Source organism: Pseudomonas sp. 32A (assembly GCF_052682255.1).
The window spans coordinates 6,908,297-7,023,167 of record NZ_JBQYLY010000001.1 but is presented as its reverse complement, the minus strand read 5'-3'; the positions used below and the strand labels follow the sequence as shown (position 1 = coordinate 7,023,167).

Sequence of the window (114,871 nt, the reverse complement as noted above, 5' to 3'; positions counted from 1 at the left end):
GTCGAACCGGCCATTGTGGCAAGGGAGCCTGCTCCCGCTGGGCTGCGCAGCAGCCCCCAAGGCTTTCAACGCTCCGCCCGCTCCCGAGCCTTCTTCGCCAATCCCACACACTGCTTGTAATCCCCGTTCTCCTTGGCATCCTTCGCCCGTCGATACCCATGATGATTCTGCGTGGTGTAGTTCGTACTGAACGCCGCCTTGAGCTTGGCCAACTCGGCCTTGCATTCACGGCGGTCATCCTTGGCTAACGCAGTGCTGGCAAACACCACCGACAACAACATAAGGACAAGGCTGATCTTCATCTGAGCGTATTCCTTGGGGAGGGCCGATCATTTGCCAAGCCTAGCCCAGCCGCAGGATTCTTCCATCCAGCACCGCACCGCCTTCGTGCCCGGTAACGAACCGCACCCGCACCCAAATGTGGCCTGTCACCCCGCTGTGTAGCCAACGGTAGCAACCTGATTTCAACCGATGGCCCAACGCCTCATCGCCGATGTAAATCCATCCCTTTGATTTAAAAAGAAATTAATCCCGCAATATTTTTCTGTTACCGCGTATGGCACACTTTCTGCTGTCTATTCCGTTGTTACATACTAAGTTCCGGTATAGCGGAATACACAACCCCTGGAGTGCTTGTCATGCATCACCGACCTTCCGTGTTCAAAGCGTGTGTTTTTCTCTTCGCCGCATCGGCTTCCCTCGCAAGCGCAGTGCAAGCGGCGGACAGCAAGCTCGATACAGTGCTCAAGCGTGGGCACCTGATCGTGGGTACAGGCAATACCAATGCGCCGTGGCACTTCCAGGGAGCGGATGGCAAGTTGCAAGGTTTTGATATCGACATCGGCCACATCGTGGCCAAGGGGTTGTTCAACGACCCGAGCAAAGTCGAATACGTGGTGCAGTCCTCCGACGCCCGGATTCCCAACCTGCTGACCGACAAGGTCGACATGAGCTGCCAGTTCATCACTGTCACCGCCAGCCGCGCGCAGCAAGTGGCCTTCACCCTGCCGTACTACCGCGAAGGCGTGGGCCTGCTGCTGCCGGCCAACAGCAAATACAAAGAGATCGAAGACCTGCAAGCCGCTGGCGACAGCGTCACCGTGGCCGTGCTGCAAAACGTCTACGCCGAAGAATTGGTGCACCAGGCCTTGCCTAAAGCCAAGGTCGACCAGTACGACAGCGTCGACCTGATGTACCAGGCCGTGAATTCCGGGCGTGCCGACACCGCCGCCACCGACCAGTCCTCGGTCAAGTACCTGATGGTGCAAAACCCGGGCCGCTACCGCAGCCCGAGCTACGCCTGGAGCCCGCAGACCTACGCGTGTGCCGTCAAGCGTGGCGACCAGGACTGGCTGAACTTCGTCAACACCGCGCTGCACGAAGCCATGACCGGCGTGGAGTTCCCGATGTACAAGGCCTCGTTCAAGCAATGGTTCGGTGTGGATCTGCCAGAGCCTGCGATCGGTTTCCCGGTTGAGTTCAAGTAATCCGTAAACACTGGGGCGTCGCTGACGGCGCCCCAATCAGGTACTGCTGACCATGAACTATCAGTTGAACTTTGCCGCTGTGTGGCGCGACTTCCCCAGCTTGCTGGCGGGGCTCGGCCTCGGCCTTGAACTGGCACTGCTGTCCATCGCCATCGGTTGCGTGATCGGCCTGTTGATGGCGTTTGCCATGCTGTCCAAACACCGTGCGCTGCGCATCGTGGCCTCGGTGTATGTGACGGTGATCCGCAACACCCCGATCCTGGTGCTGATCCTGTTGATCTACTTCGCCTTGCCCAGCCTGGGGATCCGGCTGGACAAGATCCCCTCGTTCATCATCACCTTGTCGCTGTACGCCGGTGCCTACCTGACCGAAGTGTTCCGCGCAGGCTTGCTGAACATTCCCAAGGGGTTGCGTGAAGCGGGCCTGGCCATCGGCCTGGGCGAATGGCGTATCCGCGCGTACATCACCGTGCCGGTGATGCTGCGCAACGTGCTGCCGGCGCTGTCGAACAACTTTATCTCGCTGTTCAAGGACACCTCCCTCGCGGCCGCCATCGCGGTGCCGGAGCTGACCTATTACGCCCGCAAGATCAACGTCGAAAGCTACCGGGTGATTGAAACCTGGATGGTCACGACCGCGCTCTACGTGGCTGCCTGTTACCTCATTGCCATGCTGCTCCGTTACCTGGAACAGCGTTTGGCGATTCGCCGCTAAGGAGCGCCCATGTACGAATCCCCCAGCTGGCTGCATGAGTTGTGGATCGCCCGGGAAACCCTCTGGGCGGGGTTCCAGACCAGCGTTTACTGCTCGGCCCTGGCCATTATCTTCGGTACCCTGATCGGCATCGTTGCCGGCTTGGTGCTGACCTACGGCAAATTCTGGATGCGTGCACCGTTTCGCCTGTACGTCGATCTGATCCGCGGTACGCCGGTGTTTGTGCTGGTGTTGGCATGCTTCTACATGCTGCCGGCGCTTGGCTGGCAGATCTCCGCGTTCCAGGCCGGTGCCGTGGGCTTGACGCTGTTCTGCGGCTCTCACGTGTCGGAAATCGTGCGCGGTGCATTGCAGGCCATTCCCAAAGGGCAACTGGAAGCGGGCAAGGCCATCGGCCTGACCTTCTACCAGTCTCTTGGCTACGTGCTGTTGCCCCAGGCGCTGCGGCAGATCCTGCCGACCTGGGTCAACTCGTCCACGGAAATCGTCAAGGCGTCCACCTTGCTGTCGGTGATCGGCGTGGCCGAATTGCTGCTCAGCACTCAACAGGTCATCGCCCGGACGTTCATGACCCTGGAGTTCTACCTGTTCGCAGGCTTTATGTTTTTTGTCATCAACTACGCCATCGAATTGTTGGGGCGTTACATTGAAAAGCGGGTGGCGTTGCCATGAACCAACTCTCAAAAGAAAGCCAGCCACTCCTGAACATTCGCGGCCTGCGTAAACAGTACGGCCCGGTGGAAGTGCTCAAGGGCGTCGACCTGAGCATGCAGCGCGGCAACGTCGTGACGTTGATCGGCTCCAGCGGCTCGGGCAAGACCACGCTGCTGCGCTGCGTCAACCTGCTGGAAGAATTCCAGGGCGGCCAGATCACCCTCGATGGTGAATCCATCGGCTACAGCGAGGTCGGCGGCAAGCGCGTGCGCCACCCGGAGCGGGTGATCTCCCAGCACCGCGCGATGACCGGCATGGCGTTCCAGCAGTTCAACCTGTTCCCGCACCTGACCGCCTTGCAGAACGTCACCCTGGGCCTGCTCAAGGTCAAGAAGATGGGCAAGGACGAGGCGGTTGCACTGGCGGAAAAATGGCTGGATCGTGTTGGCCTGCTGGAGCGCCGCAATCACTTCCCGGGCCAACTCTCGGGCGGCCAGCAACAGCGCGTGGCGATTGCCCGGGCGATTGCGATGAACCCGAGCCTGATGCTGTTCGACGAAGTCACCTCGGCCCTCGACCCGGAGCTGGTGGGCGAAGTGCTTAGCGTGATCAAAGGTTTGGCGGAAGAGGGCATGACCATGTTGCTGGTCACCCACGAAATGCGGTTTGCCTATGAAGTCTCGGACAAGATCGTCTTTATGAACCAGGGCCGCATTGAAGAACAAGGGCCGCCGAAAGACATTTTCGAACGCCCGCAATCGCCGCGACTCGCGGAATTTCTCAAGAACATTCGTTTTTAAATCATCACTTCAGGAGATCCATTATGAGCATTACTCGTTACGGCACCGGCGCCACTGCAGGCGGCGGCCAGCCTCGTCCTTTCGCCCGCGCGGTGGAAGCGGATGGCTGGTTGTACGTGTCGGGCCAGGTGCCGGCGGTGGACGGTGAAATCATCACCGGCGGCATCGTCGAGCAGACGCACCAGACCATGCGCAACGTGGTGGCGATTCTCGAAGAAGCCGGCTACGCCCTTGAAGACGTGGTGCGCGTGGGTGTATGGCTGGAAGACCCACGGGACTTCTGGAGCTTCAACAAAGTGTTCGGCGAATACTTCAACCCGGAACACGCCCCGGCACGGGCCTGTGTGCAGGCGAATATGATGGTCGATTGCAAGGTTGAGATTGATTGCGTGGCCTACAAGAAAAAAGGCTAAATGCCCGTCTCTTGAGACCACAGGAGACCAATGTGGGAGCGGGCTTGCTCGCGAAAGCGGTGGATCAGTTGTAGATGTATTCACTGACACACCGCTTTCGCGAGCAAGCCCGCTCCCACAGGGGATCTGTGTTGATAGCTACATCTTCAAACGGGACCGACGACTGCCATGACCGAAGACACCATCAAACGCCGCGCCAAAGGCCTCGACCGGGCGTTCGATATCCTCGATTTCCTCAAGGAAATCGGCCAGCCCCTGCGCCCGAATGATATCGCCAGCGGCATCGGCAGCCCCAAATCCACGGTCTACGAACTGGTGGCCTCGTTGCTGGAACGGCGCATCCTCGAAACCGTCGGCAAGGACGGTCACGTCTACCTCGGCCGTCAGCTGTACTTCCTCGGCCAGGCCCACCTGCGCCATTTTGACCTGACCCGCGAAGCCGACCACGCCCTGCAGGAAATCGTCAGCCAGACCCACGAAACGGCACAGATGTGCCTGCTCAATGGGCGCAAATACACCGTGGCCCTGATGCGCGAAGGCGAGCGGCATTTCCGCATTTCCTCAGACATCGGCGAAAACGCGCCCATCCCCTGGACCGCCTCCGGCCGCCTGCTGCTGGGCCACCTGAGCGACCAGCAAATCATCGACCTGATCGACTACGACGACTTCATCCTCCCGGACGGTCAGCGCCTGCCTCTGGAAACCTTCCTCGGACAAATCCGCCAGGCCACCCTCGACGGATTCTTCTCCTTCGACAGTGTCGCCGACACCTTTACCCACTGCTTTGCCGCCCCGGTTCGGGACGCCCAAGGCATCAGCATTGCGACCCTGTGCATCGTCGCCCCACGGGCCGATGCCCTCAAAAACTACAACGACTATCGCCGGGTACTGATCGAAAGCGCGAACAACCTGGCCCGTCGTATCAACGAATAGGAAATTGCTATGTCTGCCTTCAATGCCGTTGAAAAAGGCGCCGCCCCGGTCGGTGCGCATCTGGTGCGTGACGTCAGCCTGCCAGCCCTGGTGCTGCACCGCGATGCCCTGGAACACAACATCCGCTGGATGCAGGATTTCGTCAGCAACAGCGGCGCGCAGTTGGCGCCCCACGGCAAGACCAGCATGATGCCGGCGCTGTTCCAGCGGCAGATCGAGCAGGGCGCCTGGGGCATCACCCTGGCCAATGCCGTGCAGACCCGCGCCGCGTATGCCGGTGGGGTTCGCCGGGTATTGATGGCCAACCAACTGGTGGGCGCGCCGAACATGGCGTTGATTGCCGACCTGCTGGCCGACCCCGAATTCGACTTCCATTGCATGGTCGACCACCCGGACAACGTCGCCGACCTGGGCTTGTTCTTCGCCGCCCGTGGCCTGCGCTTGAACGTGATGATCGAATACGGCGTGGTCGGCGGCCGCTGCGGTTGCCGCACTGAACAGCAGGTACTCGACCTGGCCAAGGCGATCAAGGCCCAGCCAGCGCTGGCCCTCACCGGCATCGAAGGCTACGAAGGGGTCATCCATGGCGAGCACGCCATCAGTGGCATCCGCGAATTCGCCGCCTCCCTGGTGCGCCTGGCCGTTGACCTGCAAAACAGCGGCGCCTTCGACCTGGCCAAGCCCATCATCACCGCCTCGGGTTCGGCCTGGTACGACCTGATCGCCGAATCCTTCGAAGCCCAGAACGCCGCCGGCCGCTTCCTCAGCGTATTGCGCCCGGGCAGCTACGTGGCCCACGACCATGGCATCTACAAAGACGCGCAGTGCTGCGTACTCGACCGTCGCAGCGACCTCAACGAAGGCCTGCGCCCGGCGCTGGAAGTCTGGGCCCATGTGCAGTCCTTGCCGGAGCCGGGCTTCGCGGTGATCGCCCTGGGCAAGCGCGACGTCGCCTACGACGCCGGCCTGCCCGTGCCGCTCAAACGCTACAAGGCGGGCGTGTTGCCGGCCGAGGGTGATGACGTGACCGCGTGCAAGGTCACTGCCGTGATGGACCAGCATGCGTTCATGGTGGTTGCGCCTGGGGTTGAGCTGCGCATTGGCGACATCATCTCCTTCGGCACATCCCACCCGTGCCTGACCTTCGACAAGTGGCAAGTGGGTAATTTGGTGGATGAGCAGTTGCAGGTGATCGAAAGCCTGCATACCTGCTTCTAACTGTAGGAGCGAGCTTGCTCGCGATGGTCGTGAACGATGACGCGGGGAACCTGATACCCAACTGCGCTTTCGGATTTTTCGCGAGCAAGCTCGCTCCTACAGGATGACGCCCTCCAGTACATCGAGAGCCCCCAGACATGAACACAAAACCCCGCATCGCCCTCATCGGCGAATGCATGATCGAACTGCAACACCGCGCCGAGGGCAGCCTGCAACAAAGCTTCGGCGGCGACACCCTGAACGCCGCCGTCTACCTGCGCCGCGAACTGGGTGAACCCAGCACCGTCGACTACGTCACCGCCCTGGGCGATGACAGCTTCAGCGATGCCATGTGCAAGCACTGGGCTGAAGAGGGGCTGGGCCTGGGCATGGTCCAGCGCTTGCCTGGTCGCCTGCCGGGGTTGTACTGCATCCAGACCGATGCCAACGGCGAGCGCAAATTCCTCTATTGGCGCAACGAAGCCGCCGTGCGCGACTGCTTCACCACACCGGCAGCCGAGCCGATTTTGGCGGCGCTGCCGGCATACGACGTGGTGTATTTCAGCGGCATCACCCTGGCAGTACTGGGCGAAATGGGCCGTGGGCGCTTGCTGGAAACCCTGATCGAAACCCGCCAGCGCGGCGGCAAGGTGGTGTTCGACAACAACTACCGGCCCCGCCTGTGGGCCAGTGTGGATGCGGCGCGTGCGGCGTATCACCGGGTATTGGCCGAGGTGGATATTGCCTTGCTGACCGAAGATGACGAGCGCGCGTTGTTTGGCTATGAGGACAGCGAGCAGGTGTTTGCGGCGTACCCGGCGATTGCCGAGGTGGTGCTCAAGCGGGGCGCGGATGCGTGTTTGATTCGCTGTGAGGGTGAGCGGTTCGAGGTGCCGGCGTTGGTGGTGGAGAAGGTGGTAGACACCACGGCGGCGGGGGATTCGTTCAGTGCGGCGTACCTGGCCAGTCGGCTCAAGGGCGGCTCGCCGCAGGAAGCAGCCTTGGCCGGGCATCGGCTGGCGAGCCGGGTGATTCAGGTGCCGGGTGCACTCATTCCCCGAGACTAACGCTGATCGTTCCCACGCTCCGCGTGGGAATGCAGCCAGGGACGCTCTGCGTCCCAAGAGCGGACGCAGAGCGTCCGGTGAGGCATTCCCACGCGGAGCGTGGGAACGATCAGCCATCAATCCCGGTAAAACACCTGCACCAGGTGATACCCAAACTTGCTCTTGATCGGCCCATGAACCACCTTCACCGGCTTCTTGAAGATCACCGCATCAATCACCCCCACCATCTGCCCCGGCCTTACTTCACCCAAATCACCGCCGCGCTTGGCAGACGGGCAGGTGGAGTACTTCTTGGCCAACACGTCAAACGCTTCGCCCTTGGCAATACGCTGCTTGAGCTGTTCGGCTTCTTCACTGGTTTTCACCAGAATGTGACGGGCTTGGGCTTTCATTGATCGGTCCTGATGTGAAACGGCGCGCGATTATGCCTGAAGTCAGGCCTCTGAGCTGATCATGCTGCGGATTTTGTTAGCCAGCAGGTCAATCGAAAACGGCTTGGCCACCATGTCCATGCCGGCCTCCAGGAACCCCTGGCGCTCGGCGGCTTTCTCGGCATAACCGGTCATGAACAGCACCTTGAGCGCCGGTCGATGTTGCCGGGCAATTTCTGCCAATTGCCTGCCGTTCATCCCCGGCAAGCCCACATCGGTCACCAGCAAATCCACGCGCAAGTCAGACTCCAGCAGCGGCAAGGCCGCCCGTGCATCCGCCGCCTGGTGTGCGGTATAGCCCAGTTCATCCAGCACATTCACCACCAGCATCCGCACCGCCGGGTCGTCCTCGACCACCACCACGGCTTCGCCTTCCAGTGCCACCGGGGCTTCGCCTTGACTGGCGGGCGTGCTGCGCTCCAGGGCCGTGCCATGCAGGCGCGGCAAATACAGGCGCACGCAAGTGCCCTGGCCCGGTTCGCTGTGAATGGTCACGTGGCCGCCGGATTGCTGGGCAAACCCATAGATCATCGACAAGCCCAGGCCGGTGCCCTGGCCGATGGGCTTGGTGGTGAAGAACGGGTCGAAGGCCTTGGCGAGGATCTTCGCGGTCATGCCGGCGCCGTTGTCGCTCACGCCAAGCATCACATAGTCGCCAGCCTTGACCGGCTCCAGGGTGGTGATGTCGGTGCCGTCGAGGTAGCTGTTGGCGGTCTCGATGCACAATTGCCCGCCGTCGGGCATCGCATCGCGGGCGTTGATCACCAGGTTGAGCAGGGCGTTTTCCAACTGGCTGGCGTCGGTGTTCACTGGCCACACGTCGGTGCCCAGTTGCACCTTGAGTTCGATGTGCGCGCCCTTGGTGCGGCGGAACAGGTCCTCCAGGGACGCCACCAACTGATTCGGGTCCACCGGCTTGGGGTCCAGGGATTGGCGGCGGGAGAACGCCAGCAGGCGGTGGGTCAGCGCAGCGGCACGATGGGCCGAGGACACGGCGGCGTCGGTGAAGCGGCCGATCTCGTCGCTGCGTCCGGCAGCGATGTAGCGTTGCATCAGGTCCAGGCTGCCGATGATCCCGGTAAGCATGTTGTTGAAGTCATGGGCGATGCCGCCGGTGAGCTGGCCGACCGCTTCCATCTTCTGGGCATGGCGCAGGGCGTCTTCGGCACGCTCGCGCTCGAACATCTCGTTTTGCAGGCGCTGGTTCGCTTCGGCCAGGGCCTGGGTGCGTTGATTGACGCGCTCTTCGAGGTTTTCGTTGAGGTGGCGCAGGGCTTCTTCGGTCAGTTTGCGCTCGGTCTCGTCGATCACAAAAATGTAGAAACCGTTGACTGAACCGTCAGCGCTGAAACGCGGCAGGTACTTCATCAGCGCGTGGCGGGGGCGGCCATCATGGTGCGGCGTGACGGTGACAAAACTGCAGGCCTTGCCCTTGAGCGCCGCCTCGATCTTGTCGACGCGCCCGGCATAGATTTCGTCGCCCACGACTTCGCGGATGGTCTTGCCGTACAGCTCCTGCGGGGTCATGCCGTACCAGTCCAGGTAGGCACTGTTGTTCAGGCGAAAACGCTGCTCGTGGTCGACATAGCCGATCAGCACCGGCATGGCGTTGATGATCAGTTGCAGCTCGGTCTGGCTTTGGCGCAGGGCCTGCTCAGTGTGCTTGCGTTCGGTCAGGTCGAGGGCGGCGCCGAGAAAACGTGCCGGTCGGCCATGGTGATCCTTGTAGCAACGGCCCCGGGCAAACACCCAGCGCACTTCGCCGTCGGCCTGCAGCAGGCGATATTCCTCGGCGTATTCGGTGCCGTGGGTGATGCAATGCTTGATGCTGCGGGCTACCATGCCACGGTCTTCGGGGTGCACACCTTGCAGGTAGTCGCTGATGGGCAGCAGGCCGGCATCGCAGGGGTCAACCCCATGCAGTTGGGCGAAATGTGCGTCGGCGATAAACCGGTCTTCGCCAATGTCCCAGTCCCAGGTGCCCACGGCGTCGGTGGCGGCCAGGGCCAGTTGCAGGCGCTGCTCGGTGTCGCGCTGGGCCCTGAGGCTGTTTTCGGTGCGCTGCTGGAGTTCCAGGGCGATGCGCCGGCGCTCGTTGGTTTCGATGGCGGTGATCAGGATACCGGCGACCTCACCATGCTCATCGCGAATCGGGCTGTAGGTCAGGTCGAGCCAGATTTCAGTGTCGCGGTGATTGCGTTGCAGCACGAAACGCTGCTCGGTGAACGTGCGCACCTGGCCCGCGAAGACGGCGCTGTAGATCGGATCGGTGAACGGCTTCAGCTCCGGCCAGATCAGGTCGGCAGGCTGGCCAAAGGCGCCAGGATGCTTGTTGCCGGCCAGCATCGCGAAGCCGTCATTGTAGATCTGGGTGAGTTCGGCGCCCCACAGCAACAGCATCGGCATGGGTGAATGGATCACGATGTCGACGGCTGTACGGAGGCTTTGCGGCCAATCAATGGCGTCACCGAGGGGGCTTCGTGCCCAGTCCAGCCGCGCAATCAGTGCTGCGGCCTCGCTGCCGGTGGGTGATACGTTCATGAAAATGCCCTGCGCGTAACGCTTGAAGAATGACAAAAGCCGATTATCCCGTGATGAGTGATCGGCTTTCCACCCTCGAAAAATAGCACGCTTGAGGGTTTTGTCTTCAAATGAGTGCTTGAGGGCTAAAACGTTTCATCTTTCTGCCAGCTCCGGGCGATCACGAAATTGCTCCAGTGCCTCGGGGTTGGCCAGGGCGTCGGTGTTCTTCACCGCCTCGCCATGCACCACGTTGCGCACCGCCAGTTCGACGATCTTGCCGCTGATGGTGCGCGGGATATCCGTCACCGCGAGGATCTTCGCCGGCACATGGCGCGGCGTGGTGTTGGCGCGGATCACCTGGCGGATCTGCTGCTCCAGGACGTCATCCAGTTCGACGCCGTCGCTGAGCCGTACAAACAGCACCACCCGCACGTCATCCTGCCAGCGTTGGCCGATGGCCAGGCTTTCCAGCACCTGCGGCACCTTTTCCACTTGGCGATAAATCTCTGCGGTGCCGATGCGCACGCCGCCGGGGTTGAGCACGGCGTCCGAGCGGCCATGGATCAGCAGGCTGCCATTGGGCCGTTGTTCGGCGTAGTCGCCCTGGGCCCACACGCCGGGAAACTGGCCGAAATACGAGGCCCGCAGTTTTTCCTGGTGCGGGTCATTCCACAAGCCGATAGGCATCGCCGGGAAGTGCCGGGTGCACACCAGTTCGCCTTTTTCGCCTATCAGCGGGCGACCCTGGTCGTCCCAGACTTCGATGGCCATTGCCAGGCTCTTGCACTGCATCTCGCCACGGCGCACCGGCAGCACCGGGTTGCCGATCACAAAGCAGGAGACGATGTCGGTGCCGCCGGACATCGACGACAGGCACAGCACCGGCTTGATCTCGCGGTACACGTAGTCGTAGCTCTGGGGCGACAGCGGCGAGCCGGTGGAGATCAAGCCCTTGAGGCTGCCCAGGTCGTGGCTCAGCCGCGGTTGCAGCCCGGCCTTTTCCAGGGTGGCGAGGAACTTCGGGCTGGTGCCGAACACACTGATTTTTTCCTGGTCGATCAAGTCCATCAAGCGTTCCGGCCCCGGGTGAAACGGTGAGCCGTCATACAGCACCGCCGTGGCGCCGATGGCCAGTACCGATACCAGCCAGTTCCACATCATCCAGCCGCAGGTGGTGTAGTAGAACAGGCAGTCATCCCGCGACAGGTCGGCGTGCAGGCCGTGTTCCTTGAGGTGCGTGAGCAATACGCCGCCGGTGCCGTGGATGATGCACTTGGGCACGCCGGTGGTGCCGCTGGAATAGAGGATGTACAGCGGATGATCGAAGGGCACGGCGACAAAATCGGGCTCACCGCCGGGGCTGTAGAAGTCGTTCCAGAGCGCGACGTTGGCCCGGGTCTGATACTCCTCGGGACGCGCCTGCGGGCGGGCATACGGCACGATGATCAGCTGTTGCAGGGACGGCAGCCGCTCGAGGATTTCATTGAGCTTGCTGCTTTGGTCGATGACCTTGCCGGCATACCGGTAACCGGCGCAGGTGATCAGCACCTTGGGTTCGATCTGGCCGAAGCGGTCGATCACGCCCTGGGTACCGAAGTCGGGCGAGGAGCACGACCAGATCGCGCCGAGGCTGGTGGTGGCGAGCATGCCCACCAGGGTTTGCCAGGTATTGGGCATGCACGCGGCGACCCGGTCCCCCACGCCCACACCGGCCGCCCGCAGGCTACGTTGCAGTCCAGCGACGTGGCGGGCCAGTTCGGTATAGGTCAGTTGTTCGCGCTGGCCGTCTTCGCTGATGGCGACCACCGCAGGATGATCGTCGCGGCGGCGCAGCAGGTGTTCGGCAAAGTTCAGGGTGGCTCCGGGAAACCACTGGGCGCTGGGCATCTCGGCGTCTTCGATCAGCACCGCGCTGGGTGGTGAGCGGAACTGCACCTCGAAGAACTCGACGATGGACTGCCAGAAATCCGGGCGCTGGTCGATGCTCCACTGGTGCAGGGCCGGGTAGTCGCTGATCTGCAAGGCATGGCGATCATTGATGAAGCGCCGGAACTGGTCCATGCGGGTGTTGTGGATGCGTTCGGGGGAGGGTTGCCAGAGTATTTCGGACATAGGTGAGTCTCTCTCGTTCCCACGCTCTGCGTGGGAATGCCTCATTGGACGCTCTGCGTCCGCTCTTGGGACGCGGAGCGTCCCGGGCTGCATTCCCACGCGGAGCGTGGGAACGATCATCTGATGAATACTTACTGGGCCAGCCAGCCGCCGTCGATATTCCACGCCGCGCCCCGCACCTGGCTGCCGGCTTCGCTGCACAGGAACAGCACCAGTTCCCCTAATTGCGGCGGCGTCACGAACTCCAGGGACGGCTGCTTCTCCGCCAGCAAATCCTGCTGCGCCTGCTGTGGGTCAACCCCGCTGGCGATGCGATCATCAATCTGTTTCTGCACCAGCGGCGTCAACACCCAGCCCGGGCAGATGGCGTTGCAGGTGACATTACTCTGGGCGGTTTCCAGCCCCACCACTTTGGTCAACCCGATCACGCCATGCTTGGCGGCGACGTAAGCCGCCTTGCCCACCGAACCCACCAGCCCATGCACCGAGGCGATATTGACGATCCGCCCCCAGCCCTTGGTCTTCATGCCCGGCAGGCTCAACCGCGTGCTGTGGAACACCGACGACAGGTTGATCGCAATGATCGAATCCCAGCGCTCCACCGGAAACTCGTCCACCGGCGCCACATGCTGAATCCCGGCGTTGTTCACCAGGATGTCGATGCCGCCAAACTCGCGCTCGGCGTAGGCAATCATCTCGGCGATCTGCGCCGGGTCGCTGACGTCCGCCGGGTGATGCCCGACCTTGCCGCCGAAGGCCTGCACCTGGGCGATCACCGCGCTGGCGTCGCCGAAACCGTTGAGGATCAGGTTGGCGCCGGCCTTGGCCAGGCTCAGGGCGATGCCCAGGCCGATGCCGCTGGTGGAGCCGGTGACCAGGGCGGTCTTGCCGTTCAATGTCGTCATATCAACCTCACACAATGCCGGTGGCGTAGAAAGTACCAATCACCACGAACACCGCGAGGGTCTTGATGATCGTGATGCCGAAAATATCTTTATAGGCTTCGCGGTGGGTCAGCCCGGTGACAGCCAGCAGCGTGATCACGGCGCCGTTGTGGGGCAGGGTGTCCATGCCGCCACTGGCCATGGCGGCCACCCGGTGCAGTACTTCAAGAGGGATATTGGCCGCATGGGCCGCTGAAATAAAGCTCTCCGACATGGCCGCCAGCGCAATGCTCATGCCGCCCGAGGCGGAACCGGTGATACCGGCCAGCAGGGTCACGGTAATCGCTTCGTTGACCAATGGGTTGGGAATGCCCTTGAGCCAGTCCGCCAGCACCAGAAAGCCCGGCAGCGAGGCGATCACCGCACCAAAACCGTATTCCGAAGCGGTGTTCATCGCCGCCAGCAATGCACCGCTGACCGCGCTCTTGCTGCCCTCGGCGAGCTTGCTGCGAATCGCCGAGAAGCCGAATACCAGCACCACGATAATCCCCACCAGCAACGCCGCCTGCACTGCCCAGATCGCCGTGAGCTTGGCGACTTCGGTCTGCACCGGCACGCTCATGCCCGGCAGGCTGAGGGTGTGAGTCTTGCCGTACCACAGCGGAATCCAGTGGGTGAACAGCAGGTTCATGATGCCCACCAGCAGCAGCGGCGATAGCGCGATCCACGGGTTGGGCAGCTTGATGTCTTCGGCGGTCTCCGGCTCGTTGCGCAGGTTGGTGCCATAGCCTTCACCGGCACGCTGAGCCTTGTTGCGCTGGCGGGCCAGGTACAGCATGCCGACGCAGAACACGAAGATCGTGCCGATCAGCCCCAGCCACGGCGCAGCCCAGGCGGTGGTGTTGAAGAAGGTGCTGGGGATGATGTTCTGGATCTGCGGCGTGCCGGGCAGGGCGTCCATGGTGAACGAGAACGCACCGAGGGCGATGGTCGCCGGCAGCAGGCGCTTGGGGATATTGCTCTGGCGGAACATCTCGGCGGCAAACGGGTACACCGCGAACACCACCACAAACAGCGACACTCCGCCGTAGGTCAGCAGGGCGCACACCAGCACGATCACCAGCATCGCCTGGCGGGTGCCGAGCAAGCGGATCGCGGCAGCGACGATGGAGCGCGAGAAGCCGGAGATTTCAATCAGCTTGCCGAACACCGCGCCGAGCAGGAACACCGGGAAATACAACTTGAGGAAGCCGACCATTTTCTCCATGAACACCCCGGTGAAGGCGGGAGCGACGGCGGAAGGGTCGGTGAGCAGCACAGCGCCGAGGGCGGCGATGGGGGCAAACAGGATGACGCTGTAGCCACGGTAGGCGGCCAGCATCAGCAGCGCCAGGGCTGCGAGGGCAATGATCACACTCATGGTGTGTCTCCATCTGATTGTTATTTTTGTGGGGTGAGGCGGTGGGGAAGGGCTATAGCGAGATGTGTGCCAAGTGGTTAACTTGTTGAAATATATGGAAAAGTTATCGATCCGTGAGTGCGCTCTCAAATTCTGTCCCGAATTTGAGACTGGTGGAGATCAACTGTGGGAGCGGGCTTGCTCGCGAATGCGGTATGTCAGTTCCGAATTTACTGGCTGGCACACCGCATTCGCGAGCAAGCCCGCTCCCACATTGGCTTTTCTCTGTATTTGGAATTGTGTCTCTGTTTTGAGATTATGCGATGCCCAGCGCAACCATCTTCTTGTACAAGGTCGACCGGCCAAGCCCCAGCCGCTTCGCCGCCTCCACCACATTCCCTTCACACGCCTTCAACGCCGCCCCAATCACCTGCCGATCAAAGCGCTCCCTGGCCGCACTGAAACTCTCGCCCTCAACGGTCTCTACCGAGCGGTGCTCCACCGGACTGAACGTACCAATTGCCGCGCGAATTTCACGGGCATCCAGCACCAGGTCATCACTCAACAGCGCCGCCCGCTCCAGCACATTGCGCAGCTCGCGGATATTCCCTGGCCACGCATGCTGCGCCAATAGCGCCAGCGCTTCCCGGTCCAGTTCATGCTGGCTGCGCAACTCCTCCAGAATCGCCTCACTCAACGCCGGCAAATCATCCAGCCTTGCGCGCAACGGCGGTACCTGGATCGGCAGCACATTCAGGCGGTAATACAGATCCGCGCGGAACTCCCCGCGCTTGATCGCCGCTTCCAGGTCCATCGACGTGGCGGCAATCACCCGCACATCACTGTGAATCATCTCGTTGGAGCCCACCGGCTCGAACTCTTTCTCCTGCAACACCCGCAGCAATTTGCTTTGCAGCGGCAGCGGCATGTCGCCGATCTCATCGAGAAACAGCGTGCCGCCCTGGGCAATCTGCAGCTTGCCGGGGCGGCCCTTGCGGTCTGCGCCGGTAAACGCGCCCGGTGCCGTGCCAAAGAATTCGGCTTCCAGCAAATCATGAGGAATCGCCGCGCTGTTGATGCTCACAAAGGCTTTGTGCGCCCTAGGCGATGCACCGTGAATCGCCTGGGCCAGCAGCTCCTTGCCGGTCCCGGTTTCCCCCAGCAACAACACCGGCGAGTCCGCGCTGGCACTGCGCCGCGCCCGGCGTTTGACTTCCAGGCTGGCCGCGCTGGTGCCGATAAAGTGCGCGAAGTTGTACTTGCTCTGCCGCGACCTCAGCAGCGACCGCGTGGAAGCCAGTTCCTGCTGCATGCTCAGGTAGCGCTCGATCAGCGGCGACAGGTTGCGCAGCTCATCAAACAACGCAAACCCGATGGCGCCGATCACCTTGCCCGCGTCGTCATGGATCGGCAGGCGCATCACCACCAGCGGGCCTTTGGGCGTGTCCTGGATATCCAGCAGTATCGGCTGGTCGTTGCGTACCACCTGGCGCAGCAGGCTGTTGGAAATCACCTGCTCGCACGGTTGGCCGATGGCTTCGTCGGCACTTTTCAGGCCGAAGCGCTTGGCGTAACGCTCGTTCATCCAGACGATGTTGGCGTCACCGTCGACAATCACCGTGCCTTCGCTGGACTGCTCGATGATCTCGAACAACGACTGGATCGCCAGGCCGCGAACGTATTGGTAATCCTTGAGGCTGCCGCTGGTGTTCATGGATGCGCCGCCGCGAGGAGTTCCTGGGTGTAGGGGTGTTGAGGCGCTGCAAACACTTCGTCGCTCGGCCCGCGCTCCACCACCTTGCCGTCCTTGATCACGATCATGTCGTGGGCCAGGGCCCGCACCACTGCCAGGTCGTGACTGATAAACAGGTAAGTCAGGCCGTACTTTTCCTGCAGCTCAAGCAGCAGGGCGACCACTTGTTTCTGCACGGTACGGTCCAGCGCCGAGGTGGGTTCGTCCAGCAGGATCAGCGCCGGCTTGAGCACCAGGGCACGGGCGATGGCGATGCGTTGGCGCTGGCCGCCGGAGAATTCATGGGGGTAGCGATGGCGGCTGGCCGGGTCCAGACCGACGTCTTCCAGCACGCGGATCACTTGGGCTTCGCGGTCCTTGAGGCTGCACGGGGCGTGTACTTCGAGGCCTTCGCTGATGATCTGCGCCACCGACATCCGCGGGCTGAGGCTGCCGAACGGATCCTGGAACACCACCTGCATCTGCTTGCGCCACGGCTGCATCTGCTTTTGCGTCAGGCCGTCGAGGGCCTCGCCCTGGAAGCGAATCGCGCCGCTGGAATCCAGCAGTCGCAGAATCGCCTGGCCCAGGGTGGATTTGCCCGAGCCGGACTCGCCGACAATCCCCAGTGTCTTGCCGCGCTGCACCGTCAGGCTGATGCCGTCCACCGCTTGCAGGTACTGCTTGCGCCGGAACAGTCCGCCGCCCAGCGGGAACTGTACGCTCAGGTTATCCACCTGCAACACCGTCTCCCGCGCCTCGTGATTCAAGACGATGCCTGCCGGTTCAGCATCCAGCAGCAGGCGGCTGTAAGGGTGCTTCGGCGCGCAGAACAGGGTTTCGCAATCCGCCTGCTCGACAATCTCGCCGGCCTTCATCACGCACACCCGCTGGGCAATGCTGCGCACCAGGTTGAGGTCGTGGCTGATCAGCAGCAGCGACATGCCCAGTCGTTGTTGCAGGGACTTGAGCAGCAGCAGGATCTTGCGCTGCACGGTCACATCCAGCGCGGTGGTGGGTTCGTCGGCGATCAACAGTTCCGGCTCGCAGGCCAGGGCCATGGCGATCATCACCCGCTGGCGCTGGCCGCCGGAGAGTTGATGGGGATAGGCCTTTAGGCGTTCCTGGGGTTTCTGGATGCCCACCAGTTCCAGCAATTCAAGGATCCGCGCCTGGGCTTGCTTGCCGCCCAGGCCCTTGTGCAACAGCAGGGTTTCGCCGATCTGTTTCTCGATGCTGTGCAGCGGATTCAGGGAAGTCATCGGCTCCTGGAAGATCATCGCAATCCGGTTGCCCCGCAGTTTTTGCAGGGTGGCGGGCGAGGCGCCGAGCAGTTCCTGGCCGCGGTAACGCACCGAACCGGTGGTTTCGGTGCCGGCTTCGGGCAGCAGTTGCAGGATCGAATGGGCGGTCACCGATTTGCCCGAACCGGACTCGCCCACCAGCGCCAGGCACTCGCCGGGGCGCACGTCCAGGCACAGCTTGCGCACCACGGTCTGGCCGTTGAAGGCGACGCTCAGATCGCGAATCTCGATCAGGTTTTCAGTCATCTCAGGGCCCTTCATGAGCGTGGGTCGAAGGCGTCACGCAACGCCTCGCCGATAAACACCAGCAACGACAGAATCAGCGCCAGGGTGAAAAATGCAGTCAGCCCCAGCCATGGCGCTTGCAGGTTCTGCTTGCCCTGGGCGATCAGTTCACCCAGGGAAGCGCTGCCGGCGGGCATGCCGAAGCCGAGGAAATCCAGGGCGCTCAAGGTAGAAATCGCCCCGGTCAAAATGAACGGCAAGTAACTCAGGGTGGCGGTCATTGCGTTCGGCAGGATATGCCGGCGGATGATCTTGCCGTCACCCAAACCCAGCGCCCGCGCGGCCTTGACGTACTCCAGGTTGCGCCCCCGCAGGAACTCGGCGCGCACCACGTCCACCAGGGCCAGCCACGAAAACAGCGCCATGATCCCCAGCAACCACCAGAAATTCGGCTCGACAAACCCCGACAGAATGATCAGCAAGTACAGCACCGGCAGGCCGGACCACACTTCCAATATTCGTTGCCCGAGCAAGTCCACCCAACCACCGTAGTAACCCTGCAAGGCACCGGCGGCGATGCCGATGGCAGCGCTGATTGCGGTGAGGGCCAGGGCAAACAGGATCGATACCCGTGCGCCGAAGATCACCCGCGCCAGTACGTCGCGGGATTGATCGTCGGTGCCCAGCCAGTTCACGCTCGATGGCGGGCTGGGGGCAGGGCGGGTCAGTTCGTAGTTGGGGGTGTCGTCGCTGAACGGGATCGGCGGGAACAGCATCCAGCCGCCGTCCTTCTTGATCAGGTTCTGTACGTATTCACTGCGGTAATCCGCCTGGAAGGGCAGTTGCCCGCCGAACTCCTGCTCGGTGTAGCGCTTGAACACCGGGAAATACAGTTCGTCCTGGTAGCTGAGCACCAAGGGTTTGTCATTGGCGATCAACTCGCCGCCGAGGGTCAGGATAAACAGGCCGATAAACAGCCACAGCGACCACCAGCCGCGACGGTTTTTCTTGAAGCGTTCAAAGCGCCGGCGGGCCACGGGAGAGAGCTTGAGCATCAGGCGTTCCTCGCGGCGAAGTCGATACGCGGGTCCACCAGGGTGTAGCAGAGGTCACCGATGAGTTTTATCAAAAGGCCAAACAGCGTGAAAATAAACAACGAACCGAACACCACCGGATAGTCCCGTGAAACCGCCGCTTCGTAGCTCATGCGGCCCAGGCCATCGAGGGAGAAAATCACCTCGATCAGCAGCGAACCGGCAAAGAACACCGCGATAAACGCCTGGGGAATCCCCGAAATCACCAACAGCATGGCATTGCGAAACACATGCCCGTACAGCACCCGGCGTTCACTCAAACCTTTGGCTCGGGCGGTGACCACGTACTGGCGGGTGATTTCATTGAGGAACGAGTTTTTGGTGAGGATGGTCAAGGTGGCGAAGCCGCCGATCACCAGGGCGCTGACCGGCAGTACCAGGTGCCAGAAGTAATCGGCGATCTTGCCGACGGTGCTCAACTGGTCGAAGTCTTCCGAGACCAGCCCGCGTACGGGGAACCAGTTCAACGAGGTGCCGCCGGCGAAGACCACGATCAGGAACATCGCAAACAGAAACGCCGGCATCGCATACCCAATCACGATCGCGGTGCTGCTCCACACATCAAAACTGCTGCCATGGCGCACCGCCTTGCGAATCCCCAGCGGGATCGACACCAGGTAGGTGATCAAGGTGGCCCACAGGCCGAGGGAAATGGTCACCGGCATCTTTTCCAGGATCAGGTCGGTCACGCTTTTGCCACGGAAGAAACTGTTGCCGAAATCCAGCTGGGCGTAGCTCTTGAGCATCAGCCACAGGCGTTCCGGCGCGGGCTTGTCGAAGCCGTATTGTTTTTCGATGTCCTTGATCAGTTTCGGGTCCAGGCCACGGCTGGCCCGTGAGTTGCTGCTGAGGCTTTCGGCAGACGAGCCGCCGACGCCACCGCCACCGATGCCTTGCAGGTGGGCGATGGCCTGTTCCACCGGCCCGCCGGGAGCGGCCTGCACGATAACGAAGTTCACCAGCAGGATAATCACCAGGGTCGGAATGATCAGCAGCAAGCGCCGCACGATATAGGCAAACATCAGCGGGCTCCCGGGCGTTTGGTCAGTTCGGCTTTCATCTGTTCATTGGTCAGCGGCGTGGGGCTGATTTCCCACCAGGTTTCCAGGGCCTCATCGGTCTTGGCTTCCACGGCCGGGCGGCCGAAGCGGTTCCACCACGCGGCGGAGGTGCCCGGCGGGTAGTAGTTGGGAATCCACAGGTAATTCCATTGCAGTACGCGGTCCAGGGCGTGGGCGTAACTCAGCATCTGCGACTGGGTATTGGCCTTGACCAGGCCATTGATCAGGCTGTCCACGGCGGGGTCTTTCAGGACCATGTAGTTGTTGGCGCCGGTATCAAACGCGGCGGCGGAACCGAAGTAGTTGTACAGCTCCATCCCCGGCGAGGTGGTGACCGGAAAGCCGGTGACGATCATGTCGTAGTCCCGGGCCATCAGGCGGTTGACGTATTGCGAGGAGTCGATACGGCGGATATTGAGGGTGATGCCGATCTGCGCGAGGTTGCGTTTGTACGGCAACAGCAAGCGCTCAAGGCCGTTCTGGGCATTGAGGAAGGTGAATTCCAGCGGCTCACCCTCGGCATTTACCAGCTTGTCGCCGTCGGGTTTCCAGCCGGCCTGTTCCAGCAGGGCCAGGGCTTGCAGTTGCTTGTCGCGGATCATCCCGCTGCCGTCGGTGGTCGGCGCCTTGAAGACTTGGGTGAAGACTTCGTCGGGAATCTGCCCGCGCAAAGGTTCCAGAATCGCCAGCTCCTGGGCGTCCGGCAGTTGGGTCGCCGCCAGCGGGCTGTTGGAGAAGAAGCTTTGTTGGCGGATGTACATGTTGCGCATCATCTGCCGGTTGGCCCATTCGAAGTCCCACAACATGGCCAGGGCCTGGCGCACGCGGCGGTCCTTGAACATCGGCTTTTGCACGTTGAACACGTAGCCCTGGGCCGGTTGCGGCGCTTCTTTGGCCAGGTGGGCGCGTTGCAGGCGACCATCGTCCAGGGCCGGGCCGTTGTAGCCGATGGAGTAGCCGGTGGCAGAGAATTCGCGGTTGAAGTCATAGGCGCCGCCCCGCAGGACCTGGCGCGCCACTTCGGTGTCGCCGAAATATTCCAGGCTCAGGTGATCGAAGTTGTACAGGCCGCGGCTGATGGGCAGGTCCTTGCCCCACCAGTTCGGGTCACGCTTGAAGGTGATGGTGTTGCCGGCATCCACCTTGCTGATGGTGTAGGGGCCGCTGCCGAGGGGAATCTCGTAGCCGCCGCCGTCGGCGAAGTTGCGGGTTTTCCACCAATGTTCGGGGAATACCGGCAGGGTGGCGACATCCAGGGGCAGGGTGCGGTTTTCGTTGCTGGAGAAATCGAAGCGCACCTGGCGCGGGCCTTCGACTTCGACGTGTTTGACGTCGGCGAACAGTGTGCGGTAGCGCAGGCTGCCCTGGGTCATCAGCAGGTCGAAGGTGTAGCGCACGTCTTCGGCGGTGATCGGCTGGCCATCGGCGAAACGCGCCTTGGGGTTCAGGTAAAAACGCAGGGACAGACCGTCGTCTGACCGCTCCATCTTTTCCGCCACCAGGCCGTAGACCGTGTAGGGCTCATCCAGGGAGCGCTGGGCCAGCGGCGAATACAGCCAACCGTCGACCTGGCTGACGCCGATGCCTTTGTCGCCATAAGGCAGCACATGGTCGTAGCGCCCGATTTCGATCGCCGAACGCCGCAAGCTGCCGCCCTTGGGGGCATTGGGGTTGGCGTAATCGAAATGGGTGAACCCGGGCTGGTATTTGGCCGGTTCGCCGTACACGGTCAGTGCCGATTGCGGCGCGGCGATCACGGCGGTGCTGGCCAGCAATAGGGCCAGGGTGGAGCAAAACAGGGTAGAAAAAGCGACTCGCATTATCAGCCTTGGGCGCCGGGTGAAGAGGTAAATGGATTTGTACGCTATGCGCGTGCGCCTCGCCAGTCTTCACACTGTCACAGATGCACAACGGCCCACCAAAAGGCGGGCCGCTGTTTTAAACATAGGTGCGGACTGGATCAGTCCTGACGGCTGGTCACTTCCAGCAGGTGATAACCGAACTGGGTTTTCACTGGGCCTTGCACGGTGTTGACCGGGGCGCTGAAGACGACGGTGTCGAATTCTTTAACCATCTGGCCCGGGCCGAACGAACCCAGGTCGCCGCCTTGACGGCTGGACGGGCAGGACGAGTTGGCTTTGGCAACTTCGGCGAAATCAGCGCCGCCTTCGATCTGTGCTTTCAGTTCGTTGCACTTGTCTTCGGTGGCAACCAGGATGTGACGGGCGGTGGCTTTGGCCATGAGGGATAACTCCTTGGGTAAAAACGGTGAGCGTACCGGATTCAGGTGGTTATTTCCTGGCAAAGTTCCCCAAGAATGAACCGACGCCTCACGAGCGCCGCCCCCCGTAGCAGCTGTCGAGCGCCAGCGAGGCTGCGTCAGCCGCGCCACCGCTGTTGCGCCAGGCACGAGATCGGGTCGCTCCCGACGCAGCCTCGCTGGGGCTCGACAGCTGCTACGGGGGATGGTGGGTCAGGTGTGGCGGGCCATTACGCCGCTGTGGGTCAGCCAATCGATAAACAGTGCAAACAGCTCCGCCTGGGAGTTGATCTCAAGCTTGGTATATAAATGCTTACGGTGCATGCGCACGGTTTCCGGGGAAATGCCCAGCACCTGGGCGGTGGATTTTACCGAGTGCCCCCGCAGGATCAGGTGGGCGATCTCCCGCTCGCGCACGGTCAACACACCGCTGCCAAAATGCATGAACGCCGCTTCTATCTGCTGATGCACCTGAGTCTGGGTGAAGGCCTCATCACTGATCACCTTGCACAGCCCGCCGGTGGTGCCGAAGCGTCGCAGCAGTTCACGCACGATGGGTTGGGCGGTTCGTTGCAGTGCCAGTTGTTCGTCGCTGAACTGGCCGGCACTCAGCCCCTGGAACATGCACAGGGAAATCTTGCTGTTGGGGCACAGGTCGACGATGTAATAGCTCTCCTGGGCGCCGCCGCTGCGCAGGTAGTAGGTCTTGTAGTACTCGCTGTTGAAGAAATCGTCCGGGGCGATTTGCGCCAGGTGGTAGAAGCCTTCGGCCAGGCCCTTGTCTACCGCGAGGCAGAACGGGTCCAGCAGGTAGCCCCGGGAAAAGTAGCGGTTGATGATTTCTTCATAGTGCGGCCGGGGGATGCCTTGCTGGTAGAGCAAGTGCGGCGCCTGGCCCTGGCGCTCCAGGCTGATCATCATCGATTCGATAGGGGTCAGCGCACTGAGGGCACAGGCCAGGTGTTCAAGGAAGGTCGCTTCTTCGACGCTGGCGAAGGCGTGGGCCAGCGCGCTGTTCCAGGCTTCAAGCACCTGGAAGGACGGGGCAGGGCGGTGATCGGCATGCTGGTTCATGCCGGCCAGTCTACCCGCCGGCCAGGGCCCCGGCAAAAGCACCGAGGCGCCCAGGCTCATCGGCCCTGATACTCGCCGCTTTGGCGCAGCTCTTCGGCGGTGTCGAGGATGCACTGGCGCAGGATCTCCACCACTTGATCCACCTGGGCATGGGTGATGATCAGCGGCGGCGACATCACGTTCAGGTGGCCGATGGGCCGCACCAGCAAACCTTTGGCCTGGGCCCGCAGGTGGATCTTCTCGCCGATGTTCACCGCGTCCGGCAGCAGGGCCTTGGTGTGTTTGTCGGCGACAAATTCGATGCAGGCCATCAAGCGCTGGCAGCGTACGTCGCCCACCAGCGGCAGGCTGGCCAGGGTTTGCAGGCGCTGTTCGAGGTACACGCCGACGTCTTCGACATGGGCCAGCAGGTTTTCCCGCTCGATGATCTCGATGTTCTTCAGTGCCGCCACGCAACTCACCGGGTGGCCGCTGTAGGTGAAGCCATGGGTAAAGCAGCGGCCCTTGCCCGGCTCGCCGATCACTTGCCAGATGCGGTCCGAGAAAATACAGGCGCCCAACGGCAGGTAGCCGGACGTCAGGCCCTTGGCGGTGGTGATGATATCCGGTTGCATGTCGAACACTTCCTGGGAGGCGAAGAATTTTCCCAGCCGGCCGAAGGACGTCACCACTTCATCCGCCACGTACAGCAGGTCGTAGCGTTGGCAGATTTCCCACATGCGCCGGTGATAACCCTTCGGCGGAATGATCACGCCGCCCGAGCCCATGATCGGTTCGGCAAAGAACGCGGCCACCTTGTCGGCGCCGATGGTCAGGATCTTGTCTTCGAACTCATCCACCAGGAAATCGAGGAACTGCGCCTCGCTCATGCCTTCTGGCGCCCGGTAGTAGTTGGGGCAGGAGATGTGGTGGAACAGGTCGCTCATGAAGTCGAATTCCGGCGCCCGGTCGGCGGCCTTGTTGCCGATGGACATCGTCAGGAACGTCGAGCCGTGGTACGCACTGAAGCGCGAGATGATGTGTTTCTTCTCATGCTTGCCGCGGCTGTTCTGATAGAACTGCACCAGACGATAGGCGGTATCGACGGCCGTGGAACCGCCGGTGGTCAGGAACACATGGTCGAGGTCGCCGGGGGCCAGGCTGGCGAGCTTGGCGCACAGTTCGATGGCGGTGACGTTGGCCATGTCGCAGAACGGGTTGGAATAGGCCAACTGTCGCACCTGGTTGGCGATGGCGTCGGCCATTTCCTCGCGGCCCAGGCCGATATTCGTGCACCACATGCCGCCGACGGCATCCAGGTAACGGTTGCCGGCGGTGTCGTAGATGTAGGCGCCGTCACCGGCCGCGATATTCAGTGAGCCTTGTTCACGGTGCTCATCGAACATATGGAAGCCGTGCATGTAATGCGCCTTGTCGGCTGCGTCCAGTTGCTCGTGGTCGAACTGGGCGAAAAAAGCAGGATTTGGCAGGGTCATGGCATTTACCTTCAATGGCTGGGTTTCACTTGCCGGTCTTCACGGCGTTCCAGGTACGGGTGATCAGGCGCACGGCGGCTTGGGACTGGCTTTTCTGGGTGAACAAGCGCTGCATCGTCGCCGCGTCCGGGTAGATGGCCGGGTTGTCGCGTATGTCCGCATTTACAAAGGGCTTGGACGCCAGGTTGCTGTTGGCGTAGTGAATGGTGTTGCTGACGCCGGCGATAACCTCGGGTTGCAGGAGGAACTCGATGAACTTGTGGGCATTCGCCACGTGCGGGGCGTCGGCCGGGATATAGAAGTTATCGAACCAGATCAGCGAGCCTTCCTTGGGGATGAAGTAACCCAGGTTGACCTTGGCCCCGGCTTCCGCCGCCCGGGCCTGGGACGTGGCGTAGTCGCCGGACCAGGTCGTGGCCATGCACAGCTCGCCGTTGGCCAGGCCGTTGATAAAGCCGCTGGAGTCGAATTTGCGGATGTACGGCCGTACCGCCATCAGCACGTCCTGGGCGGCCTTGAGGTCTTTGGGCGCCACACTGTTGGGGTCCAGGCCGAGGTAGGTCAGGGCCAGCGGGATCATGTCGGTAGGGGAGTCCATGAAGGTGATGCCACAGTCGGCGAAGCGCGAAACGATCTTGGGATCGAAGATCATCGCCAGGGAGCCGATAGGCGCATCCGGCATGCGTTCCTTGATCTTGTCGATGTTGTAGGTCACGCCGTTGCTGCCCCAGGTGTAGGGCGCCGAATAGGTCACGCCCGGATCATGGGTTTCCAGGCTTTTCAGCACCTGAGGGTCAAGGTTGTTCCAGTCGGGCAACAGCGTTTTGTTGAGGGGCTGGAAGGCCCTGGCCTTGATCAGCAGCGGCACCAGGGACGCGTTGAGCACCACCAGGTCATAACCCGAGCGCCCGGAGAGCAGCTTGCCCTGCACGGTTTCGTAGGAGTCGTAGGTGTCGTAGATCACCTTGATGCCGGTGGCTTTCTCGAAGTCGGCGAGGGTGTGTTCCCCGATGTAATCGGCCCAGTTGTAGATGCGCAAGGTGTTGCCCGGGTCGTCAGCGGCCTGGCTGACGGGCGTTGATGCAAGCAAGACAGCGCTGAACAGGGCGATAACGGCTTTATGCATGGCGGACCCACCTTGAAATTGTGCGTGTTGTCAGGCCGAGGGGCTGATTGCACTGTCAGGCAGGTGGCGGGTGGGGCGCCATACCCCGTTCGGGTAGGAGGCGGTCAGGGCAGTACGATGTAGTCGTTTCGCGTGACGACCGGGCGGTGAACGCCCTGTTCCAGGTGGATATAGCGTCCGTCTACCAGGTCGATGGGCAGGCAGTCGTCGATATCCAGCACGCCGTCGGTATGGGGTTGGGTCCAGTGGGTGAGCATCTGCCGTTTGCCTTGGGCCGCGGCTTCCCTGGCCGTGCGCGCAACCACCAGCAGGTAGTGGTGGGCTTCGCCAAAGATGTTCGATTCATAACCGCCCAGGTTGATGAAGTACAGGCGCGGCGCACCGGCGTTAGGTGCCAGGTGGCTGAGGTGGACTTTCCAGCCGTCGACGCCGTCCACCGTCATCCAGGAATCGATATGCACACCTTTCTGGCTGCCAAACCAGCCCTCGCGCAGTTGCGGGTAGGCGGCTTCCAGGGTCTCGGCCACGACGAATACCACATCATGCACTTCGATTTTCGCCCGGGGGTGCTTGCCCCCAAGCATGACCACAAACAGCATTGCGCGCCCTTTCTATGGCTGGGATGGAAAGGGCCACCTTCCTTCGATTGAACCCTTTTGTCCAGTCGGTGCCACACTGTTAATTCGCGAATTCATCAGGAGGTTGTCATGCGCACCATTGATCTGGCCGGCGTTCCCGTCCCTGTCATCGGCCAGGGGACCTGGCGCATGGGCGAAAACCCCGGTCAACGCAGCGCCGAAGTGGCGGCGTTGCAACTGGGCATTGATGAGGGCATGACCCTGATCGATACCGCTGAAATGTATGGCGAAGGCGGCGCCGAAGAGGTCGTCGGCGAAGCGATTCGCGGCAAACGCGACCAGGTGTTCCTGGTCAGCAAGGTGTACCCGCACAATGCCAGCCGTAAAGGTGTTCCACAGGCATGTGAGGCCAGCCTCCAGCGCCTGGGCACCGACTACATCGACCTGTATCTGCTGCATTGGCGTGGGCAATACCCCCTCGAAGAAACGGTGGAAGCCTTCGAACGCTTGCGTGAGGCGGGCAAGATCGGTCGTTGGGGCGTGTCCAACTTTGATGTGGCCGACCTGCAGGAACTGGCGTCCCCGGTCTGTGCCACCAATCAGGTGCTCTACAACATTGAAGAGCGCGGTATCGAATTCGACCTGCTGCCGTGGTGGCAGCAACATAATTTGCCATTGATGGCCTACTGTCCCATCGCCCAGGGTGGCGAGCTGTTGGCCAGCCCGACCCTCAAGCAAATTGCCCGTCGACACGAGGTCACACCCGCCCAGGTTTCCCTGGCCTGGGTCTTGCGCCAGGACGGTGTGATCGCCATTCCCAAAGCTGTGACGCCCGAGCATGTGCGGCTCAATGCCGCGGCGGCAAAGCTGGTGCTGGATGAGCACGACCTGGACGCGATTGACCGGGTGTTTGGTGCGCCGAAGCGCAAGCATCCGTTGGCGATGGTCTAGCAGCCGGCAGAAACGGCGCCGTCCATGGCTTTGCCGTTTCTGTTTCGTTGGGTGCTTAGCCGGCTACCGGGCTGCGCCAGTCATCAGAGCCCGAGGTACCGCATACTTTATGGGTCCAGAGGATTTTCCGGTAAGCGAAATACACATCCTCCAGGTGTGTGAAGTGCGAATTGTTCGGGTCCTGGCAGTTGGGCATCCGTGACTGGATGTCCACCAGAATCGCGTCCTCCAGCTCGATGGTGAAGTAGTGCTCCTGGGTGCCGACTGAAGAGGTGCGGTACCACTCAAGGCGGCAATTGACCATTTCCCCGGAGGTCAATGCGTTGAACAGCAGTGGCGAAGACTTATCGAATACCTTGCTGATCATCAGGGGCTTGTGCACGCGCTGGCCGGTGGGCTGGCCGGATTGTGGATCACGGGGAATGATCACCTGATGCTGGAACCCCTGCACCAGAATCTGGTTTTCGTGGCCTTCCTGATAGATGTTGCCGACCGAGTCCTGGGTGAATGTGCCTGCCGTAATCAAGCCTTGCTTGGTGCCGGTGATGGAGAGATACGCGGGTGTTGGCATAACTGGTTTCCTTGCCTGATAAAAGAGGTCGCCCCAGTCGGCTGATTTGCCGGCTGGGTAATGCTCGATATCAAGAAGCGTGCCGGAAAGTTCAAGAGCTAATGAAATCGGGGGGTTAAGGTTTTATTGGTTTGTTTTTTAACAGGTGATGCCGGTGTGGAACTGAAGTTATTTGTATTTGTTTGCGCAGAGGTGTGCAGTTAGTTGCAGCGTGCTGATAGGTAGCTTATCCGCAGGGTCTACATTAAACATAAGCATGCGTGTTGTTCTGATTGCGCAAATTGTTGCGCATCGGCGAAATTTTTATTTTTGTAGGAAATTCCTTAACAGCCGTTTCGTGGCTTGAACAAAGCTTTTTGCATGGATAAGGTTCGTGCTCTTCCCGCCGGGAAGATGAACTTAAATCAGTGTTCTAACGTTTGCTTAAATTGCCGTTAGTTAGCTGAACATGTCCAGGAAGTTAAGTGCAGCCAATAATGGTTTATTCAGACAGGCTTTCCGATTATTACCTGAAACTTGCGCAGGCACCCAACTCGACAGTGAGTTATGCGGGCGCCGATATGCGTTTCTCCACTGAATATGAGGCACTTGAAACCGAACTGGGCAAGGCGCATTCCATACACGGTGACAGCCAGCCTGACTGGCAATGGGTAGTTGAAAAAGGCGAGGCTCTGTTACGCCACCAGTCCAAGGACTTGCGGGTTGCTGTCTGGCTGACCTGGGCATTGCATCAGCGTGAGTCCTTTCCCGGATTGCTCGCAGGCCTCGGATTGCTGCGCTACCTCTGTGAGCATCATTGGGCGGTCGTGTACCCGGGCAAACTGCGTACCCGCAGTGCCGCATTTGGCTGGCTGGCCCCGCGCCTCGAGCAGGCGCTTGGGCAACATCTTCCGTTCAAGGAGCAGCGCTCCCTGTTCCACTGCATGCTCGAACACCTGACCCGGCTGGATGAACTATTGACCCAGTATTTCGGCGACGAGGCGCCATCGTTACTGCCGATTCGCAGGCGGCTCTCGGACGGGTTGCAGCAGGCCACCGTGAGCGACTCCCCGCCAAGCGGTATCGCAGGGGTAAGCGACCAAGTCAGGCCGGTGGCGACTCAACAGCTGGCCCCCGAGCCTGTGGTGGATAACGAAAAGGACGCCCATAAGCTGCTGCGTGCGCTGCAGGAGAATGCCCGGCCTTTGTCTGCCTGGTGGCAGCGCCAGAATGCCACTGATCTGCGCGCGCTGCGTCTGAACCGAACGTTGACCTGGCTGACGATCACCAGCCTCCCGGACTGTGACAACGAACAGGTCACGCCTTTGCGGGGCCCGGCGCCGGACAAGCTCAAGCGCTACCAGGAGCGCTTTGCCCAAGGGCAACACGCCGACCTGTTGTTGGAACTTGAGGCCAGCCTGGCCTGCGCACCTTTCTGGTTTGACGGCTTGTACAGGGTATGGGAGTGCCTGCAGACACTTCAGGCCGATTTGGCCATGACCGAGCTGGAAGTGCATTTCGCCTTGTTGCTCCAGCGTTTGCCTGGGCTCGTGCAGTTGCGCTTTCACGATGGAACGCCATTCGCTGACTCCGTTACCCGGGGCTGGATCAACACTCAGGTTGTCCGCCATTTGCAAATTCCGGTGCCAGCCCGGTCGGCACTTGATGCCCAGGCTGCGCCTTGGGACAAAGCGTTGCACGACGTCGTGCCCGTGCTGCGCAAGGACGGATTCAAGGCGGCCGTTCAATCTCTCAAGCAAAGCATGCAGACCGCCACAGGTGAGCGTGCCCGATTTCATTGGCGGCTGGGCCTCGCCAGGTTGTCTGTGCTGGCGGGCAAGCATGACCTTGCCAAAGTCCAGCTTGACCACCTGGATCACGAACTGCAGCAGTCAGGCTTGCAGCGCTGGGAGCCTGAATTGGCGGTTGAGGTGCTGCAACTCCTGCATGGCTGTTGTGACGTGTTGCCGCAAAGCCATTCTGTGCGTGAGCGCAAGGAAGATGTCCATCGCAGGCTGTGCCACTTCGATCTTGAAGCGGTACTTGAATAGGCTTTCGAGCCACCCGAAAAAAGGAGAAATACCATGGCGAAAGAAGGTTCGGTAGCGCCCAAGGAACGCATCAATATCACGTTCAAACCCGCCGTCGGCACTGCGCAGGAAGAGCTGGAGCTGCCGTTGAAACTGCTGGTACTTGGCGACTTCACCCAGCGTGAAGACCCGCGCCAACTCGAAGACCGCAAGCCCGTCGGGGTCGACAAGAACACCTTTGACGAGGTGTTGGCCAAGCAAGCCTTGAGCCTGACCCTGAGCGTCCCCAATCGGCTCCAGGACTCTGCCGAGCTGGATGAGCTGGCGATCCAGGTCAGGATCAATTCGATGAAGGACTTCAATCCGGCACACCTGGTTGAGCAAATACCCGAGCTGAAAAAACTCATGGAGCTGCGTGATGCACTCGTGGCGCTCAAGGGCCCGCTGGGCAACACGCCAAGCTTTCGAAAGGCGATTGAAAATGCGCTGGCCGATGACGAGTCCCGCACCCGGGTATTGGCTGAATTGGGGCTGGGCAGCTCCGCCGCATGACTCCCTCAGTAAAAGGACACTGACACTATGACTACCAGCCAAAGCCCGTTGCATGCTCGCGCAATGGATGAATGCAGCATTCTCGACAACATCATTGCCCAGACCCGTCTCAGCGCCGACGACGAGGCCTATGGCATCGCAAAGCGCGGGGTCTCGGCATTTATCGAGGAGCTGATCAAACCGCAGAACAGGGGCGAGCCGGTCAAGAAGCGCCTGGTTGACCGGATGATTGCGCAGATTGACGCAAGACTCAGCCAGCAAATGGATGAAATCCTCCACCATCCCGATTTCCAGTCATTGGAGTCATCATGGCGCGGCCTGCAGTTGTTGGTTGATCGAACCGATTTTCGTGAAAACATCAAGATCGAACTGCTGAGCGTCTCTCGCCAGGACCTGCTGGATGACTTCGAGGATTCGCCGGAGGTTACCCAGTCCGGGCTCTACAAGCATATTTACAGTGCTGAATACGGTCAGTTCGGCGGTCAGCCCGTCGGCGCAGTCATCGCCAATTATTTCCTTTCCCCCAGTGCGCCCGACGTCAGGTTGATGCAGTACGTTTCCAATGTGGCCTGCATGGCCCATGCACCCTTTATCGCGGCGGCTGGCCCAGGTTTCTTTGGCCTTGAGAGCTTCACCGGCCTACCTGACCTCAAGGACCTGAAAGACCACTTCGAAGGGCCGCAGTTTGCCAAATGGCAGAGCTTTCGCCAGAGCGAAGATGCCCGATACATCGGTCTCACCGTGCCGCGTTTTCTGCTGCGTACGCCTTACGATCCCATTGATTGTCCGGTCAAGACCTTCGCCTACCTGGAAAATGTAGCCAACAGCCACGAGCACTATCTGTGGGGCAACACGGCGTATGCCTTTGCCACCCGCCTGACGGACAGCTTCGCCCGGTTTCGCTGGTGCCCGAACATTATCGGCCCGCAAAGCGGTGGCGCGGTGGAGGACTTGCCGCTGCATCACTTTCACAGCATGGGCGAGATCGAAACCAAGATTCCCACCGAGGTGCTGGTATCCGACCGGCGGGAATACGAGCTGGCGCAAGAGGGCTTCATCGCCTTGACCATGCGCAAGGGCAGCGACAATGCAGCGTTCTTTTCCGCCAGCTCGGTGCAGAAACCCAAGTCCTTTGGGATCAGCGCCGAGGGCAAGGTCGCGGAGCTGAACTACCGGCTCGGCACTCAGCTGCCCTACATGATGATCGTCAATCGTCTGGCTCACTACCTCAAGGTGCTGCAGCGCGAACAGCTGGGATCGTCGAAGGAGCGCACCGACCTCGAACTGGAACTCAACAAGTGGATTCGCCAATACATTGCCGATCAGGATAACCCCAGCGCCGAAGTGCGTGGACGACGCCCGCTCCGGGCAGCACGCATCGTGGTCAGCGACGTCGACGGGGAGCCCGGCTGGTATCGCGTCAACCTGAGCGTTCGCCCGCACTTCAAGTACATGGGAGCGGACTTCACACTGTCTCTCGTCGGCAAGCTCGATAAAGAATGAGTCGCAGCCACGTGATTACCCAAAACCGCAGCCTTTTCGAACGTCTGGATTCCGGCGTGGGACGCAGCCCGCAGGGCTGCATCGTGGAGTCCGTGGCGAACCATCTGGCGAAAATGCTCAGCACCCGTGTGGGCAGCGTACAGACGCTACCCGACTACGGGTTGCCTGATCTGAATGACATGCGGCTCAGTCTGCATGACGCGTTGAGCCAGGCCCGTTTCCTGATTGAGCGCTCCATCCAGGCCTATGAACCACGTCTGAAGGATGTATGTGTCAGGGCGATACCTCAGGACCGTGACCCGTTGGCCCTGGCGTTTTCCATCGAGGGTGCAATGGAGGTCGATGGCCAGACGCAAACGGTCGCCTTCTGCTCAAGCCTGGCTCCCGGCGTACAGGTTGAGGTCAAACCGGATGTCGTTTAACCGCTATTACCAGGGCGAGCTGAGTGCGTTGCGGCAGTTGGGACGGCGCTTCTGTGAGCGTAACCCGGCACTCGCACCGTTTCTTGGAGACGCCGGCAATGACCCGGATGTGGAACGGTTGCTGGAGGGTTTTGCGTTCCTCACCGGGCGCTTGCGTCAGAAGCTCGATGACCAACTGCCGGAATTGAGTCACTCGTTGATGCATTTGCTGTGGCCCAACTACATGCGACCGCTGCCGGCGTTCAGCATGCTGCAGTTTGACCCGCTCAAGCGATCCGGGCCTGCCATCAGGGTCGAGCGGGATACACCGGTGGAAAGCATTGCGATCAACGGTGAACGTTGCCGTTTTCGTACCTGTTACCCGACACAGGTTTTACCACTGCAACTGGTCGCCTTGGAGTACTCGGCACAGGGCGAGGATGCTTTGCTGTGCCTGCGTCTCGAAATGACCGCCGAGGGCAACTTCAGTGAGTTGGCGCTGGGCTGCCTGCGTCTGCATTTTGCGGGAGAGCAACCCGTCAGCCAGGCGCTCTACCTTGGCCTTTTGCGTCACTTGGACGGGTTCGAGTTACTGCCTTTGGGCGGGAATGGGCAGCCGGTTATCGGCGCTGACGGCTTGGCTGTCTCATTGCGTCTGTCCAGTAGCGAGATCAGTCCAGTGGGCTTTTCCGAGGAAGAGGCACTGATTCCTTATCCGTTGAATACCTTTCGCGGCTATCGCCATTTGCAGGAGTATTTCGCCTTTCCCGAAAAATACCTGTTTGTCGATGTGGGTGGTCTCGACGTGCTCAACGGGTTGCCCTTTGACCTGCTCAAGCAGGTACATGGCCTGGCGCTGCGCTTCAACATGCGTGGTCGCGGCCTTGAGCGACTGACCCCGACCCTGGACAACGTGAAGTTGTATTGCACGCCCATCGTCAATCTGTTCAAGCACGATAGCGTGCCAATACGCCTGGACGGCAGGCAGGACGAATACCTGCTGTTGCCGGGCGAATACACCCGGGGTAACTGCGGCATATTCTCCGTCGACAAAGTCACAGGATGGCGGCCGGGTGGCCTGGGTTACCAGGAATATGTCCCGTTCGAGTCGTTTGAACATGATCTTGGCAGCGGGTCGCCCAGTTATGGCGTTCGCCTGCGACCATCACTGCAACATACCGGAATGGACACCTGGCTGAGTTTCGATCAACGCCAGGGGCATGATCAGGAAACCCTGTCGGTCGAGCTGACCTGCACCAACCACAACCTGCCACGCCTGCTGCAGGTGGGAGATATCAACCAGGCCTGCGAACAGACGCCCGAGTTTCTTTCGTTTCGCAACCTCACAGCGGCAACACCCAGTTTTGCGCCCCCTCTGGACAGCGACTTCCTGTGGCGACTGATCAGCAATATGTCGCTCAACTATTTGTCATTGACCGATATCAACGCCTTGAGAGTGATCCTCGAAACCTACGACCTGCCGCGTTATCACGACCGCCAGGTGGAGAAGGTCAGCCGGAGAAGGCTGGGCGCACTCCAGTCGATCAGTCACCAGCCGGTGGACCGATTGCACCAAGGCCTGCCATTTCGCGGCTTGCGGGTTGATCTCACCATCAATCCAGAAGGCTACCTGGGGGAGGGCGACGTGTTTGTCTTTGCTTCGGTGCTCAATGAGTTTTTCGCGCTTTACGCCAGCCTCAACTCGTACCACGAACTGCGAGTCATCAGCACACAAGGAGACGTGTATCTATGGCCACCCCGGATGGGCCAGCAGCCCCTGCTTTAACCGCGCTGTCCCGCGTGATTCGCGAGTACTCGGTGTTTCAGGCGGTCGCGCAGATCATCGAGCGTTTGCGCGAAGCGCACCCCTCCCTTGACGAGGAGGCGCTGCACGACCAGTTGGAGTACCAGGCCAATCCAGGCTTTGGGTTTCCCGGCAACGACATTGACCGGGTGGAGTTTTTTATCGAGCACGGCCAGTTGCGGGCACGCCTTCGTCTCAATGTGCTGGGGCTGTTTGGTACAGGCTCACCGCTGCCGGCGTTCTATGGCGAGCAAGCTTTTGCCGAAGTGGCAGGCGGTAATTCAACGCGTGATTTCCTGGATCTTTTTCACCATCGCCTGCACCGGTTGCTGGTGCCGATCTGGCGAAAATACCGTTATCAGGCGAGCTTTCAAACGGGCGCCTGCGATCCATTTTCCGAGCAGATGTTCGCGTTGGTAGGCCTGGGTGGCAGCGCGATTCGCAGCAGCGCCCAACTGAACTGGAAGCGTCTGTTGCCCTACCTGGGACTGCTCAGTCTGCGTGCGCACTCCGCCGCACTGATCGAGACCGTGCTGCGTTATTACTTCAAGCACAGTCGGCTGGTCATCGAGCAATGGGTCAAGCGCACGGTGGTGATTGACCAGGAGCAGCGTAATGACCTGGGTCGCAGCTATAGCACGCTGGGTTCTGACCTGGTGCTGGGTGACCGAGTTCTCGACCGCAGCGGGATGTTCAGGGTCCATGTGCTGGCACTTGGCTGGGAGCGGTTTCATGATTTTTTGCCCACCGGAGCGGGTTATGAGCCGTTGTGCGCACTGGTGCGTTTCGCCGTCAGAGACCCCTTGGCATACGACGTGCGATTGGTGTTGGCAGAGGGAGAGGTTCGGCCGTTGCACATTGGTGAGTGCAATGTCTGCCGCTTGGGCTGGACCAGTTGGCTGGGGCATGAGCGAGCCGACGGCGTGGTCACCTTGGCCAGTAAAACTCATTAGGGATTGATGAATATGATGAATGTGGACCTGCAACAACTTATCCAGGCATTGACCGCGCCCACCCGGTGCGACTTGGAGCGCTGCGCCGAACGGTGTGTCACGCGCGGCGGCAGCGAGGTCTTGGTGGAGGACCTGCTGTTGACGTTCCTGGAGTATCCCGAGGGTGTGCTGATGCGTGCGCTGCAGGATGCGGGTGTGGATGTCGGCGAACTGCATGCGGTGCTGCAACCCCGGACCGACCGGAGCGCCTCGCGTAATCCGGTGTTTTCACCCGGTTTGGTGCAGTGGTTGCAACAAGCATTACTGGTCGCCCATCTGGAGCTGGGGCGAAGCGAAGTGGAACACGGTGCCTTGTTGCTCGCCTTGTTGCGCAACCCGTTGCAGCACGCGGGTAGCCGTTATCAGGCGGTGTTGAGCAAGCTTGATGCACAGCGCGTGCTCGGTTTTCTTTTGAGCGAAAACCCTCGGACGCTTCCACCTGAAGGGGGCAGTTCATTGCTGGAGCGCTTTACCCATGATCTGACGCGCCAGGCTCGTGATGGAAAACTCGACCCCGTACTCTGTCGCGATAACGAAATCCGGCAAATGATCGATACCCTTGCGCGGCGGCGCAAGAACAACCCGATTCTGGTGGGCGAGGCGGGAGTCGGAAAAACCGCGATCGTCGAGGGTCTGGCCCTGAAAATCGTGAGCGCGCAAGTGCCAGAGGTGCTCAGGGACGTACGCCTGCTGACCCTGGATATGGGCTTGCTGCAAGCCGGTGCCAGTATCAAGGGCGAGTTCGAGCGCCGCTTGAAAGGCTTGATCGACGAGGTCAACGCATCGCTTCAACCGATCATCCTGTTTATCGACGAGGCCCACACCCTGGTTGGCGCAGGCGGCCAGGCCGGCAGTTCCGATGCTGCGAACCTGCTCAAGCCGGCTCTTGCTCGCGGTGAATTGCGTACCATCGCCGCCACGACCTGGTCCGAGTACAAGCAATACTTCGAGAAAGACTCTGCGTTGGCGCGGCGTTTCCAGCCGGTGCTGGTGCGCGAGCCGACAGTAGAGGAGGCGGTGACGATTTTACGTGGGTTGGCCCCGGTGTATGAGGCCAGTCACGGCGTCTACGTGCGGGATGATGCGGTGGTCGCCGCCGCACACCTGAGTGCTCGCTATCTGGCGGGCCGCCAGTTGCCTGACAAGGCCGTGGACGTATTGGACACCGCGTGTGCCCGGGTGCGCGTCAGTCTGGTCGCGGCTCCGGATGAACTGCAACGGTTGCGCGCCGAGCTGGCCGAGGGAATGCGTCAGCAGCTCGCTGTGCGCCGGGACGCCGACGCGGGGTTGGTTACCGATGAACCGGCATTGCAGCAACTCACACAGAGACTGGAAGAAGTGGAGGTCGCACAGTCAGAGCTTGAGCAACGCTGGACCCACCAACGCGACCTGGCGGAGAAGGTGATCTCGCTACGTCAGCAACGGGTCGAAGCCCGTAACAGCGGCGAAAACATTGAAGCCCTTGAACGGCTGCTTGCCGAAAACCATCAAGCATTGCAGGCGATACAACACGAACAGCGCCTGGCCAGCTTTGAAGTGTGCCCACGGTTGGTGGCGCAGGTGGTCAGTGCCTGGACCGGTATTCCGCTGGAGCAACTGGCCCGTGAGCACAGCGCGAAGGTCTTGAACTTTGCCGAGGATTTGCGCCGCCGCATCCTCGGTCAGGAGTGCGCCGTGCAGGCTCTGGATCGCTGCCTGCGCGCCGTCGCGGCCGGCGTGAACCAGCCGAATGCTCCCGTAGGTGTATTCCTGTTGGTGGGCCCCAGCGGCGTTGGCAAGACAGAAACGGCCCACGCCCTGGCTGACTTGTTATACGGCGGTGCGCGGTTTGTTACCACGATCAATATGTCTGAGTACCAGGAGAAACATTCCCTGTCCCGATTGATCGGAGCACCGCCCGGCTACGTCGGCTATGGAGAGGGCGGCGTACTGACGGAGGCCGTGCGACAGAAGCCCTACTCGGTGGTGCTGCTCGACGAGGTCGAGAAGGCCGACCCGGATGTCTTGAACCTGTTTTACCAAGTGTTCGACAAAGGCGTAGCCAATGACGGCGAAGGGCGTGAAATCGATTTTCGCAACACCCTGATCCTGATGACTTCCAATCTGGGCGGCCAACGTATCACTGAGCTTTGCGCCGACGGACAGCGACCGGATGTCGAGGTGCTGCACGCCGCTATTCGGCCGGTGCTGACTGCTCATTTCAAACCGGCATTGCTGGCCCGTATGCGCGTGGTTCCGTACTACCCGATAGCGGGCGTGGTGCTGCACCAACTGATCGAGAACAAACTTCAGCGTCTGGGGACGCGCCTGCTTCAGCGCAAGCTGGCGTTCAGTCACGCAGAGGAACTGGTCGAACACATGGCCGAGCGCTGTAGCCACGGTGAGAGTGGTGCGCGGTTTATCGATCAATGGATCGAGGCAAATCTGCTGCCGCAGGTGGTGGATCAATTGCTGGATGCTATGGCCGTTGGCAAGTCTCTGCAGTGTGTCCATGTCAGCCTTGATTCCAACAGCACTCTCCTCTGCGAGTTCAGCTGATGGCGGACAATCTGTTTACTCGGTTGCCAAACCCGCTGGATTACGCCGATGCCTTGCTGGGATGGTTTACCCGATTAGGTATCGATAGCGACGAATCGACATTGGCCGAGGACTTTGCAGCAGGCGCCGCACAGTTGAGCGGGTGTGAACTGAGCCAGTTGTACCTGCTCGATCAAACCACCGGCCGCCTGGATCTGGTTGCCCAGTACCTGCCGGGTGTGTTGCCGCCCGGTGACGTCGCGAACCCGGGAGCGGACTTCAAGAACGAGCAACTGTTGCAATACGTTCTGGAACAGAGCCGTGTACTCAGCCTTACTGAGCTGCGTAGCAGCCTGTATGACACAGGGTTTCTGCCGGCAGTCGCATCACCCTGGCAATCACTGCTGTGCGTGCCACTGCTTGGGCAGCATCCGCAGGTATGCGCGATGTTGTTGTGTGCCAGCCAGTACAGGACAGAACTGGCGGGCTACGGCGCCTCACTGGGCCAATTGGGCCGTTTTGCCGTGAGTCAGTTGGCCATGTTGCGTCGAATGCGCCGGGCTCCAAGTGCGTTGAAAGTGGCTCGCAGCACCCCGGGTGCCAGCGCCTATGGCTTGATAGGAAACAGCACCGCGATGGACGAGACGTGCCGCCTGATCGGCAAGGTGGTGCATAGCCCCTACACCGTATTGCTCCGGGGCGAGACCGGCACGGGTAAAGAAGTGGTCGCACGGGCCATTCATGCTGCCGGGCCGCGCAGCAACAAGGCATTTGTGGTGCAAAACTGCGCTGCGTTTCCCGAAGGCTTGCTCGAAAGTGAACTGTTCGGTTACCGCAAAGGCGCGTTCACCGGGGCCGAAAGAGATTACGCCGGTCTGTTTGACACCGCCCATGGCGGCACGCTGCTGCTCGACGAAATCGGTGACATGCCGCTGTCACTGCAAGCCAAATTACTGCGGGTGCTACAGGAAGGCGAAATTCGCCCGCTGGGTGCCAATACGGCCCATAAGGTCGATGTACGGATCCTCGCGGCGACTCACCGGGACCTCACCGGCATGGTGGCCGAAGGCAGCTTCCGCGAAGATCTTTATTACCGGTTGGCGCAGTTTCCCATCGAGTTGCCGGCGCTACGCCAACGGGACGGTGATGTGTTGCAACTGGCACGGCATTTCGCCGACAAGGCCTGCGCAATGCTGGGGCGGGCGCCGGTGGGCTGGTCGAGTGCGGCGCTGGATCATCTGTCCAGCCATAGCTTCCCCGGCAATGTGCGCGAACTCAAATGCATGGTGGAGCGGGCGGTGCTGCTATGCGACGACGAAGTCATCCTGCCCCCGCACTTGTCGCTGTCGTCAAGCCTGACTGCACCGGCTGTTGACGCGACGCTACGCCAGCGCATGGAGCGGGTCGAACGGGTTGTGCTGATCGACTGCCTGCGCAAAAACCGTGGCAATCGAACACGCACGGCCCGTGAGCTGGGACTCGCGCGGCGAACGCTGCAGTACCGTCTTGCACGTCTGGACATTCCCTTTGGCGACGTCAAGGGGGAGTGCTGAATGGCGCGCCCCTCAAATTCCGGGAGATATCTGATGCCTGTTAGTCAGTGGCAAGCCCTGGTGCTTGTGTTGTTTGTGCTGAGTGGCTGTAACACCAACCATGTCTTTGACGACGGCGACTACCGCCCGCTGGGTGACCCGCGGTCCATCGGTCGTGGCCAGTGAGCGCGGGGGAGTTTCACATGCAACTCGTGTTTGAGGTATGCCCCGCAGGGCAAGGAGGGGCTGCGCCGGGCCTGTGCAAAACCTTTAAAGGTGTTGGCGGCGTCATAGGTCGTGGGGCCGGTTGTGACTGGACCCTCCCGGATGCCAGTCGCCAGGTTTCCAGTCGCCACGCCGTGGTCAGTTATCGCGACGGCCGGTATTTCCTGGCGGACATCAGCAGTAACGGAACCCGCCTGGCAGGCAGCGACGATCGTCTGCGGGAGGGGCAGGAGTATCCGATAGAGGACGGCACGGTATTTCAGCTAGGGCCGTTGAATATTCGTGCGCGACTGCTCAGCCCGTCGACGGTGCCGGGTCCGGACGGATTACACACGCTGATTCCCGATGATGCATTTCTGGAGCTGGATCCGGTGCGCACACTGGCCAGCGAACTGCAGCTTCAGGACGCGTCGCAAGAGTTGGCCGCCCTGACCTTGGCCAGCCGCGAGGCATTGCAGTGGACGGACCACGCAGCGGCGGACAGGAATCATCTGACGGTTCCCGAACTTGTGGAGCCTGCGCCGAGGGTTGACCCGAGTTCGCCACCGCCACTTCCAAGTCAAGGCTCAGCGCCATTTTGGTCAGCATTTGCGCAGGCCCTGGGTATCGACCTGGACACCCTTGATGAGCCGGGAAGAGAGGTCCTGGCGATCAAGGCGGCGGCGTTGCTCAGGCAAATGACGCAAGGGTTGCAACAGAGCCTGAGTACCCGCAACGAGCTCAAACACGAGTTGAAACTCCCACTGACCCAGATCTCGCTCCAGAGTCCCGATCCGCTTAAAGACAGCGCCGACGCCAGCACGGCCTTGGGGTTGCTATTGGGGGCTGGGCAGCTGGGGCAGGTGTCTGCCGAGATGTTTGTCACACGCGCCTACCGCGACATGCAGGCCCACCAGGTGGCTTTGCTGGTGGCCTGCCGCGCGGCGGTACGCGGAACGTTGGCAGCCTTTGCACCGGGCCAGTTGCTCCTGTGTTTCGAACGTCAGGCGAAGCCTCCGTTGATTCCCCGGTGTGGCGGGCGCTGGCGTGCGTATCAGCGCCACTACCAGGCGCTGATCAAGAACGAGCACTTGAGCGAGGGCCTGCTGGGCAGCGACTTCAGCAAGGCCTACGAGGAGCAGATTCGTCTGATTTCAACCCTTCACCGTTATCCAGGATGATCTTCATGTCCCGAGTCACCGTTGCATTGTTGTGCGCTGTAATGGCGTTGCTGGGTGGTTGCTCTCTGTCGCCCTTTTCGAAGCTGACCAAGCTGGACCTGACACTGGCCGCCAGCGAGCGGGTCAACCCCGATCTCCATGGTCGCCCATCGCCGATCGTGGTGCACCTGATGGAGCTGCGACACCCCGTGGCTTTCGAGAACGCGGACTTTTTCAGCCTTTACGGCCATGCAGAGCACACCTTGCCCAAAGACCTGGTGAACCTCGAAGAGCTGGAGTTGCGACCGGGCGATCACTCCACGCTCAAGCTCAGCCTCGAGCCAGGCAGTCGCTATGTCGGTGTGCTGGCGGCCTACCGTGATTTACCCCACTCGCAATGGCGTTATGTGTTGCCGGTGACTGCGCAGCGATTGACGCGCGCCGAACTGGTCCTGGATCAGGCAGGGATTCGGTTGGTGAACCCGCAACCCGCCAAGGCGGGCGACTGACATGCGCAGCCAAAAAGTCATCTGGCAGGAAGGCATGCTGCTGCGCCCACAGCATTTTCAGCAAAACGATCGTTACCACGACCAGCAACTCAAGCGCCGCACCCAGTTGTTATGCCCCCACGGCTGGGGCTTCCTGGCCCTGGAAATCGATGTGCAATACCTCAACATGGGCAAGGTGGTTGTCAGTCAGGCCAGCGGCATATTGCCGGATGGCAGCCTGTTCGAACTGGGCGGGGCCATGGAATCGCTGGTGCTGGAGGTTCCGGTGAATACCGGAAAGCAGGCGATTTACCTGGCCTTGCCGCTGGCCACAAGTCACTGCGTTGAGGCCCGTCGACCCGAGCAGGTCGATGTACTGGCGCGCTACAAGACCCTCTCGGTAGACGTCAGCGACTCCAACGCCGGGGAAGATTCCTGTCGTCAGATAAATTGCGGACAGCTGGATTTTCGCCTGCTGCTGGGAGAGCAAGTCAGCGACCAGCACTACGTGAAGCTCAAGGTTGCCCAAGTACTCAGTTGCACCGAGGAGGGTGTCAGCCTGGATGCCGATTTTAGCCCGACCTTCATTCACCTTCAGGGCTCCAGTTACCTGCTGTCATGCCTCAAGGAGGTGATCAGCCTGCTTGCTTGCCGGGGGGATGCCATTGCCGAGCGGATCCGCGCCAATGGCACCGCTGCCGGCGCGGAGGTCGGTGACTTCCTGATGCTGCAACTGATCAACCGCACCGAACTGGTCTTGCGTCACTACCTGGGCCTGAGTCAGGTCAGCCCTGAAGCGCTGTATCGAACATTGCTGTCGATCCTGGGTGAGCTCGCGACGTTTGCCAGCGACAGCAAGCGTGCGCACTTCGAGGGGCATTACCGGCACAGTGACCAGAGCGCCAGCTTTCGTGGGTTGATGGAGCCGATTCGCCGCCTGCTGTCGATGGTGCTTGAACAGCATGCCATTGAGCTGGCGCTGCAGCCTCGCCAGTACGGGGTATTGGTGTGCCCGATAAGCGATCTCAACCTGTTGGGTTCCGCGACCTTCATTCTGGCCGCCAGCGCCCATTGTGACGCCGAGGAGCTGCGCCATCGGCTTCCAGCGCACCTCAAGATTGGGCCTGTGGAGCGGATTCGCGAGTTGGTCAACCTGCATCTGGCAGGCATCAAGGTCAAGCCGCTGCCGGTGGCTCCCCGGCAGATACCGTTTCATGCCGCAAAAACCTATTTCATGCTCGAACTCGGTGCCCGGGACATCGAGCAGTTGAAACAGTCGGGAGGTTTTGCCTTCCACGTCAGCGGCGAATTTGCCGAGCTGGAACTGAAATTCTGGGCCATCAGGAACTGAGACCATGGACAGGGAATACCCGCAGGATGAAAAAACCGTCCTGCTCGATCGACAGGGGCGTGGGCCGGCGCAGGGGCCGATAACCGACTTCGCATCGCCGCCGCGTTTCGAACAATTGGAAGACCGGATGATTTACGCCGCCCGCTTGCAGGGCGCGGAGCACTTCAACGTTGGCTTGAATACCCTGGTAGCACCTGCGTGGGCGTTGTTGTCCGAGGTGGTCCGGCTTAAGGGCAGCACCGCTCAGGAAAGCCTGCGCGCGCTCAACGAGCGGCTGTCAGCCGCGGTCACGCTGTTCGAGACGCGGGCCAGGCACGACGGAGCGCAGAGCAGTGAGGTGATGGCGGCGCGCTATGTGCTGTGCAGTGTGATCGATGAAGCCGTGGTCACCACCTCATGGGGTAGCCAAAGCGATTGGTCGAAGATGAGCCTGCTGAGCAGCTTTCACAACGAAACCTTCGGCGGCGAGAAGTTTTTCCAGCTGCTTGAGCGCATGTCGAGGGATCCCATCAAGCACCTGGCGATGCTGGAACTGATGTACCTGTGCCTGTCACTCGGGTTCGAGGGCAAGTACCGGGTGATGGAACGTGGGTTGCTGCAGCTTGAGCAGGTTCGGGACGCGCTGTATCGGCAGATCCGGCATGTGCGGGGCGATTCCCCTGCGGCATGCACGCCGCCGCCCAGGCCGGAGCAACGGCGCCAGAAACGGCTGAGGGTCGTGCCGGTCACCTGGGTTGCGGTGTTTGTCGTCGCCAGCCTGTTGACCCTGTATGCGGGGTTTGCCTGGGTACTGGGCCAGCAGCGCGAGACCGTGCTGCAACCGTATCAATTCGTGGCGCCGGATATTACCCGGACGCCCCTCTAACGCAGGGAGCAACACATGAACGCATTCTTCAGGAGCGCGGGCACCGTGCTGGGCAGAATTTGGGTTTGGAGCCTGTTGCTGGTGCTCGCGGTCGCGATGGTCGTGTGGTTCTTCGGGCCATTATTGGCCGTCGATGACTATCGATTCTGGCAAGCGGCGGCGGCGCGCTTGCTGACGATCAGCGGCCTGTTTTTGTTGTGGGGGCTGGCGATGGTCTACGCCAATTGGCGCCGCATGGCCCGGCCAGTATCCGTCGACGGTGCTGAGCCGCACCCACGCAAAGGGCTGGTTGAAAACGAGCAGCGGCACCTGCGCGGTCGATTCAAGGACGCTCTGCACACCCTGAAAAACTCCAGGATTTATGGCGAACGCAGCCCGCGTTGGCGCAATGCATTGCCGTGGTATTTACTGATCGGCAAAGAGGGCAGTGGCAAGTCCCGGATGTTGGCGGCCAGTGGATTGCAGTTGCTCAAGGTTCAGGGCGAGCCGATGGCGAAGGCGAGTGGCGGCACACGCGACTGTGAATGGCATTTCGCCGAAGACGGGGTGTTACTCGACACGGCTGGTCGCTACGTCACCCAGCCAGACAGCCAGGTGGATGGCGCGGGCTGGTCAACACTGTTGGGCCTGCTCAAGGCACGGCGCCGAACCGGCCCACTCAATGGTGTGGTGGTGGCGCTGTCGATGGAGACGTTGCTCCATGGCAATGAGCGTGATCTGGAGAATGAGGCGCGGGCCGTCCAGAGTCGGCTGCTGGAGATCCGGCAGACGTTGCATGTGGAGGTGCCGATCTATCTGGTGGTGACCCAGGCCGACCGGCTGCAGGGGTTTGCGGAGTTCTTCGACCGCCCGCTGGGAGAGGGCAGCGATGCGGTGCTTGGTGAATATGTCGCGCCCGGAAAAGACGGTATTGATGCTGGTCAGGTACGTCAGGCGTTTGAAGCGCTGCTTCAGCGCTTGAGCGGTGAACTGGTGCAGCGCCTGCATCAGGAGCGCAACAGCGACCTGCGCGGCCGGATGCTCGACTTTCCCCATCAGGCGGCCCGGATTGGCGAGCGTCTGAGCCTCTACATCGACGTTGCTTTCTGCGGCCCGCGTTATCAGCACACCAACGGCTTTCGTGGTTTCTACTTGACCAGCGCAGAAGGTGGTTCGCAACCCCTTGAATCTCGCCCGCACTTTATCCAGGGCCTGTTCAGTCGGGTGATTCTGGCACAGGCCGATCTGGCGGGCCTCGATGGCGAGGAGCAGCGTCGAATCCGCTGGCGCCAGGGTGTGCTGGCCCTCAGCGCGTTAGTGGTCGTCGGGGCGGCGGGCCTGCTTTGGACCCATAGCTACTCGTTCAATCATCAACGCCTGGAGCAACTTCAGGACCTGGCGCGACGGCCCGCGCCCGTACAGCCCGGATCGGACGCTACCCTGGCCCTTCTGCCGCTGCTCGATAGCCGCCTGGCGGCCACACGGGTTTTCCCTGTGCAAGGCGAAGCCAGACTGGTTGAACGGGCTGGGTTGTATCAAGGCGCTATCAGCCGCCCTGTGCTGGAACAGGCCTATCAGCAAGCCTTGGGTCAACTGCTGCTGCCCCAGGTCGGCGAGATGTTGCAAGAACAGGTTCGCGGCAGCCTGGAGGATCGCGAGCGGCTGTTGGACAACCTCCGGGCGTACCTGATGCTCAACCTGCGGGAGCGTCGAGACGTCGGCTGGCTGCGCGAGCGGGTGGCGGGGCACTGGTCTGTGCGTTTTGCTGGCCAGCCCTCCGTGCAGCGTCGGTTGAATGAACACTTCGCGCGCTTGCTTGAACAGCCGTTCGTACACCCGCTTGACACCGAATTGGTGGCCCACGCGCGCCACGTGTTGCGGGGCGAATCACTGGTCGATGTGGTGCACCGCGTGCTGCGTGAACAGGCCCGCGGCCTTGAGCCGTTGCACCTTGCACACGGGCTGGTGTTTGACGGTGGCGACCAGCCCATTCCGGGTTTTTATACACGCAAGTACCTGCGGTATTTCGAGTCCCAGGGCGCGCGTCTGGTGAACACCATCGTCCAGGACAACTGGGTGCTGGGGGAGGGAGCCGACCTGAGTGCGATGGACTTGCGGCGATTGATGATGGAACTTGAGCAACGCTACTTCAGCGAGTATGCCGAGGCTTGGAGCGAGGCGATTGGACGGATTCGCCTGCGCGAGATTGACAATTCCAGGCAGGGCGCCGAGCAACTCGCCAGCCTCACGTCAGCCCAGTCTCCATTGGTGCAGCTGTTACAACAGGTTCGTGACAACACGCGCTTGCCATCGGTCAACGAGCGCCTGGATGAGTTGGCAGCCAAACTGCCAGTCCCTGGGACAGAGCTGTTGCAGGTTGCGCAGACTGCAGTCGTCGACGTCGGGGGCGGATTGGCCGACACATTGCCCGACATGGCACGGCGCGCCATGCAACGCCGCTTCGAGCCCTTGCACCAGTTGCTGGACAGCCACGAGAACCCAGGTACCGAGTTGACCCAGGTGCTGCAGGCACTCAATGACTTGCACCTGCAATTGGCGACCTTGAATCGCGAAGGTTCGCCCGAGCCGGTCGCCTTCGATATGGCAAAGCGTCGGACCCAGGGCCAGCAGGATGCGCTGAGTCACCTGCGTAACGTTGCCGCCCGTTTGCCGTTGCCGCTGGCGGGTTGGTTCGAAAGCCTGGCCGACGAGCACTGGCGCCGCCTGCTCGACCAAGCCTATCGCCATGTGAACCAGCGTTATCAGAGTGAGGTATATGGTGTTTACGCCAAGGCGATCAAGCAACGTTATCCGTTCAATGCCCACGCCAGCAGCGACGTCTCCCTCGATGATTTTCAGGAGTTCTTCAAACCGGGAGGGATAATGGCGCGATTTTTTGACAGCTATCTAAAGCCTTTTGTCAGCGCCGATGCCGGTCGCTACAGGCTGCGCAGCCTGGATGGGCGCAGCTTGCCGATGTCCCGGGCGTTCCTCGACCAGCAAGCGAAGGCACAGGTGATCAGGCGCGGTTTTTTTGCGGATGAACCGGGTGGCTTGCAGGTTCGCTTCACCGTCGCGCCCTACAGTTTGGACCCTTCGGTAAGTCGCGCGGTCTTGCGTCTGGGCGGCCAGCAGATGGAGTACCGGCATGGGCCGATTGTCCCGATGGCGATGCAGTGGCCAGCCGAGGCTGAAAATGGTCGCAGCAGCCTGGTGCTGGAACGGGGCAGCGAGCGGGCGTTGGGGCTCGAAAAAAATACCGGGGCCTGGTCCCTGTTCCGCTTGTTTGACCTGATGCAAAGCGAGCCCTCCAGCGGGCAGGATGTCCTGATCCTCAAGGCTGACCTGGCAGGCTTGCGCGCCAACTACCTGCTGACCAGCCGGCGCGCGCCCAATCCGTTTCAGATCGCGCAGTGGCGTACCTTTCGCCTTCCGGAGCAACTGTGAACCGAGGTCAGGATCGCTGGCGCAGCGCCGGCCGTACGGACCGTGGCAAGCTCAGGTCGCGCAACGAGGATGCCTTTCTCGATTGTCCCCGGCGGGGTTGCTGGGCCGTGGCAGACGGGATGGGCGGGCACCAGGCAGGGGATGTCGCCAGCCAACTGGTGGTTGATAGCCTGGCGTTATTGCCAGGCCGGGGGAGCCTCGACGAACGGGTCGAGGCGACCCGCCGTTGCCTGCAATGGCTCAATCGGCGGTTGGGTGAAGAGTTGACGGTCAGCGCCCAGGGTGGTGATTGCACCATGGGGAGCACGGTCGTGGCGTTGCTGCTTCAGGGCGATCGCGCTGCCTGTGTCTGGGCGGGTGACAGTCGTTGTTATCTGTGGCGAGCGCAGACGTTGTACCAGCTGTCGCGAGATCATTCGCTGTTCGAGCAGTTGATTGACCAGCGGGTGAGCCTGGAGCGGGCCAGGGCGCACCCCGATGCGCGGGCGCTGACCCGCGCCATCGGCTCGCGGGAACCATTGAGGCCGCAGGTATTGGAACTCGGGACGTTGTCAGGGGATGTCTTTCTGCTGTGCAGTGATGGCCTGTATCAGGCGCTCAGCCATGGCGAGTTGGGGCAGGCGCTGAGCCTGGGAAATCCTCAGCGGATTCTGGACCAACTGTTCGCAGGCGTATTGCGCGGTGCCGCCCGCGACAACCTGACCGCTGTGGTGGTGCAGTCATGAACGATAATCCTGGGCTTGAGGTTGCGCCCAGTCGCCCGTTGACCCACTTTGCTTTTGCCCGGGCGCAGGGCAATCCACAGCGCGACGGGATACCTGCGTTGCTGGCCGGGCGGTACCTGATCGAACGAGTGCTGGGCGCTGGCGGCATGGGGGTGGTCTACCGCGCCCGGGATCTGCTGCACGAACAGTTTGGTGAGTCGCGCTCCAGTGTGGCGATCAAGGTGCTGGGTGAAGCCATTCGTGAGTGTGCAGACGCCCACGTGCTGCTCTACAGCGAGTTTGCCCTGACGCGCAGCCTGCGACATGCGCAGGTGGTGCGGGTGTTTTCGTTTGAAGTGGACGCCCCCTGCCAGATTGCTTTCTTCACCATGGAACTGCTTCAGGGCATGACCCTGGATCGGCTGCTGCTGGAGCGCCCCGGCGGTTTGCCCTGGCGCGAGTGGCAAGGCATCGCCGTGCAATTGCTCGATGCGTTGCGCCATAGCCATCAGCGGGGCGTGCTGCACGGGGATGTGAAACCCGGCAATGTAATGGTAGGAGAGGGCGGGCTGCGTTTGTTTGATTTCGGTCTGGGTCAGGCTTGCGGACCGGACTCGGCGGGGCCGCCAGGCTTGAGTCGCAGTCGTTTCAACGCTTGGACGCCAGCATACGCCGCGCCGGAGTTGCTGGCCGGCGCAGCCCTGTCGGCCAGTGCCGACCTGTATGCAGTGGCCTGTGTCCTTTACGAATTGGCCCAAGGCCGGCGCCACTCCAGTGACAGACCGGTCCGCCCCAGGCAACTGCCTCGCCATTGCTGGCGAGCGTTACGCACGGCGTTGGCGGTCGACCCACAGTGCAGGGCGATCACCCCTGAAGAATTGCATGAAGCGCTCAGCGATCCCCGCCAGTGTGTTAGCCGCTGGTTCTATTGGGGCAAGTCATGCAACTGAGAATATTCCGCCCAGCTCAGGCCTGCCATCTGCGCCACTTCCTTGTGCACTTCAAGGCGCTGTGCCTCGAATTCCGCGGATGAATGCGCCGTCAGTTTCAGCGTCAGCTCCCACGCAAACAGGCCCTGTCGCTCGGCTTCTGCCTCGAAGGCTTCATGCAGGCGTTCGGCGCGGTACTGCTCCATGGTTTCCCCCTTGGCCTGGGCCGCCAGGGGGTTCAACGTATTCAGTTCTGCGGCCAGGGCCGGGTGTTCGTTCAGGAATCGGTCCAGGGCTAGCTGGTGGTTTTCGCCGGGTTGGGACAAAGGTTTACTCCACGGTAAGAGAGACGACTGGTCAGACCCGGCAGTGCGCAGGCCATGAGGGAACGTCGCTTTTTACGACAACAAGGGCGCCGAAGGATGGGCCAACCCGAGCCAATCGACAAGCATCAGGCCCCTACGCTGATTCTGAATAATTGCGCCAGTGGCAGCAAAAGTCTTTCGCTCCCGGTAGCAGGACGTGTAGCGTTAACCCGGCGATAAAGGCTACAGCCAGGTGTTATGTTGCGACCCTGGCATCAGGGACCGAGGGCGATGTACAGAGGGACAGGTGATGGCGCAAACGCTGTTCAAGCTTTTCTTCACCCAGCGGCTGGCGGCCTTGGCCAGCACCGAGTCGTTGCGGGCCATACGTGAGGGGTTGTTGTGGATCCTGCCATGCCTGCTGGTGTCGGCCGGGTTCCTGATCCTATCTGAATGCGCTCGTGTGCTGGGTTTCGACCCTCAGGTGGTGGCCTTGCTCGCGGGGCTGCACAACCAGATCAGCTCGGTGATCCCGCTGCTGGTGGCCGCCTCCATCGGTTACATGCTTGCGATCCAGCACCGCCTGCCGCAGCTGCCGGTGGCGTTCCTGTGCCTGGCCCATGTGGTGATCGCCACGTTTGTGCTGCGGGATTTTCCCCGCGCTTCGGCGACCTTCGTTTTATTCATCGCCATCGCCTCACCGTTGATCAATGTGCCCGCCATCGCCTGGCTGCATCGGCGGCGCTGGACCCGGTTGATCAACGAAGACCTGGTGGGGCACAACCTCAAGGGCACCCTCAATATGGTGGTGCCGGGTGCGATCACCGCGCTCGGGCTGGTGCTCCTGCTGTCGCTGCTGTTGCAGATTCCGCAGGTGGCGCAGCTTCAGGGGCCGCAGGTGCTCGATGCACTGGAAACGCCCTATGGCAGCGGCTTGTTTGTCACCCTGATGAATTCGCTGCTGTGGTTTTTCGGGATCCATGGTGTTTACGCCATGCAGCCGTTATTTGATGTGCTGGATCAGGCGGTCGCGCTCAATAACGCGGCGCTGGCGGCGGGCGAGCCGATTAAATATCTACTGAACGGCGGCTTGCTGGGCAGCTTCGCGTTTATCGGCGGTTCGGGTGGTGCATTGTGCCTGTTGCTGGCGATCCTGCTGTTTTCCAGGAGCCGGTCGATGCGATTGGTGGCGATGGCCAGCCTGCCGCTGTCGTTGTTCAATGTCAGTGAGGTTTTGTTGTTTGGCTTGCCGATCATCCTCAACCCGCGCCTGTTCATTCCCTTTCTGGTGGTGCCGGCATTCAACGCGATGCTGGCGCTGATGGTGGTGCAGATTGGCTGGGTGTCGCCTGCGGTGGTGAGCGTGCCGTTTACCGCGCCGGTATTGCTCAACGCCTATTTGAGCACCCACGGCGACCTCGCGGCGGTGGTGCTGCAGGCGGTGTTGCTGGGGGTTGGCATGCTGATTTATGCACCCTATGTACGGGCGATCAATCGCCAGGCCACGGAAGGCGGCACGGTGTATTTGAAGTCGCTGGACATGACCTTTCGCGGCCTGGAAGAAAAGGGCCGCTTGCTGGAGCTGGACCCGGTAATGGCTTCCCACAAGGCCCAGGCGCGCCAGGTCAGCGAGTTGAGCCATATCCAGCAGATCAGCGACTATGAGTTTTACCTTGAATTCCAACCGCAGATTTCTACCCTGACCGGGCTATGCACCGGTTGCGAAGCGTTGATGCGCGCACGGGATGCCGAGGGCACGGTGCATTCGCCCTGGGAGTTCCTGCAATGGCTGGCCAATGCCAGGTTGATGCCGGATGTGGATGTGTGGGTGGCGTCCCAGGCTGTGCGCCAATACCAGAAGTGGCTGAAGGTCGGTTTCAGGTTACCGATGACAATCAATATCTCCAGCGCCACACTGACCACCCCGGCCTTTGGTGACCGGCTGGTGGAGATCCTGGCCCAGGCCCATGGGCAGGTGTCGGTGGAGATCACCGAGGATGCGTTGGTGGGGGATATCAAGGGCACCCGGCAGATGATCGAGAAACTGCAGGCGATTGGCGCCAAGGTGTACATCGACGATTTCGGCACCGGGTTTTCGGCGCTGAGTTATCTGCATCAGTTTCCGGTGGATTTCATCAAGATCGATCGCAGTTTTGTGGTGGCCCAACATGATCCCAAAGGCGCCCAGGTGCTGACCGGGATGCTGAGGTTCTGTGAGGCCTTGAACCTCGGGGTGGTGGTCGAGGGCGTGGAGACCGCCGAGCAGCTGGCGTTTTTGCAGTCGGGCTCGGAGTTGATTATCCAGGGCTGGTATTTCAGCAAGGCGCTGCCGGGAGATGAACTGGAGCGGTTCGTGCGCGGGCGTTATGCCCAGATGCAACCTAACGCTCCAGAACCCCTCTGAAGGTTGCACTCAAGGCCCGTAATGTCTCACGGGAGCGGCCATCGCTGATCCGGCTATGCAGTACGATTTCACTGACAGGCAACGCCGGTAATCCGTACTGTTCACTTACGTCTACCGCGCCCGCCGGAGCAACCCGCCGAGCCAGCGCCGCTACGCCCAGGCCGGCGCTGACGGCCGCACCGACGGCCATCACGCCGCCGCCCACGAACACTTCGGTCCAGTCAATCCGCGCCTCATCCAGCGCCCGCACCGCCAGTTGTCGCACGCCGCAGGGCGAGGCCATGGTTGCCATGCGCAGCGGCGTGCCGGGCGTGTGTTGCCAGGTCGGCGCGGCGAACCATCCAAAGCGCTCCACCACCAATACCTCACCGTCCTGGCGGTCGCCTTCGTTGCGCACGATCACCGCGTCCAGTTCGTTGCGGTCGAACGCCGCCACCAAGTCCCGGGACGAGGCAATCCGCACCTCCAGAATCACCAGTGGGTCATACGCTGCCAGACGGCTGAGCCACAGTGGCAGGTCGGGCCCGGCCACATGGTCGCTGATGCCGATCACCAGCCTTCGTGGTGCGCCATTGCCCATGTCACCCAACGCCCGTTCGTGGGCATTGAGCAGCGCGCGGGCGGCGACAATGAACTGTTCACCCTGGGGCGACAGCCGCACATGCCGTGGCGTGCGCACCAGCAGGCGGTAGCCGAGGCGCTCTTCCAGGCGTTTGAGCTTGAGGCTGATGGCCGCTTGTGAGGTGTCCAGTGCCTGGGCTGCACGGGTGAAACTGGCGAAGTCGGCCACCAGTACAAAGGCGTGCACGGTGTCGATATCCAGCGGCTTGAGGGTGTCGGTCATTTCAGTTCCTTATCACACCTATATCGGGTGATATCTTGCTGAAATCATGGGCCCGACACAAGCTGGACACTCATCTGAACAGGAGCGCCATGATGTTTGCCAAACAGTATTCACACCGCTTGCCAGCTGATTACGACATGGGTGTCATCCGCGAGCGCGCCGCCCGGTTGGGGCCGCAGTGGGATCACACCGAGGGTTTGCTGTTCAAGGCGTTTATCGCTCAGGAACGGGGACAGGGGCCGGGCGTGGGCAACCTCTATTCGTCGGTTTATCTGTGGTCGGATCCTTTGCAGGCCGCGGATTTTTTACTCGGCGAGCGCTTTCAGAAGGTCCTCGACAGTTTTGGCCGGCCGCACATTGAGTCCTGGTTACCGCTGGATGTGCAGCGAGGTCCGGCGCAAAACGCCTTGAGCCTGTACCGGGAAGAGTGGGCGCTGGAGCCAAGTGCGGACCGTGGGCAAATCCTGGCAACCGAAAAAGCCCGCAATCAGCAGATTGCAGACAGCAGCGATAACTTTGCGGTGTTTCTGGCGCTGGATGTGCAGGCGTGGACGCTGGTGCGGATTACCTTGTCGGGCAAGGCGCTGGATGTGAACCATCCGGGCAACGGCTACGAGGTGTTCTACCTGGCGCGGCCCGGGGTGTGAATGCCGGTCGCCGCCGATCTGACGGCGGCGACCGGCTTCCTGTGTGCGGATCGTTGTAAGATATTGAACTATCTTCGCCAGAGCGATTTGTCATGCAGGCCACCCGGTTGACCCTGATTTCCCACGCCAGCACCCGCGCCCAGAAACGCGCACGCTTTGCGCTGGATGAGTCGGTGGAGATGGACTGGCAGCAAGCGGCGTTGTCCCAGGCGCAGCGTTTCAAACGTGCGCCCCTTGTGCTGTGCGGCCCGGAGGCGCGAACCCGGCAGACAGCGACCCTGTTTGCCGCCGATGCTTCAGTTGAAACAGCCCTGCGCGATTGTGATTTCGGCCGCTGGAATGGGCTGGCGATCGATGAGGTTCAACAGGCCGAACCCGAAGCGCTCCAGGCCTGGTTGACCGACAGCGCCTCGGCACCCCACGGCGGCGAATCGGTGGTGCAGTTGTGTGAGCGGGTCGGGCAGTGGTTGCAGTCCCTCGAGCAAACGCCGGGGCATGTGCTGGCGGTGACTCACCCGTTCGTTATCCGCGCGGCGCTGCTGCACGTCATGCAATCCGCGCCCTCGATGTTCAACCTGATCGACGTGGAGCCGCTGTCATCCACTGAGCTGCGGTTCAACGGCCATTGGCGCCTGCGCCTGGAAACTCACGCCTGACGCCCCGAACATGGCAAAATCCGCTCCCCGCACCGAGAACACCCATGAAGACTTTCCCATGAAACGCATCCTGATCATCGGCATTGGCGCCGGCAACCCCGACTACATCACGATGCAGGCGGTCAAGGCGCTCAACCGCACCGACGTGTTTTTCCTGATGGACAAGGGCCAGAGCAAGGACAAGCTGATCGACCTGCGCCGGGAAATCTGCGAGACCTACATCACCGATCACGCCTACCGCTTTGTCGAGGCCGATTGCCCCGAGCGGGTGCGTGGCGATATCGATTACACCACCGCCGTAAAAGATCTGAACCGCGACAAGCAGCAGACCTTCGAGCGGATGATCAATGAAGAAATGGCCGATGGCGAAGTCGGTGCATTCCTGGCCTGGGGCGACCCGGCGCTGTACGACAGCACCATCCGTATCCTGCAGGCGATTCTGGCCAGCGGCAGCTGTGAGTTCGAGTTTGAAGTGATCCCCGGGATCACCAGCGTCCAGGCCTTGGCGGCCCAGCATAAAGTGCCGTTGAACCGGATTGGCCGCTCCATTGAAATCACCACCGGGCGCCGGTTGGCGGCGGGGCAGGCGAGTGATGCCGACACCCTGGTTGTCATGCTCGACGCCGAAGATTCCTATCGCACCGTGGCCGACCAGGACCTGGATATCTACTGGGGCGCCTACCTGGGCACACCGGACGAAATCCTGATCAGCGGCAAGGTGGCCGAGGTGGCCGAAGAGATTGAACGTGTGCGCAAGGCGGCGCGCCAGGCCAATGGCTGGATCATGGATACCTATTTGTTGCGCAAACCCTGAAGGTTGATGCCCATGCTCAAACTGATCGCCCTGACAATGGCGCTGTTCGCCAGCGCTGCCCATGCCGAAGACGAATTGCACACGGACTTGCCCCTGCCTTACCTGGAACAGACCCAGAGCGATGCACGCAACGAGCCGCTGGTGATCTTCCTGCATGGTTATGGCAGTGACGAGGCCGACTTGTTCGGGCTCAAGGACCGCTTGCCGTCGACCTGGACCTACCTGTCTGCACGGGCACCGATGCCGGTGGAAGGCGGTGGTTATCGCTGGTTTCGCAAGAAGCCGGGCGATGGCGATTTTGATGGCGAGACCGCCGATTTGCAGAGCAGCGCCAAGCTGATCGAAGACTTCGTCGCAAAGGCCACCACCAAGTACCACACCCAAAGTGAGCGAGTGTTTCTGGTGGGGTTCAGCCAGGGCGCGATCATGTCGTACGAAGTCGGGTTAAGGCATCCCGAAACCTTGCGCGGGATCGCGGCGTTGAGCGGCAGCCTGCTGCCGGTACTCAAGGCTGAGCTCAAAACGGACGCGCAACTGGGCAAGCTGGCGATTTTCATCGGTCACGGGACGTTGGACCAGGCGCTGCCTTACTACTCGGCAACGCGGGCCAACGAGGTGTTGCAGGGGATTGGCCTCACGCCGGAATTCCACGGTTACCCGGGGATGATTCATACCGTGGGTGAGGCGGAGTTGCTGGACTTGAAGCAGTGGCTGGAGAAGAGCCTGCGCTGAGTCCGTCGATGTGGACGCGGTCAAAATGTGGGAGCGGGCTTGCTCGCGAAAGCGGTGGGTCAGTTAATACATGTGCTGACTGAAACACTGTTTTCGCGAGCAAGCTCGCTCCCACATTGGATTTTCATTGCCAGATTAAAACCGGTTATTTACCGCCAATAATCTGTTTCACCAACAGTGCATGGCCTTTCTCGTCATCCGCCCGGGAAATGGCCTGCACCACCAATTGGTGGCTGCCGGAGCCCGTCAGGAAGGTGGAGCTCAGCGTCTTGCCACCGCCCATGGTCGCGGTGCTGTCGACCTGGCGCAGGGCCAGGCCTTTGACGGTGAGTTTCTTCTCGGCGCCTTTCTTGAAGTCCGGCAGGGCCGCGCTTTGTTCCTTGACGAAATCCGCCACGGCGCCGTCGAGGAACTGCGGGTCGTTGTCCTTGATCAGGCCGGCGACGCTCGGTTTCTCGACCACAAAAATCACGCTTTTGGTGGCCTGGTCGCTGTACATCGTGCCGCTGGCGCCCGCCGTGCCATGTTCGGCATCACCGGCCGGCAACGGGTCGGCCAGGTAGGACTTGGGCAGGTTGAAGCTGAACTTGCCGTCCAGGGTGGAAATGGTCTGGGTGGCGGTTTTCTGCGCGGCAGGCTTGCTGGCGGCGAGGACTTGGCTGGCGCCGAAGCCGGCGGCCAGCGCGAGGGCCAAGAGGGCTGCGGTCTTGCTGAGGGTGGCCATGAAGCTCTCCAGGGATGAACGAAATTGCGCCGTATTCTGTCAGAATTTTCGCAAGATCGTTCATCTCCATCCTTACACCTTGTCGGACTCCTCCTCGAGCCGGTCCATCTCAAACAGCCGCGCCAATTCTGTCCGGGCTTCCTGGGCCGACTGCATCACCTTGGCCGCGTCGTCATACACCGCGTGCTGGGCGGCCAGCAGTTGCAGGTCGTGGTTTTTGAAACGGTTGATGCGCGCATCGGCCTGGGCTTGGGTCAAGCCAAGGCCCACCAGGGTGCGGCGGCTCATTTCCAGGCTGGAGTAAAACGTTTCGCGCACCGGTGATGCGTCGAGGTCCACCAGGCGATGCACGTGTTGGCGGTTACGGGCGCGGGCGATGATCTTCATGTGCGGGTAGAGGCTGCGCACCAGTTCGGCGGTCTTGATGTTGATTTCGGGGTCGTCCATGGCGATCACGAAGAATTCAGCCTGGTCGACTTTCGCCGCGTGGAGGATTTCCGGGCGCTGGGGGTCGCCGTAGAACACCGGCATGCCGCCGAAACTGCGGGTCAGCTCGATGGTTTCCACCGAGGTGTCGAGGGCGATAAACGAGATGTTTTGCGCCCGCAGGATCCGCGCCACGATCTGCCCCATACGGCCCATCCCGGCGATTACCACCCGGGGGGCATCGCTTTCGATGGCGCGGTATTCCTCGGGCACTTCCACCGGCTTGACCTTGGGCTTGAACAGTTTCGGGCAGAGCAACAGCAGCAACGGGGTCAAGGCCATCGACAGGGTGATGGTCAGCACGAGGATGTCGTAGAGGTGCGGTTCGAACAGGCCCTGGTCGCGGCCGATCTTGAACACCACGAAGGCAAATTCACCGCCGGCCGCCAGCACCACACCCAGGCGCAGCGCGCTTTCACGGTTCAGGTCACCGGCCAGTCGGCCCACGCAAAACAGCAGCGGCAATTTGATGGCGATCAGCAGCAGGGTCAGGCCCAGCACGATCACCGGCGCACTGAACAACAGGCTGATATTGGCGCCCATGCCCACACTGATAAAAAACAGGCCCAGCAGCAGGCCCTTGAACGGTTCGATCTGCGATTCCAGCTCATGCCGGTATTCGGAGTCTGCCAACAGCAACCCGGCGAGGAAGGCGCCGAGGGCCATGGACACACCCACCAGCTCCATCAGCCATGCCGTGCCGATCACTACCAGCAACGCGGTGGCCGTGGACACTTCCCGCAGCCCGGTCTTGGCGACGATGCGAAACACCGGCCGCAGCAGATAGCGCCCGCCGATGATCACCACGGCGATGCTGCCCAGTACTTCCAGGCCATGCTGCAGGCCTTGGGAGGTGGTGGCGGGGTGATCGCTGCCGGCGAGCAGCGGCACCATGGCGATCAGCGGGATGGCCGCGATGTCCTGGAACAACAGGATCGCAAAGGCCAGGCGCCCGTGGGGCTGGTTAAGCTCCTTGCGCTCGGCCAGGCTTTGCAGGCCGAACGCGGTGGAGGAGAGCGCCAGGCCAAGGCCCAGCACAATCGCACTGTTCCATGACTGGCCAAACGCAAACAGCGCTACCACGCCGATCACCGTACCCGTCAGCAACACCTGCGCCAGGCCGACGCCAAACACCGCCTTGCGCATCACCCACAGACGCTTCGGTGACAGCTCCAGGCCAATGATGAACAGCAGCAACACCACCCCCAGTTCGGAGAACTGGCTGACGCTTTGCGGGTTGCCCACCAGGCCCAGCACCGAGGGGCCGATGATCACGCCGGCCAGCAAATAACCCAACACGGCGCCCAGCTGCAGGCGCTTGGCCAAGGGCACGGTCAGTACGGCGGCAAACAGGAATACAACCGCCGCTTGTAACAGGTTGCCTTCATGGGGCATTGGGGACTCCAGGATCGTTTCGCTGAATCAACAGGTTTTACTGCAGGAGCGAGCTTGCTCGCGAAAATCGTTAACGATGACGCTGACTGGCTGAATACACGCGGAGCCTTAGCGCTTTTCGCGAGCAAGCTCGCTCCTACAGGGGTAACACCGCGCGTTATTAGAGCGCTTTTTTACATTGTGAAATCTGAATTTTTGCGCGGCTCGAAGGGTTCACCTCCGCGTTCATTGGATGTCGTCCAGGCCCTGCACGGCACTCGCTAAAGTATTAATACCATTTATTTCAATGAGTTTTACGCACGCGGCTAACGTTGTGAAAAACAGGATCAGTTGTCACCACGGTCAGGTATTTCGACGTCGATGCGTGTTTGGATCTGTATTTGGGGCTTCTACGCATTCATGGATGAAGGGCTTTGACCACAAGGAGTTTCACGTGGAAAGAAGACTTGCTGCTGCCGCTAAACCTCGTATTTCTCCTCTTAATCTTGCTATTCGCCTCGGTATTGCCGGCCTGGTTCTAGGCCTGGCGAGCCCGGAGGCGATGGCGGCTTGTACGCCGGCAAGCCCCACAGCGGGTGCCACGGTCACCTGCAGTGGCGTGCCTTCGCTGCCGTTGTTCTTGAACACGTTCTCCAGTGCAGTGAATGACCTGACCGTCAACGTGGGCTCCGCTGCCCAACTGAACGCGACGCTGGCTGGCCAGGTGCTGAACCTGACGGGCAATAACATCACGTTGAACAACGCGGGCCTTATCGACCCGGCATTGCTCGGGCTTGTCACTGCCTTGAGCGGCGGTGTGGTGCTGGGTAACGCGGGGGCGAGTGTGGTGAACGTCACTAACGCCGCTACCGGGATCATCCGAGGTACTGCGGACCTGCTGGGTGTCAATCTCGCCAGTCTCAATGGTATGGCGCTTAACCTGCAAAACGGCGCCGGCGGCAGCACCAATATTGTGAACAATGGCACCATCGGTTCCACCGCATTGCTCAACCTGACGCTGTTTGCCGCGGATGCGCCAGTGGTCGCGATTCGCGGGGGCTCGCAAGTCAACGTGATCAACGCAGGCACCATCAACGGACGGATGGCCTTTGAAAGTTCCTCCACGGGTAATACCTTCGTCAACTCCGGTACGATTTCCGGCGGCGTCTCCATGGGGGCGGCCAGCAGCAACACATTTACCGCCGTGACCGGTTCGACCATCACCAATGGTGGCGGGGTTGGGCTCAGTCTCGGTGGCCTGATTGGCGTAAACCTGACGTTTGCGCCCACCGGGCAAGTTGATGGCGGGGCCGGGGGCAACAACTCGTTGATCCTGCAAAACACCATTGGTGTGGGCGGTGGCCCGAGCGGAGCTGGCACGGCGTCCAGCGCCAACTACGTGAACTTCAACAACCTGACGGTCAACAGCGGTACCTGGACCCTGCAAGGGCCACTCGTCAGCGGCGGCACCACCCTCAATGGCGGCATCGCGTCGTTCAACAACGGCCAGTCGTTCGGCACGGGTGTGCTGACCTCCAACGGCGGGACGATTCAGGCCAGCAACGCCGGGTTGACCCTCAATAACCTGATTACCCTGGGCACCGGCGGCCTGGTCGTGCAGGGCGCCAACGGCACGACGCTGGGAGGGGTGCTCTCCGGTGCCGGCGGCTTGATCAAATCCGGCACCGGGCAGTTGAGCCTCAGTGGTGCCAATACCTTCACCGGCAATACCACGCTCAATGGCGGTTCGGTGCAGGTCCTCAATAACCAGGCTTTCGGCACCGGAGCCGTGACGTTCGCGGGTGCGACGACGTTAAGCGCGCCGGGCACCATCAGCCTGGACAACCTCATCACCGTCAACAGTGGAATGACGACTACCGGAGCCGGGTCTTTTACCCTCACGGGCGTGGTCAGCGGGGCAGGTGGTATCAACAAGAGCGGCAGCGGCACCCTGACCCTTAATGGCAACAACACCGCCTATACAGGCGCCACCAATCTGAACACCGGCACGCTGGTAGCCGGTAATAACAATGCGTTGGGTACCGGTGTACTGAACGTCAATGGCAGCGCCAATCTTGATACCAGTGCCAATGTGACCCTGAACAACGGCATGGTCCTCAACGCCAACTTGACCACGGTCGGCAGCAACGCGCTGACCCTTGGGGGCGTCATTTCGGGCGTGGGGGGCATTACCAAAAATGGCGCCTCGACCCTGACGGTGACCGGCAACAACGTTCAGAGCGGAAATACCGCGCTCAACGCCGGCACACTGCTGGTGGGCAACAATAATGCACTGGGCACCGGCATCCTGAGCACGGCGGCAGGCACCATCCTCGATGCGACCGGTGCGGTGACCCTGGCCAACGCAGTGAGCATGGCGGCTGATTTGACCATCGGCGGCACGCAGGCGCTGGGGCTGAGTGGTGTGGTCAGTGGCGCGGGCGGGCTGATCAAGAACGGTGTGGCAGCGTTGACCCTCGGTGGCGTCAATACCTACACCGGCAACACCACCCTTAACGCCGGTTCGCTGATCGTCGGCTCCAATACGGCACTGGGGGCTGGCGGCATTTTGAACACGGCGGACGGCACCACGCTGGACGCAAGCACCACCGTTGCCCTGACCAATGCCGCCAACATCACCGGTAACCTGAACATTGGCGGGACCGCTGGCCTGACCCTTGGTGGCGTCGTCGCCGGCAGCGGCGGGCTGACCAAAAATGGCGCGGCCAACCTGGTCCTCAACGGTGCCAACACCTTCCTCAACGGCGTAACGCTTAACGCGGGCACGCTCACCGCCGGTAATAACGCGGCCTTGGGGGCCGGTGACCTGACCGTCGCGGGCGCGGCTTCGCTGGACAGCAGCGCCAACGTGACGCTGGCCAACAACATCGCAGTGAACGCCGACCTCAGCGCGACGGGCAGCAACGCCCTGACCCTGGGTGGCGTGCTCAGCGGCAGCAACCAACTGATCAAAAACGGCGCAGCCAACCTGACCCTCAACGGCGCCAACACCTACCAGGGCGGCACGACGCTGAACACCGGCAGCCTGACCCTTGGCAATGCCGCAGCACTGGGCACCGGCGCGTTGACCGTGGGCGGTGCCAGCACCCTCAACAGCACCGGCGCGCTGACCTTGGGTAATGCGATCAACCTCAATGCCAACCTCAGCGCCGGCGGGGCCAACCCGCTGACCCTCGGAGGCGTTATCGCCGGCGCGGGCGGCCTGATCAAGACTGGCGCCTCAAACCTGACCCTCAACGGCAGCAACACCTACACCGGCACCACCGCGCTGAATGCCGGGACCTTGATTGTCGGCGCCAATACCGCGCTGGGCACGGGCTCGCTGAACGCGTCCAACGGCACCATCCTGGACGCCAGCACCGCCGCCTCTCTGGGCAATTCCGTCAACCTCGGTGGCAGTCTGACGCTCGGTGGCAGCAACGCGTTGACTCTCGGTGGCAACGTCAACGGCATCGGTGGCTTGATCAAGAACGGCGCGGCCGACCTGACCCTCAACGGCACCAATAACTACCTGGGCGGCACGACGCTCAACACCGGCAAGATTATCCTCGGTGCCAACAACGCCTTGGGCAGCGGCGCGTTGACTACCGCCGCCAACACCAGCCTGGACGCCAACACCGCCGTCAGCCTGAACAACCAGATCGGCATGACCGGCCCGCTGACGATTGGCGGTAACGCAGACCTGACCCTGGGTGGCGTGATCAGCGGCAACGGCAACCTGGTGAAAAACGGTGCGGCCAACCTGATTCTCAACGGCACCAACACGTTTATCGATGGCACTTCGCTGAATGCCGGTACCTTGACCGTCGGCAGTAATGCGGCCCTCGGCACCGGCAGCCTGGCGGTCAACGGCGCGGCGACGCTGGACAGCAATGCCCCGGTAGCACTGACCAACAGCATCGCCCTGAATGCCGACCTCACCGTCGGCGGCACTCAAGGCCTGACACTGGGGGGCCTTATCGGGGGCACCGGCCAGTTGATCAAGAACGGCGCGGCCAACCTGACCCTCAACGGCATCAACACCTACAGCGGTGGCAGCAGCCTCAACGCAGGCACTCTGACGCTGGGCAATGGCGCGGCGCTGGGCAGCGGTAACCTGACCGTGGGTGGCGCCTCGACGCTGGACAACAGCGCGGCGCTGACCCTGGGCAATGGGATCACCCTCAACGCTGATTTGAACGTGGCCGGCAATAACGACCTGGCGCTTAGTGGCGTGATCAGCGGCGCTGGCGCGTTGAACAAAAATGGCCTGGCAGACCTGACGCTCAGCGGCACCAACACCTTTACCGGCGCCTTGAACATCCTGTCCGGCAGTGTCACCACCGCCAGCGCAGGTGCGCTGGGCAGCACCTCCGGCGCGAACGTCAGTGCCGGTGCGTCGCTGAACATGGGCAGCGATGCCAGCCTGGCGACCCTCTCCGGCAGCGGTGACGTGCAAGTCAGCGGGAGCAACACCCTGTCAGTGGGCGGCCTCAACGCCAGCAGCACCTTCGACGGTGGCCTGAGCGGCACCGGCATCCTGGCCAAGGTCGGCACCGGCACCCTCAACCTCACCGGCATCAATGGCCTCACCGGCGACACCAACGTCAACGGCGGCACCCTGAACCTCAGCGGCTCGCTGGGCAGTGCCAATGTCAGCGTCAATACCGGCGCGACTTTCACCGGCACCGGCTCGGTACTGGGTGCGTTGAACGTCAACAACGGCGGCCACCTGGCCCTGAGCAGCGGCAATACGCTGTCGGCCGGTTCGCTGGTGATGGCCGGCAGCGGCAACCTGGACGTGGCGCTTGGCGCACCGTCTACCACCTCGTTGCTCAACGTCGGCGGCAACCTGACCCTCGATGGCAACCTGAACGTCACCGATGCCGGCGGGTTCGGCGTCGGGGTGTATCGCTTGATCAACTACACCGGCGCGCTGACCGACCTGGGCCTGAATGTCACCGGCGTGCCGGTGGGCTTCGGCCTCGGCGACTTGGTGGTGCAAACCTCGGTGGGCAATCAGGTGAACGTGCTGGTGGCGGCGCCGAATGCCAATATCCGCTTCTGGGACGGCAGCCAGACCATCGCCAACGGCGTGGTGGACGGCGGAACCGGCAACTGGACGGCTGGCGGCACCAACTGGACCTCGGTCAACGGCCTGGTCAACCAGCCATGGGCGGCTGACTTCGGCGTGTTCCAGGGTGCGGCGGGCACCGTGACGGTGGTAGGCGGGCAATCGTTCACCGGGCTGCAATTCGTCACCGATGGCTACAACCTGGTGAACGGCGCGGCGGGGCAATTGACGGCGGTGAACGGCACTGGCGGCAACACCGCGATCCGTGTCGATCCGGGGGCCACCGCGACCATCGGCGTGGGCATTGACGGCAGCGGCACCCTGGCCAAACTCGACAGCGGCACCCTCGTGCTCAATGGCGCCAACAGCTACACCGGTGGCACCGAGCTTCAGGGCGGGACATTGGTGGTGGGCAGCAACACCGCCCTTGGCAGCGGACAACTGAGCACGTCGTCCGGCACCACGCTGGACAGCAACACCGCCGTGACCCTGGGCAACGGGGTGAGCCTGCTCGGCAACCTGACGGTCGGCGGCAGCAATGCGTTGACCCTCAATGGCGTGATTGGCGGCGTCGGTGGCTTGATCAAAAACGGCGCGGCCAACCTGACCCTCGGCGGCAACAATGCCTTCCTCGGCCCGGTTGCCCTGAATGCCGGCGGGCTGATCCTGGCGTCGAATTCGGCACTGGGCAGCGCCACACTCAATGCCGCCAACGGCACCACGCTGGATGCGGCCACTGCAGTGAGCGTGAACAACGCGATCAACCTGGCCGGTAACCTCGGGATCGGCGGCACGGCCGACCTGACCCTCGGTGGCGCTCTCAACGGCGCCGGCAGCCTGACCAAAAACGGCGCGGCCAATCTGGTCCTGAATGGCGCCAATGGTTTCCTCGGTGGAGTCACCTTGAACGCCGGGACCCTGACGGCGGGGAACGCTTCGGCGTTGGGCCTGGGTAACCTGACGGTGGCAGGCGCTTCGAACCTGGACAGCAACACGGCGTTGAGCCTAACCAATAACATCGTTCTGAATGCCAACCTGAGCGTCACCGGCAGCAATGACCTGACCCTCGGCGGCGTGATCAACGGCGCAGGCGGCGTAAGTAAAAACGGCAGCGCCAACCTGACGCTCAATGGCACCAATACCTACACCGGCGGCACCACGCTGAACGCCGGCACCCTGACTCTCGGCGGTGCAGCGGCACTCGGCTCAGGCACCTTGACGGTGGCGGGGCCTTCAACACTGGACAACGGTTCGGCGCTGGTGCTGGCCAACAACGTCACGGTCAACGACAACCTGAGTGTTGCCGGCACCAACAACCTGACCCTGGGCGGTGTGCTGGATGGCGCCGGCACCCTGACCAAAAATGGCGCAGCCGACCTGACCCTCGGCGGCAACAACACCTTCAGCGGCAACTTCAACGTACTCGGCGGTAGCCTGACCACCACCAGTGCCACGGCGCTCGGCAACAACGCCGGCTTGACCCTCGGCGCCGGTACCCAGCTCAACCTCGGCGCTTCCGCCAGCCTTGGCAGCCTGACCGGCAACGGCACGGCACTGATCGCAGGTGGCAGCATTCTTGGCCTGGGCGGCGGCAACCAGAGCGGTACCTTTGACGGGGTACTCGACGGTGCCGGGCAGCTGAACAAACTTGGCACCGGCACCTTGACCCTCAGTGGCATCAACACCCTGGCCGGCGACACCAGCGTCAACGGTGGCACCCTGAACGTCAGCGGCTCCCTGGCCAGCGGCAATGTCGCGGTCAACAGCGGCGCGACGCTCACGGGCACTGGCAGCCTTGGCGGCGCCGTCACCGTGGCCGATGGCGGGCACCTGGCAGGCGCGACCGGCAGTACCTTGTCGGTGGGCTCGCTGGTGTTGTCGGGCAACTCCAACCTGGATGTCGGGTTGGGTACTCCCGTCGTCGGCGGCGGTAATGCGCTGATCAATGTCGGCGGTAACCTGACCCTCGACGGTAACCTCAACGTCAGCGACATCGGCGGCTTTGGCAGTGGTGTGTACCGCATCATCAACTACACCGGCGGCTTGACCGACAACGGTCTGGTGATCGGGGCAGTGCCCGGCAGCGTGACGCCGGGGGATCTGCAAGTGCAAACGGCAGTCGGCAATCAGGTCAACCTGCTGGTGACGGCACCCAACACCACGGTGCAGTTCTGGGATGGCGGCCAACTGGTGGGCGACGGCACTGTTCACGGTGGCAGCGGTACCTGGGGCACCGGTACCACCAACTGGACCAATGTTGACGGTACCTTCAATCAGGCCTGGGGCAATAGCTTCGCGGTGTTCCAGGGCACGGCGGGCACGGTCACGGTCAACGGCACGCAAAGCATCACCGGCCTGCAGTTCGCCAGCGACGGCTACAGCCTGGTGGACGGCACGGCGGGCGCGTTGAACCTGGTCAATGGCGGCACCGGGAATGCGGCGATTCGTGTCGACCCTGACAACACTGCCACCATCGGCGTGGCCATCAACGGCGCCGGCACGCTGGGCAAATACGACACCGGCACCCTGGTGCTCAACGGCACCAACGGCTATACCGGCGGCACTGCCCTCAATGGCGGCAAGCTGGTGGTGGGCAATGACAGCGCACTCGGCACCGGCGTATTGACGACGGCCAATGGCACCGCGCTGGACAGCAACACGGCGGTCAACCTGGCCAATGCGGTGGTTGTGAGCGGTGCCTTGAATGTCGCCGGGTCCAACGCCTTGACCTTAGGCGGCGTGGTCAGCGGCAGCGGCAGCCTGGTCAAGAACGGTGCGGCCAGCCTGACCCTCAACGGCAACAACACCTACAGCGGCGGGACGCAGTTGGCGGCAGGCACGCTGATCCTCGGCAACAACAATGCCCTCGGCAGTGGTGCCCTGGGTGTTACCGGCAATTCAGTGCTCGACAGCACGGCGGCGTTGCAACTCAACAATGGGATCAACCTCGGTGCGCAACTGGGCTTCGCGGGCACCCAAGACACCACCCTCGGTGGCGTCATCAGTGGCACTGGCAGCCTGGTGAAAAACGGCAATGGTTCACTGCTGCTCACCGGTGCCAACACCTACAGCGGCGGTACCACCTTGAACGGCGGCACCACCTCGGGTGACACCAGCAGCTTGCAGGGCGCGATTGCCAACAACGCAACCCTGACCTTCGAACAGGCAGCCGATGGCACCTACACCGGCAACCTCACCGGCGCCGGCGTGCTGAATAAAAACGGCACGGGTGACCTGCTGCTCACTGGCAACAACACTTTTACCGGCGATACCAACATCAACGCCGGCGGCCTGTTGGTCAATGGCACGTTGAACAGTGCCAATGTGCTGGTGGGCAGCGGCGCCTCCCTGGGCGGTTCTGGCCAGCTGGCGGGTACGGTCACCCTGGCGAACGGCTCGACCCTGGCCGCAGGCACCGGCGGCACCCCGTTGTCGGTAGGCGGCCTCAACCTGTCCTCGGGGACCAACCTGGACTTCAGCCTCGGCGCGCCGGGCGCTTCTACCTCGGTGGTGAATGTGGCCGGCAACCTGACCCTGGACGGCACGCTGAACGTCACCGACGCCGGCGGCTTCGGCACCGGGGTGTACCAGCTGTTCCGCTACGGCGGCAGCCTGACTGACAACGGCCTGGCTTACGGCACGTTGCCTTCGGGCATCCTGCCGGGCGCACTGACCTTGCAAACCGCGCTGGCCAATCAGGTCAACCTGCTGGTGCAAACCACGCCGGGGCAAGTCCAGTTCTGGAACGGCGGCACCACCAACCCTGACGGCACGATCACCGGCGGCAGCGGGACGTGGGGCCCGGGCACCAACTGGACCGATCCGAACGGCACCCAGGGCCAGGCTTCGACCAACCAGTTCGCAGTGTTTGGTGGGCAGGGCGGGACCGTGACGGTGCAGGGTAATCAAGGCTTCACCGGCCTGCAGTTCCTCGATCCGGGCTACTCGCTGGTGGCGGGTGCAGGCGGTAGCCTGAGCCCGACCAATGCGCCGGACGGCAGCTTGGCCGCGGCACGGGTCAACGCTGGCGTGACCACGCAGATCGATGCGCCGCTGGTGGGCGCGGGCGGTATCAACAAGCTGGATGCCGGCACCCTGGTGCTGACGGGCGCCAATACCTACACCGGCGGCACCACCGTCAGTGGCGGTACCTTGGCCGGTAACACCATCAGCCTGCGGGGCAATATCTTCAACAACGCACGGTTGCTGTTTACCCAACTGAACAGCGGGAAATTCAACGGAGTGCTGAGCGGTACCGGTGCGCTGGTCAAGCAGGGTGCTGGTACGCTGCTGCTGACCGGCAACCAGCCGTTCAGCGGCACCGTGGCGGTGGATCAGGGTGTGTTGCAAGTCGGCGACGCGGCCAATCCGAATGCAGTGTTCGGTGGGCAGGTCACCGTGGCCAACGGTGCCGGGCTGACGGGTAATGGCAGTGTTGGCTCACTGGTCAACCACGGTGCGGTGACGCCCGACAGTGGCAAGCTGAGCGTCGCCGGCAACTTCACCAACGCCGCCGATGGCGCGCTGAATCTGGTCATCACCCCATCGGCTGCCGGCGCCCTGGCGGTAGGCGGCACGGCGGACCTGGCGGGCACGCTGAATGTGGTCAATCTGGCGCCGTATGCCGGGCCGACTACCTACACCTTGTTGACCGCCGACGGCGGGGTCACGGGTACGTTCGCTACCACCAACCTTGAGAACCTGGCGTTCCTCAATACCGCGCTCGACTACAGCCCGAATCAGGTCGCCCTGGCGGTCAGCCGCAATAACGTCAGCTACGCCAGCGTGGCGGCCACCGGCAATCAGCGGGCGGTAGCCGCAGCGCTGGGCAGTGGCGCAGCAGTGGGCGGTACGGCGGTGCAAAACGCACTGCTCAACGGCAGCGTCGCCGGGGCTCGCGCCGCGTTCGACAACCTGTCGGGGGAAATCCACGCCAGTACCGCCAGCGCCTTGCTCGAAGACTCGCGTTACATCCGTGACGCAGTCAATGAGCGCCTGCGCCAACCCGGTTGCTACCGCCAGGACGATCCACGCAGTAGCCTGGCACCGAGCGAAAATCAGTTGAGCAGCGCCGGTTGCCATGGCGAAATGGTCGGCTGGGCACGTGTGCTGGGCACTTGGGGGCATGTGGGTGGCGACAGCAACACCGCCAGCCTGGACCGCAACCTCAGTGGCTTCCTGCTGGGTACCGACAAACAGCTGGATGACGCCTGGCGCGCCGGTATTGCCGCCGGTTACACCCGCAGCGATCTCGACGCCAAGCGCCGCAACTCCAGCGCCGACGTCGACAGCTATCACCTGATGGCCTACACCGCGTACCAGCAGGAAGCATTCGCCGCACGGATGGGCGTGGCCTACAGCTGGCACGACATCGAGAGCAAGCGTGATGTGGCGGTGGGGGGTGTGGGGCAACGCCTGAAGGCTGACTACAAAGCCCGCAGCGCGCAAGTGTTCGGTGAAGTCGGCTACACCATTCAAACCGGCAGCGTCGCACTGGAACCGTTCGCCGGCCTGGCCTACGTCAACTACGACAGCGACACCATCAAGGAGAAGGGCGGTTCAGCAGCCCTGCGCGGTGATGCCGATCAAGACGTCACCTTCTCCACCCTGGGCCTGCGTGCCGGCCAGACCATCACCCTGGGCAACGGCTCGAAGATCACCCCGCGGGGCAGCATCGGCTGGCGACATGCTTTTGGTGATACCAAGCCGGATGCCGACCTGAGCTTTATCAACGGCGGTGGAACTTCATTCAGCACCCAAGGTGTGCCGATTGCCAAGGACAGCGCCGTGCTGGAAGCCGGCATCGACTATCAGATCAGCCCCAACGGCAAGCTGGGCCTGGGTTACTCCGGCCAGGTCTCGCGCAACGACAAGGACCATGCGATGACCCTCAGTTTCTCCCTCGGTTTCTGATCAAGGCCGAGTCTCTTCAACCGCCCGTAAGGGCGGTTTTTTTATGGGCGGATAATCGTGCGGGAAAAACCTGCAAACATTTTTCCGGGGAAAACGGGAGGCTGTGCGCCCCTCAGGCTTCTACAGTTATGCACTTGAGTTTATATTCCATGGATGGAATATTTGCATGAGTTGGGACGTTGAATATACGGATGAGTTTGGCGGCTGATGGGGCGAATTGGATACGAAGGAGCAGTCCTCGGTATCGGCCAGCGTGGATTTGCTGGGCTTTTTGGGGCCAGGCCTGGGGTTTCCCCACAGCAGTGATATCAAGGGGTCGCGGCATGGCAACCTGCGAGAACTGCGGATACAGCACGCGGGGCGACCTTATCGGGTGCTGTACGCATTTGATCCGCGCCGGTGTGCCTTATTGCTGATAGGCGGGGACAAAACAGGGCGAGGCCGCTGGTATGACGAATACGTCCCGCTGGCTGAGACCTTGTATGACGAACATTTGGAAACACTGCGTAAAGAGGGCCGTCACCATGGCTAAAAAATTCAGTGAGCTTCAAGCTGGCATGACACCGCAAGCTCGGGCCGATGCAGAGCGCATCCTCCAGCAGCACCTGAAAGAAATGCCTCTGCATGAACTGCGCAAGGCGCAACAGATGAGCCAGGACACGTTGGCCAAGGCGCTGAATATCAACCAGGCGGCAGTGTCCAAAATGGAGCGTCGCACCGACATGTATATCAGCACGCTGCGTAACTACATTCGCGCCATGGGAGGGGAGCTGGAGATTGTCGCCACGTTTCCTGATGGCCAGGTAAAGATCGAAAACTTTGCCAACTGAGTCATTTTTTCCGTCAACGCCCGGCCATGTGCCGGGCTTTTTGTTATCTGGAATACCTGTCGCCATTGTGCAGATTTATAGACAATACTTGGCATTCTCGCCCTATCGGCCATCACCATGAACCAACTCCTCGCCATGCGTGCCTTCGTCCGCGTCGTCGAAACCGGCTCCTTCAGCCGCGCCTCCGACCAGTTGGCGCTGCCGCGCTCCACCGTCAGCAAACTCATCACCGACCTGGAGAAGCACCTTGGCGTCAAGCTGATGCACCGCACCACCCGTGCGTTGGCGGCGACGCCGGAAGGGTTGGAGTACTACAACCATGCGCTGTGCCTGGTGGCAGAACTGGATGAACTGGACAATGCCTTGCGCGGGCAGAAGCTCAAGCCCAGTGGCCACCTGAAGGTGGATGCGCCGGCGTCCTTTGCCAATTGCCTGTTGATTCCTGCGCTGGTGGATTTTCATCGCGAGTACCCCGACATCACCATCGCCCTGGGCATCAGCGACCGCGCCGTGAATATCGTGGGGGAGGGTGTGGATTGCGTGCTGCGGGTTGGCAAGCTGGATGATATGGCCATGATCGGCCGCAAGGTTGCGGACCTGGAGTACGTCACTTGCGCCGCGCCCGGCTACCTTGAACGCATGGGCACGCCCACATCTCCTGAAGATCTCGAAAAGAATCACCTCAAGGCCGGCTATTTTTTTGCCGGATCGGGCAAGCCGGAACCGTTGATTTTCGAGCAAGGCACAACTCGGTACGAGGTAGGCCAGTGCGCCTTTTCGACCAACGAAGGCAATGGCCTCAAGGAAATGCTGCTTGCTGGCCTGGGCGTCGGGCAGCATTTCAAGTCTATCGTTGACTACTACGTCGAGACTGGCCAACTCGTCCCGGTGCTGGCGGACTGGACTCGGCCCGCCACCCCGTTGCACATCATCTACCCACCCAATCGACATCAGAACGCCCGGCTGAAGGTGTTTATCGACTGGGTGATCGAGCGGTTCGGCGTCAGGCAATAATCGCCGTCACGCGGATTTCAATACGCATCGCTGGCAGTCCCAGGGCTTCCACCCCCAGTTCGGTCCAGATCGGCGCGTGATTGGGCATGTAATGGCGGTACCACTTGACCATCTGCTCGTTCACCTCGGGAGGAAAACCGCCCACGTGGTAGGAGTTGACGTGGATCACATGCTCCCAGCCGGCACCTGCTTCTGCCAGGGTGCGATCCAGGTTGTGAAAGGCCAGGGCGATCTCGTCAGTGAGGGATTCGGGAATCTGAAACTGGTCATCCCAGCCGCCCTGGCCCGAGGTTTCGACACGGTTTCCGATTTTTACGGCCTGGGCGTAATGCAGGGTTTCGCGTGCAATGTCGCCGTAACCGGGTGTGATGAAAAATTCGGGCTTGCTCATAGTGTTCCTCGGCTTCAATTGACTACCCGGTGAATGTAGTGGACTGAATCGGTGAACAAAATCCCTGGTTTATGTCATCACTGTCCATCGCTGTGCATAATCTGCACCTAGCAGTTAAAGACCGGTGCGTAGCGCTCTTCACGTTTTTTGAAGTGGATGGGTGCCATGGGGACTTTTTCACCGTTCACGAAGATATCGGGAAATGTCAGGGTGAAATCGTCCATATCGCCTTGGCCCAAAGCGGAACCCGGTTCCTCGCTGCTGTAACGCACCCGGGGATCAAAGCCGGTTTCAAGTGGTTTGATGCTGAGCTGATAGGTTTTGCCCGACGCCAGTTGCACGGTGACCAATGGCGACGCGGCGCTGACCCACAACGGCGTGTCAGCTTTCCTCGCCGAGGGATAAAGCCGGCCGAACAGGCGCAATTCGGTGCTGGTTGAGCCGTCCTTCGCGGTCGGCGAGGCGACATACACCAATACGTGCACACCATTGAGTTCGGCAGAGAGTGGAGCGAAGCTGATAGCCGCCTTTGGGCCCGGGCAGGTGCGATAGAGCACGGCGTTTTGACCAGCGCTGGATTCGGGGTGCAAATAGGGGCCGGTGCTGCATCCGGCCAGAAGGGCCAGCAGAGCATAGAAAACGTAGCGTTTCAAAGGAACCACTCCATGGTGGATTGAGGGCGCTTGCTGCCCGGGCGGGCAGTTTTTCACATTTACCCCGGCAGTGCTTTGATACTATCGCTCTCCGTCGTCACCAGGAGTCACCGCCACATGCAACACCAGTGGGATGAAATGCACCGTACCCGCAAGCCCACGTTTGTGTTGTGTGGCGAGCCCCAGGGGGATGTGCTCAATCTCTATGTCCATGGTTATTCGGCGTTCTTCAGCCAACAGCAACTGGGCAATTTCTCGCAGCAACTGGCAACCATCGAAGGCTCGACCAACCTGATGCTGTTCTGGCCGGCGGGGCACTTCCTGGAAAACCTGTTTGCACCGTTCAAGGATGTGATCGCTTCGATGCTCGGCGGTGGCGCCCTGGGTGCGGCGACCATCGGGGTGGGCAAGGCGATTGCCTATTTCCTCGACCACTACAAAAGCGTCGAGGCGCGAGTGGATGAGGTCGCTAAAAGTCTGCTGCCCGAGTTGGCCAAGTACCTGCACGGCGAGTCGATCAAGGTGCGGCAGATCAACTTGATCGGCCATTCCCTGGGCGCGCGGCTTCTGGTCAAGAGCCTGCTGGCCAGCCCCGAAGTGGCGCGAGAATTGCCGCTGAACAACCTGTTGCTGATGGGCGGCGCGATTTGTACGTCCAGCCCTTGGGACCTGGTGTCGGCGCCGCTCAAGGGACGGGTGATCAACTGCCATTCGAGCAAGGATTGGGCGCTGGCACTCAAGCCCGACACCGAGCGTTGCATCGGCCGTTATGCCATTCCGCTGACACCCGCGCTCAAGGCCAAGGTCGCGAATGTGCACCTGGCCACTTTCGACCATGCCGCTTACTGGCCTCAATTGAAAACGGTGGTGCAGTACACCGACCTGTTGCAGGAGCGCCGGGGCATGATCCGCGCCGATCAGCGTAGCCCTGAAGTGCGCTTTGCCGAAGAGGATGTCGACCTGTTCCCGCTGCTGGTGCAGGCGCGGCCGGAGGAGTTGAAGTTCTTCGCCGAGCTGATGGCGCAAAAGCGCAGTGCCTCGATCGACGCCACAGTGCGCGAGCCCTTGAAGCTGGCCATCGAGTTGCAGCGCATGGGCGGCGACACCTTTATGAACCTGGCCCGGGGGCATGGCGTGAGCTATCGCGAAATCGCCCAGGACGTCGCGCAGCGGGTCGGCATCAAGTTTGATGAACCGATCGAGAAAGTGGCCCTGGCGGATCTGGAACTGCAGATCGCCGAGCGGCTGATCGAGCAATACAAGGACAAACTCAGCCAGGCCGATCGCCAGGTGTTCGAGGCGGAACTGAAGGCTGCGGCGCAAAAGGAGCAGGGCTTTTTCAGTCGCTTCGATGTCGGACGTTCCGCCACCACCGCCCTGAGCGGCACTGCGTTGGCCGGGTTGACCGGGTTTATCCTGCGCCGGGGCGCGGCCACGGCCATTCCTGTGGTAGGGCAGGCGCTGGCGGCGGCGATGCTGCTGGTGAGCGGCGTGCGTGCGTTTTCCGGGCCGGCGTATTCCATCACCACCCTGGCGGTGCTGGTGATCGGGGTGATTCGCGAGCGTCTGGAGCGTGAGGCACTGAACCAGGAGATGGATCTGGTGGTCCAGGTGGTAGAGGCATTTGATCTGCCCCGGGAGACGGTGATGCGTACCGTCGCGTCTGACTGATAAGCTGCGTTCACGTCTTGTGTGAAAGCCTGGTACCCCGCGTGAAATTCAGCCTGCCCAAAATCGCTACTGCACCGTTCTGCCCGCCGGAAGTCGCCGGTTCCATCGTCGTTGATCCCCGTGCGTCGTTTTTCAAGCGCGTGCTGAAGTTCGCCGGCCCCGGCTTGCTGATCTCCATCGGCTACATGGACCCGGGCAACTGGGCCACCGCCATCGAGGCCGGTTCCCGCTACGGCTACAGCCTGTTGTTCGTGGTGCTGCTGGCCAGCCTGGCGGGGATGGCGGTGCAGTGCCTGTGCTCGCGGCTGGGCATCGCCACCGGCAAAGACCTCGCGCAGCTGAGCCGCGAGCGTTACAGCCGGCGCTCGTCATTCGTGCAGTGGATCCTCGCGGAAATCTCGATCATCGCCACCGACCTCGCCGAAGTCCTCGGCTGCGCCCTGGCGTTTCACCTGTTGCTGGGGGTGTCGCTGACCACCGGGATTGTCATCACTGCCTTCGATACGTTGTTGATCCTGGCCCTGCAAAATCGCGGTTTCCGCCGTTTGGAAGCGATCATGCTGGCGCTGGTGGCGACCATCGGCGTGTGTTTCTTTATCGAGCTGGTGCTGATCAAGCCTTATTGGCCCGACGTGTTCCGTGGTTTCACCCCGTCGCTGTCGGCCATCAGTGATGCCGCACCCTTGTACCTGGCCATTGGCATATTGGGCGCCACGGTGATGCCCCATAACCTGTACCTGCACAGCTCCATCGTGCAAACCCGGCTGTTCGGCAAGGACGTGGCCAGCCGCCTGGATGCGGTCAAGCTGGCGCGTATCGACACCATTGGCTCACTGGCGCTGGCGCTGCTGGTGAATGCCGCGATCCTGGTACTGGCTGCTGCGGCTTTCCACCAGACCGGCCACACCGACGTGGTGGAAATCCAGGACGCCTATCACCTGCTCGACCCGCTGGTGGGTGGTGCCTTCGCCAGTGTGCTGTTTGGTATTGCGCTGTTGGCTTCTGGCCAGAGCTCCACGTTCACCGGCACCATCGCCGGGCAGGTGATCATGGAAGGCTATCTCAACCTGCGCATTCCCTGCTGGCAGCGACGCCTGATTACCCGTGGCCTGGCGCTGATCCCGGCGTTCCTCGGTGTGTGGCTGATGGGCGACGACGCCATCGGCAAGCTGTTGATCCTCAGCCAGGTGGTGTTGAGCCTGCAGTTGCCATTTGCGTTGTACCCGCTGATCCGCATGACGGGGGACAAGCGCCTGATGGGGCCGTTCGTGAACAGTGTGCCGACGCGGCTGTTGGCTTGGAGTTTGTTTGTGGTGATCAGCGGGGCGAATGCCTGGCTGATCGGGCAGTGGTTGTTTTGAGCGAAGTGATTTACGTCAAGACAGCCAATGATGTGTATTTCGCCACTATTGGGTCGGCGGTCACTAACTTCATCGGCTCAATGATAGCCGTCGCAATGATGAGCCGATCAAACGGGTCTCTGTGATGGTGTTCAAGGTCCTTGACCGCGATGGCGTGCTCCGAGGTTATGGGCAGTTCCACGTAGCCGCTTTCCAGGCAGTATTCGCGAATTTCGTCCAGGTTGACGTTGAGCTTCCCGAGCCCGACCTTTATCGCCAGCTCCCAGAATGTGGCGGCACTGACGTAAATTTCAGCCGCGTTCTCGATCAGCTTTCTGGCCTTCGCTGACAGTTTTGGATCATCGCTCAGGGCCCAAAGCAGGATGTGGGTATCCAGCAGTATCCTCATGGGTGGTTTCCCTCAAACGCATCCAGCACGTCGTCTGGCAATGGCGCATCAAAGTCATCCGGCACCACCAGTTTGCCCTTCATTGCGCCGATTCGCCGGCCTGTCGGTTTCCCGACAGGAACAAGGCGAGCCATCGCACGCCCATGCTTGGCTATGGTGATGATTTGGCCGGCGGCGGCATCATCGACCAGTTTTGATAAATTATTTTTTGCTTCACCCAACGGTACGGTAATCATTTGGTCTTCCCGAGGTTTTGGCCAAATATAGCCAAAATTTCGTAAGCAGGCAAAGATCAACCGACTGCTGGTGGAAGGTGATTTTTGCGGGGACGATTGTAGGTTTCCGAACGGGTAATGACTGGCATCCATGACGTCTCTCCTGAAGGAATTCGTCGAAGTCTGCCCGAGTGCAAGAGGTTTTTGACCCATGTTTTGGAAAATCAGATCGGACTTACTTAAGGAGGGACTTTTCCCGACAGTGCGGGCCGAATAGTTTCCCACGGTTACTCAACGGTCCCAGTACGGCACTGCCCCAAAACACTCGACGAAGTAGTCAATCACCGTCCGCACCTTCAACGACAACCGCCGACTGCCCGGCCAGAGCGCCGCAATCTGTTGCGGCTCCAGGGTCGTCGCCACTTCATAGTCGGTCAGCACCGCCTGCAGCGTGCCGGCACGCAGCCCTTCGCCGATCAACCAGGACGGGAACACCACCAGCCCCAGGCCCTGCTCGGCGGCGTGGGTCAGGGTGTCGGCGTGGTTGCCGGTGATCGGGCCCTTGACGCTGTAGGACGTCCAGTCGTCCTGGTCGCGGCGGAAGAACCAGCGTTGTTGGCCGGTGACGCCCTTGTAGGCCAGGCACTGGTGGTTCACCAGTTCGTCCGGATGCCGGGGCGTGCCGAAACGCTCCAGGTAGCCGGGGCTGGCTGCAAGGCGGAAGCGCTGCGGGGCGAAGATTCGCGCCTGCATGCCGGAATCGTTCAGTACGCCAATGCGGAACAGCAGGTCGGTGCCGTCTTGCAGCGGGTCGACGTAGGTGTCGGTTTGCTGGATATCCAGTTGCAGCTTCGGGTAGCGCCGGCACAACTCCCCGAGCCACGGCGAGAGGTGGCGCTGGCCAAACACCATCGGCGCATTGATGCGCACCAGGCCGCTGGGTTCGCTTTCCTGTTCCTGCAATGCCTGGCCGGCGACTTCCAGTTGCTCCAGCATCAACCGCGCATGATGCCCCAGCAGGCGCCCGGCTTCGGTAGGGCTGACCGCACGGGTATGGCGGTACAGCAACTGTTGGCCAAGGGCCTGCTCCATCAACTGGATTTGCCGGGAAATGGAGGAGGGTGCCAGCCCTTCACGGCGTGCGACTTCGGAGAAACTGCCGTAGTCCAGTACTGCGACAAACAGGCGAAGCGCCTTGAAACTCAGTTCGTTCAAGCCCTGCATCATGACTCCGTTCTGTGCGATTTGCGCAAAGGTGTTGTCGGCATGCTCCCATTTATCGCACAACAGCGCCACCGGATAATGCGCGCCATTGTTCCTCTCTCTAACGCGCAGGTGATGTATGCAGGCTTCTTCAGTGGCGGGTGTGGCTCAGGCCAGGCCCAAGACGTTTCTTCGGTTGTTGCTGTTGCCGCTGGTGATTTTCGCCGGCATGGGTTTGTCGGTGGAGGCCGGCTTGCTGGGGCCGCTGGGTGTGCAGGTCGGCCACTTGTGGGCGACCTTGAGTATCTTCGGGGTCGGCTCGGCGATCCTGTTTTTGCTGTTGCTGTTCAGCGGCCCGCAAAAAGGCCCGGCGTTGACCGACCTGCCGCGCTGGCAGCTGATCGGCGGCTTCCTGGGGCCGATGTACGTGGTGGTGTTGACCCTGGCTACGCCACATATCGGCATCGCGATGACCATGATTGCAATCTTGTCGGGGCAGGTGGGCAAGAGCGTGTTGATCGACCACTTCGGCTGGTTCGGCACCGCCCGCAAGCGGGTCAACGTTGAGCGCTGGATTGCACTGGCGTTGATTGTGGTGGCACTTGTTCTGATTGCGCGAGGTTAAGTCGATGAACCTGATTCTATTGTTGGTGTTGGTGGTGGCCGCCGGTGCGGTGTTGAGTGTGCAGGCCGCGATCAACGGCCGCCTGGGGCAGGCGGTGGGCGTATTGCGCAGCAGTCTGCTGACCTTCGTGGTGGGTGCGATCAGCACCGGGTTGCTGATTCTGTTTTTCGAGCCAGCCCATGCCGTCAGCCTGCTGGATGTGCCGAAGTGGCAGCTGACCGGGGCGTTGTTCGGGGTGGTGTACATGATGGTGATGGTTGGCGCGGTACCGATTGTCGGCACGGCGGTAGCGACGGTGGCGGTGATTGTCGGGCAGTTGGGCATGGGCATGTTGATCGACAACTTTGGCTGGCTCGGCAACCCGGCCATCGAACTGTCCGGCAGCCGGATTGTGGCGATGCTCTGCCTGGCGTTGGCCCTGGTGTTCATGTATCGCAGCAACGCTCGTCGGGCTGACTGACGGGCCTTTGAACCTTGAATCATTGCCGATAGTCACTGCTTGAGGTGCTGGCGTTCGCCACACCTGGACGACCATGAAAAGGAGTCTGACCATGCAAGAGAAAACATGCGCCTGCCCCCACTGTAAGTGCCAGTTGGGTACAACCGCGGTGATGAAGGATGGCAAGGGGTATTGCTGCCAAGGCTGCGCCGAGCATCATGCCCATGGTGAGCCTTGTGCTTCGGCGACCGGGTGCGAATGCGCCAAGTCCGCCCACGGCTAACGCGAACGACCTGTAGGAGCGAGCTTGCTCGCGAAAAACCTGAGAACGACGCGGGGTACCAGGTACCCCGCGTTATCGTTAACGACCTTCGCGAGCAAGCTCGCTCCTACAGTTTCACGCGGTGGGGCGCGCATCCGAGCGGCGCCACTGCACGTTTTCGATGCCGAATTTCTCGGCCTGGGGCTGGCTCGTTTTCTTCACCTGCTCCCGGGCAAAGCGCCCGATGCGGCCTACGCCGGGATCGCAGCTTGCCCAATGCCAGGCTTCGGCGTTGTCGAGTTTTTCCAGGCGGATGATGAACGACTTGGGCTGGCCATGCAGCGTGTAGTCGATCACGAAAAGTTTTGCGTTAGTCATGGATCCGTTAACCCTCCCTGTGTCTTTAAGTGACCCTCCTGACGCGGTAAAAATTCACTCGGATTATCCGCCGCAGGTCTTATCATGCCTCTCCAGCCCTGAATGATGTGCCCTCCATGGCCCTAGCCGCGCCGCCCGACCTCAGCAATCACGCCGTCCCCGTGCAACCCTTGGCGCGTACCTACCCACGCGGGTTGTACGTCGAGCCCCATCAGCACGATTGGGGCCAGTTGCTTTACGCCATGAGCGGCGTGATGTGGGTCGAGACACCCCGGGAAGCGCTGGTGGTGCCGCCCCAGCGCGCGGTGTGGCTGCCGCCGGGTGTCGAGCACGGGATTCGTGTGGTGTCGGACTTGCAGATGCGCAACATCTACCTGCGCCCGGCGCTGGCGGTGACCCTGGACAGCCAGGTGCAAGTGATCGAGGTCGGCGGGCTGCTGCGCGAACTGATCGTGGCGCTGGTGGAGCAGGGCGATCAGGGTGACCAGGCCTACTACGAGGCCGTGGTCGGCCTGGCCCTGCTGGAACTGCAACGGGCCCGGCGCTCGCCGATCCGCATTGCCTTGCCCGTGGGCGCCGACCGACGCCTGACGAGTGCCTGCCAGGCGGTGATGGCGTCGCCTTCCCTGGACATTCCCTTCGAACAGCACGCCGAAGCGGCCGGTGCCAGCGTACGTACCCTGGCCCGGCTGTTTCAGAACAGTCTGGGCATGGGCTTTGCCGAGTGGCGCCGCCAGGTGCAGTTGGCCACCGCCGTGGCCGAGTTGATCCAGGGCCAGCCGGTCAGCGCTATCGCCCGTTCCCTGGGGTATTCGCCGAGCAGTTTCAGCGACATGTTTCGCCGCGAACTGGGGATGGCGCCGTCGCAGTATCCCGTCTGAGGCTTGGCCGAAATTCTGAAGCAGTTGGCCGATGCTTCGGATTTGGCTTCCCTACACTGCCCGCATCAACCCTTGCTGCGGAGTGTTCCATGAATTACCTGATTTCCTTGGCCATCGGCCTGTTGGTCGGCGTGATTTACGGTGCCCTGGACTTTCGCTCGCCCGCGCCTCCTGCCATCGCCCTGGTCGGGCTGATGGGCATGTTGATGGGCGAGAAGCTCTGGCCCATGGGCCGGCAGATGGTCAGCGCCTGGTTCTCCTGAAACCCTTTTTAACCTCGATGGATATTGGCCATGAAAGCACTGCAATTTTCCGCCACCGGCGATCTCGCTGCCCTCGCTTACGTCGACGTCGCCACGCCGGTGCCGGCAACCGGTGAAGTCCTGGTGCAGATCAAGGCCGCCGGGTTGAACCCCAGCGATGTGAAGAACGTGCTCGGGCGTTTTCCCTACACCACCTTGCCACGCATTCCCGGGCGGGACTTTGCCGGGGTGGTGGTGGAAGGCCCGCAGGAACTGGTCGGCCAGGAAGTCTGGGGCACCGGTCGCGACCTGGGCTTTTTCGCTGACGGTTCCCACGCCCAGTACCTCACCGTGTCGGCCAAGGGCGTGGCGCACAAGCCCAGCCATCTGAGCTTTGCCCAGGCCGCCAGTCTCGGCGTGCCGTACACCACGGCGTGGGATGCCCTTGAGCGCAGCGGTGTCGGCAAAGGCACTCGCTTATTGGTGATTGGTGCCAATGGAGCGGTAGGCAGCGCGGCGTTGGCCCTGGCGAAGATTCGTGGGGCCCAAGTGCTGGGGGCCGTGCGTCGGCCGGAACAGTTCGAGGCTTTGCGCGAGCAGGGTTTCGAGGGCTTGTTACTGGGCCAGCCGGAAGCGCTGGGAGGGCAGGTTAATGCGCTGTTCGGTACCGGCGCCGATGTGATCTTTGACACCACCGGCTTCTGGTTGCCGGCAGCGGTGGCGGCACTCGCACCTTTTGGCCGTATCGCAATCATCGCCGCGCCGGTTGACGGGCACGTGCAACTGCCGGCCCTGGCGTTGTACCGCAAGGGTGGTTCGGTGGTGGGGATCAATTCGTTGCTCTACAACTGCGAACAGTGCGCGGTGATGCTGGAGCAATTCGGGCGGTTCTTCGATGAGGATTTGCTGCCGCTGCCGACGGGTTTGCGGGAAGTGTCGCTGGCTGAAGGCGTGCAGTGCTTTGAGGAAGTGAATCAGGGCAGTGCAGACAAGATTATCTTCCTGCCCTGACCCGCTCATTGTGGGCACGGGCTTGTGTGGGAGCGGGCTTGCTCGCGAAAGCGGTGGGTCAGTGCCGAATGTATTGGCTGACACACCGAATTCGCGAGCAAGCCCGCTCCCACATTTGATCTTTATTCAGGCTTCGGGAACGCCTTTTTCCCACGCCGACCAGTTCTTCAGAATCGCCTGCACCAGCGGATTGCCGGTGCGATAAAGGTTCTCCAGCGCCGGCACGAAACCGCCCTGGTCCGCATACTTCAACAGGTTGTCCACTTCACTGTAGCCCGGGTACGGCCGATCAAAGTCGGAACCGGCCCGCACCACCGCCAGGCGATTGATATCCACCAACCCTTCACGGCTGGCCCGCAGCAACGCTTCATAGGTGGAGTTGTCTTCCTGCTGGGTGGTGCAGTACACGCCTTTATTGTCCGTCAGCAACTTGGTCCAGACTTCGGCGCGCTCACTCAGGCGCGTCCCGGAGAACCAGGTATTGCCCGCCAGGGTGTCGCATTGGGTGACCTGCGGCGGCTGATTGGCCGGTGCGTAGGGATAGTGTTTGCGCCAGGCCGTGGACTCCTTGCTTTCACTGAGTTCGACTTTCTGCGACAGCGCAAACGCCTTGGCTTGCAACTTGGGATTGAGCTCGAACACCTCGGTCTTGTAGTCCAGTGGCGGCTTCTCGTTCGGCCCCTTGGTATTGATGCCGATGTAGCCGGTCGGCCAGTCCTTCGGCGCGTCCCGTGAATCCAGCTCCCACTGGGTGCCGAACTCCACCAGGTAATGCGCCCACGCGGCGGTGCCGATGGTGCCGTGGTGCGGGTTGATCCCGGCAATCCCGGCGATCAGGAAGTAGCTCTGGCGCAGGTCGAACTTGGGCGACAACGCCAGTGCCAGGGTCGAGGCGGCGGCGTTGGTCTGGCCCATGCCGGTCACCAGCAGGCACACGTCCTGGGTGTTGCAGCGAATCACCGGATATTCGGCCGACAAGCCCGGCACGCGCACTTCCTGCTTGAGCTCCAGACGGTCGATCCAGTTCTGCGCCTCGGGGGCAAACATGGTGATCAGCATCACCTTGGGCTTGATCGGGGCCGGTGCATCGGCCAGCACGACCTGCGGCAACAGCGCCCCGGCGGCCAGGCCGATGGCGATTGAAAGGCGGGTAAAGGTCTTCATCTACTGCTCCTTGTTCACACTCAGAATTGATAGCCCACGCCGGCGTAGTAACCCCAGCCGTTGGAGCGGGCGCGGAAATTACCGTCGCCAAAGTTCAGCTCGCTGCCGTCTTCCCAGTTGCCGCCGTTGTGGAAGTAGCGGCCGACCAGGGTGAAACGCAGGTGAGTGAACGAATACAACAGCACGTTTGTTGCAACCAGGGAGTTGGCGGTGCGCGCGGGGTTGTCTTTGTGCAGGTCCGAGCCGAAATCGTAGTTGGTGAAGCCGATATAGGTCAGCGACGCACCATTGTCGAAGCTGCCGATGGGCACGATGTATTTCATCTGCGCCCGGTAGCCGTCCCACGAATACTCGTTGCTGGCGCCGTAGTTTTCCCACTGGTAACGGCCATAGAAGTTGGCCGACAGGTTGACCCGCGAGTGGGTCTCGATGTCGGTGCCCAGGCCGCTGTACAAGGTGTTGGCGCGGTTGTCCTTGTTGCTGCCGTGGTCGTAGATCCAGTCAAACGCCACATACCACTCTTTAAACGGCCCGATGGCCAGGCTGCGGCCCGCCAGGTAGTCAATGGAGATACGCGGTTCGTGCTCCATGAACACTGGGGAACCGTGGTCCCACGCACCTTTGTCATTGCTGTTGCCGATGCCGAAGATCTTCGGGATGTCGACGTAGCCATACAGTTCGAACGGGCCCTTGCGGCCGAAGTATTCGTACTCCAGATACACGTCATCGGCGGGTTTGGGGCCGAAGCTGATGTCTTTGCTGCCGATTACCGTCAGGTCCTGGTTGAACCAGTCCGACAGGTACACGCCTTTTTTCGAGGGGCTGGCTTCCGGGGCCAGGGTTTCGCCCTGTGCTGAGTCATCGGAGGGTTTTTCCTGCGCCAAAATGGGTGCGCTGAGTACTCCCGTAACGGCAGCCAGTAGCAGGGAAACAGCAAAAGGGGTGGCCGACGCGGGCCGTCTGGAAGTGGGTTGCATTGAAAATCCCTGTTCTTACGCGGTTGTGGCCCGATTCCTCGGGTTGAGGGGAACCTGGTGTCCAGGTTCGTTCCGCAAACGTTTGCACAGGTTGTACCAATTTGTGTCAATTGCATGAAGGAATTGAGAAAAGTGCGATTTAGTCGGCCTTTTGGTCAGAAACGTAACGGACCGGGTAAAGGCGTGTGTGGCATCCTGCAGGACCTCGCACTGGGAGTCGCCCGATGTTCGAACACTATTTGAAACGCTGGAACCTGACACCCGAGGGTGACGCCATCATCACCCCTGGCAGCGACCTGCTGCCCGTGCGCTGGGACGGACAGCCGGCGATGCTCAAGATCGCCCGCGAGCCGGAGGAAAAGCTCGGCGGCGAGTTGATGACCTGGTGGGCCGGCGAGGGCGCCGCCCGCGTGTTTTTGCATGACGGCGATGCGGTGCTGATGGAGCGCGCAACCGGTCCGGGTTCGCTGATGCACATGGCCCTCAATGGCCAGGACGATGAAGCCAGCCGCATTGCCTGCGCCACCGTGGCGTTGTTGCATGCCCCGCGCCCGTCGCCACCGGCGGGCTTGCACTCATTGGAGCACTGGTTCCGCTCCCTGTGGCTTGCTGCCGAGGGTAAAGGCGGGCGGATACGCGAGTGTGCCGCCACGGCCCGCAGCCTGCTGGCTTCACCTCAGGAAACTGTGGTGCTGCACGGTGATGTGCACCACGACAACGTCCTCGATTTCGGCACCCGGGGCTGGCTGGCGATTGATCCCAAGCGGGTGGCCGGCGAGCGTGGCTATGACTACGCGAATTTGATCTGCAATCCGGATTTGCCCACTTGCACCGATCCGGCGCGATTTGCACGCCAGGTCGAGATCATCGCCGGGGCCGCGGGCCTGGAGCGCCGGCGCCTGTTGCAATGGGTGGTGGCGCACGCCGGTTTGTCGGCGGCGTGGTTTCTGGAGGATGACCAGCGACACCGCGCCGATAGGGAGCTGGAAGTGGCACGCCTGGCTCAATGTGCCTTGGTAAATGGCAGCGCCTGATCACCGTTGCGGTTGAACAGGTACATCGCGGTTTCCCTGCGATACTCGCTGGGCGTCTGGTTCATCTCGATGCGAAAGTGCCGGTTGAAGTTGGAGAGGTTGGCGTAGCCCACTTCAAAGCAGATATCGGCCACTGACATTTCGCTTTGCAGCAACAGTCGGCAGGCGCGCTGCACCCGGAACTTGCGCATCAGGTCGATAAAACCGTGGCCGGTGACGCGCTTGAAGAACCGCGAGAAGCCTGGCTCGCTCATGTCCAGCCGTTGGGCGATCACCGACAACCGCAGGTCGCCGGTCAATTCCGTCATCAGGTAGTCGAAAGCCTTGTGAATGCGCTCCGAACTGCGGGCGTCCAGGCTTGGCGTGTAGCAGGCACTGGCCAGGCAATGGGCTTCCCCCGACGGCGCCTGCATCAAGGTGTGCAGCAGTTGGATGAACAGAATCAGGCGCGCCAGCCCCTGGGCAGGGCCGATGGATTCCAGCAGTTGCGCGGCCTTCAGTGCCGTCTCGCCGGTGAACTCCAGGCCGCGCCGGGCCCGGTCAAACAGGCCTTGCAGGTCGCCCAGCTCAGGCAGCGTGGTGCGCAGGGCCAGCAGCGCGGCACCGTCGAATTGCAACACCACATCGCGCCCCGTCAGGTATTCGCCCGGGGCCAGGTCGCCGATCCAGTCGTGGGGCAGGTCGGGGCCGATCAGCGCCACATGGCCGGCGCCAAATGCACCGATGTAGTCGCCCGCCACCAGCTTGCCGCTGCCGTGGCGGATCAGGTGGATTTCGAATTCGGGGTGATGGTTCCAGCGGGCAAGCTCGAACGGATAGTCATGTTCGTACCAGCGAAAGCCATGCTCGGGCTCGGCCAGAATCACTTCCAGCTCGGCGGGGCGCTGCTCGAAAAGGGCGGATCGGCTTGCAGGCATGGGCATGGCCCTTCTGGGCTTTTTGGAATGGCACCAAAATACGCCCTTTGTCCAAGTAGCCGCTACCCCGGGTTTTGCCCGCCACTGATACTTTTTTGATCTTGGCGATGCGGTTAAAAAAGTATCAGCCGGGCATCCGCCAGTCGTTTGTCCGGCCTTGGGCAAGCTGCTGTAATCGGGCCGTCAACAACAAAAACAATAAGTGGAAACCGCCATGTTCAAGATTCCGAAAGCGCTGTTCCTGCTCTCCGGCCTCACACTCGCGATGGCCGCCCATGCTGCCGAAACCGTGACCATCGCCACGGTCAACAACAGTGACATGATCCGCATGCAACGCCTGTCCAAGGTGTTCGAACAGCAGCACCCCGAGGTGAAGCTCAACTGGGTGGTGCTCGAAGAAAATGTGCTGCGCCAACGCCTCACCACCGACATCGCGACCCAGGGCGGCCAATTCGACGTGCTGACCATCGGCACCTATGAAACCCCGCTGTGGGGCGCCAAGCACTGGCTGGAACCGATCACGCCGCTGCCTGCCGATTACGGCGTGGAAGACATCTTCCCCGCCGTGCGCCAGGGCCTGTCGGTGAACGACACCCTCTACGCCTTGCCGTTCTATGGCGAAAGCACCGTCACTTATTACCGCACCGACCTGTTCAAGCAGGCCGGCCTGACGATGCCGGAACATCCAACCTGGACCCAACTGGGCGAGTTCGCCGCCAAGCTACACCAGCCCGCCAAGGACCAATACGGCATGTGCCTGCGGGGCAAGGCCGGTTGGGGTGAAAACGTCGCGCTTCTGAGCACCATGGCCAACGCCTTTGGTGCGCGCTGGTTTGACGAGCAATGGAAACCCGAGCTGACGAGCCCGGAATGGACCGCGGCGGCAAACTTCTACGTCAATACCCTGAAAAACTACGGCCCGCCGGGGGTTTCCAGCAACGGTTTCAACGAAACCCTGGCGCTGTTCAACAGCGGTAAATGCGCGATCTGGGTCGACGCCAGCGTCGCCGGCTCCTTCACCACCGACAAAACCCAAAGCAAAGTCGCCGACAGCGTGGGCTTTGCTGCCGCGCCGACCGAGGTCACCGACAAGGGTTCGTCGTGGCTGTACGCCTGGTCCCTGGCGATCCCGGCCACCTCCAAGCACAAGGACGCCGCCAAAGCCTTTATCACCTGGGCCACTTCCAAGGAATACATCCAGCTGGTGGCGGACAAGGAGGGCATCACCAACGTCCCGCCGGGCACGCGCCAGTCCACCTACAACGCGGCCTACCTGGCCGCCGCGCCTTTTGCCAAGGTGACCTTGCAGATGATGCAACACGCCGACCCGGCACACCCGTCGGCCAAACCCGTGCCGTACGTGGGCATCCAATACGTGACGATCCCCGAGTTCCAGGCCATCGGCACCTCGGTGGGCAAGCTGTTTTCGGCGGCCCTCACCGGCGGCATGACGGTCGACAAGGCACTCGCCGAGGCGCAGTCCACCACCGAGCGCGAAATGAAACGCGCCGGCTACCCGAAATAACCACCTCAGGGACACTGCATTCATGAAACGACTGGAAGGTAAAAGCGCGCTGGTCACCGGCAGCGCCCGAGGCATTGGCCGGGCGTTTGCCCAGGCCTACATCAACGAAGGCGCCACCGTCGCCATTGCCGATATCAACCTGGAACGGGCCCGGGCTACCGCCACGGAGCTGGGCCCGAAGGCCTACGCGGTGGCGATGGACGTCACCGACCAGGCGTCCATCGACGCCGCGATTGCCGCCGTGGTGGCGCAGGCCGGCAAGCTCGACATCCTGATCAACAACGCCGCCTTGTTCGACCTGGCCCCCATCACCGACATCACCCGCGACAGCTTCGACCGGCTGTTCTCGATCAACGTCGCCGGTACGCTGTTTACCTTACAGGCGGCTGCCAGGCAGATGATCAAACAGGGGCATGGCGGCAAGATCATCAACATGGCCAGCCAGGCCGGGCGCCGGGGTGAAGCGCTGGTGGCGGTGTACTGCGCGACCAAGGCGGCGGTGATCAGCCTCACGCAGTCGGCGGGCCTGAACTTGATCAAGCAAGGGATCAATGTGAACGCCATCGCACCGGGCGTGGTGGACGGTGAGCATTGGGACGGGGTAGACGCGATGTTTGCCAAACACGAAGGGCTGCCGCTGGGCGAGAAGAAAAAGCGCGTGGGGGCCGAGGTGCCGTTTGGGCGGATGGGCACGGCGGAGGATTTGACCGGGATGGCGATTTTCCTCGCGTCCAAAGAGGCCGACTACGTGGTTGCCCAGACCTACAACGTCGACGGCGGCAACTGGATGAATTGAGCGGGACGCAGCTCCTCGAACCACCGCAGATCAAAAAAGTTGGGAGCGGGCTTGCTCGCGAATGCGGAGTGTCAGTCGCCGGATATGCGGACTGATACACCGCATTCGCGAGCAAGCCCGCTCCCACAGTTTGATCTTCATTGCTCTGGGAAGGGGGCTTGGTCTTATTCGGCAAAGCTGCGATCAAAGAAGTACACCGCCCCAGGCTTCAGGTTCTCCACTGTCGCCTGCGGCCGTCCGCCCTCGCCATGCTTCTTGCGCCCCGTCTCCCGCAAAAAGCCGGCCTCAGTCAGCTTCAGCAACCGCTGGCGAATACTGGTCTTCAGCACCGGCCGCGCCAGCACCAGCGAAAAGATCGTCGTCGCCTCCGGTGCACTGAACTCATTGCCCAAAAACATCAACGGCAAGCTGCTGTACAGCGACTTGGAAAACAGCCTTTCCTGCACCGCCGCCACAATCCCGTTGTGATCGAACGGCAACTTGACCGCGCCAGCGGCCACCGCATCCAGCGAGAACCAGCGCTGATGCCCGGCCAGCGTCACCTCGTCAGCCACAATCGCCAGGTAATAGGTCGACGACGACCAGCAGCGCGGATCGCGAAACGCATCACCCACCGTCCCCACTTGCTCGTACCAGGCCAGCGCCAGGCCGACCTTGTCACTGGCCCGCAACCGTTCCACGGCATCCTGAAGGCTCAGATCTTGCACGCCGCCATTCACTACCACCCCCGGTAACGCCCAGTGCCCGGCGAAGGGCTCGGCTTCGCGCTGGTTGAGCAGGATCTTCAACTCCCCGGAGGCACGGCAATAGAACAGCACGCACAAGTCCACGGTGTGCAGGTAAGCGCTAAGGGTTGGGGCGTGGTCTGGCATGTCGGGTCCTGTTGGCAGCGGTGGGGCACAGTCTAACGGATCAAACGGCGATGTCGTGTACTCGATCCAGCATAGGTAGATAAATGTTTCTTGCTATGAAAGTACATGACGTGTACTTTTGTGTCCAGGCCACAGGAGAACACGACCATGACCGTCTCTAAAAACGCTATTGCCTCATTCGACGTCGACGCCCAGAAGAGCTTCACGCCGCTGTGCCCGAATGAATTGCCGGTCGCCGGCGGTGACGAGATCGGCGCCGAACTCAATTACATGGCCAGCCTCGCCGGGCGCCGTGTTGGCAGCAAGGACGCCCACACCCCACACGCACCCTGGGTCGTGCAGCAACACAGCGAAATGCTGCAACCCACCGGGCTGGTGCATGCCGATGTCACCTGGGTCGCCCACTGTGTACCGGGCACCGAGGGCTTCACCTTGCTGGACGAACTGCCCACGCCCTATGACTACGACTACTTCATCTGGAAAGGCGTCGAGCCCGACCTGCACCCCTACGGCGCCTGCTACCACGACCTCCACGACAAACTCTCCACCGGCGTCATCGAATACCTCTACTCCCAGGGCATCCGGCGCGTGATCGTCGGCGGCCTGGCGCTGGACTACTGCGTCAAGATCACCGCCTTGCAATTGCTGCAGGCGGGTTTCGAAGTGATCCTGCACCTGCCGGCGTGCCGTGGTATCAGCGAGGAGGGCGGCGTGCAGGCGGTCAACCATCTGCAACAAGTCGGTGTTGTGATTACCCGCAATCGGGAAGAACTGGCCGCGATGGCCGCGCGTTAAGGAGTACCTCATGGAAAGTGCATACGACTACGAAAACAGTGTGATCCAGGGCTTGCTGGACACCGACTACTACACCTTCACCATGATGCAGGCCGTGCTGCACCAGCACCCGAATGTCGATGTGGAATACCAGTTCATCGTCCGCTCCAAAGAGAAACTCGGGCACCTGATTCCCGAGCTGCGGGCGGAGCTGGAAAAACTCGCCGGCCTCAACATGCGCGAAGGCGAACTGCGCTTTCTGTTCAACCAGCGCCGTGAATACCTGACCCCGGATTTCGAGCGTTTCCTGGGCCTGTTCCGCTTCAACCTGCGCTATATCCACGTCAGTGAAGTCGACGGCCAACTGAACATCCGCGTGGTTGGCCCGATGCTGCACTGCATCATGTTCGAACAGCCGGTATTGGCCCTGGTCAGCGAACTGCGCAACCGTGACAAATACCCCGACGTGACCCTCGAAGACGTCACCCGCAAGCTCTACCAGAAGTTCGACTGGCTGGAGAAAAACCTCACCCGCGACGAGTTGGCGGACCTGCGCGTCTCGGACTTTTCCACCCGTCGCCGGCTGTCGTTCAAGGCTCAGCGCGAAGTGGTGGACATCATGCGCCGTGACTTTCCCGGCCAGTTCATCGGCACCAGCAACGCGCACCTGGCCTACGAATTCGACTTGCCGCTGATCGGCACCATGGCCCACCAATGGCTGATGGTGCACCAACAACTGGGCCGGCTGCGGGAAAGCCAGAATGCCGCGCTGGAAAACTGGGTGCGCGAATACCGTGGCCGGTTGGGCATCGCCCTCACTGACTGCATCAGCACCGACTTTTTCCTCAAGGATTTCGACCTGTACTTCGCCAAGCTGTACGACGGTTTGCGCCAGGACTCCGGTGACCCCATCGTGTGGGCCGACAAGGTGCTGGCCCGCTACAAGGCGCTGGGCATCGACCCGATGACCAAGGACCTGATGTTCTCCGACGGCCTGAACTTCGAAAAATGCCTGCCGATCCTGCGGCACGTGCGGGGCAAGGCCAAATTCGGCTTTGGCATGGGCACCAGCCTGGCCTGCGATGTGGACGGCGTAGAACCGCTGAGCATCGTGATGAAACTGGTGCGGGTGCATGGCGAGCCGGTGGTGAAATTCTCCGATGACCCGATCAAGAATGTCTGCGAAGACGCCTCGTTCCTGCAGTACGCGGCGCAGGTGTTCAACGTCAGCAACGTCAATCCACAATTGGGGGTGTGACATGGACACTCAGGCACGTATCGCACACGCACTGAATATCAACCGGCTGCTCGGCAAGGGTGGCGAGGGCGCTGAGCTGCAACGGCGCATCGACTTCATCAAGGGCACGTTGCGCCAGTCCGGCTGCCACGCGTTGGTGCTGGGCATCAGCGGCGGCGTCGACTCTCTCACCGCCGGGCGCCTGTGCCAACTGGCGGCGGAGCAACTGCGCAATGAGGATTACGAGGCGCGCTTCATCGCGATGCGCCTGCCCTATAAAACCCAGGCGGACGAACGCGACGCCCAGGCCTCCCTGGACTTTATCGCGCCGGACCAGATCGAGACGCTGAACATTGCCGCCTGCGTCGACGGGCTGATGGGCAGCCTGTCTGCCGGGCAGGCCAGTGCTGAACGTATCGACTTTATCAAGGGCAACGTCAAGGCCCGGGCGCGGATGATGGCGCAGTACGCCGTAGCGAATTTGCACGATGGCCTGGTGGTGGGCACCGACCACGGCGCAGAGGCGTTGATGGGGTTTTTCACCAAGTTCGGTGACGGCGCCTGCGACCTGGCACCGCTGTCCGGGTTGACCAAGACCCAGGTGCGCCTGCTGGCCGGCGCCCTCGGCGGGCCACGGCACTTGGTGACAAAAGCGCCGACCGCCGACCTGGAAGAGCTGGCCCCGGGAAAGCTGGATGAGCTGGCCTATGGTTGCAGCTATGACGAGATCGACCGCTATCTGATGGGCGAGGCGGTGAGTGAGCGGGTGAGGACGATTGTCGAGAACGCTTACCTCAAGACGGCTCACAAGCGTGCGCTGCCGTTCGTTCCCGACTAGAGGCGGCGCAGGAAGGATTTGACGATTTTCTGGGTGGCCTGGGTGGTGTCCAGGTCATCCAGGCGACTGTAGGGATGCCACTGGCATTCCTTGATTTCACTCAGGGGCCGGGCTTCGTCGATATTCACCACCGACGCCTCGAACACATGGTGCAGCGTGTCGCTGGCCTTCAGTTCCTGCAATAACAGCAAACCGTCCACGTTCAGCCCGGTTTCCTCTTCCAGCTCCCGCGCGGCCGCGCCCACTGGCCGCTCGTCGCGCTCGACCTTGCCGCCAGGCAGTGCCCATTTCGATCGGGCTTTACGCACAAACAGGATGTGCCCGTCGTGCTCGCAAATCACCGTGGCCCTTATTTTCATCGTCTGTGCCCCCGCAGCTGGATGATTGTCATAAAAGTGTAATGCAATTGTCATGCTGAGTCTTTCTCCGGCAGGCTGGAGAGGGGGCCGGAAAACACCGATACTGCCCCATCGAAAAAACCTCACCTGAAGGAGATGCAGATGAACACCGTACGCTGGGGCATGATCGGCTGTGGCAGTGTCACTGAACTCAAGAGTGGACCCGCCTTCTACAAAGCGCCAGGTTCGGCGCTGGTGGCCGTGATGGGGCGACGCGAGGAAGCCGTGCGCGATTATGCGGCACGCCATGGCATTGCCCGGTTCTACACCGACGCCCAGGCGCTGATTGACGACCCGGAAGTGGACGCGGTCTACGTCGCCACGCCGCCCGACAGCCACCTCGAATACAGCCTGATGGTGGCCGCCGCAGGCAAACATTGCTGCGTCGAAAAACCGATGTCGCTGAATGCCGAGCAAAGCGCGCTGATGCAACGCACGTTCGAACAGGTCGGGCTGCACCTGTTTGTCTCTTATTACCGGCGTTCCCTGCCGCGCTTCCAGCAGGTGCGGGACTGGCTGCAGGACGGGCGCATCGGCGAGTTGCGCCACCTGACCTGGACCTTGTGCAAGCCGCCCTCTGAAGACGATGCCAGCAGTGCCAACTGGCGCACCGACCCGCTGATTGCCGGCGGCGGCTATTTTGCCGACCTGGCCAGCCACGGTTTTGACCTGTTCCAGTACCTGGTCGGGGATATCGTCGATGTGGCCGGGTTTACCGCGCGCCAGGCCGGGCGTTATGCCGCCGAAGATGCCGTCACCGCCTGCTGGACCTTCGCTTCGGGCGCGTTGGGCATGGGCTGCTGGAACTTTGTTGCCGACCGTCGCGAGGACTTGGTGGAGTTGATCGGCAGCAAGGGCCGCATCACGTTCTCGGTGTTCGATGAGGCGCCGTTGCGGCTTGAGGGCGAGACCAGTGAAGCGCTGGAGGTGCCCAATCATGCGCATATCCAGTGGCATCACGTGCTGGGAATGAACGCGCATATTCGCGGCGAGAGCAAACACCCGGCGCTGGCAATTGAGGCGTTGAAGACCGATCGGGTCATGGACCGGGTGCTACAACGTAACCCCAACCTGGCGGTCTAGCAGTGCTTCAATTTTCTGTTTTTAAGGAATGAACGGATGAAAATGAAAGCAGCCTGGCTTGTGCTTTGGCTGGCGTTGGCCAGTGTCGCGACGGCGGCGCCGCGAGCCCAGGGTCAGGCCGGGGAGTTTGATTTTTACGTGCTGTCGTTGTCCTGGTCGCCGACCTTCTGCCTGACGCACCCGGACGACCAGCAGTGTTCGGGCAAGGGCTACGGGTTTGTCCTGCATGGGCTGTGGCCGCAATACGCGAAGGGTGGCTGGCCGGCGTCCTGTGCGCCGCAGTCGCGGTTGTCGGATGCCGACTACGCCCGGGGCAAGACGTTGTTCCCGTCGCCCAAGCTGCTCAAGCACGAGTGGGCCAAGCACGGCACCTGCAGCGGGCTTGAGGCATCAGCCTATCTGGACAAGACCGACGCAGCGCTGGGCGTGGTCAAGATCCCGCAGCAGCTGGAGCCCTTCAATGTCCCCAGCGGCCTCGCTGCGCGGGACATTGAAGCGCTGTTTCGCGAGAGCAACCCGGCCATGGGCAACCACGGCCTTGCAGTGATCTGCAAGGGCGCAGTGTTGACCGAAGTGCGGGTGTGCCTGACCAAGGACCTGGCATTCGCCGGCTGCCCGCGCAGCGTCAAGAGCCAGTGTCGGGATGGCGACATTCGTATCCCGACCCAGCGTTAAGCGGAGTCAGGCGGGCCCATAACTTTTATGGGTCTGCTCGATCTCTTCCACCAATTGGTCAATGCCCGCCAGGCGCGCACGGTTGTCGTGGTCCCAGGGATGAAACCCGGGCTTAAAGTATTGCAGCCAGGGCAACGCCATGCGCGGGAACACGCCCTTGGGTCCGTAGAGAAACTTGAGCATCCGCCAGAAGCCCTTCAAATGCCCGCCTGAACGCCGGTCGGCAAACAGCAGGCGCAGGTGGAAATCAAGAATCGTCAGCCAGAACAGCGCCGTGGTGGCCAGCATGGTTGTGGTGCGCAGTAAATACCGCTTGGGCCCGGGCTTGATCACGCTGTTCCACACATCGAAGGCCACCGCCTTGTGCTCGGTTTCTTCCAGGGCATGCCAGTACCACATCTGCTGATAACCCTTGACCGAATCACCGAACCGCGACGGGTCGCTGAGGAGGATTTCCGCGAGCATCGCGGTGTAATGCTCCAGGGCAATGGTCACCGCCAGATTGAACGAGGCGGGCATGTATTTCTTCTGCGCGTCGAGGATCATCTTCAGCCGGCGATCCAGGGTATGCGCCGGCAGCCCGGCGGCTTGCAGCAGGTCGTTATAGGCCACGTGTTCGCGGCTGTGCATGGCTTCCTGGCCGATGAAACCCTGGATTTCCTTCTTCAGTTCCGGGTCTTCGATGCGCTGGCGATAGTGGCGCACGCTGTCCATGAAGAACAGTTCGCCCTGGGGAAACAGCAACGACAGCGCGTTGAAAAAGTGTGTGATGAACGGGCCTTGTTCATGCCAGTTCTTGATGCGTTCGGCCGGCAGGGCAAAACGGAGGTCGCGGCGAATCGGCAGCATGGTCGGTACTCCAGTTCAGAGACGGTGCTCTTCGTTGGTTTCAAGGACGGGCGAGGGCGCACTGCGTTGTTTCGGCGCCATACGTTTGCTGGCGAACACCACCAGCGCTTGATAGGCGGCCGGCAGGCAGCGGGCGAGCAGGTCCAGGAAGTAGGCGTCGCGGCCAATCAGCACGCGGCGTTTGTTTTTGCGGACACCGTTGAGGATCACTTTGGCGGCCTGGTCGGCGTCGGTGATGAACAGCTTTTCGAAGTCGGCCCGGGCCTGCTGTTCGCTGTGGATCAGGAAGCCGGTCATGTTGGCGTCGATCCGGCTGCTGCGGCAGATGTCGGTGCGGATCCCACCGGGATGCACGCAGGTAGCCGAGACGCCGCTTTTTTGCAGGTCGAGTTCCTGGCGCAGGGATTCGGTAAAGCCGCGCACGGCGAACTTGGTGGCGTTGTAGCCGCCCATGCCCGGCTGGGCGAACAGGCCGAACACGCTGGAGGTGTTGATCACATGGCCTTCGCCGCTGGCCTTGAGGTAAGGCAGGAACGCCTTGGTCCCGTAGACCACGCCCCAGAAGTTGATCCCGACGATCCACTCCAGGTCGGTGTAATCCACGCCTTCGACAGTGCTGGACAGCGCGACGCCGGCGTTGTTGAAGATCATATTGATCTGGCCATGCTCCGCGGCGCAGCGGGCCGCCCAGTCCTCCACCGCCTGGCGATCGGAAACGTCCAGTACCTGCGAGGTCACCAGCACCGGCGCAAGCACCTGGGCCTTGATCAGTGCGACGGTCTGCTCCAGGCCCTGGCTGTTTTTATCCACCAGCGCCAGGTGGCAGCCTTCACGCGCCAGCGCCAGGGCCAACTCGCGGCCCATGCCTGACGCCGCGCCAGTGATGGCCGCCACGCGGCCGTTGAATGACTTCATGACAGGCTCCCTTCTGCGGTGGTGTGGGGATTCGCGGCCGGACGCGGGGTGGGCGGCACCGGCACTAGATTGGCGACGTAGTCCTTGAGGGCGAAATGCCGGGTGACCTGCTTGAAACGCCAGGTAGAGCCGGGCCACAGCGTGGTGTTCTTGCCGGTGCGCGGGTCCAGGTACCAGCTCTTGCAGCCGCCGGTGGTCCAAATGGTGCCGTTGAGTCGGTCCTGCAGCCTGGCGTTGTAGGCGAGTTCGACCACGGGCTTGACGTCCACCGTGGCGATGCGATGGCGCTGCATTTGGCGCAAGGCATCGAGGATGTAAGTGACCTGGGCCTCGATCATCAAAATCATCGAATTATGGCCCAGCCCGGTGTTGGGGCCGACGATCAGGAACAGGTTCGGATAGCCCGGCACTGTGGTACCCAGGTACGCGTGGGCACCGTCTTGCCAGGTGTCCATCAGGTCGATGCCGTGGCGGCCGATGATGCAGTTGCGGGGCAGGGGATCGGTGGCCTGGAAGCCGGTGCCGAAGATGATGCAATCGGTCGGGTGCTTGATACCGTCGGCGGTGATCACCCCGTCGGCCTCGATGCGCAGCACGTTGTCGGTCACCACCTGCACATTGCTGCGCGACAGCGCCGGGTAGTAATCGTTGGAGATCAACACGCGCTTGCAGCCGATGGTGTAGTCCGGCGTCAGGGTCTTGCGCAGGGAAGGGCGGGCCACTTGTTTGTGCAGGTGGCGCACGGCGATTTTCTGCACCATTTTCATCAGGCGCGGGTGCAGGGCGAAGCCCACGACGCGGCCTTCCAGCGCCCAATAGTACGCACCGCGCACCAGGCGCTGGGTGAAGGGTAGATGCTTGAAGGCCCAGCGTTCGACGCGTGAAATCGGCCGGTCGGGCTTGGGCATGATCCACGGCGGGGTGCGCTGGAACAGGTCCAGGTGGGCCACCTGCGGCGCAATCTGCGGCACGAACTGAATGGCACTGGCGCCGGTGCCGATCACCGCCACGCGTTTGCCCTTCAACGAATACTCGTGGTCCCACTGCTGGGAGTGGAAGCGCTTGCCCTTGAAGCTGTCCAGGCCGGGAATGTCCGGCAGCGCCGGGCGCGACAAGCCACCCATTCCGGATACCAGCACCCGCGCGCTGACCTGGCGGCCATTGCTGAAACTCAGGCTCCAACGCTGTTGCACCTCATCAAACACCGCCTGCTCCAGCCCCATGCCAAAGCGCAGGAACGGCGCCAGCTCGAAGCGTTGGGCGCACTGTTCCAGGTAGGCGCGAATCTCCGCCTGAGGCGCAAATTGCCGCGTCCAGTCCGGGTTGGGTGCAAAGGAAAATGAATAGACATGGGATTGCACGTCGCAGGCGCAGCCGGGGTAGTGGTTATCGCGCCAGGTGCCGCCAAGGGCATCGGCCTGCTCGGCGACAAAGAAGTCGTTGAACCCGGCTTCCTTGAGTTTGATCGCCATGCACAGGCCGGCAAATCCGGAACCGATGATGGCGATGTCGACGGTGTCATGGGCATTCATAGGCTGTCCCTCGTGGGCCGGTGGCGCCTTACGGGTTTCGACATCGGATGTGCTCCTTGTTTTTGTTTTGGCTTTTTAGATAGAACACCATTGCAAAGAAAAATTGAATTATTTATTTTAAAAAAGATTTTAAATAATCTACCTGAAAATTTCGTCTAGGCTACGACCCAGTTCCTCAAGTGCGACTTATCCGACGGACGAGAGCTTTTACGCACGCAGTCAGGTCCAGGGGCGGACGATGGCTGAGGTCTTGACCAATACCGGTCGGGCCGCCAGCAACACAGGGATGCAGAGGACCGAGCTATGGCTGTCGAGTGGGTTGTCGCTGCGGGTGTGTTTGTAGGGTTAAGCGTAGTGTTGTGGGGCTTCAGTGCCCGGATGACACGGCGTATAGAAGCCGCTGTTCCGATCAACGGGCGCTTTCTGGAGATCAACGGCGAGCGCTTTCATTATGTAGACGAGGGCAAGGGCCCGCCGCTGGTGATGATCCACGGGCTGATGGGCAGCAGTCGCAACTTGACGTATGCCTTGTCTGCCCAGTTGCGTGAGCACTTTCGGGTGATCACCCTGGATCGTCCGGGTTCGGGCTATTCCACCCGGCGTGCTGGGACGGCCGCCGACCTGCCTGGCCAGGCCCGGCAAGTCGCCAGCTTTATCAAGACCCTGGACCTGGATAAACCGCTGGTGCTGGGGCATTCCCTCGGCGGGGCAATTTCCCTGGCCCTGGCGCTGGATCATCCCCACGCGGTGTCCGGATTGATCCTGGTGGCGCCGCTCACCCATCCCCAGCGCCTGCTGCCGCTGGTGTTTATGTCGTTGGCGATACGCCCGGGATGGTTGCGACGCTACATGGCCCACACCCTGACCATGCCCATCGGCCTGCTGACCAAAGGCTCGGTGGTCAAGGGCGTGTTCGCCCCCGACCCCGCCCCGGAAGACTTCGCCACCCGCGGCGGGGGATTGCTGGGCATGCGGCCCGACAACTTCTATGCGGCCTCCACCGAGATCAACCTGGTCAACGATTTCCTGCCGGACATGGTCAAGCGCTACCCGCAACTGACCTTGCCCATCGGGCTGATCTATGGCGCGCAAGACAAGGTGCTGGACTTCCGCAAACACGGCCAGGCCCTGGCCAGCCGGGTGCCGGGCCTGAAGCTGCAGCTAGTAGAAGGGCGCGGGCATATGTTGCCGATCACCGCTACAGAGCGTGTGGCGGCCGTCGTCGAGCAGGTGGCCAAGCGTGTCCGGCCACCGGAAAACGCCACGGTGTTGCATCCGTCGTTTGCCGTGGTGAGTAAATAATTGTGCGACTGAACTCGCGGTTCGACCCCCGTCAATGCTTGCCCTAGACACCTGACCAATCGGCTGAAAAAGAGACTGCCTGGTCACGCTCAAAAGGGTTCAAGAATTTAGTTGACGACCTAACGATTCCGCGCTATTTATTTAAAAAAATATTTCAATGTCTAATTTGAAATAATTTTTGAAATGCCTAAGAGCGAATAAAATAATGAAAAAAACGCCTTTTATCGCATGGTTGAATTCTCGGAGCAGTCATCGCTCCGTGTACCTGTCCAGTGTTGATTTTTGCTCCCTGCCCACCTGCCTCGCACGGAGGTTGCCATGAATCAGACCCTGGCTGCCCCGAATGTCTGGACCGACGCCAAGCGCCACCTGTGGTGGCTCGGCATCATGCCCCTGGCGACCCCTTTGCTCTCAGGCGCCCTCGCCATCACCACCGGTGTGCAACAACTGTGGTGGGTGGGCGTACTGGTGATCTTCGGCCTGATCCCATTGATCGACGGCCTGCTGGGTGAAGACGTCAGCAATCCGCCGGAATCCGCCGTCAGCAACCTCGAATCCCAAAGCTACTACCGCTGGATCGTCTACACCGGCGTGCTGTTTGTCATCGCCTCGGTGGTGATCACCGGTTGGCTGGCGGCAGGCGGGATCGACTGGATCATCAGCGGCGGTCTGCTGCAGGCTACCGCCACCCTGGACCCATCGAGCTGGCTGGCCAAGTGTGCCGCGTTCATCACCGCTCGCACCCAGCTGCATGGTGAAATCAGCTGGTTCACCTACCTGGGCATGGCGATGTCCACTGGCGCCGCCACCGGCATCGCCATCAACACCGCCCACGAACTGGGGCACAAACCGCGCCTGGTGGAGGTCATCCTGGCCAAGATCACCCTGGCGCCGACCTTCTACGGGCACTTCTACACTGAACACAACCGTGGCCACCACGTACGTGTCGCCACTCCGGAAGATCCGGCCAGTTCGCGGTTGGGGGAGAGCTTCTGGGCTTTCCTGCCACGCTCGGTCTGGTTCAGCGCCCGCTCGGCATGGAACCTGGAACGTGAACGCCTGCGTAAGCTCGGCCTGCCCGCCTGGCACTGGAAGAACGGCGTACTCAGCGCCTGGATGTACAGCGTGGTGTTGTGGGGCGCGATGATCGCCTGGCTGGGCGCGGCCGTGATTCCGTTCCTGATCATCCAGGGCATCTACGGTTTCTCGCTGCTGGAAGTGGTGAACTACGTCGAACACTACGGCCTGAAACGCCAAAAGTTGCCCAACGGTCGTTATGAGCGCTGCTCGCCCCGGCACTCGTGGAACAGCAACCGGATTGTGACCAATATCTTTCTGTTCCAACTACAGCGGCACTCCGACCATCACGCCAATCCAACCAGAAGTTATCAATCCCTGCGTCACTTTGATGAGTCGCCGCAACTGCCATACGGTTATGCCAGCATGATTGTCTGGGCTTATGTGCCGTACTTGTGGCGACGACGCATGGACCACCGAGTTCTTAATCATTATGCCGGGGATATTACCCTGACCAATCTTCAACCTTCACAACGTTTGAAGTACATGGAGAAGTACAGCAACACCACCAAACCCTTCTAACGTAAAGCCGTCAGTCGTAGGACGTACTCGGGATCTGTGTATCGCGCAGGTTTTTATCGCCCAGGCTTTACCGGTTTCGAGTACGGCTTAGTTGCAAGACAGTTGTTTGACCCGAACAAAAATAAAATTAAGGGAAGGACGTACACCATGCAAAACCCTGCCAAGTTCACCACGCATATTGTATTGGCTGCCCTGGGCCTGATCGTTTACCACCAGGCCCAGGCCGCCCGTATCGAACCCGCCGGCAGTGCGTTTACTGCCCAAGGCCCCATCAGCTTTTCCAAGGGCGCGCTGATCAGCGCGGACTGCACCATCAAGGTCGCCGGCAAAGTGGCGGCGGATGGCTCGTCGGTGAATGTCGACAAAGTTGAATTCGACGGCGGGCTCAAGTGCAGCCGGGTAGAAGCGATCAACTTGCCGTGGGTATTGGTGGCTAAAGATACCAAGAGCGGCTCGATGTCGAAGATCGCCGTCGATGTGCACGCCTTTGGTTTGGGCGGTAAATGCGGGCCTTCTACTGCCGATGGCACGTGGGATAACGCCACGGGCAAGTTAGAGGCTGCCAATGTGCCGATCGGCGAAGACTGCACGATTAAAACGGTGTCGATCAAGATGCCGCCGACTTTCAAAGTTGTTGAGTAACGTTTAAGTGTTGCAGCGGTAATTGAATTGAAATTTGGCTGGAAAGGGAAGTTCTGCAGATTCACCGTGACCTCTCGATCATGGCCATTACCCCTGGCGAATTGACTCGCCATAACATGTGAGGAAAAACAATGAAAAGCTTGAAAACCCTCGTTTGTGTAGGTTCGTTTGCGTTGTGCTTCGGCGCAGCTTCGATGGCCAATGCGGCCTATACCATTGCTCCGGCGGGTTCGCCCTTCGCAACTACCGGCAGCATTACGGTGAAGTCGCCGGCGTCGCTGCAGCAGCCCGTAACGTGCAACATTGCTTTTTCCGGCCAAGTGGCGGCTGACGGTTCCTACGCTCAGATCAACAGTGCCACCGTCAATGGCAGCAACCCTCTGTGCGGTGTTCCAAAACTGCTGAACCTGCCATGGAAACTGCAAGTGACTGCCGGTGCCAACCCAAGCTACACCGGTACCGTGGCGGTGAACTTCTCGGTTGTCTCTAGCTGTGCGTCGGCTGCCGTGCCAATCGCCGTGACCTGGAACAACGGCTCCAACCTCCTGAGTATTGCAACACAACAGGCCGTCGGTTCTTGCACCATCACCGCGCTGACTGCAACGCCGAACCCAGCATTCGTCATTTCGCCATAAGTACCGCTCCGCGCAAGACGTGATGATCACACGTTGAAATAAACAGGTGCCTCGTCAGAGGCACCTGTCGAGGTAAGCCCGATCGGGGTTAACGCCCGTGATGGAAAAAATAATAAGGAGTGGAGCATGAATAATAAGAAACAACAGGCTCAAGCGTTTCTCGGCCTGGCATTGTTGGGCGGGCTCATGGCCGCGGCAGGGTCGGTCCAGGCCGGCGGCTTCGCGACTCCGACCTATGGTGCCCAAGGCTGGGGCCGTGCCTTCGGGGGTGGCTCGCTGTTTCAGAACGATCCATCTGCGGCGTTCAACAACCCGGCGGCCATGGCGTTTATCGATCGTAACGTCGCCGAGCTCACCGTCAACTATGCGCGGATCAACATCAAATACAAAGGCACCGAAAAGGACTACGCCGGCAATGCGCCGCAGCTGGTAGACCCGGATACGTTGGCGGGCACGCCCAATGACAACAAAGGCGGGCAGGGCGGCTTCACCGCTTGGGTACCGACCGGATTTGCGGTGATGCCGATTGGCGATCGCTTCGCCTTTGGTCTGAGCCAGGTCGTTCCCATGGGAGCACGTACGACATGGGATTCCGACTGGATTGGACGAGATTTTGCCGTCGACACGCGCATTGAAACCGTTGGTCTGACGGGCGCACTGTCGTTCAAGGTGAATGATCAGTTTTCCATTGGCGGCGGTGCAATTGTTCAGCACACCAAAGGCTTCGTCAGCCAGAACATCGACCTGTATTCCGCGGCGGCCGTGTCTCCGATCGGACTTCAGTTTCCTTCCGGCGTAGGCCACTCGCTGATTCGCGTCAAGGTGGACAATACCTCCGTCGGCTGGTTTGGCGGCCTGGCCTGGAAGCCTACAGACAAAGATACCTTGGGCCTTGCCTACCACGCCAAGATCAAGAACAAGCTGGAGGGCAAATACAATATCTACGCTGACCCCTTGAGCCAGTCGCTGATCGAGGGCGGTCTCCCAGGCCTTGCCTACCCAGGTCTGGACCTGAAGCTCAACGGTGCCAACGCCAGCACACAACTTGATGTCCCGGCCAACGCCACCATCGACTGGGTCCACCAGTTCAGTGATCGTTTCAGCCTGGGTGCCAGTGTCATGTGGACCCAATGGTCGTCATTCAAGGCGCTGACCTTGAAGTCTGACGGCAACCAGATTGTGTCGATTCCTTATAACTACAAGGACGCCTGGATGGTCTCCCTCGGCGGTGACTATAAACTCACCAACGATCTCACTGTGCGCGCCGGTGTGGCCACGGACCAGACGCCAACCCGTAACTCCACCCGTGACCCACGCATCCCCGATGGTGACCGGATCTTCACATCCCTGGGCTTTGGCTACAAAGTTCGTGCGATTCCGGGGTTGGGTATCGACGGTTCCTACTCCCACCAATTCGTGGAAAAAGCCAAGCTGCAAACCCACAACCAGGATCGTCTGGGGGCAGCCACCCTGGATGGCAAGGCGGACGCCTATGGGGACGTAGTCAGTATGGCGATCTCCTACGAGTTCTGATCCACCGTTGTGGCGTGTGTCGGTGTCAGCCTGCAGTCAGCGCATCTTTCTGCAAATCTCACACCGGTATTGCATCGACGGGTCGCCCACGCGACCCGTTCCGATCCCTTTTCCATTGACCTGACCGGCTGATCCATTCAGCCGCTGATTTTTTCGCCCAAGCATTAAATAAAAATTTCAAAACAAAATTTGAATTTATCTTTTCAAGTTTGTAGTGTGGCTTTACGTCACAGGTCATTCCGATCTGCTTGGGCGTTGGCCGTACCCTGAATTGAGTAGAGGTATCCCCATGGTTATCTGGTTATTGGCGGGACTCGCAGCAGCGATTGCCCTGGCGTATCGACAAGCCGCTGCCACCCTCTGGCTGGGTGCCGGCCTGGTCTGGCTGGCGGTCGGTTACCTGTTCAACGTGGTCGCCGGTTTCGGCGCCAGTGTGGTGACGGTGCTGGTGCTATTGCCCGCGCTGCTGCTGACGATCAAACCCCTGCGCCGCGCGCTGTTGACCAGCAAGGCCCTGGGCCTTTTCCGCAGCATCATGCCGGCGATGTCCGACACCGAGCGCGCTGCCATCGAATCCGGCACCGTGTGGTGGGACGCCGAGCTGTTCAGCGGCAAACCCCGCTGGGAGCGGCTGCTGCAAGCCGCACCGGCCAGTCTCAGCGCTGAAGAACAGGCTTTCCTCGACAACGAAGTAGAGACCCTGTGCGACATGTCCAACGACTGGGAAACCACCCAGGTCTGGCAAGACATGTCCCCCGAAGGCTGGCAGTACACCAAGGATGCCGGCTTCCTCGGCATGATCATTCCCAAGCAGTACGGCGGCAAAGGCTTCTCCCACTATGCGCATTCGCAAGTGGTGATGAAGCTCTCGACCCGTTGCTCGGCAGCGGCGATTTCGGTGATGGTGCCCAACTCCCTGGGCCCGGCAGAACTGCTGCTGCACTACGGCACCGACGCCCAGCGCAACTATTACCTGCCACGCCTGGCCCGTGGCGAAGACATCCCGTGCTTCGCCCTGACCAGCCCGTATGCCGGCTCTGACGCCGGGGCCATTCCAGACCTGGGCATCGTCTGCAAAGGCCTGCACGAAGGCGAGGAAGTGCTGGGTTTCCGCGTGACCTGGGACAAGCGCTACATCACCCTCGGCCCAATCGCCACCGTACTCGGCCTGGCATTCCGCGCCGAAGACCCGGACGGTTTGCTCGGCCAGCCCGGCTCCCTGGGCATCACCTGTGCGCTGATCCCGACTTCCCACCCAGGCGTGAACAGCGGCCGGCGTCACTGGCCACTCAACGCGGTATTCCAGAACGGCCCAACCACCGGTAAGGATGTGTTTATCCCGCTGGAATGGGTGATCGGTGGCCGCGAACAAGTCGGCAACGGCTGGCGCATGTTGATGGAATGCCTGGCGGCTGGCCGGGCGATTTCCCTGCCGTCGGCCAACGTCGGCCTGGGCAAGGTGGCCGTGCGCGGCACCACCGCTTATGCGGCGATGCGCAAACAATTCGGCCTGCCGATCGGCAAGTTCGAAGGCGTACAAGCGCCCCTGGCACGCATGGCCGGGCATCTGTATGCCTGCGATGCGGTGCGCAAGGTTTCAGTGGCGTCACTGGATGCCGGTGAAAAGCCGTCGGTGATCTCGGCCATCGCCAAATACCACGTCACAGAGCGCGCGCGGATCATCGTCAACGACGGCATGGACATCGTCGCCGGCAAAGGCATCTGCATGGGGCCCAATAACTTCCTCGCCCGGGCCTACCAGCAAAGCCCCATCGCCATCACGGTGGAAGGCGCGAACATCATGACCCGCTGCCTGATCATCTACGGCCAGGGCCTGATTCGTTGCCATCCCTATGTGTTCCGCGAGATGGAAGCGGCGCGCAACACCGACCGGCGCAAGGCCCTGGTGGATTTCGACAGCGCGATGTTCGGCCATCTGAGTTTTGTGCTGGCCAATACCGTACGTGCCGCAGTGCATTCGCTGACGGGCGGGCGCTTGATTTCGGTGCCGGGCAAGACTGATCCGGCGCTGGCGTCCTACTACCGCCAGGCCAATCGGCTGTCGGTGGTGCTGGCGTTGATCTCGGACATTTCCATGGGCGTGCTGGGCGGTGCCCTCAAGCGCAAGGAAAGTATCACCGGGCGGTTGGGAGACATTCTGTCCCAGCTGTACATCCTGTCCTGCGTGCTCAAGCGCTTTGAAGATGATGGCCGGCCCCAGGCAGATCTGCCGCTGGTGCATTGGGCGGCTCAGGACGCCTTGCTGCGGGCCCATGAAGCCCTGGCTGAAGTGCTCGACAACTATCCGTCGAAAGCAGCGGCGGCGGTGATGCGTGGCTTGACCTTCCCGTTTGGCATTCCCCTGCGCAAACCATCGGATCGCCTGCTGGCGCAAGTGGCGGACCTGGTGCAGGTACCGGGGGAAAGCCGTGACCGCTTGCTGGGCAATTCCTATATCCCGCGGCCTGAAATCGACAAGCTTGCATATGGCGAACTGGGCTTCCGTCTGTTGCCACAAGTGGAACTGATCGAGGCGCGGCTCAAGGGTGCGATCAAGCAAGGCCTGATCGAACCGATGCCGATTTCCGGTACTGCGTTTACCCCGTGGCGGGTCAAGGCACGGGCGCTGGACCTGATCAGCGACGACGAAGACAGCTTGCTGGCGCGTTATGTGGAATACGGCGATCACGCGATCCAGGTGGACGACTTCCCGCAGGACTTCGGCTTGCTGGAAGCCTTGCAACAGCGCCAACAGGCGCTGGAACAGGCCGCCAAACCGACCGCCAGGCGCCGCGCCAACCAAAGCGAAAACGCGCCGGTCAACTGATTGGAACTGGGGGAACACGGTCAATGTGAGAGCTGGCTTGCCTGCGATAGCGTTGGTTCAGGGCCAGATGTGTTGGCTGACACACCGCAATCGCAGGCAAGGCAGCTCCCACAGGGATCGGGTTTCCATGGAAAGACAGTGTTGTGAGTGAATTTATCCATGAGTGACAGCTACCTCTCGTTCGTCAATTCCCCTTGGGGCCGCTGGCTGGCGCAGACTGCCGGGCTGCCGCAACCCCTGGCGCTGCAACGTCATCGCAGCGGCCAACAAGGTCTGGCCAACCCAGTGATCGTCGCCGGGGCAGGGCGCCTGGCTGCTGAGATCCAGCGCATCTTCAGTGCCACCGACACGGTGCCCGCCACCGCCGCGACCCTCAAGGCGCCCTCTACGGTCAAAGTCCAGGGCGCGGTGTTCGACGCCAGCACCATCGCCGACCTCAAGCAACTGGACGAGCTCTACGAATTTTTTCACGCCAACGCCAAGCGCCTGGGCCAACACGCCCGGGTGGTGGTGCTCGGCACTGCGCCGGAGCTGTGCAAGGACTTGCCGCAGGCCATTGCTCAGCGTGCCCTCGAAGGCCTGGTGCGCTCATTGGCCAAGGAGCTGCGCCGGGCAATCACCGTGCAGTTGATCTACGTCGCGCCCGGTGCCGAAGGTGCGCTGGAAAGCAGCCTGCGGTTCTTCCTGTCGCGGCGCTCGGCCTATGTCTCGGGGCAGGTGGTGCGTCTGGAAAAACCAGTCGACAGCCAAACCGACATCAACTGGGACAAACCTCTCGGCGGCCGCCGTGCCCTGGTCACCGGCGCGTCCCGTGGCATCGGCCTGGCAATCGCTCAGGTGCTGGCCCGTGACGGCGCGCAGGTGGTCTGCGTGGATGTGCCCCAGGCCCAGGAATCCCTGGAACAGGCGGCCAGCAGTGTCGGTGGCAGCGCACTGGCGCTGGACATCACCGCCACCGACGCCGCGCAGCAGCTGCAAGCCCATATCAGCCAACACGGCGCATTCGACGTGGTGGTGCACAACGCCGGGATCACCCGCGACAAGACCATTGCCAAGATGACCGAAGCCGCGTGGCGCAGCGTACTGGCGGTCAACCTGGAAGCGCCGCTGCACCTGAGCACCGCATTGCTGGAAAGCCAAGGCCTGAACCCGGGTGGGCGGATCGTGTGTGTCTCGTCGATTTCCGGCATTGCCGGCAACCTCGGGCAAAGCAACTACGCCACGTCCAAGGCCGGTGTAATCGGCCTGGTGCAAGGTCTGGCACCCCAGGCGGCGGCGCAGCAGGTGACGGTGAATGCTGTGGCTCCCGGTTTTATCGAAACCCAGATGACCGCGAAGATCCCACTGATGATTCGCGAAGCAGGGCGACGGATGAATTCCATGTCCCAGGGCGGGCAACCCATCGACGTCGCGGAAACCATCGCCTGGCTGGCGCATCCAGCTTCCGGCGGGGTCAATGGCCAGGTGGTGCGGGTCTGCGGCCAAAGCCTGTTGGGAGCCTGACGATGGATTACGTGACGCACATTATTGACCCACCGCCCTCACGTTCGCGGCTGTTGCTGGACGGTGTCTTGGCCTTGCGCAAACCCAAAGTGGAAGGTACGCCGACGTTGCCGACAGAACGCCTGGTGCGTTCGGCCGTTGAGCTGTCTGCCCAGGGGATCGCGGCCTACGGTCGGGCCTGTGGTTTCCGCCGCGAGCAAGGCGTGCCGCTGTCCTATCCCCATGTGCTGGCGTTCCCGCTGCACCTGATGCTGCTGACCCGGCCGAGCTTCCCGTACCCGGCCAGCGGCATGGTGCATTTGGCCAATCGCATCCGTCAGCATCAACGGCTGGAGGAGGGCCAGGCCCTGCGGCTGGAGGTGTATTGCGAGCGCTGGGTCGCCCATCCCAAGGGCCAGGCCTTGAGCATCGCCACCCGTGCCTACAGTGCGGGCACCCTGGTGTGGGAGAGCGACAGCCTGTACCTGCGGCGTGACATTAAAACCCCGGTCGGCGAACCGTGGGACGACGTGCTGCCGTTGCAGGAAGAAGGTTTGCTGCGTACCCAACGCTGGGTGCTGCCGGCCGACCTCGGGCGGCGTTTCGCCAAGGTCTCGGGGGATTTCAATCCGATTCACACCTCGGTGATTGGCGCCAAACTCTTCGGCTTTCGCCGGGCCATCGCCCACGGCATGTGGACGCTGGGCCGCGCATTGGCCGCGCAGCAACCGCCGGGTGGACTGGCGCAGGCCGAAGCCCACTGCGATTTCAAGTTGCCGATCTTCCTGCCCGGCCAGGTCGCCTTGTGGAACGTCCCGCCAACCGGCCCACGTCGTGAGTTTGAAGTGCGCAATGTCGCCGGTGACAAATCCCATATGCGTGGGCTGTTTATCTGGAATGAGAACCCTCGATGAGTGACTACAGCTTCAACCCGGCCCCGACCCGCCGCGTGGCGATTCTCGGCGGCAACCGCATTCCGTTCGCCCGTTCCAATACGGTGTATGCCCATGACAGCAACCAGGATTTGCTGGTCGCCGCCCTGCAAGGCCTGGTGGACCGCTACAACCTTCACGGCCTGCGCCTGGGCGAGTTTGCTGCCGGTGCGGTGATCAAGCATTCCCGGGATTTCAACCTGGCCCGGGAAAGCCTGCTGTCCACCACGCTCTCTCCCGAAACCCCGGCCTACGACCTGCAACAAGCCTGCGGCACGGGCCTGGAAGCGGCGTTGCTGGTGGCGAACAAGATCGCCCTCGGGCAGATCGAAGTGGGCATTGCCGGCGGTTCCGACACCACCTCCGACGCGCCGATCGGCATCAACGAGTCCCTGCGCCGCACCTTGCTTTCAGCCAACCGCGCCAAGGGTACCGGCGCCAAGTTGAAGGCACTGATGAGTGTGCGCCCGTCGATGTTCTTCAAGCCGCTGCTGCCGCGCAACGGCGAACCGCGCACTGGCCTGTCCATGGGCGAGCACTGCGAAGAAATGGCCAAGCGTTGGCAGATCAAGCGCCTGGCCCAGGACGAACTGACCCTCACCAGTCACCAACGGTTGGACGCGGCCTACAAGCAGGGTTTCTTCGATGATTTGATCAGCCCGTATCGCGGCCTGGCCCGGGACAACAACCTGCGGGCCGACGCCAGCCTGGAAAAACTCGCCGGCCTGTCCCCGGCCTACGACCGCCAGAACGGCACGCTCACCGCCGGCAACTCCACGCCCCTGACCGATGGCGCCTCAGTGGTGCTGCTGGCCAGCGAGGAATGGGCCGCCGAACGTGGCTTGCCGGTGTTGGCTTATTTGCGAACCGGCGAAACCGCAGCGGTGAATTTCGTCGACGGCACCGAAGGCCTGCTGATGGCCCCGGCCTACGCCGTGCCACGCATGCTTAAGCGTGAAGGCCTGACGTTTGCCGACTTCGACCTGTTCGAGATCCACGAAGCCTTCGCCGCCCAGGTGCTGTGCACCCTCAAGGCCTGGGAAGACCCGGACTATTGCCGCGACCGCCTGGGCCTCGACGCGCCGCTGGGCAGCATCGACCGCGCCAAAATGAACGTCAACGGCGGCTCCCTCGGCTGCGGTCACCCGTTCGCTGCCACCGGTGGCCGGCAGCTCGCAGCACTGGCCAAGGCTATTCACCAGAGGGGCGGCGGCCGAGGCTTGATTTCGATCTGCGCCGCGGGCGGGCTGGGCATTACCGCTATCGTCGAAAAGTAGTTCCCACCATAAAAACAACAAGGAGACTGCCATGAACGCTGTAAGCCTGGAACAGACCGAACGCCTCTGGTTGAACGCTTACCTGCCCGGCGTACCGGCAGACATCGACGCCGGCATCGAGGACTACCCGTCGTTGCGCGAGGTGTTCCTGGAGCACCTGCACAAATTCAGTGAACGCGTCGCCTACGTCAGCATCGGCACCGAGATGACCTACGCCGACTGGGAAGTGCAGGGCATCGCCTTTGCCGCGTGGCTGCAAGCCCAGGGCGTGAAGAAGGGCGACCGTGTGGCGCTGATGATGCCCAACTGCTTGCAGTACCCGATCTGCCTGCTGGGCACGATCCTCGCGGGCGCCGTGGTGGTCAACGTCAACCCGCTGTACACCGCCCGGGAGCTGCAGCATTTGCTCAAGGACAGCGGAGCGGAGACCCTCGTTATCTTCGAAAACTTCGCCCACACCCTGGAGAAGGTGGTGGCCGCCAGCACCGTCAAACGCGTGGTGATTGCCGCCATCGGCGATCTGCTCGGCACCTTCAAGGGCGCGGCGATGAACTTCATCCTGCGCAGCGTGCAAAAGCAGGTCCCGCGCTTCAATCTGCCGGGCGCCGTACGCTTCAACCAGGTATTGAAACAGGGGCGCGGCCAGACCCATTTGGCCGTGCCGATGAACCGCGAAGACCTGGCCTTCCTGCAATACACCGGCGGCACCACCGGCGACGCCAAGGGCGTGATGCTCAGCCATCGCAACATCATCGCCAACCTGTTGCAGGCCAAGGCGTGGGTGGGTGATCAACTGGACCAGAACCAACAGGAAACCAACGTCACGCTGCTGCCGCTGTACCACATCTTTTCCCTGACGGTGAACTGCCTGATGTTCATGTGCCTGGGCGGGCGCAACATCCTGATCGCCAACCCACGGGACGTGAAACGGGTGCAGATGATCCTGCGCAAGGAGCGTTTCAACGGGATTGCCGGGGTGAACACGCTGTTCAATGGCCTGCTGGAAAACAAAGAGTTCTGCGCCCGGGACTTTTCCGACCTGCGCATGGTGATTGCCGGCGGCATGGCCACCCACACCGCCGTGGCCAAGCGCTGGAAGGAAGTCACCGGCTTGCCGATCATCGAAGGCTACGGCCTCACCGAGTGCTCGCCGGTGGTGAGCATCAGCCCCATCGACATCTCACGCATGCGCGAGATGGAATTCACCGGCAGCATCGGCGTACCGCTGCCCTCGACCTGGGTGCGGTTTGTTCGTGAGGACGGTGAACTGGCGGAGCTGGGTGAGCCTGGCGAACTGCAAGTGCGCGGGCCGCAGGTGATGCAGGGTTACTGGAAGCGCCCGGCGGAAACCGCCGAGGTGCTGGATGCCGAAGGGTGGCTGTCCACCGGGGATATCGGGGTGATGAATGAGCAGGGCTTCATCCGCCTGGTGGACCGCAAGAAAGACCTGATCCTGGTGTCCGGGTTTAACGTGTACCCCAACGAAATCGAAGACGTGGTGGCGTTGCATCCCGGCGTGGCGGAAGTGGCGGCGATTGGGGTGGAGGATGGCGTGACCGGCGAACGGGTGAAAATCATCGTGGTGCGCAAGGACCAAAGCTTGACCCAGGAACAGATTCTGGCGCATTGCCGGGAGTATCTGACGGGGTACAAGGTGCCGCGGTTTGTGGAGTTTCGTACGCAGGAGTTGCCCAAGACGACGGTGGGCAAGGTGCTGCGCCGGGCACTGCGTTAAGCCTTACGATCGTTCCCACGCTCTGCGTGGGAACGCCTCTTGTGACGCTCTGCGTCACGCTTTGGACGCGGAGCGTCCGGGGCTGCATTCCCACGCGGAGCGTGGGAACGATCGTCAGTCGTCGAACCCCACCTGCTCATGAATCTCATCGACCTTCAATTCCAGCCGATATGCCACGGCAATAAACAACGCCTGGCACAGGCACAGCGTCGCACTCAGTGACCTGAACGCAAACGACGAGCCTTCATTCACCAGCAACACCGTACTCGCCCGCTTGGCCAGGGGCGACAGGTTGCTGTCCGTAATAATCAGCGTCTTGGCCTGATGGTGCTGGGCAATCCGCAGGCAGTGCTGGGTTTCCTTGCCGTAGGGCGTAAAGCTGATGGCAATCACCAGGTCATTCGCCCGTACGCTGCGCATCTGCTCGCGATAACTGCCGCCCAACCCCGACACCAAATGAATCCGCTTGTTGGTGTGCTGCAGGTTGTACACCAGGTAATCCGCCACGGCGAACGAACGGCGCACGCCCACCACGTAGATATTGTCGGCATTCACCACCAGGTCCACGGCCTTTTCAAAGGCCGCGTCATCCAGCTCCAGCCCCAGGCGCTCGATCCCCGACAGGGTGGCATTCACGCACTCACGCGCCAGGTCGCCGCCGCTGGCTTTCTGCGACTTGTTGGCGATCATGCTGCGGATGCGTTGCTGGTAGTTCTGCACCGGCGTGGTCTTGTGGGTGTAGGCCTCGCGGAACAACGCCTGCATCTCACTGAAACCACTGAACCCGAAACGCTGGGAAAACCGCACGATGGCCGACGGGTGCACTTCGCATTCACGGGCGATGTCGCTGATGCGGTCGACCATGATCCGGTCGCTCTGCTGGCTCATGTAGCTGGCGATGCGCTTGAGCTGGCGCGGCAGGCTCTCGTATTCATCGGTGATCAGCTGCAACAGCCGCTCGGCGTTCAGCGGCGGGCTGGCGAGTGCGTCTTCCGGGGCGCTCTGGGACATAGGGAATCCTTCTGGCTTGTTCTTATAGGGCGCGTTCAGTCGCCCCTGACAATAAGTCGATGTGCGCAAGTCTACAGGGTAGGCGCAAAAAAATACCTCGGCATCCCGCCCCACGGTGCAGCTGAAACGATGCACCGTGGCTGGAACACGCCGATGATGGCTTATTGGAAAATATATTCCACGAAAAATATTTATAGAATAAATATTGATTGGCGCCGCCAGACGTTCTAGTCTGCTTGCACCAAGAGCGTATGCCGCCACCACGACGGCACACGCAGGCTGATAAAAATAACAGGAGCCAGCATGGGCCAGACTCGTTTTGCCAGTGGGCGTCAATTGGATCTGATTTGCCTGGGACGCCTGGGCGTCGACCTTTACGCACAACAAGTGGGTGCACGGCTGGAGGATGTCTCAAGCTTCGCCAAGTACCTCGGCGGTTCCTCCGCCAACATCGCGTTCGGCACCGCGCGGCTGGGGCTCAAGTCGGCGATGTTGAGCCGGGTGGGGGACGACCATATGGGGCGTTTCCTGCTGGAGTCCCTGGCCCGTGAAGGCTGCGATGTCAGCGGCATCAAGGTCGACCCGGAACGCCTCACCGCCCTGGTGCTGCTGGGTCTCAAGGATCGCGAAACCTTTCCCCTGGTGTTCTACCGCGAGAACTGCGCCGACATGGCCCTGCGCGCCGAAGACATCAGCGAAGCCTTCATTGCTTCCAGCAAGGCGCTGCTGATCACCGGCACTCACTTCTCCACCGACGGCGTGTACAAGGCCAGCATCCAGGCCCTGGACTACGCCGAGCAGCACAACGTCAAACGCGTGCTCGACATCGACTACCGCCCGGTACTCTGGGGCCTGGCCGGCAAGGCCGACGGTGAAACCCGGTTTGTGGCCGACCAGAATGTCAGCCAGCACGTGCAGAAGATCCTCCCGCGCTTCGACCTGATCGTCGGCACCGAAGAAGAATTCCTGATTGCCGGTGGCAGCGAAGATTTGCTGACAGCTTTGCGTACCGTGCGCGGCCTGACTTGCGCAACCCTGGTGGTCAAGCTTGGCCCGCAGGGCTGCACGGTGATCCACGGCGACATCCCGGCCCGCCTCGAAGACGGCGCCATCTACCCTGGCGTGCGGGTGGAAGTGCTCAACGTCCTGGGCGCCGGTGATGCCTTTATGTCCGGCTTCCTCAGTGGCTGGCTTGAAGACGCCAGCGACGAGCGCTGCTGCCAGCTGGCCAATGCCTGCGGCGGCCTGGTGGTGTCGCGCCATGCCTGCGCACCGGCGATGCCGACCCGTGCCGAACTCGATTACCTGTTCAACAGCCCGGTGCCGATAACCCGCCCGGACCAGGACGCGGTGCTGCAACGCCTGCACCGGGTCAGCGTGCCGCGCAAAGCCTGGAAGCAGCTGTTTGTGTTTGCCTTCGACCACCGCTGGCAGTTGGTGGAACTGGCCCAAAAAGGCGGGCAGGACCCGGCGCGCATCAGCGCCCTCAAGCAACTGTTTATCCAGGCCGTCGAACGGGTTGAAAGCAAACTGGCGGAGCAGGGCGTCGAGGCTGACGTCGGGATTCTGGCCGATCAACGCTTCGGCCAGGACGCGCTGAACGCCGCCAGCGGTCGCGGCTGGTGGATCGCCCGTCCGGTGGAAGTCCAGAACTCACGGCCGCTGGCCTTTGAACACGGCCGCTCGGTGGGCAGCAACCTGATTGCCTGGCCCCAGGAGCAAATCATCAAGTGCCTGGTGCAATTCCACCCCGACGACGAGCCGCTGCTGCGCCTGGAACAGGAAGCTCAACTCAAGGCCCTGTATCAAGCGTCCCTGGTCAGCGGGCATGAGTTGCTGCTGGAAATCGTGCCGCCCAAGGACCATCCGTCCATCTATCCCGACGTGCTCTACCGCAGCCTCAAGCGCCTGTACAACCTGGGCATCTACCCGGCGTGGTGGAAGATCGAGGCGCAGTCGGCGGCGGACTGGAAAAAGCTCGACGAACTGATCCAGGAACGCGATCCCTACTGCCGGGGCGTGGTGCTGCTGGGCCTGAACGCTTCCGCCGAATGTCTGGCCGATGGCTTCCAGCAAGCCAGCCAGAGCCAGACCTGCCGCGGTTTCGCCGTGGGCCGCACGATCTTCCAGGAGCCAAGCCGTGCCTGGCTGGCGGGGGAGATTGACGATGAGGGGCTGATTCAACAAGCCCAAGGCATATTCGAACAGCTGATCAATGCCTGGCGCAGCGCCCGCGGTTAATTGATTCCACTGTAGGAGCGAGCTTGCTCGCGAAGGTCGTTAACGATGACGCTGGCATTCTGGATGAACGCGGCGTCCTCAGGTTTTTCGCGAGCAAGCTCGCTCCTACAGAAAGCCCGATTTCACGTTATCTGAAAAAACAATAATAGGTGCAGCCATGCCCGCTATCCGAATTGGCATCAACCCGATCTCCTGGAGCAACGACGACCTGCCGGCCCTGGGCCGCGAAACGCCGTTGAGCACGGCCCTCAGCGAAGGCAAGGACATCGGCTACGAAGGTTTCGAGCTCAACGGTAAATTCCCCAAGGATGCCAAGGGCGTTGGCGATGTCTTGCGCCCCTATGACCTGGCACTGGTCTCCGGCTGGTACTCCAGCCGCCTGGCCCGGCGCTCGGTGGCGGAAGAAATTGAAGCCATCGCCAGCCATGTGGAACTGCTGCGCGAAAACGGCGCCAGCGTGTTGGTGTACGGTGAAGTCGCCGACTCGATCCAGGGTTCACCGGTACGCCTGATGGAACGCCCGCGTTTCCACAGCGAACAGGCCTGGCAGGAGTACGCCGACAAACTCACCGAACTGGCGCGCTTCACCCTGTCCCAGGGCGTGCGCCTGGCGTACCACCACCATATGGGCGCCTACGTCGAATCCCCGGACGACATCGACCAACTGATGCGCCGCACCGGCCCGGAAGTCGGTCTGCTGTTCGACTCGGGCCACTGCTACATGGGCGGCGGCGAACCCATCGAGGTGCTGCGCAAACACATCGACCGCATCTGCCACGTGCACTTCAAGGACGTGCGCAAGCCGGTGGTGCAACTGGCGCGCAACCAGATGTGGAGCTTCCCGGACTGCATCGTCAACGGCACCTTCACCGTGCCCGGCGACGGTGATATCGACTTCGCCGCATTGCTGGACGTGCTGCTGGCCGCCCATTACAAGGGCTGGCTGGTGGTGGAGGCGGAACAGGATCCAGCCGTGGCGCCGAGCTACATCTATGCGAAGAAAGGCTACGACACGCTGCGCGCGCTTCTCAGCGAGAGGGTTGGACAATGAGCCTGTTGGTCAAAAGCAGCAAACGCGGGCAAACCATGGTCGCCCTGGAAGAAGGGCGCCTGGAATATGTAGGGTTTGCCGCCTACCGCCTGAGCCTGGGCGAAACCCTGCCCGTGACGGCCGGTGATAAAGAGCTGTGCCTGGTGCTGCTCAGCGGCCGGGTGACGATTCAGGGCGAAGGCTTCAACTGGGAAAACCTCGGTGACCGCCACTCGGTCTTCGAAGACAAATCCCCCTACGCCGCCTACCTGCCACCGGGCACCGACGCCCAGGTCACCGCGTTGAGCGACGTACAAATCGCCGTCTGCGCTGCTCCCGGCTCCACCGAAGCAGGCCTGGTGCCACGCCTGATCCGCCCCGAGCAATGCAAGCGCAGCGTACGCGGCAAGGGCGCCAACACCCGCTATGTGTGCGACATCCTGCCTGACAGCGAACCCGCCCATTCGCTGCTGGTGGTGGAAGTGCGCACGCCGTCCGGTCACTCGTCGAGCTACCCGCCCCACAAGCACGACACCGACGATCTGCCGCACCAGAGCTTTCTTGAAGAAACCTATTACCACCAGATCAACCCGCCCCAGGGCTTTGTGTTCCAGCGGGTCTACACCGACGACCGCAGCATCGACCAGGCCATGGCCGTGGAAAACAGCGACCTGGTGGTGGTGCCCAAGGGGTATCACCCGGTCAGCGTGCCGTATGGCTACGAGTCTTACTACCTGAACGTGATGGCCGGCCCCAAGCGCGCCTGGCACTTCCATAACGACCCGCAGCACAGCTGGCTGCTGGATCTTTAAGCACTTTCGACGGAGAACAAGAACAATGAGCAATGCCCCGGTAATCGGCCATTACATCAACGGCCAGGTGCAGGACAGCAGTAGCGAGCGCTTCAGCAATGTGTTCAACCCGGCCACCGGCGAAGTCCAGGCCCGCGTCGGGTTGGCCAGTCAGAAGACCGTCGATGAAGCCGTCGCGTCGGCACTC

99 protein-coding genes and 1 pseudogene (1 of these 100 only partly in view) are annotated in these 114,871 nt (G+C 61.5%); 64 read left to right on the top strand and 36 right to left on the bottom strand.

The window, feature by feature from the left end; translation table 11 throughout:
- Window positions 1-65: 65 nt before the first annotated feature.
- A complete protein-coding gene (locus tag ACUN0G_RS32035) occupies window positions 66-302 on the bottom strand; it encodes a hypothetical protein (RefSeq protein WP_445575355.1) in 237 nt (78 codons plus the stop codon).
- Window positions 303-638: 336 nt separating this feature from the next.
- Here ACUN0G_RS32035 and ACUN0G_RS32030 point away from each other — a divergent pair, with 336 nt between their 5' ends.
- The 8 genes from ACUN0G_RS32030 (at window position 639) to ACUN0G_RS31995 (ending at window position 7,266) form a co-directional block, all read left to right on the top strand.
- The gene (locus tag ACUN0G_RS32030) at window positions 639-1,487 is read left to right on the top strand and encodes a transporter substrate-binding domain-containing protein (RefSeq protein ID WP_445575354.1); all 849 of its coding nucleotides are present in this window, start codon (window positions 639-641) and stop codon (window positions 1,485-1,487) included.
- Window positions 1,488-1,539: 52 nt separating this feature from the next.
- Window positions 1,540-2,202 carry an amino acid ABC transporter permease gene (locus ACUN0G_RS32025; protein ID WP_003207993.1) on the top strand — a complete coding sequence of 221 codons (663 nt, stop codon included), beginning with the start codon at window positions 1,540-1,542 and terminating at the stop codon, window positions 2,200-2,202.
- A 9-nt stretch (window positions 2,203-2,211) separates the two neighbouring features.
- The gene (locus ACUN0G_RS32020; protein WP_088425241.1) at window positions 2,212-2,874 is read left to right on the top strand and encodes an amino acid ABC transporter permease; all 663 of its coding nucleotides are present in this window, start codon (window positions 2,212-2,214) and stop codon (window positions 2,872-2,874) included.
- The gene (locus tag ACUN0G_RS32015) at window positions 2,871-3,656 is read left to right on the top strand and encodes an amino acid ABC transporter ATP-binding protein (RefSeq protein WP_003207998.1); all 786 of its coding nucleotides are present in this window, start codon (window positions 2,871-2,873) and stop codon (window positions 3,654-3,656) included. The genes ACUN0G_RS32020 and ACUN0G_RS32015 overlap by 4 nt, the downstream gene beginning before the upstream one ends.
- Before the next feature lie 23 nt (window positions 3,657-3,679).
- Window positions 3,680-4,069 (top strand): RidA family protein, encoded by a 390-nt coding sequence (locus tag ACUN0G_RS32010; protein ID WP_003208000.1) that lies wholly within the window; start codon window positions 3,680-3,682, stop codon window positions 4,067-4,069.
- 168 nt (window positions 4,070-4,237) lie between these two features.
- Window positions 4,238-5,002, top strand: a complete 765-nt coding sequence (locus ACUN0G_RS32005) for an IclR family transcriptional regulator (protein WP_017479820.1) — start codon at window positions 4,238-4,240, stop codon at window positions 5,000-5,002.
- A gap of 9 nt (window positions 5,003-5,011) precedes the next feature.
- Window positions 5,012-6,220, top strand: a complete 1,209-nt coding sequence (locus tag ACUN0G_RS32000) for an amino acid deaminase (RefSeq protein ID WP_445575353.1) — start codon at window positions 5,012-5,014, stop codon at window positions 6,218-6,220.
- 137 nt (window positions 6,221-6,357) lie between these two features.
- Window positions 6,358-7,266 (top strand): sugar kinase, encoded by a 909-nt coding sequence (locus ACUN0G_RS31995; RefSeq protein WP_445575352.1) that lies wholly within the window; start codon window positions 6,358-6,360, stop codon window positions 7,264-7,266.
- Between the two features lie 116 nt (window positions 7,267-7,382).
- Here the strand turns inward: ACUN0G_RS31995 and ACUN0G_RS31990 are convergent, their stop codons facing one another.
- The 15 genes from ACUN0G_RS31990 to ACUN0G_RS31920 all read right to left on the bottom strand — a co-directional run bounded on the left by ACUN0G_RS31990 (window position 7,383) and on the right by ACUN0G_RS31920 (window position 26,565).
- Window positions 7,383-7,658, bottom strand: a complete 276-nt coding sequence (locus ACUN0G_RS31990; RefSeq protein WP_010173346.1) for a peptidylprolyl isomerase — start codon at window positions 7,656-7,658, stop codon at window positions 7,383-7,385.
- 42 nt (window positions 7,659-7,700) lie between these two features.
- A complete protein-coding gene (locus ACUN0G_RS31985) occupies window positions 7,701-10,238 on the bottom strand; it encodes a PAS domain-containing protein (protein ID WP_445575351.1) in 2,538 nt (845 codons plus the stop codon).
- A 135-nt stretch (window positions 10,239-10,373) separates the two neighbouring features.
- Complete coding sequence (locus ACUN0G_RS31980) at window positions 10,374-12,332, bottom strand: acetoacetate--CoA ligase (protein WP_445575350.1); 1,959 nt, start codon at window positions 12,330-12,332, stop codon at window positions 10,374-10,376.
- Window positions 12,333-12,463: 131 nt separating this feature from the next.
- Complete coding sequence (locus ACUN0G_RS31975; RefSeq protein WP_445575349.1) at window positions 12,464-13,237, bottom strand: 3-hydroxybutyrate dehydrogenase; 774 nt, start codon at window positions 13,235-13,237, stop codon at window positions 12,464-12,466.
- Window positions 13,238-13,244: 7 nt separating this feature from the next.
- Window positions 13,245-14,636 (bottom strand): GntP family permease, encoded by a 1,392-nt coding sequence (locus tag ACUN0G_RS31970; RefSeq protein ID WP_093208848.1) that lies wholly within the window; start codon window positions 14,634-14,636, stop codon window positions 13,245-13,247.
- 295 nt (window positions 14,637-14,931) lie between these two features.
- Window positions 14,932-16,329: a sigma-54 interaction domain-containing protein gene (locus ACUN0G_RS31965; RefSeq protein WP_177026347.1), complete on the bottom strand. Its 1,398-nt coding sequence runs from the start codon at window positions 16,327-16,329 to the stop codon at window positions 14,932-14,934.
- Complete coding sequence (locus tag ACUN0G_RS31960; RefSeq protein ID WP_421552553.1) at window positions 16,326-17,897, bottom strand: ABC transporter ATP-binding protein; 1,572 nt, start codon at window positions 17,895-17,897, stop codon at window positions 16,326-16,328. Before ACUN0G_RS31960 ends, ACUN0G_RS31965 begins: the two co-directional genes overlap by 4 nt.
- A gap of 11 nt (window positions 17,898-17,908) precedes the next feature.
- A complete protein-coding gene (locus tag ACUN0G_RS31955) occupies window positions 17,909-18,931 on the bottom strand; it encodes an ABC transporter permease (RefSeq protein ID WP_258345076.1) in 1,023 nt (340 codons plus the stop codon).
- Complete coding sequence (locus ACUN0G_RS31950) at window positions 18,931-19,992, bottom strand: microcin C ABC transporter permease YejB (protein ID WP_445575348.1); 1,062 nt, start codon at window positions 19,990-19,992, stop codon at window positions 18,931-18,933. Before ACUN0G_RS31950 ends, ACUN0G_RS31955 begins: the two co-directional genes overlap by 1 nt.
- A complete protein-coding gene (locus tag ACUN0G_RS31945; RefSeq protein WP_258345081.1) occupies window positions 19,992-21,851 on the bottom strand; it encodes an extracellular solute-binding protein in 1,860 nt (619 codons plus the stop codon). Before ACUN0G_RS31945 ends, ACUN0G_RS31950 begins: the two co-directional genes overlap by 1 nt.
- 140 nt (window positions 21,852-21,991) lie before the next feature.
- Window positions 21,992-22,273 carry a peptidylprolyl isomerase gene (locus ACUN0G_RS31940; RefSeq protein ID WP_003208024.1) on the bottom strand — a complete coding sequence of 94 codons (282 nt, stop codon included), beginning with the start codon at window positions 22,271-22,273 and terminating at the stop codon, window positions 21,992-21,994.
- A 231-nt stretch (window positions 22,274-22,504) separates the two neighbouring features.
- Window positions 22,505-23,365, bottom strand: a complete 861-nt coding sequence (locus tag ACUN0G_RS31935) for a response regulator transcription factor (RefSeq protein ID WP_421524506.1) — start codon at window positions 23,363-23,365, stop codon at window positions 22,505-22,507.
- Between the two features lie 56 nt (window positions 23,366-23,421).
- Window positions 23,422-24,840, bottom strand: a complete 1,419-nt coding sequence (locus ACUN0G_RS31930) for an aminotransferase (RefSeq protein ID WP_445575347.1) — start codon at window positions 24,838-24,840, stop codon at window positions 23,422-23,424.
- Window positions 24,841-24,865: 25 nt separating this feature from the next.
- Window positions 24,866-25,966, bottom strand: coding sequence for a polyamine ABC transporter substrate-binding protein (locus ACUN0G_RS31925; RefSeq protein WP_445575346.1), 1,101 nt, complete (start codon window positions 25,964-25,966; stop codon window positions 24,866-24,868).
- A gap of 104 nt (window positions 25,967-26,070) precedes the next feature.
- Window positions 26,071-26,565, bottom strand: coding sequence for a DUF1543 domain-containing protein (locus tag ACUN0G_RS31920; RefSeq protein WP_445575345.1), 495 nt, complete (start codon window positions 26,563-26,565; stop codon window positions 26,071-26,073).
- 108 nt (window positions 26,566-26,673) lie between these two features.
- Here ACUN0G_RS31920 and ACUN0G_RS31915 point away from each other — a divergent pair, with 108 nt between their 5' ends.
- Window positions 26,674-27,495, top strand: coding sequence for an aldo/keto reductase (locus tag ACUN0G_RS31915; RefSeq protein WP_258345090.1), 822 nt, complete (start codon window positions 26,674-26,676; stop codon window positions 27,493-27,495).
- Between the two features lie 55 nt (window positions 27,496-27,550).
- On the opposite strand, the gene ACUN0G_RS31910 is transcribed toward ACUN0G_RS31915, so the two are convergent.
- Window positions 27,551-28,066: an Hcp family type VI secretion system effector gene (locus ACUN0G_RS31910; protein WP_445575344.1), complete on the bottom strand. Its 516-nt coding sequence runs from the start codon at window positions 28,064-28,066 to the stop codon at window positions 27,551-27,553.
- A 476-nt stretch (window positions 28,067-28,542) separates the two neighbouring features.
- On the opposite strand from ACUN0G_RS31910, the gene tssA reads away from it, so the two are divergent.
- From tssA to ACUN0G_RS31830, 16 genes and pseudogenes are all read left to right on the top strand, one after another.
- On the top strand, window positions 28,543-30,096 hold the full coding sequence (tssA, locus tag ACUN0G_RS31905; RefSeq protein WP_445575343.1) for a type VI secretion system protein TssA: 1,554 nt from the start codon (window positions 28,543-28,545) through the stop codon (window positions 30,094-30,096).
- A 33-nt stretch (window positions 30,097-30,129) separates the two neighbouring features.
- Window positions 30,130-30,658: pseudogene (gene tssB, locus ACUN0G_RS31900) on the top strand (type VI secretion system contractile sheath small subunit).
- Window positions 30,655-32,130: a type VI secretion system contractile sheath large subunit gene (gene tssC / locus ACUN0G_RS31895; protein WP_445575342.1), complete on the top strand. Its 1,476-nt coding sequence runs from the start codon at window positions 30,655-30,657 to the stop codon at window positions 32,128-32,130. Before tssB ends, tssC begins: the two are co-directional and overlap by 4 nt.
- Window positions 32,127-32,552: a type VI secretion system baseplate subunit TssE gene (gene tssE, locus ACUN0G_RS31890; protein ID WP_445575341.1), complete on the top strand. Its 426-nt coding sequence runs from the start codon at window positions 32,127-32,129 to the stop codon at window positions 32,550-32,552. The genes tssC and tssE overlap by 4 nt, the downstream gene beginning before the upstream one ends.
- A complete protein-coding gene (gene tssF, locus ACUN0G_RS31885) occupies window positions 32,542-34,317 on the top strand; it encodes a type VI secretion system baseplate subunit TssF (RefSeq protein WP_445575340.1) in 1,776 nt (591 codons plus the stop codon). The genes tssE and tssF overlap by 11 nt, the downstream gene beginning before the upstream one ends.
- Window positions 34,281-35,288 carry a type VI secretion system baseplate subunit TssG gene (gene tssG / locus ACUN0G_RS31880; RefSeq protein WP_445575339.1) on the top strand — a complete coding sequence of 336 codons (1,008 nt, stop codon included), beginning with the start codon at window positions 34,281-34,283 and terminating at the stop codon, window positions 35,286-35,288. The genes tssF and tssG overlap by 37 nt, the downstream gene beginning before the upstream one ends.
- Window positions 35,289-35,300: 12 nt before the next feature.
- On the top strand, window positions 35,301-37,865 hold the full coding sequence (tssH, locus tag ACUN0G_RS31875) for a type VI secretion system ATPase TssH (protein ID WP_445575623.1): 2,565 nt from the start codon (window positions 35,301-35,303) through the stop codon (window positions 37,863-37,865).
- Window positions 37,865-39,397: a sigma-54 interaction domain-containing protein gene (locus ACUN0G_RS31870; protein WP_445575338.1), complete on the top strand. Its 1,533-nt coding sequence runs from the start codon at window positions 37,865-37,867 to the stop codon at window positions 39,395-39,397. The genes tssH and ACUN0G_RS31870 overlap by 1 nt, the downstream gene beginning before the upstream one ends.
- Before the next feature lie 33 nt (window positions 39,398-39,430).
- Entirely contained in the window at window positions 39,431-39,562 is a 132-nt protein-coding gene (locus ACUN0G_RS31865) for a type VI secretion protein TagU (RefSeq protein ID WP_258345104.1), read from the top strand.
- A 17-nt stretch (window positions 39,563-39,579) separates the two neighbouring features.
- On the top strand, window positions 39,580-40,761 hold the full coding sequence (gene tagH, locus ACUN0G_RS31860) for a type VI secretion system-associated FHA domain protein TagH (protein WP_445575337.1): 1,182 nt from the start codon (window positions 39,580-39,582) through the stop codon (window positions 40,759-40,761).
- A 5-nt stretch (window positions 40,762-40,766) separates the two neighbouring features.
- Window positions 40,767-41,249: a type VI secretion system lipoprotein TssJ gene (gene tssJ, locus ACUN0G_RS31855; protein ID WP_445575336.1), complete on the top strand. Its 483-nt coding sequence runs from the start codon at window positions 40,767-40,769 to the stop codon at window positions 41,247-41,249.
- Window position 41,250: 1 nt separating this feature from the next.
- Window positions 41,251-42,579, top strand: coding sequence for a type VI secretion system baseplate subunit TssK (gene tssK / locus ACUN0G_RS31850; protein WP_445575335.1), 1,329 nt, complete (start codon window positions 41,251-41,253; stop codon window positions 42,577-42,579).
- Between the two features lie 4 nt (window positions 42,580-42,583).
- Window positions 42,584-43,444 (top strand): type IVB secretion system protein IcmH/DotU, encoded by an 861-nt coding sequence (gene icmH, locus ACUN0G_RS31845; protein ID WP_445575334.1) that lies wholly within the window; start codon window positions 42,584-42,586, stop codon window positions 43,442-43,444.
- A gap of 15 nt (window positions 43,445-43,459) precedes the next feature.
- Window positions 43,460-46,870, top strand: a complete 3,411-nt coding sequence (tssM, locus tag ACUN0G_RS31840; protein ID WP_445575333.1) for a type VI secretion system membrane subunit TssM — start codon at window positions 43,460-43,462, stop codon at window positions 46,868-46,870.
- Window positions 46,867-47,595, top strand: coding sequence for a PP2C family protein-serine/threonine phosphatase (locus ACUN0G_RS31835; RefSeq protein ID WP_445575332.1), 729 nt, complete (start codon window positions 46,867-46,869; stop codon window positions 47,593-47,595). Before tssM ends, ACUN0G_RS31835 begins: the two co-directional genes overlap by 4 nt.
- A complete protein-coding gene (locus tag ACUN0G_RS31830; protein ID WP_445575331.1) occupies window positions 47,592-48,524 on the top strand; it encodes a serine/threonine-protein kinase in 933 nt (310 codons plus the stop codon). Before ACUN0G_RS31835 ends, ACUN0G_RS31830 begins: the two co-directional genes overlap by 4 nt.
- Here ACUN0G_RS31830 and ACUN0G_RS31825 read toward each other — a convergent pair.
- Window positions 48,500-48,829, bottom strand: a complete 330-nt coding sequence (locus tag ACUN0G_RS31825) for a DUF6388 family protein (protein WP_421552570.1) — start codon at window positions 48,827-48,829, stop codon at window positions 48,500-48,502. The genes ACUN0G_RS31830 and ACUN0G_RS31825 overlap by 25 nt on opposite strands.
- Before the next feature lie 289 nt (window positions 48,830-49,118).
- On the opposite strand from ACUN0G_RS31825, the gene ACUN0G_RS31820 reads away from it, so the two are divergent.
- Window positions 49,119-51,212 (top strand): EAL domain-containing protein, encoded by a 2,094-nt coding sequence (locus tag ACUN0G_RS31820; RefSeq protein WP_445575330.1) that lies wholly within the window; start codon window positions 49,119-49,121, stop codon window positions 51,210-51,212.
- On the opposite strand, the gene ACUN0G_RS31815 is transcribed toward ACUN0G_RS31820, so the two are convergent.
- Window positions 51,190-52,056, bottom strand: a complete 867-nt coding sequence (locus tag ACUN0G_RS31815) for a LysR family transcriptional regulator (RefSeq protein WP_445575329.1) — start codon at window positions 52,054-52,056, stop codon at window positions 51,190-51,192. The two genes, ACUN0G_RS31820 and ACUN0G_RS31815, sit on opposite strands and share 23 nt — an antisense overlap.
- A gap of 92 nt (window positions 52,057-52,148) precedes the next feature.
- Here ACUN0G_RS31815 and ACUN0G_RS31810 point away from each other — a divergent pair, with 92 nt between their 5' ends.
- From ACUN0G_RS31810 to ACUN0G_RS31795, 4 genes are all read left to right on the top strand, one after another.
- Window positions 52,149-52,703: a DUF4865 family protein gene (locus tag ACUN0G_RS31810; protein WP_445575622.1), complete on the top strand. Its 555-nt coding sequence runs from the start codon at window positions 52,149-52,151 to the stop codon at window positions 52,701-52,703.
- A gap of 92 nt (window positions 52,704-52,795) precedes the next feature.
- The gene (locus tag ACUN0G_RS31805) at window positions 52,796-53,359 is read left to right on the top strand and encodes a histidine phosphatase family protein (RefSeq protein ID WP_445575328.1); all 564 of its coding nucleotides are present in this window, start codon (window positions 52,796-52,798) and stop codon (window positions 53,357-53,359) included.
- 58 nt (window positions 53,360-53,417) lie between these two features.
- Entirely contained in the window at window positions 53,418-54,173 is a 756-nt protein-coding gene (gene cobF / locus ACUN0G_RS31800) for a precorrin-6A synthase (deacetylating) (RefSeq protein WP_003208076.1), read from the top strand.
- 12 nt (window positions 54,174-54,185) lie between these two features.
- A complete protein-coding gene (locus ACUN0G_RS31795) occupies window positions 54,186-54,905 on the top strand; it encodes an alpha/beta hydrolase (protein ID WP_445575327.1) in 720 nt (239 codons plus the stop codon).
- A 145-nt stretch (window positions 54,906-55,050) separates the two neighbouring features.
- On the opposite strand, the gene ACUN0G_RS31790 is transcribed toward ACUN0G_RS31795, so the two are convergent.
- Both ACUN0G_RS31790 and ACUN0G_RS31785 read right to left on the bottom strand, forming a co-directional pair.
- A complete protein-coding gene (locus tag ACUN0G_RS31790) occupies window positions 55,051-55,629 on the bottom strand; it encodes a hypothetical protein (RefSeq protein ID WP_177069037.1) in 579 nt (192 codons plus the stop codon).
- 72 nt (window positions 55,630-55,701) lie between these two features.
- On the bottom strand, window positions 55,702-57,510 hold the full coding sequence (locus ACUN0G_RS31785; RefSeq protein ID WP_421524523.1) for a monovalent cation:proton antiporter-2 (CPA2) family protein: 1,809 nt from the start codon (window positions 57,508-57,510) through the stop codon (window positions 55,702-55,704).
- A 433-nt stretch (window positions 57,511-57,943) separates the two neighbouring features.
- On the opposite strand from ACUN0G_RS31785, the gene ACUN0G_RS31780 reads away from it, so the two are divergent.
- From ACUN0G_RS31780 to ACUN0G_RS31765, 4 genes are all read left to right on the top strand, one after another.
- A complete protein-coding gene (locus tag ACUN0G_RS31780; RefSeq protein ID WP_445575326.1) occupies window positions 57,944-68,476 on the top strand; it encodes an autotransporter-associated beta strand repeat-containing protein in 10,533 nt (3,510 codons plus the stop codon).
- Between the two features lie 217 nt (window positions 68,477-68,693).
- A complete protein-coding gene (locus ACUN0G_RS31775) occupies window positions 68,694-69,008 on the top strand; it encodes a type II toxin-antitoxin system RelE/ParE family toxin (protein WP_445575325.1) in 315 nt (104 codons plus the stop codon).
- Complete coding sequence (locus ACUN0G_RS31770) at window positions 69,001-69,306, top strand: XRE family transcriptional regulator (protein ID WP_076016282.1); 306 nt, start codon at window positions 69,001-69,003, stop codon at window positions 69,304-69,306. Before ACUN0G_RS31775 ends, ACUN0G_RS31770 begins: the two co-directional genes overlap by 8 nt.
- A gap of 117 nt (window positions 69,307-69,423) precedes the next feature.
- Window positions 69,424-70,320: a LysR family transcriptional regulator gene (locus ACUN0G_RS31765; protein ID WP_258345126.1), complete on the top strand. Its 897-nt coding sequence runs from the start codon at window positions 69,424-69,426 to the stop codon at window positions 70,318-70,320.
- Here the strand turns inward: ACUN0G_RS31765 and ACUN0G_RS31760 are convergent.
- Together ACUN0G_RS31760 and ACUN0G_RS31755 are read right to left on the bottom strand one after the other, a co-directional pair.
- Window positions 70,310-70,711 (bottom strand): RidA family protein, encoded by a 402-nt coding sequence (locus ACUN0G_RS31760; protein WP_093208988.1) that lies wholly within the window; start codon window positions 70,709-70,711, stop codon window positions 70,310-70,312. The two genes, ACUN0G_RS31765 and ACUN0G_RS31760, sit on opposite strands and share 11 nt — an antisense overlap.
- A gap of 107 nt (window positions 70,712-70,818) precedes the next feature.
- Window positions 70,819-71,373 (bottom strand): hypothetical protein, encoded by a 555-nt coding sequence (locus ACUN0G_RS31755; RefSeq protein WP_445575621.1) that lies wholly within the window; start codon window positions 71,371-71,373, stop codon window positions 70,819-70,821.
- 108 nt (window positions 71,374-71,481) lie between these two features.
- On the opposite strand from ACUN0G_RS31755, the gene ACUN0G_RS31750 reads away from it, so the two are divergent.
- Window positions 71,482-73,035 (top strand): DUF726 domain-containing protein, encoded by a 1,554-nt coding sequence (locus tag ACUN0G_RS31750; protein WP_445575324.1) that lies wholly within the window; start codon window positions 71,482-71,484, stop codon window positions 73,033-73,035.
- 41 nt (window positions 73,036-73,076) lie between these two features.
- The gene (locus tag ACUN0G_RS31745; protein WP_445575323.1) at window positions 73,077-74,396 is read left to right on the top strand and encodes an Nramp family divalent metal transporter; all 1,320 of its coding nucleotides are present in this window, start codon (window positions 73,077-73,079) and stop codon (window positions 74,394-74,396) included.
- A 10-nt stretch (window positions 74,397-74,406) separates the two neighbouring features.
- Here ACUN0G_RS31745 and ACUN0G_RS31740 read toward each other — a convergent pair whose 3' ends face one another.
- From ACUN0G_RS31740 to ACUN0G_RS31730, 3 genes are all read right to left on the bottom strand, one after another.
- Window positions 74,407-74,784 (bottom strand): type II toxin-antitoxin system VapC family toxin, encoded by a 378-nt coding sequence (locus tag ACUN0G_RS31740; protein WP_017479860.1) that lies wholly within the window; start codon window positions 74,782-74,784, stop codon window positions 74,407-74,409.
- On the bottom strand, window positions 74,781-75,152 hold the full coding sequence (locus ACUN0G_RS31735) for a type II toxin-antitoxin system Phd/YefM family antitoxin (RefSeq protein WP_445575322.1): 372 nt from the start codon (window positions 75,150-75,152) through the stop codon (window positions 74,781-74,783). The genes ACUN0G_RS31740 and ACUN0G_RS31735 overlap by 4 nt, the downstream gene beginning before the upstream one ends.
- A gap of 138 nt (window positions 75,153-75,290) precedes the next feature.
- Window positions 75,291-76,223: a LysR family transcriptional regulator gene (locus ACUN0G_RS31730; protein WP_017479862.1), complete on the bottom strand. Its 933-nt coding sequence runs from the start codon at window positions 76,221-76,223 to the stop codon at window positions 75,291-75,293.
- A gap of 118 nt (window positions 76,224-76,341) precedes the next feature.
- Between ACUN0G_RS31730 and ACUN0G_RS31725 the strand changes: the two genes are divergently transcribed.
- The 3 genes from ACUN0G_RS31725 to ACUN0G_RS31715 all read left to right on the top strand — a co-directional run bounded on the left by ACUN0G_RS31725 (window position 76,342) and on the right by ACUN0G_RS31715 (window position 77,549).
- Entirely contained in the window at window positions 76,342-76,827 is a 486-nt protein-coding gene (locus tag ACUN0G_RS31725) for a DMT family transporter (RefSeq protein WP_076016275.1), read from the top strand.
- Window positions 76,828-76,831: 4 nt separating this feature from the next.
- Window positions 76,832-77,287: a DMT family transporter gene (locus tag ACUN0G_RS31720; RefSeq protein ID WP_003208100.1), complete on the top strand. Its 456-nt coding sequence runs from the start codon at window positions 76,832-76,834 to the stop codon at window positions 77,285-77,287.
- A 91-nt stretch (window positions 77,288-77,378) separates the two neighbouring features.
- On the top strand, window positions 77,379-77,549 hold the full coding sequence (locus tag ACUN0G_RS31715) for a metallothionein (protein WP_258345138.1): 171 nt from the start codon (window positions 77,379-77,381) through the stop codon (window positions 77,547-77,549).
- 114 nt (window positions 77,550-77,663) lie between these two features.
- On the opposite strand, the gene ACUN0G_RS31710 is transcribed toward ACUN0G_RS31715, so the two are convergent.
- Window positions 77,664-77,906 carry a DUF6555 family protein gene (locus tag ACUN0G_RS31710; RefSeq protein ID WP_445575321.1) on the bottom strand — a complete coding sequence of 81 codons (243 nt, stop codon included), beginning with the start codon at window positions 77,904-77,906 and terminating at the stop codon, window positions 77,664-77,666.
- A 116-nt stretch (window positions 77,907-78,022) separates the two neighbouring features.
- On the opposite strand from ACUN0G_RS31710, the gene ACUN0G_RS31705 reads away from it, so the two are divergent.
- The 3 genes from ACUN0G_RS31705 to ACUN0G_RS31695 all read left to right on the top strand — a co-directional run bounded on the left by ACUN0G_RS31705 (window position 78,023) and on the right by ACUN0G_RS31695 (window position 80,040).
- Window positions 78,023-78,787, top strand: a complete 765-nt coding sequence (locus ACUN0G_RS31705) for an AraC family transcriptional regulator (protein ID WP_309254987.1) — start codon at window positions 78,023-78,025, stop codon at window positions 78,785-78,787.
- Window positions 78,788-78,876: 89 nt separating this feature from the next.
- Entirely contained in the window at window positions 78,877-79,050 is a 174-nt protein-coding gene (locus ACUN0G_RS31700) for a DUF1427 family protein (protein ID WP_177070947.1), read from the top strand.
- Between the two features lie 30 nt (window positions 79,051-79,080).
- Window positions 79,081-80,040 (top strand): quinone oxidoreductase family protein, encoded by a 960-nt coding sequence (locus tag ACUN0G_RS31695; protein WP_445575320.1) that lies wholly within the window; start codon window positions 79,081-79,083, stop codon window positions 80,038-80,040.
- A gap of 126 nt (window positions 80,041-80,166) precedes the next feature.
- Here ACUN0G_RS31695 and ACUN0G_RS31690 read toward each other — a convergent pair whose 3' ends face one another.
- Window positions 80,167-81,204: a purine-nucleoside phosphorylase gene (locus ACUN0G_RS31690; RefSeq protein WP_177028320.1), complete on the bottom strand. Its 1,038-nt coding sequence runs from the start codon at window positions 81,202-81,204 to the stop codon at window positions 80,167-80,169.
- Window positions 81,205-81,224: 20 nt separating this feature from the next.
- Complete coding sequence (locus ACUN0G_RS31685) at window positions 81,225-82,181, bottom strand: nucleoside-specific channel-forming protein Tsx (protein WP_177070949.1); 957 nt, start codon at window positions 82,179-82,181, stop codon at window positions 81,225-81,227.
- A gap of 224 nt (window positions 82,182-82,405) precedes the next feature.
- Here ACUN0G_RS31685 and ACUN0G_RS31680 point away from each other — a divergent pair, with 224 nt between their 5' ends.
- Window positions 82,406-83,215 (top strand): aminoglycoside phosphotransferase family protein, encoded by an 810-nt coding sequence (locus ACUN0G_RS31680; protein WP_445575319.1) that lies wholly within the window; start codon window positions 82,406-82,408, stop codon window positions 83,213-83,215.
- On the opposite strand, the gene ACUN0G_RS31675 is transcribed toward ACUN0G_RS31680, so the two are convergent.
- Window positions 83,185-84,132 (bottom strand): AraC family transcriptional regulator, encoded by a 948-nt coding sequence (locus ACUN0G_RS31675; protein ID WP_258345144.1) that lies wholly within the window; start codon window positions 84,130-84,132, stop codon window positions 83,185-83,187. The genes ACUN0G_RS31680 and ACUN0G_RS31675 overlap by 31 nt on opposite strands.
- Window positions 84,133-84,346: 214 nt before the next feature.
- Between ACUN0G_RS31675 and ACUN0G_RS31670 the strand changes: the two genes are divergently transcribed.
- Window positions 84,347-85,657, top strand: a complete 1,311-nt coding sequence (locus ACUN0G_RS31670) for an ABC transporter substrate-binding protein (protein WP_445575318.1) — start codon at window positions 84,347-84,349, stop codon at window positions 85,655-85,657.
- Between the two features lie 22 nt (window positions 85,658-85,679).
- Window positions 85,680-86,453 carry an L-iditol 2-dehydrogenase gene (locus ACUN0G_RS31665; RefSeq protein ID WP_017479873.1) on the top strand — a complete coding sequence of 258 codons (774 nt, stop codon included), beginning with the start codon at window positions 85,680-85,682 and terminating at the stop codon, window positions 86,451-86,453.
- A 164-nt stretch (window positions 86,454-86,617) separates the two neighbouring features.
- Here the strand turns inward: ACUN0G_RS31665 and ACUN0G_RS31660 are convergent, their stop codons facing one another.
- The gene (locus ACUN0G_RS31660; RefSeq protein WP_445575317.1) at window positions 86,618-87,325 is read right to left on the bottom strand and encodes an NUDIX hydrolase; all 708 of its coding nucleotides are present in this window, start codon (window positions 87,323-87,325) and stop codon (window positions 86,618-86,620) included.
- 147 nt (window positions 87,326-87,472) lie between these two features.
- Here ACUN0G_RS31660 and ACUN0G_RS31655 point away from each other — a divergent pair, with 147 nt between their 5' ends.
- The 3 genes from ACUN0G_RS31655 to nadE are packed head-to-tail and all read left to right on the top strand — an operon-like array spanning window position 87,473 to window position 90,174.
- A complete protein-coding gene (locus ACUN0G_RS31655) occupies window positions 87,473-88,120 on the top strand; it encodes a nicotinamidase (protein WP_258345148.1) in 648 nt (215 codons plus the stop codon).
- 10 nt (window positions 88,121-88,130) lie between these two features.
- Window positions 88,131-89,357 (top strand): nicotinate phosphoribosyltransferase, encoded by a 1,227-nt coding sequence (gene pncB / locus ACUN0G_RS31650; protein ID WP_421553790.1) that lies wholly within the window; start codon window positions 88,131-88,133, stop codon window positions 89,355-89,357.
- 1 nt (window position 89,358) lies between these two features.
- Window positions 89,359-90,174: an ammonia-dependent NAD(+) synthetase gene (gene nadE / locus ACUN0G_RS31645; protein ID WP_421525952.1), complete on the top strand. Its 816-nt coding sequence runs from the start codon at window positions 89,359-89,361 to the stop codon at window positions 90,172-90,174.
- On the opposite strand, the gene ACUN0G_RS31640 is transcribed toward nadE, so the two are convergent.
- Window positions 90,171-90,533, bottom strand: a complete 363-nt coding sequence (locus tag ACUN0G_RS31640; protein ID WP_258348827.1) for an NUDIX hydrolase — start codon at window positions 90,531-90,533, stop codon at window positions 90,171-90,173. The genes nadE and ACUN0G_RS31640 overlap by 4 nt on opposite strands.
- 141 nt (window positions 90,534-90,674) lie before the next feature.
- Here ACUN0G_RS31640 and ACUN0G_RS31635 point away from each other — a divergent pair, with 141 nt between their 5' ends.
- Together ACUN0G_RS31635 and ACUN0G_RS31630 are read left to right on the top strand one after the other, a co-directional pair.
- Window positions 90,675-91,655, top strand: a complete 981-nt coding sequence (locus ACUN0G_RS31635) for a Gfo/Idh/MocA family protein (protein WP_445575316.1) — start codon at window positions 90,675-90,677, stop codon at window positions 91,653-91,655.
- A 36-nt stretch (window positions 91,656-91,691) separates the two neighbouring features.
- Complete coding sequence (locus ACUN0G_RS31630) at window positions 91,692-92,330, top strand: ribonuclease T2 family protein (protein ID WP_445575315.1); 639 nt, start codon at window positions 91,692-91,694, stop codon at window positions 92,328-92,330.
- Between the two features lie 6 nt (window positions 92,331-92,336).
- On the opposite strand, the gene ACUN0G_RS31625 is transcribed toward ACUN0G_RS31630, so the two are convergent.
- The 3 genes from ACUN0G_RS31625 to ACUN0G_RS31615 are packed head-to-tail and all read right to left on the bottom strand — an operon-like array spanning window position 92,337 to window position 95,626.
- Complete coding sequence (locus ACUN0G_RS31625) at window positions 92,337-93,179, bottom strand: metal-dependent hydrolase (protein ID WP_421525950.1); 843 nt, start codon at window positions 93,177-93,179, stop codon at window positions 92,337-92,339.
- A gap of 15 nt (window positions 93,180-93,194) precedes the next feature.
- A complete protein-coding gene (locus tag ACUN0G_RS31620) occupies window positions 93,195-94,094 on the bottom strand; it encodes an SDR family NAD(P)-dependent oxidoreductase (protein WP_445575314.1) in 900 nt (299 codons plus the stop codon).
- Entirely contained in the window at window positions 94,091-95,626 is a 1,536-nt protein-coding gene (locus ACUN0G_RS31615; RefSeq protein WP_445575313.1) for a flavin-containing monooxygenase, read from the bottom strand. Before ACUN0G_RS31615 ends, ACUN0G_RS31620 begins: the two co-directional genes overlap by 4 nt.
- Before the next feature lie 303 nt (window positions 95,627-95,929).
- Here ACUN0G_RS31615 and ACUN0G_RS31610 point away from each other — a divergent pair, with 303 nt between their 5' ends.
- The 10 genes from ACUN0G_RS31610 (at window position 95,930) to ACUN0G_RS31565 (ending at window position 109,590) form a co-directional block, all read left to right on the top strand.
- Window positions 95,930-96,928 (top strand): alpha/beta fold hydrolase, encoded by a 999-nt coding sequence (locus tag ACUN0G_RS31610; RefSeq protein WP_445575312.1) that lies wholly within the window; start codon window positions 95,930-95,932, stop codon window positions 96,926-96,928.
- Between the two features lie 318 nt (window positions 96,929-97,246).
- Window positions 97,247-98,527: an alkane 1-monooxygenase gene (locus tag ACUN0G_RS31605; RefSeq protein WP_421553783.1), complete on the top strand. Its 1,281-nt coding sequence runs from the start codon at window positions 97,247-97,249 to the stop codon at window positions 98,525-98,527.
- A gap of 147 nt (window positions 98,528-98,674) precedes the next feature.
- Window positions 98,675-99,169, top strand: a complete 495-nt coding sequence (gene praA, locus ACUN0G_RS31600; protein WP_017479886.1) for an alkane oxidation protein activator PraA — start codon at window positions 98,675-98,677, stop codon at window positions 99,167-99,169.
- A 131-nt stretch (window positions 99,170-99,300) separates the two neighbouring features.
- Window positions 99,301-99,804: an alkane oxidation protein activator PraB gene (praB, locus tag ACUN0G_RS31595; RefSeq protein WP_445575311.1), complete on the top strand. Its 504-nt coding sequence runs from the start codon at window positions 99,301-99,303 to the stop codon at window positions 99,802-99,804.
- 126 nt (window positions 99,805-99,930) lie between these two features.
- Window positions 99,931-101,337, top strand: a complete 1,407-nt coding sequence (locus ACUN0G_RS31590; RefSeq protein WP_017479888.1) for an outer membrane protein transport protein — start codon at window positions 99,931-99,933, stop codon at window positions 101,335-101,337.
- 289 nt (window positions 101,338-101,626) lie between these two features.
- Complete coding sequence (locus tag ACUN0G_RS31585) at window positions 101,627-104,164, top strand: acyl-CoA dehydrogenase (protein ID WP_445575310.1); 2,538 nt, start codon at window positions 101,627-101,629, stop codon at window positions 104,162-104,164.
- Between the two features lie 159 nt (window positions 104,165-104,323).
- Entirely contained in the window at window positions 104,324-105,667 is a 1,344-nt protein-coding gene (locus ACUN0G_RS31580; RefSeq protein WP_445575309.1) for a 3-oxoacyl-ACP reductase, read from the top strand.
- A 2-nt stretch (window positions 105,668-105,669) separates the two neighbouring features.
- The gene (locus ACUN0G_RS31575; protein WP_445575308.1) at window positions 105,670-106,560 is read left to right on the top strand and encodes a MaoC/PaaZ C-terminal domain-containing protein; all 891 of its coding nucleotides are present in this window, start codon (window positions 105,670-105,672) and stop codon (window positions 106,558-106,560) included.
- Window positions 106,557-107,855 carry an acetyl-CoA C-acetyltransferase gene (locus ACUN0G_RS31570; RefSeq protein WP_445575307.1) on the top strand — a complete coding sequence of 433 codons (1,299 nt, stop codon included), beginning with the start codon at window positions 106,557-106,559 and terminating at the stop codon, window positions 107,853-107,855. The genes ACUN0G_RS31575 and ACUN0G_RS31570 overlap by 4 nt, the downstream gene beginning before the upstream one ends.
- Window positions 107,856-107,886: 31 nt before the next feature.
- Window positions 107,887-109,590, top strand: a complete 1,704-nt coding sequence (locus ACUN0G_RS31565) for an AMP-binding protein (protein WP_445575306.1) — start codon at window positions 107,887-107,889, stop codon at window positions 109,588-109,590.
- A 114-nt stretch (window positions 109,591-109,704) separates the two neighbouring features.
- Here ACUN0G_RS31565 and ACUN0G_RS31560 read toward each other — a convergent pair whose 3' ends face one another.
- Window positions 109,705-110,601 carry a MurR/RpiR family transcriptional regulator gene (locus ACUN0G_RS31560; protein WP_177070964.1) on the bottom strand — a complete coding sequence of 299 codons (897 nt, stop codon included), beginning with the start codon at window positions 110,599-110,601 and terminating at the stop codon, window positions 109,705-109,707.
- 303 nt (window positions 110,602-110,904) lie between these two features.
- Between ACUN0G_RS31560 and ACUN0G_RS31555 the strand changes: the two genes are divergently transcribed.
- The 4 genes from ACUN0G_RS31555 to ACUN0G_RS31540 all read left to right on the top strand — a co-directional run.
- Complete coding sequence (locus ACUN0G_RS31555) at window positions 110,905-112,842, top strand: bifunctional 5-dehydro-2-deoxygluconokinase/5-dehydro-2-deoxyphosphogluconate aldolase (RefSeq protein ID WP_445575305.1); 1,938 nt, start codon at window positions 110,905-110,907, stop codon at window positions 112,840-112,842.
- Between the two features lie 157 nt (window positions 112,843-112,999).
- Entirely contained in the window at window positions 113,000-113,893 is an 894-nt protein-coding gene (gene iolE, locus ACUN0G_RS31550) for a myo-inosose-2 dehydratase (protein ID WP_445575304.1), read from the top strand.
- Window positions 113,890-114,684 carry a 5-deoxy-glucuronate isomerase gene (iolB, locus tag ACUN0G_RS31545; protein ID WP_445575303.1) on the top strand — a complete coding sequence of 265 codons (795 nt, stop codon included), beginning with the start codon at window positions 113,890-113,892 and terminating at the stop codon, window positions 114,682-114,684. Before iolE ends, iolB begins: the two co-directional genes overlap by 4 nt.
- 25 nt (window positions 114,685-114,709) lie before the next feature.
- Window positions 114,710-114,871: the beginning of a CoA-acylating methylmalonate-semialdehyde dehydrogenase gene (locus ACUN0G_RS31540; protein WP_201140311.1), read on the top strand. The gene runs 1,341 nt beyond the window's last position; 162 of the gene's 1,503 nt are visible here — the first part of the coding sequence; its start codon is at window positions 114,710-114,712; the stop codon falls past the right edge of the window.

Bases quoted from the DNA above. Each gene is read 5' to 3' on its own strand.
- ACUN0G_RS31790 (WP_177069037.1), bottom strand. From the start codon at position 55,629: ATGGCCACCCTCAGCAAGACCGCAGCCCTCTTGGCCCTCGCGCTGGCC.
- ACUN0G_RS31610 (WP_445575312.1), top strand. From the start codon at position 95,930: ATGGCTGTCGAGTGGGTTGTCGCTGCGGGTGTGTTTGTAGGGTTAAGC.
- tssJ (WP_445575336.1), top strand. From the start codon at position 40,767: ATGTCCCGAGTCACCGTTGCATTGTTGTGCGCTGTAATGGCGTTGCTG.
- tssA (WP_445575343.1), top strand. From the start codon at position 28,543: ATGGTTTATTCAGACAGGCTTTCCGATTATTACCTGAAACTTGCGCAG.
- ACUN0G_RS31575 (WP_445575308.1), top strand. From the start codon at position 105,670: ATGGATTACGTGACGCACATTATTGACCCACCGCCCTCACGTTCGCGG.
- ACUN0G_RS31980 (WP_445575350.1), bottom strand. From the start codon at position 12,332: ATGTCCGAAATACTCTGGCAACCCTCCCCCGAACGCATCCACAACACC.
- ACUN0G_RS32005 (WP_017479820.1), top strand. From the start codon at position 4,238: ATGACCGAAGACACCATCAAACGCCGCGCCAAAGGCCTCGACCGGGCG.
- ACUN0G_RS31630 (WP_445575315.1), top strand. From the start codon at position 91,692: ATGAAAATGAAAGCAGCCTGGCTTGTGCTTTGGCTGGCGTTGGCCAGT.
- tssG (WP_445575339.1), top strand. From the start codon at position 34,281: ATGGCCACCCCGGATGGGCCAGCAGCCCCTGCTTTAACCGCGCTGTCC.
- ACUN0G_RS31740 (WP_017479860.1), bottom strand. From the start codon at position 74,784: ATGAGGATACTGCTGGATACCCACATCCTGCTTTGGGCCCTGAGCGAT.
- ACUN0G_RS32020 (WP_088425241.1), top strand. From the start codon at position 2,212: ATGTACGAATCCCCCAGCTGGCTGCATGAGTTGTGGATCGCCCGGGAA.
- ACUN0G_RS31830 (WP_445575331.1), top strand. From the start codon at position 47,592: ATGAACGATAATCCTGGGCTTGAGGTTGCGCCCAGTCGCCCGTTGACC.
- ACUN0G_RS31960 (WP_421552553.1), bottom strand. From the start codon at position 17,897: ATGACTGAAAACCTGATCGAGATTCGCGATCTGAGCGTCGCCTTCAAC.
- ACUN0G_RS31820 (WP_445575330.1), top strand. From the start codon at position 49,119: ATGGCGCAAACGCTGTTCAAGCTTTTCTTCACCCAGCGGCTGGCGGCC.
- ACUN0G_RS32000 (WP_445575353.1), top strand. From the start codon at position 5,012: ATGTCTGCCTTCAATGCCGTTGAAAAAGGCGCCGCCCCGGTCGGTGCG.
- ACUN0G_RS31705 (WP_309254987.1), top strand. From the start codon at position 78,023: ATGGCCCTAGCCGCGCCGCCCGACCTCAGCAATCACGCCGTCCCCGTG.
- ACUN0G_RS31715 (WP_258345138.1), top strand. From the start codon at position 77,379: ATGCAAGAGAAAACATGCGCCTGCCCCCACTGTAAGTGCCAGTTGGGT.
- tssM (WP_445575333.1), top strand. From the start codon at position 43,460: ATGAACGCATTCTTCAGGAGCGCGGGCACCGTGCTGGGCAGAATTTGG.
- ACUN0G_RS31770 (WP_076016282.1), top strand. From the start codon at position 69,001: ATGGCTAAAAAATTCAGTGAGCTTCAAGCTGGCATGACACCGCAAGCT.
- ACUN0G_RS31920 (WP_445575345.1), bottom strand. From the start codon at position 26,565: ATGCTGTTTGTGGTCATGCTTGGGGGCAAGCACCCCCGGGCGAAAATC.
- ACUN0G_RS31580 (WP_445575309.1), top strand. From the start codon at position 104,324: ATGAGTGACAGCTACCTCTCGTTCGTCAATTCCCCTTGGGGCCGCTGG.
- ACUN0G_RS31965 (WP_177026347.1), bottom strand. From the start codon at position 16,329: ATGAACACCAGCGGCAGCCTCAAGGATTACCAATACGTTCGCGGCCTG.
- ACUN0G_RS31640 (WP_258348827.1), bottom strand. From the start codon at position 90,533: ATGAAAATAAGGGCCACGGTGATTTGCGAGCACGACGGGCACATCCTG.
- ACUN0G_RS32030 (WP_445575354.1), top strand. From the start codon at position 639: ATGCATCACCGACCTTCCGTGTTCAAAGCGTGTGTTTTTCTCTTCGCC.
- ACUN0G_RS31655 (WP_258345148.1), top strand. From the start codon at position 87,473: ATGACCGTCTCTAAAAACGCTATTGCCTCATTCGACGTCGACGCCCAG.
- ACUN0G_RS32035 (WP_445575355.1), bottom strand. From the start codon at position 302: ATGAAGATCAGCCTTGTCCTTATGTTGTTGTCGGTGGTGTTTGCCAGC.
- ACUN0G_RS32025 (WP_003207993.1), top strand. From the start codon at position 1,540: ATGAACTATCAGTTGAACTTTGCCGCTGTGTGGCGCGACTTCCCCAGC.
- ACUN0G_RS31605 (WP_421553783.1), top strand. From the start codon at position 97,247: ATGAATCAGACCCTGGCTGCCCCGAATGTCTGGACCGACGCCAAGCGC.
- tssH (WP_445575623.1), top strand. From the start codon at position 35,301: ATGATGAATGTGGACCTGCAACAACTTATCCAGGCATTGACCGCGCCC.
- ACUN0G_RS31930 (WP_445575347.1), bottom strand. From the start codon at position 24,840: ATGACCCTGCCAAATCCTGCTTTTTTCGCCCAGTTCGACCACGAGCAA.
- ACUN0G_RS31680 (WP_445575319.1), top strand. From the start codon at position 82,406: ATGTTCGAACACTATTTGAAACGCTGGAACCTGACACCCGAGGGTGAC.
- ACUN0G_RS31915 (WP_258345090.1), top strand. From the start codon at position 26,674: ATGCGCACCATTGATCTGGCCGGCGTTCCCGTCCCTGTCATCGGCCAG.
- ACUN0G_RS31685 (WP_177070949.1), bottom strand. From the start codon at position 82,181: ATGCAACCCACTTCCAGACGGCCCGCGTCGGCCACCCCTTTTGCTGTT.
- ACUN0G_RS31925 (WP_445575346.1), bottom strand. From the start codon at position 25,966: ATGCATAAAGCCGTTATCGCCCTGTTCAGCGCTGTCTTGCTTGCATCA.
- ACUN0G_RS31865 (WP_258345104.1), top strand. From the start codon at position 39,431: ATGCCTGTTAGTCAGTGGCAAGCCCTGGTGCTTGTGTTGTTTGTGCTG.
- tssF (WP_445575340.1), top strand. From the start codon at position 32,542: ATGTCGTTTAACCGCTATTACCAGGGCGAGCTGAGTGCGTTGCGGCAG.
- ACUN0G_RS31565 (WP_445575306.1), top strand. From the start codon at position 107,887: ATGAACGCTGTAAGCCTGGAACAGACCGAACGCCTCTGGTTGAACGCT.
- iolE (WP_445575304.1), top strand. From the start codon at position 113,000: ATGCCCGCTATCCGAATTGGCATCAACCCGATCTCCTGGAGCAACGAC.
- tssC (WP_445575342.1), top strand. From the start codon at position 30,655: ATGACTACCAGCCAAAGCCCGTTGCATGCTCGCGCAATGGATGAATGC.
- cobF (WP_003208076.1), top strand. From the start codon at position 53,418: ATGAAACGCATCCTGATCATCGGCATTGGCGCCGGCAACCCCGACTAC.
- ACUN0G_RS31560 (WP_177070964.1), bottom strand. From the start codon at position 110,601: ATGTCCCAGAGCGCCCCGGAAGACGCACTCGCCAGCCCGCCGCTGAAC.
- ACUN0G_RS31975 (WP_445575349.1), bottom strand. From the start codon at position 13,237: ATGACGACATTGAACGGCAAGACCGCCCTGGTCACCGGCTCCACCAGC.
- ACUN0G_RS31950 (WP_445575348.1), bottom strand. From the start codon at position 19,992: ATGTTTGCCTATATCGTGCGGCGCTTGCTGCTGATCATTCCGACCCTG.
- ACUN0G_RS31615 (WP_445575313.1), bottom strand. From the start codon at position 95,626: ATGAATGCCCATGACACCGTCGACATCGCCATCATCGGTTCCGGATTT.
- ACUN0G_RS31635 (WP_445575316.1), top strand. From the start codon at position 90,675: ATGAACACCGTACGCTGGGGCATGATCGGCTGTGGCAGTGTCACTGAA.
- ACUN0G_RS31985 (WP_445575351.1), bottom strand. From the start codon at position 10,238: ATGAACGTATCACCCACCGGCAGCGAGGCCGCAGCACTGATTGCGCGG.
- ACUN0G_RS31810 (WP_445575622.1), top strand. From the start codon at position 52,149: ATGTTTGCCAAACAGTATTCACACCGCTTGCCAGCTGATTACGACATG.
- ACUN0G_RS31720 (WP_003208100.1), top strand. From the start codon at position 76,832: ATGAACCTGATTCTATTGTTGGTGTTGGTGGTGGCCGCCGGTGCGGTG.
- ACUN0G_RS31870 (WP_445575338.1), top strand. From the start codon at position 37,865: ATGGCGGACAATCTGTTTACTCGGTTGCCAAACCCGCTGGATTACGCC.
- icmH (WP_445575334.1), top strand. From the start codon at position 42,584: ATGGACAGGGAATACCCGCAGGATGAAAAAACCGTCCTGCTCGATCGA.
- ACUN0G_RS31585 (WP_445575310.1), top strand. From the start codon at position 101,627: ATGGTTATCTGGTTATTGGCGGGACTCGCAGCAGCGATTGCCCTGGCG.
- ACUN0G_RS32015 (WP_003207998.1), top strand. From the start codon at position 2,871: ATGAACCAACTCTCAAAAGAAAGCCAGCCACTCCTGAACATTCGCGGC.
- tagH (WP_445575337.1), top strand. From the start codon at position 39,580: ATGCAACTCGTGTTTGAGGTATGCCCCGCAGGGCAAGGAGGGGCTGCG.
- ACUN0G_RS31995 (WP_445575352.1), top strand. From the start codon at position 6,358: ATGAACACAAAACCCCGCATCGCCCTCATCGGCGAATGCATGATCGAA.
- ACUN0G_RS31955 (WP_258345076.1), bottom strand. From the start codon at position 18,931: ATGCTCAAGCTCTCTCCCGTGGCCCGCCGGCGCTTTGAACGCTTCAAG.
- ACUN0G_RS31940 (WP_003208024.1), bottom strand. From the start codon at position 22,273: ATGGCCAAAGCCACCGCCCGTCACATCCTGGTTGCCACCGAAGACAAG.
- ACUN0G_RS31690 (WP_177028320.1), bottom strand. From the start codon at position 81,204: ATGAAGACCTTTACCCGCCTTTCAATCGCCATCGGCCTGGCCGCCGGG.
- ACUN0G_RS31785 (WP_421524523.1), bottom strand. From the start codon at position 57,510: ATGCCCCATGAAGGCAACCTGTTACAAGCGGCGGTTGTATTCCTGTTT.
- ACUN0G_RS31555 (WP_445575305.1), top strand. From the start codon at position 110,905: ATGGGCCAGACTCGTTTTGCCAGTGGGCGTCAATTGGATCTGATTTGC.
- ACUN0G_RS31710 (WP_445575321.1), bottom strand. From the start codon at position 77,906: ATGACTAACGCAAAACTTTTCGTGATCGACTACACGCTGCATGGCCAG.
- ACUN0G_RS31620 (WP_445575314.1), bottom strand. From the start codon at position 94,094: ATGAAGTCATTCAACGGCCGCGTGGCGGCCATCACTGGCGCGGCGTCA.
- ACUN0G_RS31795 (WP_445575327.1), top strand. From the start codon at position 54,186: ATGCTCAAACTGATCGCCCTGACAATGGCGCTGTTCGCCAGCGCTGCC.
- ACUN0G_RS31695 (WP_445575320.1), top strand. From the start codon at position 79,081: ATGAAAGCACTGCAATTTTCCGCCACCGGCGATCTCGCTGCCCTCGCT.
- ACUN0G_RS31970 (WP_093208848.1), bottom strand. From the start codon at position 14,636: ATGAGTGTGATCATTGCCCTCGCAGCCCTGGCGCTGCTGATGCTGGCC.
- ACUN0G_RS31670 (WP_445575318.1), top strand. From the start codon at position 84,347: ATGTTCAAGATTCCGAAAGCGCTGTTCCTGCTCTCCGGCCTCACACTC.
- tssE (WP_445575341.1), top strand. From the start codon at position 32,127: ATGAGTCGCAGCCACGTGATTACCCAAAACCGCAGCCTTTTCGAACGT.
- ACUN0G_RS31765 (WP_258345126.1), top strand. From the start codon at position 69,424: ATGAACCAACTCCTCGCCATGCGTGCCTTCGTCCGCGTCGTCGAAACC.
- ACUN0G_RS31700 (WP_177070947.1), top strand. From the start codon at position 78,877: ATGAATTACCTGATTTCCTTGGCCATCGGCCTGTTGGTCGGCGTGATT.
- ACUN0G_RS31990 (WP_010173346.1), bottom strand. From the start codon at position 7,658: ATGAAAGCCCAAGCCCGTCACATTCTGGTGAAAACCAGTGAAGAAGCC.
- ACUN0G_RS31815 (WP_445575329.1), bottom strand. From the start codon at position 52,056: ATGACCGACACCCTCAAGCCGCTGGATATCGACACCGTGCACGCCTTT.
- ACUN0G_RS31760 (WP_093208988.1), bottom strand. From the start codon at position 70,711: ATGAGCAAGCCCGAATTTTTCATCACACCCGGTTACGGCGACATTGCA.
- iolB (WP_445575303.1), top strand. From the start codon at position 113,890: ATGAGCCTGTTGGTCAAAAGCAGCAAACGCGGGCAAACCATGGTCGCC.
- praA (WP_017479886.1), top strand. From the start codon at position 98,675: ATGCAAAACCCTGCCAAGTTCACCACGCATATTGTATTGGCTGCCCTG.
- ACUN0G_RS31730 (WP_017479862.1), bottom strand. From the start codon at position 76,223: ATGCAGGGCTTGAACGAACTGAGTTTCAAGGCGCTTCGCCTGTTTGTC.
- ACUN0G_RS31725 (WP_076016275.1), top strand. From the start codon at position 76,342: ATGCAGGCTTCTTCAGTGGCGGGTGTGGCTCAGGCCAGGCCCAAGACG.
- ACUN0G_RS31805 (WP_445575328.1), top strand. From the start codon at position 52,796: ATGCAGGCCACCCGGTTGACCCTGATTTCCCACGCCAGCACCCGCGCC.
- pncB (WP_421553790.1), top strand. From the start codon at position 88,131: ATGGAAAGTGCATACGACTACGAAAACAGTGTGATCCAGGGCTTGCTG.
- tssK (WP_445575335.1), top strand. From the start codon at position 41,251: ATGCGCAGCCAAAAAGTCATCTGGCAGGAAGGCATGCTGCTGCGCCCA.
- nadE (WP_421525952.1), top strand. From the start codon at position 89,359: ATGGACACTCAGGCACGTATCGCACACGCACTGAATATCAACCGGCTG.
- ACUN0G_RS31910 (WP_445575344.1), bottom strand. From the start codon at position 28,066: ATGCCAACACCCGCGTATCTCTCCATCACCGGCACCAAGCAAGGCTTG.
- ACUN0G_RS31675 (WP_258345144.1), bottom strand. From the start codon at position 84,132: ATGCCTGCAAGCCGATCCGCCCTTTTCGAGCAGCGCCCCGCCGAGCTG.
- ACUN0G_RS31750 (WP_445575324.1), top strand. From the start codon at position 71,482: ATGCAACACCAGTGGGATGAAATGCACCGTACCCGCAAGCCCACGTTT.
- ACUN0G_RS31625 (WP_421525950.1), bottom strand. From the start codon at position 93,179: ATGCTGCCGATTCGCCGCGACCTCCGTTTTGCCCTGCCGGCCGAACGC.
- ACUN0G_RS32010 (WP_003208000.1), top strand. From the start codon at position 3,680: ATGAGCATTACTCGTTACGGCACCGGCGCCACTGCAGGCGGCGGCCAG.
- ACUN0G_RS31935 (WP_421524506.1), bottom strand. From the start codon at position 23,365: ATGAACCAGCATGCCGATCACCGCCCTGCCCCGTCCTTCCAGGTGCTT.
- ACUN0G_RS31570 (WP_445575307.1), top strand. From the start codon at position 106,557: ATGAGTGACTACAGCTTCAACCCGGCCCCGACCCGCCGCGTGGCGATT.
- ACUN0G_RS31735 (WP_445575322.1), bottom strand. From the start codon at position 75,152: ATGGATGCCAGTCATTACCCGTTCGGAAACCTACAATCGTCCCCGCAA.
- ACUN0G_RS31665 (WP_017479873.1), top strand. From the start codon at position 85,680: ATGAAACGACTGGAAGGTAAAAGCGCGCTGGTCACCGGCAGCGCCCGA.
- ACUN0G_RS31945 (WP_258345081.1), bottom strand. From the start codon at position 21,851: ATGCGAGTCGCTTTTTCTACCCTGTTTTGCTCCACCCTGGCCCTATTG.
- ACUN0G_RS31660 (WP_445575317.1), bottom strand. From the start codon at position 87,325: ATGCCAGACCACGCCCCAACCCTTAGCGCTTACCTGCACACCGTGGAC.
- praB (WP_445575311.1), top strand. From the start codon at position 99,301: ATGAAAAGCTTGAAAACCCTCGTTTGTGTAGGTTCGTTTGCGTTGTGC.
- ACUN0G_RS31590 (WP_017479888.1), top strand. From the start codon at position 99,931: ATGAATAATAAGAAACAACAGGCTCAAGCGTTTCTCGGCCTGGCATTG.